Source organism: Phreatobacter sp. GW821-FHT04C01 (assembly GCF_059420385.1).
Map to the genome: position 1 here is coordinate 363,376 of NZ_JBWKTP010000004.1, position 111,969 is coordinate 475,344.

Genomic DNA, 111,969 nt, shown 5'->3' on the forward strand with positions numbered 1-111,969 from the left:
CCCCCCCCCCCCCCCCCCCCCCCCCCCACGGCAATGGGTGTTACTGGCTCGAAGCGGCCCAGACCGGCTGGCCCTGGGCGTTCAGCACGTTGGCCCAGGCGGCCTTGACGCGGGTGACGACGGCGGCCGGCAGCGGGATGTAGTGCAGGCGCTCGGCGATCTGGCCGCCATCGGCTGCGAACGACCAGGAGAAGAAGTCGAGCGCGGCCTTGGCGCGGGCGGCGTCACGCGGGTCGCGCGGGAACAGGATGTAGGTCGGGCTGACGATCGGCCAGCTGAGCGCACCCGGCTTGTTGATCATCGAGGCGGCGAGGTCGCGGGCGTTTTCCCAGTCGGCGGCAGCGGCCGCGGCCTGGAAGTTCGGGGTGGTCGGCTCGACGAACTGGCCGGCGGCGTTCTGCAGCTGGGTGGTGGTCAGGCTGTTTTCGGCGGCGAAGGCATATTCGACATAGCCGATCGCACCCTTGGTGTTGCGCACGGCGCCGGCGACGCCGTCATTGCCGCGCGCGCCGGCACCGGTGCGCCACTGCACCGAGGTGGCGGCGCTGACTTCCGCCTTCCACTTGGCGCTGGCTTCCGACAGGTAGCTGGTGGTGACGAAGGTGGTGCCCGAAGCGTCCGAGCGATAGATCGGCTGGATCGCCAGGTTCGGCAGGGAGACGCCGGGATTGGCCGCCACGATGCGCGGATCGTTCCAGGTCTTGATGGTGCCGAGATAGATGTCGGCGACGATCTCGCCGGTCAGCTTGAGCTGGTTCTTGTTGATGCCGTCGAGATTGACGATGAACACCACCGCGCCGATCACGGCCGGGAACTGCACCAGCTTCTGCTGGGTCAGGCGGTCGCTGGGCACCGGCGCGTCGGAGGCGCCGAAATCGACCGTGCGGTTCTGAATCTGGTTGATGCCGCCGCCGGAGCCGATGGCCTGGTAGTTGAGGGTGTTGTTGGTCGCCTGCTTGTAGGCGGCGGCCCAGGCGGCATAGACCGGGGCCGGGAAGGTGGCGCCAGCGCCGGTGAATTCGACGCCCTGAGCGGCTGCCGGCTGGGCGAGGAGTGTGGCCGCGACCAAAGCCGCCGCCGCTGAAATCCGCTTGAACATGGTGAATACCTCAAGTGTCGAAAGATTGAGCGATCTGCTCGCACACGTCTGGCGACACTCGATGACAGGTGTGTGACGATCGTGACAAAACCCGCAAATGGCTGACGGCGAGCGACGAATGGGGAGTGGGGAATAGCGAAGAGGGCAAGCACGGCCCGATGAAGAGGGCGGCGAGGTCCGGGTGGTTGCGTCAATGGGTCACGTGTCTCGCCGGCGCAAATGAAGGGCCGGCCCTTGTCAGACCCTCACCCAGCGGCGGCCGCCGCATGAGGGGCGCGTCGACGCTGTGGGCGCATTCCGGGTCGATGCAGATCGTCGTGGCCGGGCTTGGCACTTCGTCTTGCCCGGGCTTGTCCCGGGCATCCACGTCTTGCTCCCGACCAGGGCAATTCGTCGAAGGCCGGGACAAGCCCGGCCAAGACGACCATGGTCCTTTGGAGATGTGTACTGGGTCGACCGGCCTATGGCGCGCCGTCGTTCAGCACGCCCTGGACCGAGCTCGCTCCATCGCCTGCGACAGAGCAAGGTGTTGACACCTTGACCATGGCCTGACGTCCAAAAGCCTGTTTGAAATGACATGGCCGGAGCCTGGTGGGCTCCGGCCGGTTGCCTGTCGGTGCCTGGAGAGCAGTTGATCACACCCGCGGAATCAGCCGGCCGACCTCGCGCGCCATGTCGCGCAGCACCTCTTCGGGGCTCGCCTTCTGCTCGGCGATGCGGGCGAGATTGTCGACCATGATCTGGGTGACGCGCACCGAGTTCTGGCCGGGAAAGGCGTACCACGGGATCATCAGGTGAACCTGCCGGGTGGCGGCCTGGAACAGCGGATTGGCGCGGTAGAACTCGCCGAGATAGCCGGGATCGTCGATCGCCAGCTGGTTGCACGGCACATAGCCGGTGTTGCGGGCCATGATCGCGGTGCCCTCGGCGGAGGAGGCGAATTTCATGAATTCCCAGGCCGCCGCCTGGCGCGCCGGATCCTTGGCGGTCATCATCATGCCGGCGCCGCCGGTCGGCAGGCGGCCTTTGACCGGGTCGATCACCGGCAAGGTCGTGGTCCTGAGCTCGAAATTCCTGCCGACCATGCCGGAAACCTGGCGAACCTGGGCGGTGGTGCGGAACATGGTGCCCAGCTTGCCGGCGCCGAAGGCCTGGAGATCGGCGGTCGCGGTGGCGGAGGCGCCGAAATTCGGCATCTTGCCGTCCTTCACCATGCGGTCGAGCAGCTTGAGCGCGGCGAGGCCCTCCGGCCCGTCGAAGGCGACCTTGGTCTCGTCCGCCGTCAGCATGCGGCCGCCATGGCCGTAGAGCAGGGCGGAGAACATCCAGTCGTCGCCCGGCCAGCGGAAGAACATGCCCTCGTTGCCGTCGCCGAGCGCGTGGATCCTGGCCGACAGCGCGATCACCTCGTCCCAGTTGGTCGGGAACGCGGCGGCATCGGCGCCGACCCGCTTCAACAGATCGGCATTGAGATAGCTGATCGGGTTGGAGGTGGCGAAGGCGAGCCCGCATTGCACGCCGCCATGGAAACCGAGGCCGAGCAGCGGCGCGGAATAGCCGAGCTTGCCGGCATCGCCTTCGCGTTCGAGGAAGGGTTTCAGATTGGCGGCTATGCCGCGCTCGGAGAACAGGCGAAGCCGGTTGAGGCCCTGGAAGGAGACGTCGGGCAGGCCGCCGGTGGTGGCCTGGCGCAGGATCAGCTGGGCGCCGTCCTCATAGGTCGGGGTCGGGTTGACATAGGTGACCTTCACCTTGTCGCTCTTCTTGTTGAAGGCCTCGGCAATGGTCTCCTGGGCCTCCTTGAAGATCGGCGGCATGGAATAATGCGCGACGATTTCGAGGGTCTGGGCGCGTACCACATGGGGCATGGCGATGCTGGCGGCGCCGGCGATCAGGCCGAGCGTCGAGCGGCGGGTGAGGGTCTCGGACATGTCCTGGAAGCTCCTGATGGGGACGGTGGCAGGCCGGTCATCCGGCTCTTGTCGGTGTGGGCGGCAGGGCCTCAGCCCTTGAGGCCGGTCATGGTGATGCCCTCGACGAAGCGTCGCTGGGCGACAAGGAAGGCCGCGACCAGCGGGATGGTGGTCAGGGTTGCCGCCGCCATCAGCGCGCCGAAATCGTCGCCGGCCTCCTCGGTGCGGAAATAGATGACACCGAGCGCAGGCGTCGCGAGCTCGCCCTTGCCGGAGACAGCGATCAGCGGCCAGAACAGGTCGTTCCAATGGGCGACCACCGAGAAGATCGCGAAGGCGGTGGCGGCCGGCCAGGCATTGGGCAGCACGATGCGCCAGACGATCGACCATTCGCCGAGGCCGTCCATGCGGGCGGCCTGGATCAGTTCGTCCGGCATGGCGCGGAAGAACTGGCGGAACATGAAGATGGCGAAGACCGAGATGGTCGAGGGCGCGATCAGCGCGGCATAGCTGTTGAGCAGGCCGGCCTGGGCAAAGCCGATATAGAGCGGGATCGCCGGCACATGGGCCGGGATCAAGAGGCCGAGCATGACGAAGGCGAACAGCGTGTCGCGGCCGCGGAAGCGCAGCTTGGCGAGCGCGTAGCCGGCGGGAATGGCGAAGGCGAGCTGGAACACCAGGATGCCGAAGCAGACGATGACGCCGTTGAGGAGATAGCGGCCGATCGGCACCTCGCGAAACACCCGGCCATAGTTCTTGGCGATGGCGAAATTCTCGGGGATCAGCGACATCGAGGCGCGCCAGACCTCGTCCATCGGTTTCAGCGAAACCGAGATCATCCAGAGATAGGGCATCAGGAAAAGAAGGCCGAGGATGCTCAGGAGGGCGAGCCTCGGCAGGTCGGCGATCAGGCTCCTGTCATGGACCGTGCGGGGTTTCATGGCCGGATCACCCGTAATGGACGCGGCGGTCGATGAGGCGGGTCTGCAGCAGCATCAGCACCATCACGGCGGCCAGGAAGACCACGGTGATCGCCGACGAATAGCCCATGCGGAAGAAGGTGAAGCCCTCGCTGTACATGGTGTAGAGCAGCACTTCGGAGGCCTTGTTCGGTCCGCCCTGGGTCAGCGTCGCGACAATGTCGAAGACGCGCAGCGAGCGGATCATGGTGATGGTCAGCACGAACAGGGTGGTCGGGCCGAGCAGGGGCCAGGTCACGGTGACGAAACGCGACCAGGCGGAGCGGACGCCGTCGATCTCGGCCGCCGCATAGAGGTCGCGCGGGATGGCGGTGAGGCCGGCCAGGAACAGCACCATGTTGAAGCCGACCTGTTCCCAGACGCCGATGATGGACAGCGTCCACATCACGCTGTCGGAGGAGCCGAGCCAGTTGGGACCGGCGACGCCGATCAGGCGCAGGACCGCATTCACCGGGCCGATGGTCGGGTGGAACATGTATTGAAAGGCGGTCGCCATGGCGACCATCAGCGAAACGACCGGCAGGAAGAACACCGCCCGGAACAAGGCCCGACCGCGCGTGCCGCCCTCGATCAGCATGGCGAGGCCGAGGCCGCCGAACAGTGAGACCGGCGTGGTGACGGCAACGAAGAAGGCGGTGTTGCGGAACGAGGTGACGAAACCGCGGTCGTCGAGCAGTTCGGCGAAATTGGCCAGCCCGACGAAGCGAAGCGTGCGGGCGCCGAGTTCGTAATCGGTGAAGGCGATGGCGACGACCGCGCCGGTCGGGATCAGCAGCATCAGCACGAAGGCAACGATGGCCGGCAGCGACAGGAGCCAGGCGGCGAGGCTTTCGCCGGCGCCGGCACGTTCGGCGCGCGGCGCGGGCAGGGCGGAGGCCTGGGGCAAAGCGAGATCAGACAAGGGCCTGCACCGCCTGATGTTCCGCGCCGAGCGACAGCCGGCGGCCGTCATCGCCGAAGGCGAGCAGCCGGGCGGCGGGCAGGGCGAGGCCGGCCGTCCGGCCACGATCCTGCGCGGCCCAGGTTTCCGGCGACAGCCGGGCGATCAGCTCGGTGCCGGTCTGCGGTTCGCGGAGATAGACCAGCACCTCGGCGCCGAGGAATTCGACATGGCGGATGTCGCAGGCGATGCCGTCGGCCTGCAGCGCGACGTGCTCGGGGCGGATGCCGATGCTGACTTTGCCCTTGCCACTGGCGACCACCACGCCGGCGCGCCGGCCGGCGAAACTCAGCGCGCCGCGGCCGTCGGCCTCGGCGGGTAGCACGTTGATGCGCGGCGAGCCGATGAAGCTCGCGACCTCGATGGTTGCCGGCTGCTCATAGACCTCGCGCGGCGTGCCGAATTGCAGCACCGTGCCGCCGAGCATGACCGCGACCCGGTCGGACATGGTCATGGCCTCGGCCTGGTCGTGGGTGACATAGACGGTGGTGACGCCGACGCGGCGGTGCAGATCGACCAGTTCCTTGCGCATGTCGTGGCGCAGTGCCGCGTCGAGGTTCGACAGGGGCTCGTCCATCAGGAAGGCCTTGGGATGGCGCACGATGGCCCGGCCGAGCGCGACGCGCTGGCGCTGGCCGCCGGACAATTGGCCGGGGCGGCGCTGCATCAGGTGGCCGATCGACAGGAGCCGCGCCGCCTCGCGCACCTCGGCCAGGATCGCTTGGCGGCGCCGATCGGTGCCGGGCACCAGGCGGCCGACGAGCGGCGCCCGCTCGAACGGGCCGAGCCGGCGCATGACCAGCGGCAGCGCGATGTTCTGCTCCACCGTCATATGCGGATAGAGCGCGTAGTTCTGGAACACCATGGCGACGTCGCGGTCGGCGGCGCGCCGTCCGCTGACATCGGCTCCGCCGATCGAGACCTGGCCCCGATCGGCGGTCTCGAGCCCGGCAATGATGCGCAGAAGCGTGGTCTTGCCGCAGCCGGAGGGGCCGACCAGCGAGACGAACTCGCCCGATGCGAAGGACAGACTGACCCCGCCGAGCACGCGGGTCGCGCCGAACGACTTCTCGATCCGGTCGAGAATGATACCGGCCATGGCTGTGGAACTCCGAGGATCGGGTTCCGGTTACGCGGCACGGGCGACAGTTGGATGACGGGGGGAGGGGCGAATGGCGAATAGCGATTGGGGCGGCGAGGGCGGCGCCCCCTGTCCCGCAGGCGGGCGAGGGTTGACGCGCACCAAGCGTGTCGTTTCCTCGCTACTCGCTACTCGCTACTCGCCCCTGACGTTCAGAGCGTCGCCTGCGCCGCTGCCACCCGCGTCCGGAAGGCGCCGTCGGCCAGCATGTCGATCGCGGTCATGGCGAGCGCCTTGGCGCCGTCGATGACGGCCTGGTCGCCCCGTTCGGAGCCGGCCCAGCGGGTGAACTCGGGCGTATGGATGATCACCTCGGCCGGCGCCGCCGCGATCAGCGCATGAAGCACCGGCACGCGCTGGCTGACATTGCCCATGTCGGCGCCGCCGACCGGCAGCTGGAGATAGTCGGTGAAGTCCCGCCCGAGCCGGCCGGCATTGGTTTCGAAGGCATCGGCGAGCGGCAGGTTGACCTTCATCGGCTGATAGTCGGCGTCCGACCAGGCGATCCGTGCTTCGCAGCCGGTCGCCGTGGCGCCGGCCTGCAGGCAGGCCTCGACGCGCCGCTTGAGCGCAGCCAGATCCTCGATCGTCGCGGCGCGGGCAAAGTAATGCGCCTTTGTCGACACGGTGAAGACATTGGGCACGTCGCCGCCATCGGTGATCACGCCGTGAACATGCTCGCCACGCTTCAGATGCTGACGCAGGTTGGCGATCGCCTGATAGGACATGACCACCGCGTCGAGGGCGTTGCGGGCCTGTTCGGGCGCCAGAGCGGCGTGGCCGGACTGGCCGACATATTCGACATGGACCTCGCCGAGGCACAGGGTGCGGAACGCCTTGGCGTTGACCCAGGCCGGATGCACCATCATGGCGGCGTCCAGGCCGTCAAAGGCGCCGTTGCGCGCCATGATCTCCTTGCCGCAGCCGCGTTCCTCGGCCGGGGTGCCGATATAGCGCACACGACCGGGCAGGGCGGCCGGCATGGCCTTCAAGGCCAGCGCCGCGCCCAGGCCGATGGCCGCGATGATGTTGTGGCCGCAGCCATGGCCGATCCCCGGCAAGGCGTCATATTCGGAGAGAACGGCGATCGCCGGCCCGCCGGCATTGCCGAACTCGGCGGCAAAAGCGGTGTCGAGGCCATAGGCCCGGCGCTCCACCGCCATGCCGGCCTCTTCGGCGATGCCGGCGAGCATGGCGCAGGCCCTGTGTTCCTGGAAAGCCAGTTCAGGCTGGGCGTGAATCGCGCGGCTCACGGCGATCAGGCGGTCGGCGACGGCATCGACCTGGTCACAGGCCTGCTGCTTCAGCATTTCGAGATCCGACATGGACAGTCCTCCCGGAAGGTTCTGTTGGGGTTGGCGATGGGCAAGAGCGTGCGGCGGGACTTCAGGTCGCCGGCCGCTTCATCCTCGACCGGCACTATTAATGAGTGACCGTCAGTCAGTCAATTGATGAATTGCGGGCGGAAGCGGTTGCCTCAAGGTGTCGGCGTGGACGTGAGCCTTCGCCGGGCGGCTGCGGAACCGGTCGGTGGACTGCGCCGGGCAAGGCAGCGGGGCGCCAAGCGATCTGGTCAGCTGCTCCGCCTGGCCTTCCCGGCCGTCGCCGCGGTCGTGCTCTTCGGCGCGGTCGCGGTGGCGGGGAGCGATGGCGCGCGCGAGAATGTCAGGCGCGCCAGTTCGCCGGCGGCGCGCGTGCGCGCCTCGGCGCGCAAAGGCTTGCCGCTGGCGATGGCATCGTGCAGCGAGGTGCCGATGCCGTGGTAGAGAATCTCGACCATCAACTCGGGTTCGTCGGCGTGAAGCTCGCCGGCGGCGATGCCCCGCCGAACCGCGGCCGCGATGGCGGAGATGAACTTCTGCGTCATCGCCCGGCGCTCGTCGCTGTGCGTGGCGTAGAACACGGTGCGGTGCAGGCCGGCATTGGCCAGGACATATTCGGTCAGCGCTTCGAAGACCGCGACCAGCCGGTCCAGATGCGAGCCGTGGTCGCGCGCCAGGATGTCCTCGCCGATCCTCAGGTAGCGGTCGATATAGCGTTGCCAGAGCATGTCGGCGGCATGCTCCTTGGAGGTGAAATAGAGGTAGAAGGTTCCCTTGGAAACGCCGGCCTTTTCCGTGATGTCCTCGACCTTGGCGCCGCTGACGCCCTGTTCGCCGAAGATCGCGGCGGCGGCGGCGAGCAGGTCGTCGAGCCGCTCCTCCTGCGGTTTCGCCACGCGCTTGCGCTTCAGGGCCATCTGCTTGTCGACCACCGGCCTTCTCCGATCCCGCACCGCCGCGGACAGGTCGCCGCGAGGACATTCGACTGACTAACCGAAAGTCGGCGGCTTGTCGCATATTCGTTCGGCGGTGCCGGGCCGGTGGCCGGATCTTTCCGGGCGCGACGCCCCGAGCCGGCCGGGAGACCGTCCCGGCCGGCAGGGCGTCGCGACCGATCGCGTCGCCTATTTCGGCTGGGGCCGGCCAGCCGGCCATTCCCGACGAATGCCGCGCATCATCGCGCCGGCGAGCGCATCGAGATGCAGCTTGCCGCGCTCGGCATCGGCCCGGCGCGGATCGCCGAGAATGCCGGTGCCATGGGTCACGACATCGATGCCCTGGCGGTCCTGCAGCAAGCGCTTCACGGCATCCGACATATTGCCGACGAAGCCCTCTACCGTCCGGTCCATGTGGACGAGCTCCGGCGTGAGCACCAGCATGATGGAGGTCTCCCATTCGCCGGCATGGCCGCCGCTTTCTCCCTTGCCGATGCCGAATTTGGCCGAAACGGCGTGACAGGGATCCAGGACGTCGAGGTCGAAATCCTTCATGGGCGCAATGACGGTGGCGCCTTCGATATCGGCGCAGTCCCTGGCGGCATCGTCGAGCGGCTTGAAGTTGCCGCCATGGGTGCCGAGCAGGATGATCTGCTTGAAGCCGTGGCGCGCCAGGCATCGGGCATATTCGCCGGCCATGCGCTGGATGGTTTCGTGGCTCACCGTCATGGTGCCGGCGAAAGGCATGTGATGCTCGGCGCAGCCGACGCTGACGGTCGGCACGAGAAAGGCGTCGAGCTGATCGGCCAAGCGCCGGCCGAAGGCGTCGCCCAGCATGGCGTCGGTGCCGATGGGCAGGTGGGCGGAATGCTGTTCGAGCGAGCCGAACGGACAGACGACGGTGTCATGGCCTTCGTCGATTGCCTTGCGCACCTCCGGTGCGGTCATTTTCGCCAGTTCAAAGACAGACATGGGTCGGTTTCCTCGGGGTTGGTCCGTCGCGTGGACATCGCGACGGGATGGGATGGCCGCGCGGCCGACCGCGCGGAATGGATGCCTCGATATGACTAGTGGACAGTCAATGACGCGACGTGGGGCGTGGCAGGCGTGGTGCGAGAGCCTGGAAGCCGGCGGCGATGTCGAGCAGGTCACCGTCGCTGCCGGCGAGACCATCGAACATCAGGCCGACCGGCAGGCCGGAGGCGGTCAGTCCGGCCGGCACGGAAATGCTGGGCATGCCGGCGACCGATGTCGGATCGGTGTTGCGCATGTAGGTGGCAAGCGTCGGCACGTCCTGGCCGTTGAGCTTCACGGTCTCGTCCTGGCCGGCCGGCCGGGCGGGGATGGCGGTGGTCGGCAGGACCAGCGCGTCGAGATCGTCCCTGGCGAAGCAGTCGCGATAGGCCTGCTGGACCGCCGGGCGGCCGCGCGCGAGAATGTCGTTATAGGCACTTGTCGGCAGGCTCTCGCCCCAGATCTCGGCCTCGAGCCAGCCGCGCTCGACCGTGCTCGCCATCTGGTCGACGATCTCCCAGGCCTGCACCGGACAGCGGCCGCGGGCGAGATAGACCGAGATATCGCGCAGGGTCTCGTAGAAGATCAGCCCGAGCGTGATCGGGCCGACCAGCGCGCCGATATCCCTGACTTCGGTTTCCACCAGGATCGCGCCGGCGTCGCCGAGCCGTCCGAGCGCGGCCTCGATGACGGCCTGTGTCTCCCGGTCCAGCGCCTCGTAGAAGTAAGGGCGCGGCACGCCGAGCCGGCGGCCCTTCAGGCCGGACTTTTTCGCCACCGCCGGACGGCCGGCGACGATGCCGTCGATGCGCTGGGTGTCGGCGACCGTGTGGGCGAATATCCCGATCGTGTCGCGGGTCAGCGACAGCGGGATCACGCCATCGGTCGGATAGCGCCCGACGGTGGGACGAAACCCGACGCAGCCGCAGAGCGAGGCGGGCACACGGTTCGAGCCCGCGGTATCCGAACCGAGGCTCGCCGGCACGATGCCGGCGGCGACCGCCGCGGCGCTGCCGCCGCTGCTGCCGCCGGCGATCAGGCTGATGTCATAGGGGTTGAGCACGGGGCCGAAGGTCGGGTTGTTGGAGGTCATGCCGGCGGCGAGTTCATGCAGGTTGGCCTTGCCGATGACGATGGCGCCCGCCGCCTTCAGGCGCGCCACGGCGGTTGCGTCGGTCGCCGGCCGCCAGTCGCGCAGCGCCGGGGTTCCGCCGGTGCAGGGAAAGCCGACGGCGTCGGTATTGTCCTTCACCGCGATCGGAAGGCCGGCGAGCGGTCCGTCCGCGGCCGCCGCGATCTCCGCGTCGGGGATCGCATCGGCGATCGAGATGAAGGCATTGAGCGAGCGCGCCGCGCGGGCCCGCCGAATGGCGGCGTCGACGACGTCACGCGCCGACGTCCGGCCTGCCCGGATCGCCGCGATGATATCGGCGACGCTGTCGAAGGCGCCTGATGACGATGGGGTCATGGGTGATTTCCTCTTTCGTTTATTGGTCTGTGGTCCGGAGGGTCAGCTCGGCTCGGGCTGAAGCGCCTGATGCCCGGCAAACCGCTCGCGCAGCCTGGTCTTCTGGATCTTGCCGGTGGCGGTGTGGGGAATGTCGTCGACGAAGACGACGTCGTCGGGCATCCACCACTTGGCGATATGTGGTGCCATGTGGGCCAGGATGTCGTCCGCCGACGCGGATCGCCCCTCGTGCAGACGGGCGATCAGCAAGGGCCGCTCCTGCCATTTCGGATGGGGCATGGCGATGACGGCGGCCTCCGCGACCGCCGGATGGCTCGACGCCACGCCTTCGAGCTCGATCGAGGAAATCCATTCGCCGCCGGACTTGATGACGTCCTTCATGCGGTCGGTGATTTCGAGATCACCGGCGGGATCGATCGTCGCGATGTCGCCGGTCTCGAAGAAGCCGTCGGCATCGAGCAGCGGCGCGTCGTGGCGGAAATAGCCCGAGGTGACCCAGGGGCCGCGGACCAGCAGCCGGCCGGCGGCACGGCCGTCGCGGGGGAGCGCCTGCCCATCGGCGTCGACGATCTTCATGGTGACGCCGAACACGGCTCGCCCTTGCTTGGCGAGACGCCGGCGCCGTTCGTTTTCGTCGGCCAGCTCGCCCTTGCGCGGCACGCGGCCGATGCTGCCGAGCGGACTGAGCTCGGTCATGCCCCAGGCGAGAATGACGTCGCAGCCGAGGAGGTCCTGAAGGCCGTCGATGAGCGCGGCGGGAGCCGCGGCGCCGCCGATGATGACACGCCGCAGCTTGAGCTCGTCGCGCGGCCGGAGCTGCGGATTGTTTTTGACATGGTCGATGAGACCCATCCAAACCGTCGGCACGCCGAAGGCCATGGTGCAGGACTGGCTGCGCATCAGGTCGTAGATGCTGGCGCCATCGAGCCTGGGGCCCGGGAGCACGAGCGTCGCCCCGTTCAGGGCACAGACATAAGGCAGGCCCCAGGCGTTGACGTGGAACAGCGGGACCACCGCGAGCACGACGTCGTCCCGGCCGACGTCGAAGCCGCCGGGTCCGCCGGCGCTCAGCGCATGCAGTACCGTCGAGCGATGCGCATAGAGGACGCCCTTGGGGGCGCCCGTCGTCCCGGAGGTGTAGCAGAGCCCGGACGCGGTGCGGTCGTCGAGGAGCGGCCAGGCAAAGTCTCCGGTTCGGCCCGCCAGCAAATGCTCATAGGTCTGCCGGACGAAGGCGTCGCCGGCCGTCGGTTCGGCGGCATCGTCCGCCATCTCGACGAAATGGCGGATGCCCGGCAGGCCGGGGGCGAGTTCGGCGACCAAGGCCGCGAAACCCGGATCGAAGAACAGGCAGACGCTCTCCGCATGGTTCAGAATGAAGCCGATCTGCTGCGGGAACAGGCGCGGGTTGACGGTATGGATCACCGCGCCGATGCCGGAGACCGCGTAATAGAGCTCCATGTGGCGGTGGTCGTTCCAGGCGAGCGTCGCGACCCGGTCGCCAGGCCTGACGCCGAGCGCGATCAGGGCCTCGGCCAGCGCCCGTGCGCGCGTCGCCAGCGCGCCGTAGCCGAAGGACCGGATACGGCCCTCGGCGTCGCGCGACACGACCTGTCGATCGGCATGCGTCTCGGCTGCATGTTCGATCAGTGATGAGATGAGGAGCGGCTGCTCCTGCATGAGTCCAAGCATGGTGTCCTCGGGAAGGCTGTTCTGGAATGTCGGGTGACGAGGCGGGGGGCGGTGCCCTCAGCCGGCAGCCGACCGCAGAAACGGCAGCAGGGTGCCGAGGAAGAGGTCCGGATCCTCGTAGGGCGGCAGGTGGGCGGCCTCGAGCACGCGGTATTCGGCATGGGGCATCACCGGCCTGATGCGGTCCATGATGGCGACCGGCGTGGTGCCGTCGCGACGTCCCCACAGGACGAGGGTCCTGGTCCGGTTCGCGGCGACGGCCCGGTAGGAGGCCTCGGCCGTGTGGATCGGCATCTCGCGGATCGAGGAGAGCACCGAACGCTTGTAACCCTTGACCGCGAAGGACTCGCCGATGCGCCGGGTGAGATCGGCGACCACGGCCGGGTCGTCGGAATAGGTCGGCATGCGCTGCAGCAGCAGGTCGTTGCCGACGAGGTCGAACAGATAGTCGCCGAGCCCGGGCGTGAGCGTCAGGCCGAGGCCCGGCGAGACATTGGTGCCCATGCCGTCAGGGCAAAGGAGCGTGAGGGAGGCGACCTTGGCGGGGGCCTGTTCGGCGTAGAGCAGGCCGACGAGAGCGCCGAATGCGATCGAGACGACGTGGAAGGGCGCCCGGATCGCCAGCGCCTCGGTGAGCTCGGTGATCTGGGCGTTGAAAAAGGCGGGGTCCTGCGGATCGAACGGACAATCGGAACAGCCCCGGCCGTAATAGTTGAAGCGCAGAACCCGGAACCCCGCGGCCGCGAGCGGCGCCATGACGGGATCCCAGACCCACATGGGCAATGTCGCGCCCGACAGCAGGACGACGACCGGTCCATCGTCCGGGCCGATCAGTTCGTAGTGAATGGCGCCGCGCGACAGGCTGACCGTGCTTGCCTTCGCGTTCCGGCGAATCTCGTCGGTCATCGCGACCGTCTCGGAATTCCGTATCGCGCGGATCTCGGCGAAGGCTGCGGCGAACAGGTCGAGAATGTTGCGCGATGCGGCCGCGGTTTCGATGGTCATGGCGGGTTGTCCTTGTTGCGTCCCACCGCGGCGGCCTCGCCGGCCGCCGGGGTATTCATCTCATGACTGATCGTCAGTCAAATCCGGAGCGTGAGCTGCTTGTCATTGTGGCCCGCGGTGGGGAGGTCAGGTCATGTCGTCGAAGGCCGTCTCGCGCATCCTGAACACGACCACGGCGGTGATCGCGGCCGCCGCCATGGCATAGAAGGCTGGCGCGAGCGGCGTGTTGAACGTTGCGATCAGATAGGTGCCCAGGAACGGCGCGAAGCCGCCGAAAATGGTGATCGAAAAGGCCACGCCGATCGCCACCACGGTCGAGCGGACCTTGGCCGGGGCAGCCTCGGCGCAGGCGGCCGAGATCGGCCCGCCGGCGAAGCCGAGCAGGGCGGCCATGACGATTTCGGCCAGCAGGGCCAGGGCGAACTGGCCCGAGCCGACCATCAGGAACAGCGGGTAGGTGAGAAGCACATAGCCGATGCTCGAGATCAGCAGCAGCGGCCGCCGGCCCCAGCGATCGGACAAAGCGCCGGCGAGGAAGCAGAAGACCATGTAGGACACCAGGCCCGCGCTGGTGATGAGCAGGGCATCGGCGCGGCTCAGCCGGCTGACCAGGCCGAGATAGGTCGGCATGAAGGTCAGCACGATGTAGAAGCCGACAGCGAGCTGCAGGACCATGGCGAAGACCAGAAGCGTGTTGCGGCGATAGGTGGTGGCGACCGCCCGCAGCGGGGTCACCGCCTTGGCCGCATGCAATTCGAGCTTCTCGAAGACCGGCGTGTCGGGCAGGCGCAGGCGCAGGTAGATGCCGACGACCGCGGGCAGGGCGCCGAGAATGAAGGGAATGCGCCATCCCCAGTCCTTCAAGGCCTCGGCGGACATGCTGGCGGTGAGCGCATAAGCGAAGAGCGCACCGAGCAGCAGGCCAAGGCCATTGCCGATCTGCTGCCAGCTGCCGATGACGCCGCGTTTTCCCTTCGAGGCGAACTCGACCAGGAAGGGAATGGCGCCGCCATATTCGCCGCCGGCGGAAAGGCCTTGCAGCAGCCGGGCGCAGACCAGGCCGACGGTCGCCCACACGCCGAGCGTCTCGTAGGTTGGCAGCAGCCCGATCGCCAGGGTCGACAGACCCATGAGGATGGAGATCGCGGCGAGGCTCGCCCGGCGTCCCGCGCGATCGCCATAGATGCCGAACAGGACAGCGCCGAGCGGGCGCGTGACGAAGCCGGCGCCGAAGGCGGCAAAGGCGAACAGGATCGAGAGAACCTCGGTCTTGGCCGGAAAGAACAGGGAGGAAATGACCGGGACCAGGAAGGCATAGACCGCGAAGTCATACCATTCCAGGACATTGCCGACCGATCCGGCGACGATCGCGCGGGTTCGTGACGGCTGCTCGACGACACCTGTCGAATGGATTGCGACGCTCATTCCCCTCTCCTCATTGTTGGTCCGCCGATGCAGGCTGGTTTCCGTTCACGATAATGACTGGTGGTCAGTCAATGTCAATGCGTGCCGCGGGTCCGATGCGTCCGAGGTTGCCCGGACCCGCCGAAGCGCGTCAGGCCGCGCGGCTCGCCCAGGCGCCGTCGACCCTCGCCGCCAGGGTGCGGAAGATCGGATGGTCGGAATAGATCCGGTTCTCGACGACCCGGCCTTCCGAGACCAGGATCCGATCGACGCCGGTGCAATGGAAAGGGCCCTCGGCGCCGGTTCCCGTGCCGCTCCAGCGAATGAAGGTGCTGTCGCCGGCAGTGGCGTGCTCCTCCATGGTCAGCCGGAGATCCGGCACCAGCGCCAATAGGTGCAGGATATAGTCGCGATAGTCGTTGACGCCGCGCACCGGCGCGCTGCGGTGCGGCCAATGGGCCGTCACATCGGGCCGGACGACGGTCGGGACGCGGCGGCGCGCCACCTCGGGGTCCGGATTGGCCCAGAACGCCGCCCAGCTTGCGGCCGACCAGGCCGGTTTGGCGGCGTCGGGCGTGTGCGGCAGGATGTCGAAGAAGCTGACGGCGGCCTCCAGCCTGCCGTCCGGCGACAGTGTGCCGATATCGGTTCCTCGCGCCACCACCGTGCCGTCGGCCTGCGTCAGGGCCCAGGGCAGGCGAAGATAGGCGCCGACGAGATCGGCCGGGCCGGTCGACCGCAAGACATGGCCGGCAAAGCGCTGCTGGACCGCGGCGAGCGCCGCATCGATCCGATCATGTCCACGGCCTTCGGCGACCGGGCCGATGAAATGGGCATCCGGCAGCCAGATCTCGGCGACCAGCCGTCGCCGCGCGACGGCATCGGCCTCGTTCCACATGGCGATATAGCGATCGGCGAATTCGGCGGTGGTTGTCATGCGCGTGTCCTCGAGGCTGAAGGCACGAACTATGAGGCGGCGGCGCGCGGTCTCCCATTACCAGGGAGGTCAAGTGCGTATTGGCGAGGAGCGAATGGCGAATGGGGCGGCGCCGGCGGCGCACCGACCCTCGCCCACGTCTCCGTGCGAAAGGGGGGGCCGGAGGACCCGCGCGGGGTGGTTACGTCGGTGCTATCGGCGCGTTTCCCCTGGAAATGATGGGTCGGCCCTCTTCAGGCCCTCATCCGGCGCCTGCATGGCGCCGAGCGAACGCGAGACGCGTTCGCGTCTCGTGATGCGGCGCCACCCTCTCCCGCAAGCGGGCGAGGGTTTACGCGCGACGTGGTTGCGGCACACTCGCCACTCGCCACTCGCCACTCGCCACTCGCCACTCGCCACTCGCCACTCGCCACTCGCCACTCGCCACTCGCCGTTCACCCCCGTCGTCGTTCTGTCACGACCTGGGACTAGGCCGGCGGCATCATTTGCGAGAGCCGATCATGCTGATTGCCCATCTGACCGATCTCCACGTTCGCCCCGTCGGCCTGCCGGCCTATCGCACGGCCGAGACCAACATGCTCACCGAGAGGGCGATCGAGGCCGTGCTGGCGCTCGATCCGCGTCCCGACGTGGTGGTGATCTCCGGCGACCTGACCGATAACGGGCTGGTCGCCGAATATGAAAACCTCCGGCACCTGCTGTCCCGACTGCCCATGCCGGTCTGGTTGATCCCGGGCAATCACGACCGGCGCGAGAACCTGAAGACCGTGCTGGCCGATTTTCCAGGTCTCGCGCAGCACGACAAATACGCCCAGTGGAGCACCGATCTCGGTCCGCTCCGCGTTATCGGCCTGGATACGGTCATCCCGGGGTCGGGGGCCGGGCGGCTCTGTCCGCGGCGGCTGGAATGGCTCGCCGCGCGGCTGGCCGAGGACCAGGCGAAACCGACCATCGTGGTCATGCACCACCCGCCGTTTGCCTGCGGGCTGCAGCTCATGGACAATATCATGCTGGTCGAGGGTGCCGAGGAATTCGGTGCGATCATCCGGGCCAACAGCCAGGTCATCCGCATTCTCTGCGGCCATCATCACCGGCCGATCCAGGCCCTGTTCGCCGGCACTCTGGCGATGATCGCGCCGAGCGTCGCCCATCAGGTCGTGCTCGACATGCGCGAGGGCGCCCGGCCGGCCTTCAATTTCGAACCGGCCGCCTTCCACCTGCATTACTGGAGCGAGGCTGCCGGGCTGGTGAGCCATACCGCCTATGTCGAGAAGGCCGCCGGGCCCTATCCGTTCCTGCCGGACGCCGATTATCCCGGGCGCGACCGCGCGCATTGAGGCGGCGCGGCCACGGCCCGGCGCAGCTCAGGCGGCGGCGGGCGTGGTGTCCGGCCCGGCCGTCGTCCCGGCGCCGGCGACACTGGCCATCAACCGGCGTGCATAGGCGCCTTGCGGGTGGTCGACGACACGGGCCGCCGGCCCATGATCGACGACCTGGCCACGATGCATCACCGCGATGTCGTCGGAGATCCACCGGACGACCTCGATATCGTGGCCGATGAACAGCATGGCGAAGCCGAGCTGCCGCTGCAGGCGCTTCAGGGTGGCCAGCACCTGGGCCTGAATGGTCGCATCGAGGGCCGAGACGATCTCGTCGCAGATCAGCAGGTCGGGTTTGCTCAGCAGCGCCCGGGCGATGCAGACGCGTTGCCGCTGGCCGCCCGAGAGCTGATGCGGATAGCATGCGAGGTGTTCGGCGCCGAGCCCGACGGCCTCGAGCATCCCGGCAATGCTGCCGGCGTGCGCGGCGGGCGAACCGATGTTCAGAAGCTGGAGCGGTTCGCGCATGGCCGCCGCGACGGTGCGGCGTGGGTTGAGCGCGCCAAAGGGGTTCTGGAAAACGATCTGGCAGCGCGGCCGGAGCTGCGGGGGCATGTGGAACCGGTGGGCGGCGAGCGAGGTGCCGAACAGCGTGACGTCGCCGGAGGCGCCCTGGATCAGCCCTGCGACGATGCCGGCAAGGGTGCTCTTGCCCGAACCGGATTCGCCCAGGATGCCCAGCGTTTTCCCGGCGGCGAGCGCCAGCGATACGCCCTCGATCGCCCGAAAGCGGCTGCCGAACAGCCGGCGGGCCGGATAGTCGTAGCCGAGATCGGCGATCGCCATGACGATCGAGCCCTCAGCGGTATCGGGGGCCGGCGGGCGCGAAAGCATCTGGCGGACCGAGACCAGGCTCTGCGTATAGGGATGCTCGGGACAGGCGAGCACCCGGCTGGCCGGTCCCTGTTCGACGGCGCGGCCGGCCTGCAGCACGACGACGCCGTGGGCGAGCCGGGCGGCGGCGGCGAGATCATGGGTGATGAACAGCATGGCCATGCCGAATTTCGCCTGGAGCCGCTGCAGCAGCGCCAGGATCTCGGCCTGGACGCTGGCGTCGAGCGCGCTGGTCGGCTCGTCGGCGATCAGCAGCTTCGGTTCGGCCGCCAGCGCCATGGCCAGCATGACGCGCTGCTGCTGGCCGCCGGAGAGCTCGTGTGGGTAGCGCCGCAGGATCCTGGCCGGGTCGGCGAGCTCGACGGCGTCGAGCAGGGCCGTGGCGCGGGCCCGGCGCGCGGCGGTGCCGGCCGGTTCGGTGCGGCGCACGGCTTCATCGATCTGGCCGCCGACGGTCATGGTTGGATTGAGGCAGCTCATCGGGTCCTGGAAGACCATGGCCATGGCGCGGCCGCGCAGCGGCCGCATGGCCTTTTCGTCGCCGAACGGCAGCACCACCCCGTCGAGCACGATACGGCTCGTCGGCGCGACCGTGAGGCCCTCCGGCAAAAGGCCCATGACCGCGGCGGCGGTGGAGGATTTGCCCGACCCGGACTCGCCGATCAGCGCCAGCGTCTGGCCGGCCTGGACCACGAAGCTCAGCCGGTCGACGATGACCCGCTCGGCGGAGCGGATGACGAGGTCGTGGACGGCGAGGACCTCGGTGCTCATTGGACCCTCGGATCGATCAGGCGGTGCATCACGTCGACCACGGTGTTGATGGCGACCAGGGCGACGGCGACGGTCGTCACCGCCGCGAGGATGACCGGATAGTCGCGGCCATAGACGGCGTTGAGCATCAGGCTGCCGACGCCGGGCAGGCCGAACAGCACTTCCATGGTGAGGGTGCCGGAGACGAGGCCGGCCAGCACCAGTCCGGTCAGGGCGAGCAGGACGGGAGCGGCGGCCGGCAGCACATGGGCCGTGGCGATGCGCCAGGGCGAGAGCCCCTTGGCGCGGGCGGTGCGGACATGGGGCAGCGCCACCGCCTCCTTCAGCTCCTCGCGCAGCGGCTTGACGATCTGCCCGGCATTGTCGAGGCCGATGATGATGACCGGCAGGACCAGGCTGCCGATCACCGGCAGCCAGCCGAGCCAGAGCGAGAACAGCATGATGCCGGCGACGCCGGCGCAGAAGGTGGGCACCGCGATCGACCAGAGATTGAGTGCGTCGACGGCAGCCTCGGCGAGGCGGGAGCGAACCGCGGTGGCGAAGACGGCAATGGCGAGCGCCAGCCCGATGCCGATGAGGAAACTGCCGGAGGCCAGCCGGAAGGTGACCGGCAGCGCATGGGCGAGCATGTCGGCCACCGGCCGTCCGAAGCGGAGCGACTCGCCGAAATCGCCCGACAGCGCCTTGGCCGACCAGTCGACGAACTGGCGCGGCAGCGACCGGTCGAGGCCGAGCGCCTGACGCATCTCGATCTGCTGGGCTTCGGTCAGGCCGCCCTCGAGGCCAAGCACGTCGACGACATCGCCGGGCATCACACGGCACAGGAAAAAGGTCAGGGCGACGATGGCGCAGGCTTGCGCCAGTCCGCGCAGGACGGCGAGGCCGACGGGCAGGAGGCGGTTCATGACGGTCTTGCTCCGGCGCCGAGCGCCAGGCCGTCGGCCGGCACGGGTTCGGCGGGCGCGACCCGGCCGGTCTCGGCGCGAGTCGGATCGAGCCGGCGGCGCACGGCATCGCCCGCCACCGACAGGCTGAGGGTGATGAGCAGCAGGGCCGCCATGGGCGCCAGGATCGCGTGCGGCGCCTGTTCGATGAAGCGGCTGGCATCGGCGATCATGCGGCCCCAGGTCGGCGCATCCGGCGACGAGCCGAGGCCGAGGAAGCTGAGCACCGATTCCGTGACGATCGAGCGCGGCAGGATGATCGCGACCTGGGTGACCAGCGTGCCGGCGAGATTGGGCAGGATGTGGTGGCTCAGGAGATGCAGCCGGCCGCCGCCGAAGCTGCGGGCCGCCCTGACATAGTCGCGGGCCGCCTCGCGGCGATAGGCGGCGCGCGCGACATAGGCGACCAGCGGCGCAAAGGACAAACCGAGCGCCACGATCACCGGCAGCGGCCCGCTGCCGAGCGCCACCACCAGGAGCAATGCCAGGAGCGTGCCGGGCAGGGCCCGAATGAGATCGATGAACGAGAACAGCAAGGTTTCCGTGACGCGGCCGAAGGCCATGGACAGCAGGCCGAGGCCGGCGCCGAGCGCGAAGGCGAACAGCGTGCCGAGGGCGCCGATGACCAGGGTGGTGCGGGCACCGAAAAGCAGGCGCGCATAGACGTCGCGGCCGAGATTGTCGGTGCCGAGCAGATGCTCGGCGTCCGGTCCGCGGTTGATCGCAAGCAGGTCCTGGTCGAGCGGCGACTGGATCGCCAGCAGCGGCGCAGCCAGCGCCGCCGCCACGACGACGGCTATGACCAGGCAAGCGAGGACCAGCGCCGTTCCGGGCCGTCGCCTTGCCTGCCGCTTCGGTGTGGTCGCCGTCGCCATCGCCGCGTCCATTCGTCCCTGATCAACCGGCGAGGGTCGCCTGGGCGACCCCGCCGCTGGCCCAATGGCAGGCCCAGGTGAAGCCGGGTTCGTAATGGCCGACCTCCTTGCGCACGGCGATCAGGTCCGGCGCATGGCCGAGAACGACGAAATAGGACTTGTCGGCGATCCGCTTGGTCGCCTCCAGATAGGCGGCCTTGCGCTTGGCCGTATCCGGCTGCTTGACGGCGGCGGTGATCAACTGGTCGAGGGCCGGATCCTGGATGCCGCCCCACAGCACCGGGTTCGGACCGTCGCTCATCAGCCGTACGTAACGCAGGAAGATATCGGCGCGCGGGCCTGATGACATGACGTTCATGTCCCAGTCCCATTGCCCCAGCCGCTTCTGCGCGCCGATGTCGTCGAGCGCCTGGTGGTTCACCTTGAAGCCGAGCTTGCGCACCATCTGCACGACGATCTGGGTATAGGTCGCCTGCCAGGAGACGAATTCGATGGTGTGGTCCTCGGGCTTCACGCCGGCTTCGGCCAGCAGGGCCTTGGCCTTGGCGAGGTCGGGCCGGCGGAACGGATCGGCCTCGTGCAGGGCCTGGTCGAAATAGAGATTGCCGGGCGCCACCAGCTGGTTGGTGACCACGCCTTCGGCGCCGCCGATGAAGTTCATCAGCGCGGCCTTGTCGACGACATGGGCGAGCGCCCGGCGCACGCGCGGGTCGTCGAAGGGCGCGCGCGGCCGGCGATTGTTGAAGCCGAGGAAGAACCAGGCGGTGTCCTTCAGCGTGCGGATCTCGGCGACCCCCGACTTCTTCAGGACCTCGGCGGCGTCACGCTCGACGGAGGCGATGTGCAGGTCGCCGGCGCGCAGCGCCAGGCTCTTGTCGGCGCTGTCGCGCAGATCGAATTCGACCGCTTTGACGACCGGCTGGCCGGCGCGCCAATAGCCGGGAAAGGCGGGAGCGGTGAACTTCACCTTGGGTTGCCAGCTGCCGAAGGTGAAAGGGCCCGTGCCGACCGGCGTCTTGATGGTCTCGTCCCAGCCATCCGATTTCGGCGACAGGATCCAGAGTTCCGACAGGAGATTGAGCAGAGGCGCATAAGGCTCGGTCAAACGCAGGGTGACGCTGTCCGGGCCGTCCGCCTCGACCTTGTCGACCAGCTTCATGGCCGAGACCAGCCAGCCGCCGCGCACCTTGGTCTTGACCCGTTCGATATTGGCGACGACATCGGCCGCCGTGAGCGGGTCGCCATTGTGGAATTTGACGCCGGAGCGGAGCTTGAAACGATAGGTGAGCCCGTCGGGCGAGACCTCGAAGCTCTCGGCCAGGAACGGCTCGACCCCGCCATTGGCGGCGATCGAGGTCAGGGCTTCGACATAACATTGCTGCACGGCGATGCTGCCGGTGTGGCGATGCGGATCGGAGGTGTCGAGGCCGAGCGTGGCATATTTCAGCACGCCGGCCTGGCCGCCGCCTTGGGCGAAGAGGGCGCCGGGCGCAACCGCGAGGCCGAAGCCGAGGCTGGCGGAGCCGGCCAGCAGCCGGCGGCGGGTGAGGGACGAGGAGGCGGACATCTGAAAATCCTTGTCGGGTCAGAGCTCTTGCAGCGGGCGCCCATCGACGCCGCCGGCGGGCAGTCCGAGAAATCGGAGAAAGGTCGGGGCTATATCGACGACCGAGGTGCCGGCCGAGACCACCCGGCCGGCGGCGAAACCGCCTCCGTCGAGCATCAATGTCGGCAATTGCTCGAAGGTGCCGAGCCCGCCATGCTGGCCGCAGCCGAGCCGGTCGGCCTTGCCATCAGCGGGTTTCGCCGCATAGCTCAGGCCCGGAACGCCCTCGTCATTGAGCTCGTCGCTGGCGGCCAGTGCGATGGCGAAGGCAAGTCCGCCGCCGGCGGGCAGCCCGGCTTCGGCCAGCGTCGCGCGGGTGAACAGGCGGCCGACCCAAGGCTGGCCGGCCAGGAAGGTTTCGATGGCCGGGCGCCGGTTTTCGGCCGCCGCGTCGACATAGACGAGGGCGGCGGTGCCATTGGGCGCGACCACCACATCGGTCGAACCGGGCGCCGCCTTGAGGCCGGCGGCGATCAGTTCGGCGTCGATGTCGATCACCGCGCGAACCGTCTGGTGGCCGTGGTCCGAACCGACCGACAAGAGAATGTCCTCGCCTTCGGCGCGGGCGGCGTCGACCGCCGCGATGACCATGGCGGCATGGCTGTCGGCGGCCGCCAATGCCGCGCGATGGGCGGCCGAGCCGAGCGGCACGGCGTGCTGCGAGGTATCGGGTTCGCACAGCCAGAGCAGGCCGAAGGCGGGGCGGCGGCCATGCACCACCTCGGCGATGAAGCGCTCGGTGGCGATGCGATCACCGGCAGCATCGGGCGTCGCGCGCAGGGCCGCGTCGCCCTGGATCGGGCGGCGCCCCGGGCCGAAGGAGCCGGCCCGATGGAAGACATGGCCATGGCCGTCGGGGTCATGCATATAGGCCGCCCCCGGCGAGACATTGTTGAAGATGACGCCGCCGCCGTGCTCGGCGAGCCGCTCGGCCAAGGTCGGCCGCGCCAGGACCGTCCCGGTCAGCCGGCGCTTGGTCTCGACGAATTCCGGCTTGCCGACGTCGTGCAGGCCCAGCTGGCCATCCTCGATCAGGGCGACGGTATTGCCGGCAAGGCCATGTTGCGCCGGCAGGCAGCCGGTGGCGAAGGACGAGGATACGACCCGGGTGACGCTCGGAAACACCGTGCGATGCGCGTCGAACCAGGTGGCGCGGGCGCGCAGCGTCGCAAGCGCCGGCGTTGCGTCCGGCGAGATGAAGTCGCGCCTCAGGCCGTCGAGCATGACGGCGATGACCCGGCGGTGCGGTCGCGTGGAAGGATCGCTGGATTGCGGGCTCATGAGGGCTCCGTTCCGTTCAGGGCGAAGTCGAAAATGTCGTAATTGTAGAGCGGGCTGGTCCGCGCCCGGGCGCGGTAGTCCGGGTCGAGCGGTTGCGACAGCACGAAGGGAACCGGGCGTTCGGCGAGGCTGCCATGGGAGCGCAAGCGGGCGCCGGCGAGCTCGTCGAGGCGGTGTTCGCCCCGGCGCGTGCCGAGCGCCACGCCCTTTTCGGCGACGACCGTGACATCGCCTTCGCGCTCGGGCGGCAGGTCGAAGCGGGCGCAGGCTTCGTCGCGGGTCAGCGCCAGGTGAATGCCGGGTAGGCCGGCGATGAAATCGCGCAAGGGCAGGGGATCGCTGTCGTCGAGCACATGGACGCGGACGAAGCCGCCGAGCGCGCCGTGATGGCGCACGAAGGGATCGGTGATCGGGCAGATCACCTTGAAACGCCCGGCGCCGAAACGCCGGTCGAGGAGGTCGCCGAGATAGACGATGTTCGGACTGCCGTCGGCGAGCGACAGGTCGGTCATGCCATGATCGGCGACGATGCCGACGACGGCGCCCGCCGCGATGAACCGGGCGACGCGCGCATCGACGGCCTGGATGAAGTCGTCCGAAGCCGGCGCGCCGGGCGCGTGGGCGTGCTGGACGAAATCCGACAGCGAGAGATAGAGGAGCTCGGTGCCGCGCTGCGCGAGCAGGCGCAGGCCGGCATCGAGCACGAACAGCGACAGCTCGGGCGAATACTGGTCGGGTACCGGGGAGGAGCCGAGCGCTTCGGCCGCGGTCAGGCCATGGTCTTCGACGGTGCAGGTATCGGCCTTCTCGGCCGAGAAGGCGATACCCGGCAGGCCCGGGCCGGCAAGTCCCGCCGCCAGGACCTTGCGCAGCTTGTCCTTGGCGGTGACCGCGGCGACCTTGACGCCGGCGCCGGCGAGACGCGCCAGGATGGTCTCGGCCCTGAGCGGTCCGGCATCGGTCATCATGACCTCCAGTCCGGTGTCGCGGTCGAACCAGTAATTGCCGGAGACGCCATGGACGCGCGGCGGCGCGCCGCAGACGATCGAGACATTGTTCGGGTTGGTGAAGCTCGGCATGGCCGACAGCGCGCTGGCATAAAAGCCATCGGCCAGCATGCCCGACAAAGCCGGCGTCAGGCCGCGGATCGCGGCATCGGCGAGATAGGCGGGATCGCAGCCGTCATAACAGATCACCACGACCGGGCGGCGCGGCGCCCGGTAGGAGCGACCATTGACCTCGACTCTCGCCTCGCCTTGGGCCACGCTCATGGGGTCCATGCTCCTTCGCCGGCTGCCGATGTCATATGGATGACATGTGCGGCAACTATCATCTTTGGTTTTGTTTGAGTATTGACGCTCAAATACTATGATATTCGATCTTGTTATTGACGAAAAGCGACATTAAATCTGTCGTATGTGAGCTTTTGGCAAGATGAGCGATGCAACATCTTCCGTCGTTCCGGGCGCTGCGGGCGCTCGAGGCCGTGGTGCGCAACGGCAATGTGATGCGGGCGGCCGAGGAGATCGGCGTCACGCCGGGCGCGATCAGCAAACATCTGGGCCAATTGGCGGATGAGCTGGGCGTCGCGCTGTTCGAGCCGGGGCACCGGCTGCGGCCGACCGCCGGCGCCCAGGACCTGGCCCGCGCCGTCGGCCTGGCCATCAGCCATTTGCGGCGGGCCTGCGACGAGGCGTCGGATCCGAAGTCGACGGGCATCCTGACGGTGGTCGCCCATGCGACCTTGTCGATGCACTGGCTGGTGCCGCGGCTGGTGGCGGCCCAGGAGGCGGTCGGCGGACGGCCGATCCGGGTCCATCCCGTGCACAGCACGGATGACTGGCGGCAGGCCCCCTTCGATATCGCCATTCTTCGCCACGACCGCATTCCGCAGGGCTGGCAAAGGCGCGCGCTCGGGCGTGAGCGGCTGACGCTGTTGGCCGCGCCCGAACGGGCCGCAAGGCTCGCGGCCGGCGGGCTGGAGGCGCTGGCCGGCGAGACCTTCCTGGTCTCAGATACGCGGCATGGCGAGCTGCAGGCCTGGCTTGCCGCGGCGGGCCTCGGCCTCGCCGGCGAGCCCCGGGTCTTCGCCCATTTCTATCTGGCGCTGGAAGCGGCGGTTGCGGGCCAGGGCGTGATCGTCGGCCCGACTTGGCTCGACGATGCCGGCTTTCGCCAGGGCCGGCTGGCGCGGCCGTTTCCTTCGGTTGCCGCCGACGGGACCGACCTGGTCGGCGTCTATGATCCCGAGGTCTGCGCCGGTGACATCGCCGATCGCCTGCTTGGCTGGCTCGGCGGGGAACTGACCAAAGCTGCGTGACGGCGCGATCGTCCGGACGCTCCGAAGGATGGCTCGCCAGGCCGGATGAGGGGGCTTCGAAGGCTCCGCCGAAAGGGCTTGCGCGTTCCGCCGACTGGGGCGCGCGACCTGCTTCGCTCGTTCGGGTGGGGGGATCGGCCAGACAAAGCGAAGCGCCATTGCGATCTCGTGCATTGCCGCTAGCGCGGCCGCGATCCTAACCTGCTCCGATCCGGCGCCGTCTCCAGACCCGGTCATTCCCTTCGAACGGAAACATCATGGCCGACATCATCGTCATCGGCGCCGGCGTTCTCGGCACCTCGGTCGCCTATCGTCTCGCCCTGGCGGGAGCCAAGGTCACGGTGGTGGAGGCCACACGGGTCGGCGGCGGAACCTCCGGCATCAGTTTCGCCTGGACCAATTCCTCCAACAAGGCGCCGCGCGCCTATCACGATCTCAACGTGTCAGGCATGAAGGCCCATGCGGCCTTGAAGGACGAGTTCGGGGCGACGCCCTGGTGGCACGGCGGCGGCCGCGTCGAATGGCGGGCGGCGGCCGGCCAGGACGACCAGCGCGCCAAGCTGCGCCGTCTCAGGGAATGGGGCTATGCGGCGGAATGGATCGACGCCAGGCAATTGCTCGAACTCGAACCCGATATCGATCCGGCGGCGGTGGGCGATGCGCCGATCGCCTGGTACCCGGACGATGGCTGGCTCGATCCGGTGGTCTATGCCCATGCGATGATGAGCGCCGCCCGCCGCCTGGGCGCGCGGCTGAGGACGCAGACGAAGGTGGCAGGCCTCATCGTGGAAGGCGGCAAGGTCCGGGGCCTGCGCACCGAGGCGGGCGAGACGCTCGGGGCGGATGTCGTGGTCAATTGCACCGGGCGCTGGTCGAACGACACGATCGGCGGGACCGCGCCCAACCTGCCGCTGGCGCCGACCGTCGGCTTCCTGGTGTTCACGCCGCCGGTCCCGGCTGCGATCCAGCGTGTGGTGGCGACACCGCTCTGCGATTTCCGCCCCGACGGCGCCGGCCGGCTGATGGTGCATTGGGGCCCGGCCGACGCGATGGTGACGCCCGGGATCACCGAGCAGCCGGGAATGGCGCAGGCCGCCGAGATCGTCGAGCGCCTGACCCGGATCCTGCCCGGCATCGCGCCGCTGAAGCCGGAGGTGACCCGCGTCACTCAGCGGCCGATTCCGAAGGACGGCCTGTCCGCCATCGGTCCGGTGCCGTATCTCACCGGCTATTACGTCATGGTCACCCATAGCGGCGCGACGCTCGCGCCGGCCCTTGCGGCGATGGCCGCGGACGAGATCGTCAAGGGCAGGGAACGTCCCGAGCTCGAGAGCTTCCGTCCCGCGCGCTTCTTCGCCTGAGCGGCCGAGGCGCCGGCAATGGCGGGCGGTGGGCGCCAATATTTGTATAAAATCCGGATCTTTTCGCGTCGGCGATTACTTCTGGGTTGCCCGGATAGTGCTTGTCATTCCCACGGTTTGCTCATCTAATTCGTCGTCTTCGTGACCTGCGGCGAGGATGGATGATATGCCTTTGTCCCATTCCCTTTGCGACATCTGCGGCGAGCGGCCGGCAACCGTGCGCATTACCGTCGTCCAGGACGGCGAGAGACGGGCCTTGGATGTCTGCGATTATCACTACGCCCAGCTGACCCGGCACCAGCGCTATGTCTCGCCGCTCGAGGCGCTGTTCGGTGACGGCGTGTTCGGCTTGTCGTCGCAGCCGCAGGAGGAGCCGCAACCGCCCGCGCCGACGCCGCGGCGCGGGTTCGGCGGCGCCGAGCGGGATGCGCGCAACCTGGAGCGCCGGTTCAGCGACAAGGCCAAGGAGCTGCTGCAGCGCGCCGCCGAGAACGCGGTGCAGTCGGGCCGGGGCGAGGTCGATACCGAACATCTGCTCCTGGCCCTGCTCGACAGCAATGTGGTGCTGGCCATTCTCAAGCAGTTCAAGATTTCACCGGCCGAGATCGGCCAGCAGATCGAGCGGCATGCGGCCGCGACGGCGGCGAGACCGCCGCTGAAGCAGAAGGAGGTCGGCGTGTCGCCGCGGGTCAAGCGGGTGCTGGAGCGCGCCTTCATCGCCTCACGCGCCTTCGGCCATTCCTATATCGGCCCGGAGCACCTGCTGCTCGGCCTGGCCGAGGTTCCCGACAGCTTCGCCGGCGATCTCCTGGAAAAATACGGGCTGACCGCCCAGGCGCTCCGTCAGATGACCGACCGGGTGGTGGGCAAGGGCGCTGAGGAAGGCCGGGTCGAAATCCCCACCAATACGCCGCAGCTCGACAAGGTCAGCCGCGACCTGACCATGCTGGCCCAGGAAGGCCGCCTCGATCCGGTGATCGGGCGCTCCAAGGAGGTCGAGACCACCATCGAGGTGCTGGCGCGGCGCAAGAAGAACAATCCGGTGCTGATCGGCGAGCCGGGCGTCGGCAAGACGGCCATTGTCGAGGGGCTGGCGCAGCGCATCGTCCATGGCGACGTGCCGGAGGTGCTGCGCGACAAGCGCCTGGTCGAGCTCAACGTCAATTCGCTGGTCGCCGGCGCGAAATATCGCGGCGAGTTCGAGGAACGCGTCAAGCAGGTGATGGAGGAGGTCGCGGCGCACCAGGACGAGCTCGTCCTGTTCATCGACGAGGTCCATATGATCGTCGGCGCCGGCCAGGGCGGCGGCGAGGGCGGCCTCGACATCGCCAATGTGTTCAAGCCGGCCATGGCGCGCGGCGAGATGAACCTGATCGGCGCCACCACGCTCAGCGAATATCAGAAGCATATCGAGAAGGACGCGGCGCTGGAGCGGCGCTTCCAGCCGGTGCTGGTGTCGGAACCCACCGTCGAGCAGACCGTCAACATCCTGCGCGGGCTGAGGGACAAGCTGGAAGTCCACCACAAGGTGACCATTCAGGATGCGGCGATCCTGGCAGCGGCCGAGCTGTCGCACCGTTATATTTCCGGACGTTTCCTGCCCGACAAGGCGATCGACCTGATCGATCAGGCGGCAGCGCGCGTGCACCTGTCGACGACGTCCAGGCCGGTGGAGATCCAGGAGCTGGAGGCCGAGATCGCCCAGATCCGGCGCGAGCAGGATTATGCCACGACGCGCAAGCGGTTCGACCGGGCCAAGGACCTGGAGCAGGAGGCGGCCGCCAAGACCAAGCTGCTGGCCGAGGCGAACGGCGCCTGGAAGAAGAAGCTCGGCTCGAGCACGGCCGAGGTGACGGTCGACGACGTCGCCGAGATCGTGTCGAAACTCTCGGGCATTCCGGTCACCGAACTGACGGCGCAGGAAAAGGACAAGCTGCTTCGGCTGGAGGAGCGCCTGCATGAGCGCGTCATCGGCCAGAATGTCGCGATCGGCGCGGTCAGCGACGCGATCCGGCTGGCGCGTGCGGGTCTCACCCGCGGCGGCCGGCCGATCGCCACCTTCCTGTTCCTCGGTCCGACCGGGGTGGGCAAGACCGAGCTCGCCAAGGCCCTGGCCCAGGTGGTGTTCGGCGACGAGAACGCCATCGCCCGCATCGACATGAGCGAATATATGGAGCGCCACGCGGTCGCCCGCCTGATCGGCGCGCCTCCGGGCTATGTCGGTTATGACGAGGGCGGTCAATTGACCGAACGGATCCGGCGCAGGCCCTACAGCGTCATCCTGCTCGACGAGATCGAGAAGGCGCATCCGGAGGTCTATAACGTGCTGCTGCAGGTGTTCGATGACGGCCGCCTGACCGATGGCAAGGGCCGGGTCGTCGACTTCACCAATACGCTGATCATCGCGACCAGCAATCTCGGCTCCGAGATCATCACCGGCGGCACCCGCTCGACCATCGGCTTCACCCAGAACAACACCGTGCGCGAAGACATCATGCAGGTGCTGCGCCGGCATTTCCGGCCCGAATTCATCAATCGCATCGACGAGATCATCATTTTCGACGCGCTGAACAAGGAGCAGATCAAGACCATCGTCCGCCTGCAGCTCGACCAGGTCCATCAGGCCGCCCGCGGCCAGGATGTCGAGCTGGTCTTCGCGGAAAGCCTGGTCGATCACCTCGCCGAGGTCGGCTACCAGCCGGAATTCGGCGCCCGCGAGCTGAAGCGGCAGATCCGCCAGCTGATCGAGACCAAGCTCGCCAAGGCGATGCTGAAGGGCGAGATCAAGGAGGGCGACCGGGTCAGCTGCGCCTACCAGGACCGGCAGGTGCAGCTCGCGGTGCTGCCGCCGGCCAAGGCGGCACCGGCCAGGAAGGCCGCGGTGAAACGAGCCGCCGCCAAGGCCGATGGCGCCGGGCAGAAGAAGGCGGCCAAGCCGAAGCCGCCGGCGCGCAAGGCGAAGGCGGGTGGCGGCCGGGCGGCCAAGCCGGTGCGCTGAGCGGGCGATGCAAAGCAGGACGGCTGCCGGAATCTCTCTACGTCACCCCCGGCGAGCGAAGCGAGGGAAGGGGGTCCAGGGGTCGCTAGGCCGCGCTTAAAACGCATGCAACCCGCTATCCGGGTAGCTGCTTCGTAGCGCCCAGGTTGTTGCCCTGCAACCCCTGGATTCCCTTCCCCTCGCTTCGCTCGGCCGGGGATGACGTAGAGCTTCTTTCGGCAGTTGTCCTGCCTGGTGTCACCTGCATGCTCGCTTCGAACTCGCCTCATCCGGGAGCACAGCGCTCATCGAACGAGGGCTTGCCCCAGCGCAAACCTCTCACCCATCCGCCCGGGCCAGCGCCTGGGCAACATCCGCGACGAGGTCGTCGGGGTGCTCGACGCCGATCGACAGGCGGATGGTGGTGTCGAGGATGCCGATGCGCTGGCGCACCGCGAGGGGCACGCCCGAATGGGTCATGGCGGCCGGATGGCTCGCCAGCGACTCGGTGCCGCCGAGGCTCACCGCCAGCTTGAAGATCTCGAGCGCGTTGAGGAAAGCGAAGGCCGCCCGTTCGCCGCCCTTGATGTCGAAGGAGAAGGTCGAGCCGGCGCCCAGGCTCTGGGCGTCGAACACCCGCCGCTCCGGCGTGTCGGGACCGAGGAAGGGCAGGTAGAGCACCTTGTCGACCTTGGGGTGGTCGCGCAGGAATTCCGCGACCACGCGGGCATTGGCATTGGCCCGCTCCATGCGCAGGCTGAGGGTTTCCAGCGAGCGGCCGAGCATCCAGCAGGAATGAGCGTCGAGCTGCGTGCCGATGGCGCCGCGCAGCGCCTTGATCGGCTTGGTCATCGCGTGGCTGCCGAGCGCGGCTCCGGCGATCAGGTCGGAATGGCCGCCGACATATTTGGTCAGCGAATAGAGCGACACGTCGGCGCCGTGGTCGAGCGGACGCTGGAACACCGGGCCGAGCAAAGTGTTGTCGCAGGCGATCACCGGCCTGTGGCCCTGGCGCGCAGCGATCTCGTCGGCAATGCGGCCCATCAGCGCGATGTCGATGACGCTGTTGATCGGGTTGGACGGCGTCTCGATCAGGATGACCGAGACGCGGCCCTTGGCGAGCGCCTCATCCGCCGCCGCGCGCACCAGCGCCTCGTCGACGCCGTCGGAGAAACCGACCGAGGCAATGCCGAGATTGGCGAAGGTGCGCGACAGCAGGGTCTCGGTGCCGCCATAGAGCGGCTGGGAATGCAGGATCACGTCGCCGGGCTTGGCGAAGGCGAGCAGCGTCGTGGCGATGGCCGACATGCCCGAGGAGAACAGGATGCAGGCCTCGGCGCCCTCATAGACCGCCAGGCGGTCCTCGACGATCTCGCTGTTGGGATGGTTGAAGCGGGAATAGACGAGGCCGGCGCCGGTGCCCTTGGGCGGCTCGCGGCGGCCCGAGACGAAATCGAAGAAGTCGCGGCCCTCCTCGGCGGATTTGAACACGAAGGTCGAGGTCAGGAAGACCGGCGGCTTGACCGCGCCTTCCGACAGCTGCGGATCGAAACCGTAGCTGAGCATGAGGGTTTCGGGATGGAGGCGATGATTGCCGACATGGGTCTTGGACGGTCTCGGTGCGGTCACGGCGATCCTCGCGGTTGATTGGTCCGGCGCAATCCTATCAAATCATGGCGACCGATCCTTGCGACTTTCAAGCCTGCGGAGCTCCCCGGGCGCAACTCATTGCCAAAGACAAAGGATTATGCAGCAGAAAATTGCCGACGAGATCGACCGCCGCATCCTGCGCGAATTGCAGGCCAATGCCCGCATCACCAATAACGAACTGGCCGAGCGCGTCGGCCTGTCGCCGTCGCCCTGCCCCAGGCGCCTGCGCCGGCTCGAAGAGACGGGCGTGATCCGTGGTTATACCGCGCGGGTCGATCCGGCCGCCCATGGCTGGTCCATGGCGGCGATCGCCACGATCCGGCTCAGCCGCCAGAACGAGGACGAGATCGTGATGTTCGAGGCGGCGGTGCGCGGCTGGGACGAGGTGCTGGAATGCCACCTCGTCACCGGCTCGCGCGACTATGTGCTGAAGGTGATGACCGGTGGCCTCGACCAGTATGAGCGCTTCATCAAGGAGAAGATCGCCCGGCTGAAATGCGTCGCTTCGATCGAGACGAGCTTCGTGATGAACACGATCAAGGAGCGCAGGGTTTAGGGAGCGAGCTGTGCCCCCGAAGCTGATCGATCAGCCCCAGCGGATCGCTCGGCAAGCCATATCCGCGCCAGGCGACATGCTGGTCCGGGCGCGACAGGATGAGCTTTCGCCCGTCGGCCTCGGGCATGCCCCGCGGATCGAGATCGATCAGCCGCAAGGGCAGGGCGCGGGCGGCTGCGGCGCGCATCAGTCCGTCCACCTCGAGCGCCGGATTGAGGCGGAGCAAGGTGTAGTCCGGTCCCATCGCGTCATAGAGCGAGCGGCCGTCGCCGAGCCAGAGATGCGGTGTGCGGCAGCCGGGCACGGTGGAGGGCGTGAAGCTGCCCATGGCATAGCCGGGCTGGGGCGTGCCGTCATAGGCGATGATCGGCGACTGGTCGTAATAGGAGCCGAAATTCAGGCCGGCGCAGCAATATTGCTGGACGTTGAGGTCATAGGTCGCCTGGCCGAGCGTCGCGCGGGCGGCGGCGCCCGCCGCGTCGTCCATCTCGATATTGTCGGGCACGCCGCTGCGGTTGCGGATTTCCTTCTGGGCATGGTCCATGGCGAAACGCGACACCTGGGTGGTGATCGGCAGCCGCTCGCGTTCATAGGCGCCGAGGATATCGGCCGGCGCCCAGCCGGCCAGATGCGCCGCCAGGAGCCAGGCGAGGCTCGCGGCGTCGGCGATGCCGGCATTCATGCCATAGCCGGCATAGGGCACCCAGATATGGGCGGCATCGCCGGCGATGAACAGGCGCCGGTCGCGGAACCGGTCGGCGACCAGCCGGCGGCCGATCCAGTCTTCCCGCGAGATGATCTCGTAGCCGAAATCGGCACCGACGCCGAGAATGGTGCGGATCGCCCAGTCGCGATCGACCGCCTCGAAATCGGTCTCGTCGGGTTTCAGGTAGTTGTGCACGAGCCAGGTCTCGCGCCCGTCAATGGCGTAGACATTGCCCGTTCGGCGCGGGTTGAGCGCAAACGTCGCCCAGGCGCTGTCATGTTGTTGCAGACGGATCAGATCGGGCGCGCGGATGAAGGTCGATTGCACGCGCTGGATCACGGCATCGCCGGCAAAGGATGCGCCGATCGCCTTGCGCACCAGCGACCGGCCGCCGTCGCAGCCGGCAAGATAGGCAGCGGTGATCCGGATGGTCCCGCCGGTGTCGAGATCCTCGGCGGTGGCGGTGACACCCTCGTCGTCCTGGCCGACGCCCCAGACGGCGGCCCGGTTGATGATCGTGATGCGTGGCATGGCCGCGGCATGGGCGAACAGGATCGGCTCCAGGAAGATCTGGTTGATCCGGTGCGGCGGCTCCGGTGTCGGCCACCAGCCGTCGGGCCCGTCCTTGCTGACATAGCGGTCGCGGCGGCAGGGAATGGGGATGCGGGTGATTTCCTTCCCGGTAAAGGCGGTGCGGTAGCTCACGTCGTTGGCATAGTCGGCGGGCAGGCCGGCCTCGCGCAGCGCCGCGGCGACGCCGAGCCGCCGGAAGATCTCCATCGAGCGGGCCGAGACGTGGTTGCATTTCGGTTCGGGGCGGGCGCCGCGCGGCCGCTGCTCGACAACCGTCACGTCGACGCCGCGGCTGGCGAGATCGATCGCCAAGGTCAGGCCGACCGGGCCGGCACCGACCACCAGCACACCCGTCTCGATGGTCTCGGTCATTGCTGATCTTCCCTGCAGTGTGCGGCCATCATCGATGCCCGGTGCCTCATTCGACCTTGGCGCCGGAACTGCGGACCACCACGCCCCAGCGGGCGATCTCCGACTTGATATAGGCGACCAGTTGCTCGGACGAGCCGCCGAGCGGTTCCAGGCCGATCTGGATCAGCTTGTCGCGATTGGCCGGCGTCGCCAGGAAACTTGCGATTTCGGCATGCAGCCGCGCGACGACGTCGCTCGGGGTCCTGGCCGGCACCACCACCGCCTGCCAGGCGACGGCCTCGTAGCCGGGATAGCCGGCTTCCGCGACGGTCGGAATGTCGGGGGCCGCAGCCACACGCCGGGGCGCCGAGACGGCCAGCGCCTGCAGCTTGCCGGCGGCGATCAGCGGCAAGGCCGGGGCCATGTCCATGAACATGAAGGGAATATGGCCGCCGATCACGTCGTTCATGGCGACCACGCTGCCGCGATAGGCGACATGGCGCACCTCGATGCCGGCCGCGGTCTTCAAGAGTTCGGCGGCGAGGTGGTGCGGCGTGCCGTTGCCGGCCGAGCCATAGACCAGTTCGCCGGGCTTCGCCTTGGCCAATGCGACGAGATCGGCCAGGGTCTTGATGCCGAGCGCCGGGTTGACGATCAGGATCAGCGGCACGCCGGCGACCAGCGATACCGGCGCGAAATCGCCGACGGGATCGTAGGGCAGGCGCTGGAACAGGCTGGCATTGATGGCGAGCGTCGTGCTGGTCGCCATCAGCAAGGTATGGCCGTCGGGTTCGGCGCGCGCCGCGAGGCCGGCGCCAATGGTCGAGCCGGCCCCTGGCCGGTTGTCGATGACCACGGGCTGCCCGAGCCGGTCTTTCAGGTGCTCGGCCAGGAAGCGCGCGAGAATGTCGGTGGTGCCGCCGGCGGGGTAGGGCACGATGAAGCTGATCGGCCGCTGCGGATAGGCGGTCTGGGCCGCTGCGGCGATCGAAAACGAGGCCCAAGCCAGCAGGACGAGGGCGAAGCGGGCGGCGCTGGCGGCAAGAGGGGTCATCGGGCATTCCTCCCTGGATGCGCCTCGGCCTCCTGGCTGGGCCTTGGCGCGGCCGGTCTGCGCCGGCTCTTGAAACGTCGTGAAACCTGTGTCCGTGGGGGCGATCGGGGGAGTGTGTTCAGGCGAGGCCCCTGATCCTGGGCATGTCGAGAAAGCGCCACGGGCTGGGCATTTCGCCGACCGGCACTTCGATCAAGGCCGGCTTGCGCCGCTCGGCCGCGGCGGCGACCGCCATGCGCAAGGCGTCCGGTGTGTGAACCCGTATCGCCTCGACGCCGAAGCTGCGGGCCATGGCGACGAAATCGGGATTGGTCAGATCAGTGGCGATGACCCGGTTGCCATGCAGCTCCTTCTGCATGCGCCGGACATTGCCGAAGGCGCCGTCGTTGAAGACCACCGCGACGAGCGGGATGTCGTGGTGCATCGCGGTCGCCAGTTCCTGGACGTTGAACATGAAGCCACCATCGCCGCTGATCGAGACCACGGCGACGTCGCGCCTGACGTCCTGGACGCCGAGCGCGGTGGCATAACCCCAACCGAGCGTGCCCTGATAACCCGAGGAGATGAAGGTTCGTGGCTTGTGAACCGGATAGGCGACGCGCGCGACATAACCGCACTGGGTCAGCTCATCGACCAGGATGCCGTCGTCGCCGATCGCCTGGCGGATCGCGCGCAGAAACGGCACCTGCGGATCGAGGCTCTCCATCTCGTGCGCCAGCGCGGCCTTCAGCGCGGCGACCTCGTCGGTGCGCGCGGCGCGCTTCGGGGCCTTTCGGTCGAAAGCCTCGACCAGTCTCGGCAAGATGGCCTCGACCCGGCCGAGCAGCGCCACGTCGGGCCTGGCGATGGTGTCGAGCGCCGTCGGATCGACCTCGATCCGGACGATCTTCATCGTGGCGTCGGTGCCCCAGTTGCCGAGTTGCATCTGCGCCCGCGAACCGATGACGAGCACGGCGTCGCAGCTCTGCCAGAGCCGGTGACCGGCCGGCAGCGTGACGCTGAGCGGATGCCGGTCGTCCAGCACGCCGCGTCCCATGCGATAGGCGAGAACCGGTGCCTGCAGGCGCTCGGCCATCAGCCGGACCCATTCGCTCGATCCTTGCGCGCCGCCGCCGACCACGATCAGCGGCCGTTCGGCGGCCGAGAGCAGGGCGACGGCCGCATCCACCAGCCCGTCGTCGATGTCAGCCGGCGCATTGCGCGGCGCCGGCGGGACTGGCGCGAAAGCGCCTTGCGCCGCCAGCACGTCGGGCGGGATTTCCAGGGCGACGGGGCGAGGGCGGTCTTGCGTCAGGGCGGCGATGGCATCCGCCACGTCGCCTGCCGCGCGCGCCGGATCCATCGTGCGGGTCGCCTGTTTGGTCAGGCGCTCGAGGATGCCGAGCTGGTCGGGAATTTCGTGCAGCAGGCCAATGCCGCGGCCGATCGCCCGGCTGGCGATCTGGCCGGTCAGGCACAGCACCGGCGCATTGGTCGAATAGGCGGTGGCCAGCGCCGCGGCGGTGTTCAGGACGCCCGGACCGGGCACCACCGAAAAGACCTGGGGCTTGCCGGTCGCAAGCGCCGCGCCGAGCGCCATATAGGCCGCGCCCTGTTCGTGGCGCGTATGCACGGCGCTGACCGCGCCGCCGGTGTCGTGGACGGCGTTGAAGAACCAGTCGTTCTGGATGCCGGGCACGCAATAGACGCGATCGAGGCCGTGGGCCTGCAGCGTTGCGACGACGGCGCCGGCGCAGGTGGTCGGGGAGGCGGCCATGGCCTTCTCTTTCTGGCGCCGGCAGGGTTCGGCGGTCCCGGCGTATCTTGACTCGCTGGTTCTTGTGTCCGAATACCGGATACGTGAATCGCAGGGCATGCTAAATCTTGACGTTCGTCTGTCAATTAAATCCACTTTCCGGTCTTGATTGCTATGATCGGACATGTCGCCGCAGGAGCTCGGCGGGTGATGGCTGGAATTGGCGATATCCAATTATCGGACATTCAGGATGGCGCCGGACCCGCCGGCGGCCCGGTGGCGCACATGGCTGAAGCCTCGGGCAGCCTGCACCGCTCGGTCATCCTGGTCCGGGCCATCGCACGGGGCGGGGAGGCCGGCGCGGCCCTTGCGGATCTCGTCACCTGGACCGGATTGCCGCGGCCGACGGTTCATCGCGTTCTCGACATGCTGATCGAGACCGGCTGGGTCGAGCGCGACCTGCCGACGCGGCGGTTCTTCCTGGGCCAGGAAATGGTCGCGCTCGGCCTGGTCGCGGCGGCCCGCCACCCGATCGAACGGCTCGCCGCGACCGAGCTGGCGCTGCTTGCCCAGGATATCGGGCAGACCGTCTATCTCAGCGTCCGTGCCGGGCTGGATATCGTCTGCGCGGCGCGCCAGGAGAGCACGGCGCGGATCCAGACGCTGGTGCTGAAGGTCGGCAGCCAGGTTCCGCTCGGCCGCGGGGCCGGCAGCATGGCGATTCTGGCGGCCCTGCCCGAAGCGGAGGCCGAGGTGGTGATCGCGGCCAATCGCGCGCGCTATGCGCTGGAAACCGAGGGCTTCGACGAAGCGGCGTTTCGCCGTGCCCTCGACGAAGCGCGGGTCGCGGGCTTCGCCAGCCACGACAGCCTGTTCAGCCGCGGCATCGGCGGCATCGGCGTCGCGGTGCGCGATGCCACGGCCTATCCCGTGGCCGCGATCAGCACGGCTTTCGTGGCCAACTGGCTCGACGAGGCGCAACGCCGGCGCTGCGTCGCGGAACTCAACGGCGCCGCGCGGCGGATCGGCTCGCGCCTGCTCGAATTGCGCCGTCGGGCGTAAGCCGGGCGCGACCTGGTCTCGCCGTCATGGACCGCCATAGGCGCACCAGCCGCCGTCGACCGGCAAGGTCACGCCGGTGACGAAGGAGGCCGCGGCCGACGCGAGGAAAGCCACGGCCTGGGCGATCTCGTCGGGCTGGCCGAGCCGCCGCATCGGGGTCCGGGTCTCGATGGCGCGCCGATCGATCCGGCTGTCGGCGAACATCTCGAAAGCCATCGGTGCTTCGATATAGCCGGGCGCCACGCAATTCACGCGGATGCCGCGGCCGGCCCATTCACAGGCCAGCGTTCGGGTCAGATGGACGATCGCCGCCTTCGACACGCCATAGGCGTTGGAGCCGGGCAGGCCGACGAGGCCGGCAATGGAGGCGATGCTGACGATGGCGCCTTCGGCCCTGCGCGACAGGATATGCCGGCCGACCGCGCGGCTGACCAGGAAGGTCCCGCGCAGATTGACGTCGATGACGTCCTGCCAGGCGTCGATGTCTTGATCGGTCGTCCTGACCAGCGGCTGGGCGATGCCGGCATTGTTGATCAGCACGTCGATCCGGCCGGCCGCCGCGACGGCGCGGACAACGAGGTCTTCCACCGCCTGCTCCGATCCGATATCGCCGGCAAGCGCCACGGCGCCGCCCGGAACGTCGTGCGCTGCAGCTTCCAGGCGCGCCTCGTCGCGATCACACAGGACAACCCTGGCGCCGCCCGCCGCCAGACGCTGCGCGATCGCCAGGCCGATGCCGCCGGCAGCCCCGGTCACCAGCGCCGTCCGTCCCTCGAAGTCACGCGGCGTCGCGCTCATGAGGCCACCTTGCGGGTGGTGGCGCGTTCCGAACGCTCGCGAAACGCCCGGACGCGCTCGCGGTGGTCGGCACTCGCATTGGTCAGGGCCTCATAGGCGAGCCCGGTGTCCATCATGCTGTGGGCGAGCTGCTTCAGGGCGATATTGACCGTCACCTTGGTCCAGCGGATCGCCTTGACCGAGCCATTGACCAGCCGCTCGGCGAAGGCGTCGACCGTGGCGTCGAGGTCGGCCGCGGCGACCGCGTGGTTGATCAGGCCGATCTCGGCGGCGCGCGGCGCGGCGACCCGGTCGCCGGTGAACAGGAACTCCTTGGCGCGGGCGAAGCCGACGAGCTGCGGCCAGATCACGGCGCCGCCGTCGCCGGCGACCATGCCGACCGAGACATGGGGGTCGGCGAGATAGGCGGTCTCGGCGGCGAAACCGATGTCGCAGAACAGCGCCAGCGTGGCGCCAAGGCCAACGGCCGGACCGTTGATCTTGGCAATGGTCGGCTTCTCGCAATCGAGCAGGGAGAAGACGATGCGTTTCGCCTCGGCGACCGTCGTCTCGAAGTTTTCGGGGTGGTCGATGGCATCCTGCATCCAGTCGATGTCGCCGCCGGCGCAAAAGGCCCGGCCGGCGCCGGTCAGCACCACCACGTCCGATGCCGGGTCATTGCCGGCATCGGCGAAGACCCGCGCCAGCTCCTCGTGCATCACCGCGTCGACGGCATTCAGCGCGGCGGCGCGATCGAGCGTCAGGTGGAGGACACGGCCACGGCGCTCGATCCTGATGGTGCGGTAGTCGGCCTGCTTCATTGGTCGGTTCTCCCAGGGGTCTGTCCCGCCGCGAGCCGGCGCAAGTCCGATTTCAGGACCTTGCCCATCGGGCCGCGCGGCAATGTCTCGGTGAAGGTGATGCGGCGGGGAATCTTGTAGTCGGCCAGCTTGTCGCGGCAGAACGCCTGCAACGCCGCGCCGTCGACGGCCTGGCCCGGCCGGGCGACGACGAAAGCGTGGATGTCCTCGCCGAGCTTTGGGTGGGGAACCGCGATGACCGCGGCTTCCTGGACGGCGGGATGGCGGAACAGCGCCTCTTCGACTTCGAGCGAGCCGATATTGTGGCCGCCGCGGATGATCATGTCCTTCTTGCGGTCGACATGAAAAAGAAAGCCGTCGGTATCGAGATAGCCGATATCGCCGGTCATCAGCCAGCCATCGCGCAGCGCTTTTTCGGTTAGCACCGGCTCGTCGTAATATTCGCGCATGACGCTCGGGCTGCGGATGGCGATTTCGCCGGTCGCGCCGACGGCCATGGCGACACCGTCGTCGTCGACGATACGAACCTCGGTCAGCGGCCAGGGGCGGCCGACGGAAGCGCGCCTGGCCTCGCCATGGTCGCCCTGCATCACCGTGCCGGCCGGCCCGCTCTCGGTCATGCCATAGGTCTGGCGCAGCTCGACATGCGGGAAGGTTTCGGCCAGGCGCCGGATCACCTCGACGGCCATGGATGCGCCGCCATAGTCGAACAGGGTCAGGTGCGACAGGTCGTGGCGGGCGCGGTCATAGCTGTCGAGCAGGAAGATGTAGAAGGCCGGCGCGCCGATATATTTGGTCGTCCGTTCGCGCTCCATCCGGGCGATGATGTCGGTGAGGTCGAAATGCGGGTCGAGCACCGCCTGGGCGCCGGCCCACCAGGCCGGCAGCAGCAGGCAATGCAGGCTGGCGGTGGTGAAGAACGGGAAGAAGCTCTGATAGACGTCGTTTTCGCCGAGGCTCATGGCCTCGGCGAAACCATAAGCCGAGGCGACGCTGCGCGCATGGGTCATCACCGCGCCCTTCGGATGGGCGGTGGTGCCCGACGTGAACAGGATTTCCGAGACGGCGTCGGGCGATACCGGCGGCCAAGGCCCATGTGGGGCAGGGGCCGTAGCCAGGATTCGATGCCAGTCGGCCGGCGCCGATTCCGGCTCGCCGCCGACCGTGACGGACAGCCTGATGCCCGCGAGGCGCGGTGCGAGGCCTTGCAGCAGCGGCCAGAAGTCGCGCATGGCGATCAGGCCAACGCAGCGGGCCTTGTTGACGACATAGACGATTTCGTCTGCGGCGAAGCGGGTGTTGACCGGCACCACGACGGCACCGAGGCGATGCAGGGCGAGCATGGTGACGGCGGCTTCGACGCCAGCCTCGTTGTTCATCATCAGGCCGACATGATCGCCGGCCGCGACGCCGGCATGCCGCAGTCCCGCGGCGAGCCGGTGTGCCCTTGCGACCAGTTGCCCATAGCTCAGGCGCTGCTCGGAACCGTCGATCGAGCGGGCCGTCAGGGCGAGGGCATCCGGGCGTCGCGACGCCTGAGCCTCGACCAGATCGATGATCGACCGACCGACCAGCGCGTCGGGCAGGGCGAAGGCTCCCATGGCCTGTTTCCTCCGTTCGGCGGTCGTTTTCCGCCACCCCGAGGGGGGCGCCGGCCGTTATGGCCGGCGACGGTACGACGCTTCCGATATCAATTTCGATTTTCGATTCGATAGTCAGTTTTGTTGACGTGTCCAGCGGAAAATTCTATGCCGGGGTCAAGCGATCGCACTGACCGATTGCGTGAAGGGGAGGACAGGCCATGCGCTTCTGGAAATTCGCGGCCATTCTGGCTGCCGGGCTTTTCGTGACGGCGAGCCATGCTCAGACGCCGCAGCGGCCGCTGAAGATCGGCGTTCTCACCGATATGACCGGCATTCTGTCGTCGGCGCTGGGGCCGGGCTCGGTCGATGGCGCCCGCATGGCGATCGAGGATTTCGGCGGCCAGATGTTCGGCCGGCCGATCGAGCTGGTGGTCGGCGATCACCAGAACAAGCCCGATATCGGCTCCGGCATCACGCGGCGCTGGTTCGACGAGGACGGCGTCGACGTCATCGTCGATATCGGCAATTCGGCGGTGGCGCTGGCCGTGCGCGAGCTGGTGCAGAGCAAGAACCGCATCGCGCTCTATGTCGGTGCGTCGAGCGCCGACCTGACCGGCAAGGCCTGCTCGCCCAATACCGCGCAATGGAGCCACGACACCTATCTGTTCGCCAATGCCTTGCCGGCCGAGCTGATGCGCCAGGGCAAGAAGAAATGGTTCCTGATCGTCCAGGACTGGGCCTTCGGCCACGCGCTGCAACGCGACGTCACCAAGGTGGTGACCGATGGCGGCGGGCAGGTGCTCGACAGCGTCCGTCATCCGCCTGGCACGCTCGATTATTCGTCGATGCTGCTGCGGGCGCAGGCGTCGGGGGCCGATGTCGTGGCCTTCCTGAGCGCCGGCCAGGATCTCTCCAACATGATCAAGCAGGCGAGCGAATTCGGCCTGGCCGGATCCTCGCAGCAATTGGTGGCGCCGGCTTTCCTGCTGTCGGATGCCCATGGCCTCGGGCCGCAGATGGCGCAGGGCATCGTGTTCTCGACGGTCTGGTACTGGAACCTGAACCCGGAAGCACGGGCCTGGTCGCAGCGCTTCTTCGCGCGCAACAGGTTCATGCCGGCGGAGGCCCATGCCGGCACCTATAGCGCGGTCAGCCATTACCTGAAGGCGGTCAGCGCCGCGGGCACCAACCGGCATGACCTGGTCATGGCGCGGATGCACGAGATGCCGGTGAACGACTTCTACACGCGCGACGCGCGGCTGCGTGCCGATGGCCGCCTGATGCGGCCCGCCTATCTCGCCCAGATGAAGACGCCGGCCCAGTCGCGCGAGCCCTGGGACTACTACACGATCCTGTCGGAAGTGCCGCCCGAGCGGGCGTTCCGGCCGGAGAGCGAGCAGGCCTGCGCTCTGCCGGCCCGGTAAAATCGGCGCATGCCGGTCGGGTCAAAAAGCCGGCCGGCATGCTAGAACGCCTCGGCCGGGCCGGCGAGGGCGCGGCCTCGGGGCAGGGAATGCAAGCCTATGGCGACGAAGGACGATCCGCAGCGCGACAACGGCGAAACGGCGACGGCCATGCCGGCCATACGGGCGCCGAAGCGCAAGCTGACGCGGGTCGAAAAGTCGCAACGCACGCGCCAGGCGATCTGTGACGCGGCCGCGGAAATCATTGGCGAATTCGGCTATGCCGAGGCCTCGATCGCCCGGATCATGGAGCGGGCGGGCCTCGGCCACGGCACGTTTTATGCCTATTTCGACAGCCGGGCCGAGCTGTTCGACCAGCTGCTGCCGATGAAGGGCACCGAGGTGCTCGATTTCCTGCATGACCGGGTCAAGGGCGCGGCGAATTTCGTCGAGATGGAAACCAAGGGCTTTCTCGGCTTCCTGGAATTCGCCCAGACCCATCCGTGGTTCTTCCGGCTCTTGCACGAGGCGGAAGTGGCGGCGCCGGCCGGTTACCGTCAGCATATCGACAATATCATGGTGCGGTTCCGGCGCTCGCTGAAGCGAAGCTGGGACCTCGGCGAGCTGCCCGGTTATGGCGAGCAGGAGCTGGACACGCTGGCCTATTTGCTGATTTCGGCGCGCGACTACGTCTATTCGCAACATGTCGCGCGCAGCCCCGACAGGGCCTCGGCGCTGCAGGACGCGGTGGAGACCTATCGAAAGTTCATCTCTTACGGCCTGCGCGGCGCGGCGAGCGATGCCATGGCCGACGCGGCGGGCCGCCCGGCGGCGAAGACGCCCGGCTGAAGGCGGCGCGCTTACGCATCGGGCGCGACCAATCGCGCTCATGGTCGACAATGGCAGCGCCGGGATCGGGTAGGGTGCTGCGACACGGTTGGGGAGGATGGGCCGTGACGCTGATCGATGCCGCGACGCGGAAAAAGCTCGTCGGCCGCTACAGTGCGCCCGACCGGTTCTATCACGGCATGGCCCATGTGGAGGCGCTGCTCGGCCTTGCCGCCGCGCACGTGGCGGCGCTCGCCGACCGCGAGGCGGTGGACGCCGCAATCTGGTTCCATGACGCGATCTATGACAGCCGCCGTTCGGACAATGAATTGCTGAGCGCGGCGCTGGCGCGCGAGCACCTCCATAGCCTTTGCGAACCCGTCCGCCTCGAACGCATCACCGGGATGATCGAGGCGACGGCGACCCATGTTCCGCCCGATCTCGACACTTCCGGTGCGCGCAGCGACGCCGTGCTGTTCCTGGACATGGACCTGGCGATCCTCGGCGCGCCGCCCGCGGCGTTCGACGCCTATGAACGGGCGACCCGCATGGAATATGGCTGGGTGGACGAAGCCGCCTGGGCGCGCGGCCGGTCGCGCGTGCTGCGCGGCTTTCTGGACCGCGACCGGATTTTCCGCAGCGCCATCTTTCACGACGGCTACGAGCGGCAGGCGCGCGCCAATATCGCGGCGTCACTGGCGCGGCTCGCTGGCGACGACCAGGGCGAGCCATCGTGATCATGCCGGCCTTGGGGACGGTTGGCCTGGCGATGGGACAGGGGCCGAGACGCGATGCCCGTTCCGCTATCCGTGATTCGCATAAGACATATTATGGAACCAAAACATGTCCTCGAAAATGGCTGCCCTGGGCCGCTACTGGGCTCCCGGCGCTGTCTCCGGCTTGCCGCCCGGTCTTGGCGCGCAGCTGAGCGGCTGCTTCTAAGCCGCTCGGATCATTGATCATTGTTCGTCGTCAGAGCTTCTCGACACGCAGCCTGAGCGCATTGCCGATAACGCTGACCGAGGACAGCGCCATGGCCGCCGCCGCGATGATCGGCGACAGCAGGATGCCGAAGACCGGATAAAGCACGCCGGCGGCGACCGGCACGCCGGCGGCGTTGTAGATGAAGGCGAAGACCAGGTTCTGGCGGATATTGGCCATGGTGGCGCGCGACAGCTGGCGCGCCTTGACGATGCCGTTGAGGTCGCCCTTGAGCAGCGTCACGCCGGCGCTCTCGATGGCGACATCGGTGCCGTGGCCCATGGCGATGCCGACATCGGCGGCGGCCAGCGCCGGCGCGTCGTTGACGCCGTCGCCGGCCATGGCGACCACGCGGCCTTCGCGCTTCAGCCGCTCGACCACGGCGCTCTTCTGGTCCGGCAGGACATCGGCTTCGACCTCGGCAATGCCGAGCCGGCGCGCCACGGCCTCGGCCGTGACCCGGTTGTCGCCGGTCAGCATGACGATGCGCAGGCCGGCATCCCCTAGGCCTTTCAAGGCCTCCGGCGTCGTCGGCTTGACCGGATCGGCAATGGCGATGGTGCCGGCGATCCGGCCGCCGACGCCGATGAAGATGGCGGTGGCGCCATCGCCGCGCAGGCTGTCGGCGGCGGCCGAAGCCGGCCCGAGATCGACGCCTTCGGCGGCCAGGAAGGCGGCATTGCCGATCACAACGGCGCGTCCCTCGACGATGCCCTTGGCGCCTTTGCCGGTCGGGGAATCGAAGTCGCTAACCGGGGGCAGGGCAAGGCCCCTGCCCTCGGCCGCCTTGACGATGGCGAGCGCCAGCGGGTGTTCGGAGGCGCGTTCGACGGCCGCCGCGAAGCGTAGGACATCGGCCTCGCTGAAGCCCTCGGCCGGCACGATGGCGGTCACCGCCGGCTTGCCCTCGGTGAGCGTGCCGGTCTTGTCGACGACCAGGGTGTCGACCTTCTCGAGCCGCTCCAGCGCCTCGGCGTTCTTGATCAGGATGCCGAGGCCTGCGCCGCGGCCGACGCCGACCATGATCGACATGGGCGTGGCGAGGCCGAGCGCACAGGGACAGGCGATGATCAGCACGGCAACGGCTGCCACCAGGCCATAAGCCAGGCGCGGTTCCGGACCGACCAGGGCCCAGGCGGCGAAGGCCATGACGGCGATCGCGATCACCAGCGGCACGAACCAGCCGGCGACGGTGTCGGCGAGCCGCTGGATCGGCGCGCGCGAGCGCTGGGCCTCGGCCACCATCTGGACGATGCGCGCCAGCATGGTGTCGCGGCCGATCTTTTCGGCCGTGATGACGAGGCCACCGGACTGGTTGAGCGTGCCGCCGATGACGGTCGCGCCTTCGCCCTTGGTGACCGGCATGGATTCGCCCGTCACCATGGATTCGTCGATGGCCGAACGGCCTTCGGTGACCCGGCCGTCGACCGGCACCTTCTCGCCCGGACGGACACGCAAGCGGTCGCCGACGGCCACCAGGTCGAGCGAGATTTCCTCCTCGCCACCGTCGGCGCCAATGCGGCGCGCGGTCCTGGGGGCGAGATTGAGCAGCGCCTTGATCGCCCCCGATGTCTGGTCGCGGGCCCGCAGCTCCAGCACCTGGCCGAGCAGGACCAGGACCGTGATCACCGCCGCGGCCTCGAAATAGACCGCCACGGTGCCGTCGGCGGCGCGGAAGGCCGCCGGAAACAGGCCGGGCGCCAGCGCCGCGACCATGCTGTAGAGCCAGGCGACGCCGGTGCCCATGGCGATCAGCGTGAACATGTTGAGATTGCGGGTGACCAGCGACTGCCAGCCACGCACGAAGAACGGCCAGCCGGCCCAGAGCACGACCGGCGTCGCCAGCACGAGCTGGATCCAGACCGAGGTGGTCGGCGGCACGAGGTGGTGCAGCGCCGGCACCAGATGACTGCCCATTTCCAGGACGAAGACCGGCAAGGCCAGCGCCAGGCCGATCCAGAAGCGCCTGGTCATGTCGGCGAGTTCGGGATTGGGGCCGCTATCGGCGGTGACGACGGCGGGCTCCAGGGCCATGCCGCAGATCGGGCAGGATCCCGGGCCGATCTGGCGGATCTCCGGATGCATCGGGCAGGTAAAGACGGTGCCTTCCGGCACCGGTTCCGCCGCGACGGCCTTGCCGGCGGCGAGATAGCGCTGGGGATCGGCCACGAATTTGGTGCGGCAGCCGGCCGAACAGAAGTGATGGGTCGCGCCGGCATGGTCGGCGCGGTGCTTGGAGGTCGCGGGATCGACATCCATGCCGCAAACCGGGTCCTTCACCAGATGGGCGGTGTTCGGAGCGGCCTTCTGGCCGTGGTGTGCATGGTCATGATGCGCATGGTCTTGATGTGCATCGTCTTGGGCGGCGTGGTCGTTATGCGCGTGACCATGGGCTGCATGAGCCTGGTCATCCGGCTTGCCGCCGCAGCAGCTGCCTTTGTCCTGATGGCCGTGATGGTCATGCGCCGCCATGCCGCCGCCCTTTCCATATGCTACCCTTGGGGGGTATATGTCGACTTGTCCTATATACCCGTATGGGGTATATGGCAACCATGCAGAGCGACACCAAGACTTCCTGCCAGCAGCGGCTCAACCGGATCGAAGGCCAGGTGCGCGGCATTGCCCGCATGGTCGACGAGGACCGCTACTGCATCGATATCATCACCCAGATCTCGGCGGTGCGCGCCGCGCTGAAGCGGGTCGAGGAAGAGGTGCTGAAGGATCATGTCGGCCATTGCGTCGAGCATGCCATCGCGTCCGGCGACAAGGACGAGCAGCGGCGCAAGGTGGCCGAGCTGATCGACGTGTTCCGGCGGCTGCAGGCTTAGGACTGAGATGGCGAGCCGGGGGCTTCCGGGTCTCGCGGCGGCGTAGGGCGTGCTTCCGGCCTGACAAGGCAGCCGCTATCCCGACCTGTCCCCGGCGGAGAGCGAAGGGACGCATCTCTGCAATGGGCCTGGGCTGGTCGCGCTTGGAGAGCTCGCACCGGAACCACTACTCCTCACCTCTCTCCGGCGGGGAGAGCTCGGTGCGCAGCGCCGGGAGAGGGGGGGGTGTAGCTTCAGAACAACGCTTTGGGCGCTTCGCATGGAGCTTCGTCGGCGAGCGCCTCGCCCCCTCTCCCGACCACTCGCTACGCTCGCGGTCGACCTCTCCCCGCCGGGGAGAGGTGTGGGCCATGGTTCTGGAGTAAGACGCCGAACGACGGGCAGACGTCGCGCAAGCAACTGCCCCCGGCCCTATTCCACCGTGACGATCATGCCGTCATAGGCCGGAACCACTCCCTCAGGCAGGCGGGCGGCGAGTGCCTGGTAGTCGAGATCCGAATGAAGATTGGTCAGGATCGTGCGGGCGGGCTTGAACCGCGCGACCAGTCCGAGCGCCTCGTCGACGGTCAGATGGGTCGGGTGGCGGGTGAACCGAAGTGCGTCAAGGATGAGCAGATCGCAATCCTCGAAATAACTTGAAGATTCATCCAATAATATATTGATATCAGGACAGTACACGGTCTTGTTTAAGCGAAAGCCGAGAGCTTTGTAGGGCGCGCCGTGCATGACCGGGAAAGGCCGGGCCGTGATGGCGCCGCCCGGCCCCTCGATCGTCAGAGGCTGATGTTCGGCCAGCGGATTGAGGTTGATGATCGGCGGATAGTCGCTGCCGGCGGGGGACGCGAAGCAATAGCCGAACCGGGCCTCCAGCGTCGTCCGTGTCGCCGCGTCGGCATAGGCCTCGACGCGGCGGCGCATGGCGAGCGCGAGCGGCCGAAGGTCGTCGATGCCGTGGGTGTGGTCGGCATGGTCGTGGGTGTAGATGACGCCGTCGAGCCGGGTCACCCCGGCCGCGAGCAATTGTTCGCGGATGTCGGGGCCGGTATCGATCAGCACCGTGGTGACACCGCCGGGGCCGGCCGTCTCGACCAGCAGGGCGCAGCGGCGGCGGCGATTGCGCGGATCGGCCGGATCGCAGGCGCCCCACCCCTGCCCGACGCGCGGCACGCCACCCGAGGAGCCGCAGCCGAGAATGGTCAGGGTCAGCGTCATGAAACGTTCCTAGCCGGCCTTGAGGCGCTGACCGCGGTCGGCCTTGGCGAACAGCCGGTAGAAATTGTCGGTCGTCTGGCGCGCCCAGTCGTCCGGCGCGACGCCGCGGGCTTCGGCGACGACCTTGCCGGTCTCGACGACGAAGGACGGCTCATTGGTCTTGCCGCGGTATTTGCCGGGGGCGAGATAGGGCGCGTCGGTCTCGACCAGGATGCGGTCGGCCGGCAACAGCGCCGCGATCCGGCGCAGCTCCGGCGCGCTCTTATAGGTGACGATGCCGGAAAACGAGACGTAGAGGCCGAGCGCGACACCGGTCAGCGCCAGCTGTTCCGAGCCGGTGAAGCAGTGCAGGACGGCCTTGAAGGCTCCCTTCCCCATTTCCTCGGTCAGGATTGCGGCGACCCGGTCGTCGGCCTCGCGGGCATGGATGACCAGCGGCAGGCCGGTCTCGCGCGCCGCGGCGATATGGGTCAGGAAACCCTGTTCCTGGGCCGCGCGCGGCGACATGTCGTAGTGATAGTCGAGGCCGGCCTCGCCGATGGCGACGACCTTGGGATGGGCCGCCAGCGCCACCAGTTCGGCGGCGGTGACATCGAGCTCCTCGTGGGCATTGTGCGGATGGGTGCCGACCGAGCACCAGACGCCGTCATGGGCCTCGGCGATGGCGCGGATCGCCTCGAAACGGCGCACCCGGGTGTTGATGGTCACGACCGCGCCGACGCCGGCCGCCACGGCGCGCTGCAACAGCGCGCCGTGATCGACGGCAAGTTCGGGAAAGTCGAGATGGCAGTGGCTGTCGACCCACATCAGGCCGTCGCCTCGGGCTTTTCGACGTAACGCGGGAACACGCCCTCCGGCGCCGGCAGGCTGGTGCCGGGCACGAGCGCCCGGCCGAGATCGGCGAAGTCGCGCGCATCGGCCGGCACCGCCAGCAGGTCGAGCAGCTTCGGCGCCGCCAGCGGCACCGCCGGCTGGGCCAGGATCGCCACCTTGCGAATGATCTCGGCGGTGACGTAGAGCACCGTCTCCATGCGCGCGAAATCGGTCTTGCGCAGCGCCCAGGGAGCCTGCGCCGCGAAATAGCGGTTGGCCTCGGAGACGACCGCCCAGACGGTTTCGAGATAGCGGTGGATCTGCTGGCTCGCCATGGCCTCGCGCGATGGCGCGAGCATGCCGTCGGCGAGCGCCAGGATCGCCTTGTCCTCGTCGCTCAGGGCGCCGGGCTTCGGCAGCACGCCGTCGCAGTTCTTGGCGATCATCGACAGCGAGCGCTGCGCCAGGTTGCCGAGATCATTGGCGAGATCGGCATTGGTGCGCGCGACGATGGCCTCGTGCGAATAGGAGCCGTCATTGCCGAAGGCGACTTCACGCAGCAGGAAATAGCGCATGGCGTCGACGCCATAGGCTTCCGCCATGGCGAAGGGATCGACGACATTGCCCAGGGATTTCGACATCTTCTCGCCGCGGTTGAACAGGAAGCCGTGGCCATAGACGCGTTTCGGCAGGGCAATGCCCGCCGACATCAGGAAAGCCGGCCAATAGACCGCGTGGAAGCGCACGATGTCCTTGCCGATGACATGCAGGTCGGCGGGCCAGCGCGCCCATTCCGGACTGGCCGTGTCGGGATAGCCGACTGCGGTGATGTAATTGGTCAGGGCGTCGACCCAGACATACATCACATGGCCGTCGGAGCCGGGCACGGGCACGCCCCAGTCGAAGGTGGTGCGCGAGACCGAGAGGTCGCTCAGGCCGCCTTTGACGAAGCTGATCACCTCGTTGAAGCGGGTGTCCGGGCCGACGAAATCGGGATGGGCCTGGTAATGCTCCAGGAGCTTGTCCTGGTATTTGGACAGGCGGAAGAAATAGGTCTCTTCCTTGGTCCATTCCACGGGGGTGCCCTGCCCCCCGACGCGCACGCCGTCAGGCCCGACCGAGGTTTCGTCCTCGCCGTAATAGGCCTCGTCTCGAACCGAGTACCAGCCCTCGTAGCCGCCGAGATAGATGTCGCCCGAGGCGACCATGGCCTCCCAGATCGCCTGGCTGGCGCGGTAGTGGCGCGGCTCGGTGGTGCGGATGAAATCGTCGTTGGAGATCGCCAGCGCCTTGGCCATGGCGCGGAACGCCTCGGCGTTGCGGTCGGCGAGGTCGCGCACCGCCATGCCCTCGCGCGCCGCGGTCTGCACCATCTTCAGGCCGTGCTCGTCGGTGCCGGTCAGGAAGAACACGTCATGGCCGTCATGGCGCATGAAGCGGGCGATCGCGTCCGTCGCAATGACCTCGTAGGCATGGCCGATATGGGGCACGCCGTTGGGATAGGAGATAGCTGTCGTGACGTAGAAGCGCGGCTTCGCCATGATGATCGATCGATGCTTTGGGGTCAGGTCCGGCGCCGGCCAGCCTCGGCGAGCCAGCCGAAAACCTGGAAAACGAAGGGCTTACGTTCGAGATTGAACGTACGCACCTGCGCCGCGGCAATGTCGATCTTCTCCCATACCTCGGAAAGCGGTGCAAGGCGGCGGGCCCCCCCGCCGGCCTCGGCCTTGACGGTCGCGTGGATATGATCCGTCACCGCGCGCAGGAAGAGGTCGAACATGGCGTCGTCGCGTCGCGCCAGCTTGTCGCCGAGGCCGTGCAGGGCCTGCGGATCGGTCGCCGGCAGCCGCAGCAGTTCGGCGTCGACGGCGGCGGCGAACGAGGCCTGGCCGCCCTCCGCGATCTCGAGCGCGCGCCGGAGGCTGCCCTCGGCGCGGCGGGCGACCTCGCGGGTCTCGTCGGCCGGGATCTTGACCTCGTCGAAGCTGCCGAGCCCCTGGACGATCTCGTCCTCGCTGAGCGGCGCCAGCGTCAAGGTGCGGCAGCGCGAGCGGATGGTCGGCAGGAGGCGCCCGGGCATATGGGCGAGAATCAGGAACAGCGACCGGGCCGGCGGCTCCTCCAGCAGCTTCAGCAGGGCGTTGGCGCTCGACCGGTTCAATTCGTCGGCGGCGTCGACCAGGCAGATGCGCCAGCCGCCCTCGCCCGCCGTCGAGCCGAAGAAGCGGATGATGTCGCGCATGGCATTGATCGAGATGTCCTGCGGGATCTTGTCCTTGCCGGCCTCGGCGATGCGGCGGAGCGCCAGCAGATCCGGATGGGCGCCGGAAACGATCCGGCGCGCCACGGGATGGTCGGGCGAGACCGCGAGATCGTCGACCGCCGGCCCCAGCATGCGCGGGTCCGGATTGGCCAGGATGAAGCGGGCGAAACGATAGGCGAGCGTCGCCTTGCCGATGCCCTGCGGCCCGCCGATCAGCCAGGCGTGGTGCATGCGCTTGCCGCGATAGGCATCCAGCAGGCCGAGCTCGGCCTGACGGTGACCGATCAGCAGGCTGCGTTCGCGCGGATGCGGCGCGCCATCCAGGCGATCGGCGGCATTTTCCTCGATCATGACGCCACCAGCCGGGCCGGCAGGTCGAAGCGGGCCAGGACCAGGTCGCGGATCTCGGCGGCGACCGTGTCGGGATCCCGGGTCGCGTCGACCAGGCGGCAGCGCTCGGGTTCGGCCTGAACCAGCGCCTTGAAGCCCTGACGCAATTTGGTGTGGAAGGCGACGCCCTCGCGCTCGAAGCGGTCGAGCGCGCCTTGCTGGCGGCTGGCGACCCGGGCGAGCCCGACCTTGGGGGGCAGATCGAGCACCAGGGTCAGGTCCGGCCGGTCGGTGCCGACGGTCAGGTGCTCGAGCGCCAGAATGAAGGCCGGATCGACCTTGCCGGCCAGGCCCTGATAGACCCGGGTCGAATCGGCGAAACGGTCGCAGATCACCCAGTCGCCCCGCGTCAGCGCCGGCAGGATGGTCGAGGTCAGGTGGTCGCGCCGTGCCGCGCCGAACAGGATCGTCTCGGCTTCGGGCCCGAAGGGTTCGGCCGCGCCGCTCAGCAGGACGTGGCGGATGATCTCGGCGCCCGGCGAGCCGCCGGGCTCGCGCGTCAGCACGGAATGGATGCCGCGGCTCTCCAGGAATTCGGCCAGCCGGCGCGCCTGGGTCGACTTGCCGGCGCCCTCGCCGCCTTCGAACGTGATGAAACGGCCGCGGCGCGCCGGCTCCTTGGTCGGGTGCTTGTCGGTCACGGCCGGGCGATCCCCGAGCGCAGCCAGCCGGACGCCGCTTCCCAGGCGCCTTGCATGGCGCGCTGGGTCAGTGATCCCGTCCCGACGTCGGCGGCGGCATAGACCGGCACTTCGAGCGCCAGCTGGCTGCCGCGCAGGACCCTGAGCTTGCCGATTTCCGTGCCCTGGCGGACCGGCGCCTTGACCGGCCCCTGATAGACGATCTGTGCCGTCACGCGGTCGGACTGGCCGCGCGGCAGCAGCAGCCGCACCAGCTTGCCCGCGGTGACCGGGACGGTAGCGGCGGCTCCGCCGAAGACGCTGACCTCGCCAATGGTCTCGCTCTCGGCGAACAGGTCGCGCAGTTCGAACGAGCGAAAGCCCCAGTCGAGCAGTTTGCGGGCCTCGTTGGTGCGCTCCTGGAGCGAGCGGGCGCCCATCACGACGACGATCAGACGCTGGTTGTTCTGCACCGCCGAGCCGGCCAGGTTGAACCCGGCCTCCTCGATGTAGCCGGTCTTCAGGCCGTCGGCGCCGGAATAGGTGCCGAGCAGCGGGTTGCGATTCTGCTGGCGAATGTTGTTCCAGGTGAATTCGCGCTCGGAATAGATGGCATATTGCTCGGGGTAGGTCTTGATGATGTGCTCGGCGAGCCTGGCGATCTCGCGCGCGGTCATGCGCTGCTCGGCGTCAGGCAAGCCGGTGGCATTGCGGAACACCGAGCGGGGGAGGCCGAGATCGCGGGCGCGCTTGTTCATCAGTGTGACGAAATTGGCCTCGGTGCCGGAGATCGCCTCGGCCAGCGCGATCGAGGCGTCGTTGCCGGACTGAATAATCGCGCCGCGGATCAGGTCCTGGACCTTCACCCGTGAATTGACCGCGACATACATCGACGAGGTGCGCGACGGCGCGCCGCCACGCCGCCACGCATCGGTGCTGATGACCACCTCCTGGTCGAGCGGCAGGCGCCCCTGACGCATCTCCTCGAAGACGATCGCCATGGTCATCAGCTTGGCGAGGCTGGCCGGGGCCTGCAACTCGTCGGCCGCCTTCTCGAACAGCACCGACTCGGTGCCGACATCGACGAGAATCGCGTTGCGAACGGTGGTCTGGAAGGCATCCTGGGCGCGTGCCGCGGCCATGCCCAGGGCCAGGACGGCCAGCGCCACGGCCATTCGGCGCCATACCGGCCGCCGTTTCAGTCCGCCCTGCTCTGCCCGCGCCGTCCCTTGCATTCCCCATGCATGGGACGGGCGACGCGCGAAATCAAGCTGGCCGGTGGATGATCTCAGTAAAGTCCGCCAATGCCGAACGAGGCGCGCGCCGGGGTCCCCGGCATGGCCGCGATGGCGGGAGCCGGCGGCGGCGGCGGAGCGGCGAAGGCGGTGGTCGACGCGGTCGGGCCGGTCGACAGGCTGGCCGGCCGGCTAGCGGCCGCGGCAAGCGCCGGCGGCTGGGGATTGGCCATGGGCACGGGGGCGGCGACCGGAGCCGCGGAAACGGCCGGGGCAGCCGAAGCGGCCGAAATCGCGACCGGAGCGGCCTGCTGGGGCGCGGCGGAGGCAACCAGGGTGGTATTTCCGCCGGCCGACATTCCGAGATCGAACGGCCGTTCCGGCGGCAAGGGCATGCCTTCCGAAAGGGCGCTGGAGATGCCGCGGTTTTCCAGGACGGCCGGCTGGGCCGCTGGCTGCGGCACGAAGACCGGCGCGGCGGAGGCGACCATCACGCCGGCGCCGAGGCTGGCCGGCGCGGGCGCTGCCGTACCATCGGTGCGCAGGGTTGCCAGCAGCATGCGGTCGTCGGAACCTTCGAGCGGCGCGCGGCCGACATATTCGACCTTGACGCGGGCGACGCCGTGGCCGCGGAAGTCGAGCAGATGCGAGGCCCGGCTCGACAGGTCGACGACCCGGTTGGCGTGGAACGGGCCGCGGTCGTTGACGCGCACGATGATCGAATTGCCGTTGCGCAGATTGGTGACGCGGGCATAGCTCGGCATCGGCATGGTGCGATGCGCGGCCGACAGGCTGGTCATGTCATAGACTTCGCCATTGGCGGTCAGGCGGCCATGGAACTGGCGGCCGTACCAGGAGGCCATGCCGACTTCCGAATGGCCTTCGCGCTTTTCGTAAGGAGTATAGCGCCGGCCACCGACCATATAGGGCCGGCCGACGCGATAGACGCCGCCGCCACGCGGGACGGGCTGGCCCTCCTGGACGACGCGCGGGCTGGAACTGACGCCGTAGCGGGAATCGAAGGTATTGCCGCGGCCCTGCTGCTGGGCGAGCCGGTCCTGGGATGCACAGCCCGCGATGAACAGGCTGAAACCCGCGAGGGTTGCGTAACGAAGCGCCATCTTGCGATCGCAAGGGATGGCGCGCGACACGCCGGTCGTGGACATGAAAATCAAGCCGATAGCTCCGCGCCCGCATCCGGGCACTGACGGCCCGTTTCGCCGGATGTCATAGCCGACGTTAATAGACCTTACCATCTTCGGGTGAATTGCGACCAAAGCGTGGCGTCGCCGCGAATGCGGGGCCCTGATGGTTGATGAAAAGTTAATCGCCGGCCGCCGGTTTCGTGGCGTGCCGCAAGGGAATATTCAGCCTGTTGGCCAGGCCCTTTCCCAGGGGATCGGCGATCGCGTGGGGCGGCGCGGCGGTAAACAGGCCGGTCTTCAGGCCGGCCAGCGTGCGGACCATTTCGCGCCGCAGATAAGGCAAATATTTCATACGGTTGAAGGTCATGTCGCGGGTCCAGGCGAAGACCCTGGAATCGGACTGGAAGAACGGTGTCATCAAGGCGCTCGCCGCCTGATAGAAGCGGATCTGGCGGCGCCTGGTCCGCTCGTAAAGGGCGAGCGCGGCCGTCACATCGCGGGTCTCGGCGAGCGAGTCGGCGAGCGCCACAGCGTCCAGGAGGCCGTGGTTGGCGCCCTGCCCCAATTGTGGCGAAGTCGAATGCGCGGCATCGCCGATCAGCACCAGCCGGCCGTGATGGAATCGCCTGGCGGTGAAGTGCAGGTAACTTGCCAGCGTGAACTGATCCGGGCCGGACAGTGCCTCCATGACCGGGGCGAGTTCTGGCCAGAGCCGCGTCGCCTGTTGCCGCCATGCGGCGAAGCCGGCATGCCAGCTGGCATGTTCCGCCGGCTTCAGGCTCCAGAACAGCGCGGTGAGCGGCGGGCCTTCGCCGTCCAGCGTGCCGATCGGCAGGTAGCCGAGCATGATTCGGGCCGCGACGTAGCGCTGCGCCAGCCGGGCCGGCGCGATGCCGACATCCGGCACGGTCGCCCATACCGCGCCGTAGGGATAAGGCTTCGGCCGCGCGTCGCCGAGCCGGCCGCGCAGCCGCGACTGCGCGCCGGAGGCATCGATCACCAGGTCGAAGGGCCCGGCCTTTCGCCCCGCTGCATCGGCAAGCGACATCCGCCCCGCCGCGTGGTCGTCGACGCTCGTGACCGCGAAGCCGGTTTCGAGGCCGGCGCCGGAAGCGGCGAAGGCGTCCCAAAGCACCGCATGGAGCGCGCCGCGGTGAACCGCGACGGCATGCAGCGCAGGATCGAGATCGGCATAGGCCAGGTCGAAGATGATCGCGCCCCGGTCGGTCAGGCCGTGCAGCCGCTCGATTCGGGCGCCGCGCCGCTCGATTTCGGTCCGAAGACCGAGCCGTTCGAGGGCGGCCAGACCGGTCGGCTGCAGCATCAGGCCGGAGCCGACCGGTCGCGAGGCGTCGAAGCGCTCGAACACGGTCACGCGATGGCCGGCGCGGTCGAGCAGGGTCGCCGCCGCGAGGCCGGCGACGCCGGCGCCGACAATGGCGATCGTCATGGGGGTGGCATTCATGCGCGGGCGTTCCGGGAGGCCATGGTTCCGGGATTGGGGGGAAGGATGGTCGCCGGTCCGGCTATCCGGCCCGGCTCCTGCGCAGCAGATACAGGTCCATGATCCAGCCCCGCTCGCGGCGCGCCGCCTGGCGTTTTTCGGCAATGTCGCCGGCGACGTCGGCCAGGCGGCCGGAGACCAGGATCTCCTCGGGGGTGCCGAGATAGGCGCCCCAATAGACCTCCAGGTCCTGGTCGGCGATCGCCTTCAGCGCCGAGCCGTCGTCGAGGAAGACCACCGAACTGCCCGACGCCTCGGGCAATTCGCCCGATATGCGCCGTCCGGTGGTGAAATGGATCGGCTCGCCGATGCGGTTGAGCGGCATCTTGTGGGCGGCGGCCAGCGCCTGCGGGCTGCTGATGCCCGGGATCACCTCGCAGTCGAATTCGACCACGCCATTGGCCAGCACCTGGGCGAGGATCCGGAGCGTGCTGTCATAAAGCGAGGGGTCGCCCCAGACCAGGAAGGCACCACATTCGCCGTCCTGCAATTCGTCGCCGATCAGCTTTTCGTAGAGCCCGGCGCGGTCGTGATGCCAGCGGTCGACCGCCGAGAGATAATCCCGGTCGGCGCGGTCGCGCGGCGGATTGACCGCCTTGACCACCCGGTAATCGCTGTTGGTGATATAGCGCGCGCAGATCTCCTCGCGCAGCCGGACCAGGTCGTCGGCCGCCTCGCCCTTGTCGAGCACGAAGAACACCTTGGCCTGGTTGAGCGCCTTGATCGCCTGAACGGTGACATGTTCGGGATTGCCGGCGCCGATGCCGATGACCAGGATCTTCTTTTTCATTCGATCAATCTCTTGAGGCCGCCCGCGGGATCTCGCATTGGCCACACCTGTCACCATAGTCAAACCGCGCGCGGCGCACGAGCCGTGCTACGGGCATAGCGCTTCTGGATGGGCTGATCGGCAGCGGAAGGAAGCTATGCGTCATCCCCGGCCGAGCCAGAGCAGAAGCCCTTGCTCCCGCGGCGGCGAGGGGAACGGGATCCAGAGGCCGACAGGCCGGGGCTTTCCGTAGCATATTCAAAGCACTACGAAGCGTCGACGGCGGCGTCCTGCAACTCCTGGACCCCCTTCCCCTCGCTTCGCCCGGCCGGGGCGACGTCAGAGTTTCCGGCCCAAGCCCACACAGGCATTCGCCGGATGGATCCTGTCGCGTGGGGCCGTTCGAGAGACGAGATATCCTGGCTTGCGCGCATGGTCTCGGCCGTTCCGGGGAGTCGGATGCTCCAGACATCGTGCTATGGGATGCACCTTCATTGCCCGCGACCGACAGGACAGGAATGCGCATTGATCTGGCAGGCTGGACCCGCGAGGCGACGCTCGGCGATCACAGGGCCTTCCTGTCGCTGTTCGAGCGCGCCGACCGGCTCGGTTTCGACGGCGTCTGGTTCGCCGAGTTCCATTTCCGCGCCGGCCTGCCCTATCCGTCGACCCTGCTGCTGGCCGCGGCGATCTTCGCCCGGACCGAACGGCTGCGCGTCGGTTCGTCGATCCTGGTCCTGCCGCTACACCACCCGCTGATGCTGGCCGAACAGATCGCCCAGCTCGATTTCCAGAGCGGCGGCCGGCTCGATGTCGGCATCGGCCGGGGCACCGATCCCGAGACCTTCACGGCGCTTGGCATTGATCGCGACAGCGCGCGCGAGCGTTTCGAGCAAGGCTTCGCCATTCTGCGCCGGGCACTGGCCGATCGGAGCACGAGTGCCGCCGCCGGGCCCTGGCGTTTCACCGATGTGGCGGTCGGTCCCGATACGGTGCAGCGGCCGCACCCGCCCTTTTACGTCGCGGGGTCGACCCCCGAGACGCTGGCCTTCGCGGCCGAGCAGACCCTGCCGCTCTTGCTCAGCCTGGAGCCGCCGGAGGCGCGCCAGCTCGGCATCTACCGGGACATCCTGGCCCGCACCGGCCGGCCCAGCGCCCTGGCCGGCTCGTCGCTGTCCCGCTACGTCTGTATCGGTGCGACAGAGGCCGCCGCCATGGCCCGGGTCGACGAACTGCTGCCGCGGCTTTATCGGCGCCGGCTGGGTTTTGCCGCCGCGCGCGGCGTGCCGCCCGACCAGGTGCCGCCGCTCGATCGCGATCAGGTGCTGCGCGACCAGGTCATCTACGGCGACCCGGAAACCTGCCATGCCGCGATCGTCAGGCTCGGCGCGACGACCGGGATCGGTCAATTGCGCTGCGTCTTCAACGGCAATGGCGTGCTGGACAACGACACTGCATTGGCCGGCATGGAATTGTTCGCGGCCGAGGTGCTGCCGGCTTTGCGGCGCGACACGGCCGCACATAAGGCCCAGCAGGGTCTCACCGAGGCTAGTCTCGCCGATTAGTCCCGAGGCACAGCGATTGTGACTGAGCGATTTCAGCGAAATTCGTGGATGGCCGGGACAAGCCCGGCCAGGACGAGAATTGTCTTTGGAGCGATGGGCGCTGGATCGACCGGGCGCAGAATTCGCATCGTGGCCCAGCGCACCACAAGATCAACACGTGGCCCAGCGCACCACAAGATCAACACATCGTCTTGCCCGGGCTTGTCCCGGGCATCCACGACTTCAGCCCAGGTGTGGCAGAAGCTTTGCTGGCCTTATGCGGTCGAAAGGCCATAGTCACCGAGCAACGGTACTAGCCGACAGCGCGGCTTCGAGCCGGGACCACCCGGCCTCGTCCGCCGGCAGGCCGAAACGCAGCCGGTTCGGTTGGTCCTGGAAGCGCCTGGCATAGATGCCGTTGCGGCCGAGCCGATCGAACAGGGCGGCGGCCTCGCCGGTTTCGACGAGGCGAAACAGGCTGGTGCCGCCGACGACCGTGCCGACCCGCGCCAGCAGCCGGTCGAGCCTGATGGTATCGGCAGCCCTGTCCCGGCCGGCCGCCTCCAGCCAGCCGCGATCGCCCAGCGCCCGGGCGCCGACATGCAGCGCCGGTCCCGGCACCGCCCAGGGACCGAGCCGTTCCGCCAGTCGGGCCGTGAGATCGCCTCGGCCCACCGCGAAGCCTAGCCTCAGCCCGGCCAGGCCATAGGTCTTGCCGAAGGAGCGCAGCACCAGCGTCGATGGCGGCAGGGCCGGAATGAGGCTTGTGCCGGCCTCGAAATCGGCGAAGGCCTCGTCGACGACAAGCAGGCCGCCGCGCGCCGCCAGCCGACCGGCGAAATCCCGCAGGCGCGCCGGCTCGACGATTCGCCCGTCGGGATTGTTCGGATTGACCAGCACGACCACCCGGGCGTCGCCGGTCTCGGCCAGGCCCGCAGCTTCCGCGACCGGGTGCCCGGCCTTCCGCCAGGTGCGGGCGTGCTCGCCATAGGTCGGGCCGACCACCGCCACGCGATCGTCCATGCCGGCGAGCGCAGGCAACAATTCGATCAGGATCTGTGTTCCCGGCGCCGCGACGATGCCGGCCTCGTCCGGTACGCCATAGGCCGTACGCGCGGCGGCCAGCAGCGCCGCCTCGTTCCCCCGGTCAGGCAGCCGTTGCCAGGCGCTGGCGGGAAGAACGGGCAATGGGTATGGGATGGGATTGATCCCGGTCGAGAGATCGATCCAGGGCTCCGGAGCATCGGGGAAAAGCCGCCTCGCCGCGTCCAGGTCGCCGCCGTGCCAGATCGCCGAAACCGCAGTCATGCTCGCCTTCTCGCCCTTGATCCTGCTGTGCCTCGCCCTCGTGATCGAGGCCGCGCTCGGCTATCCCGCCCCGGTCTATACGGCGATCGGCCATCCCGTCACCTGGATCGGTCGTCTGATCGGCGCGCTCGATCAGCGGCTGAACAGGGACGGTGAGACCTTCGAACAGCGCCGCCGCGCCGGCGTCCTGGCGCTGCTCCTGTTGCTCGCCGCGACGCTTGCGGCCGCCGCGGCCATCACCTTCGCCTGCCGCCTGCTTGGCCTCTGGGGCGTGATTCCCCTGGCGCTTTGCGCCTCCAGCCTGATCGCCCAGCGCAGTCTTTTCGAGCATGTCGAGCGCGTGGCGGCGGCGCTGGAGAAAGGCGGGCTCGGCGCCGGGCGGACCGCCGTCTCGATGATCGTCGGGCGCAATCCCGAAAGTCTCGATGAAGCGGGGGTGTCGCGCGCCGCGATCGAGAGCCTGGCCGAGAATTTTTCCGACGGCGTCACCGCGCCGGCCTTCTGGCTGGGGCTCGCCGGCCTGCCGGGAGCCGTCCTCTACAAGGCGATCAACACCGCCGATTCGATGATCGGCCATCGCACGCCGCGCCATGAGGCCTTCGGCTGGGCCGCGGCGCGGCTCGACGACCTGGTCAATCTCCCCGCCTCCCGGCTGACCGCGCTGCTCATCATCGTCGCGGCGGCCCTCGACGATCGCGCCGCCGCCGCCAGGGCTTTCGCCGCGGTCCGGCGCGACGCCGGCCACCATCGCTCGCCCAATGCCGGCTGGCCGGAGGCGGCCATGGCCGGAGCCCTCGGCCTGAGGCTCGCGGGGCCACGCATCTATGGAACGGTCAAGGTCGAGGACCGCTGGATGGGCAATGGCCGGGCGGAGGCAACGGCGGCCGATATCCGCGCCGCGCTGCGGCTGTACAGGCGGGCTTGCGGCTTGCTGTGGGGACTGGCCGTGATGGGCGGGCTGATCGTCGTCAGCCTGTGAGAGTTAGGCCGACAGGCTCGCACTACGCATTCCGCCTGCACTGTACGTCACCCCCGGCCGAGGCGAAGCCCAGGGGAAGGGGGTGACGTAGAGAATGACGATGCCGGATGGCCCGCTTCGGCTCTCGGCGATCACGTCGTGCGACTTGTAGGAACCCCCTTCATCACCACCCACCAGTCTCACCTCCCCGCCTCCCCCGCGATCGCCCAGAGCCGCTCGATGTCGAGATGGGCTTCCAGATGGGCGGCGAAGCGGTCGAGGATGTCGTCGACCAGGGCTTCATAGGCGAGATTGCTGGTGGGGGCGCCGAGCTGGTTGAGCCAGGCGCGACGCTGGGCGTCGTCGGCGAAAAGTCCGTGGATATAGGTGCCGACCACCCTGCCGTCGGCCGACACCGCGCCGTCCAGGCGGCCATCGGTGAGACGGGCGAAGGCGCGCTGCCTGTCGGGGCCCTCGGTCACCCCGAGGTGCATTTCGTAGCCGCTCAGTGGCGCCTCGGGCGTCAGGCTGGTGCCGGTCACCGGGCTCAGGTTCTTGTCCGGGGTCAGCACGGTCTCGACGTCGAGCAGGCCGAGACCGGCGACCTGGCGCGCCGGACCCTCGATGCCGTCGGGGTCGGCGATGGCGCGGCCGAGCATCTGATAGCCGCCGCAAATGCCGAGCACGCGACCGCCACGCCGGACGTGGGCGGCGAGGTCGATGTCCCAGCCCTGCGCGCGCAGGAACAGCAGGTCGTCAATGGTGGTCTTGGAGCCAGGCAAGAGCACCAGCGCGGCCTCGGCCGGGATCGGCATGCCCGGTTCGACCAGGTGAACCTCGACGCCCGGCTCTGTGCGCAGGGGATCGAGATCGTCGAAATTGGCAATGCGTGGCATGACCGGCACGGCGATCATCGTCCGGCCTCTCCCCGCGTCGTCGGCCTGACGCCGCAGCCCCAGGATGTCCTCGGCCGGAAGCAGCCCGGCTTCGGCGAAATGCGGCACGAGGCCGAGCGCCGGCCAGCCGGTGCGCTCGGCAATGATGGCCATGCCGTCGGCGAACAGGCTCGGGTCACCACGAAAGCGGTTGACCACGAAGCCGCGGATCATCGCGGCATCCTCGGGCGCGATCACGACCCGCGTGCCAACAAGGCTCGCGATCACGCCGCCCCGGTCGATATCGCCGACCAGCACGACCGGCGTGTTGGTGGCGCGGGCAAAGCCCATATTGGCGATGTCGCCCGGGCGCAGATTGACCTCGGAAGCCGAGCCGGCACCCTCGACCAGCACCAGGTCCGCTTCGTCGGAGAGATGCTTGAAGGAGCCGAGCACCGCCTCCATCAGGCGCGGTTTCCAGGTCTGGAACGCGCGCGCCTTGGCGGTGCCGACCCGCCTGCCCTGAACGATGATCTGCGAGCCGACCTCGCTTTGCGGCTTCAGCAGGACCGGGTTCATGTGAACGCTCGGCGCAACGAGGGCGGCGCGCGCCTGCAGAGCCTGGGCGCGACCGATCTCGCCGCCATCGGAGGTGACCGCCGCATTGTTCGACATGTTCTGCGGCTTGAACGGGCGCACCTTCAGGCCGCGCCGGGCGAACAGCCGCGCCAGCCCGGCGACGACGAGCGATTTGCCGACATTCGAGCCGGTGCCCTGGATCATCAAGGCGCGGGTCATGGCAGGCCTGCCGGATCTTGCGTGCGGGCTGTCATCGGACCTTCAGTCCCATTTCGGCCAGGAGATCGCCGGCCTGGCCGCGCGAGATGGTCGCGCCCTTGAACTTGCGCGCGTCGTCGAGGCGCAGGCCGCCGAGGTCGGCGCCGCGCAGGTCCGCGCCCTCGAACCGGGCATCGGCGAGATTGGCCTCGCGCAGGCTGGATTCGGCGAAGACGGCGTCGCGGAAATCGCATTTGGTGAGGTCGGCAAGGCTGAGATCGACCTTGGAAAGCCAGGCCTTGCGGAACGAAAAACCCGACAGCCGTGCCGCCGACAGGGTTGTTTCACCGATGCTGGTTCCCGTCGATTTCACATGGCTGAAATCGGCGCCGGTCAGCTTGCAGCCGGTGAAGGCCGCCTGCGAGAGCGATGCGCCGGCGAAGATCGCATTGTTGAAATCGCTCGACTGGAACACCGCCTCGGTGAGTCTGGCGCCGGTGAAATTGGCGAAGGCCCCCTTGCACCCGACGAAGGCCGCGGTTTCGAGCGTCGCGCCGGTCAGGTTGGTCCGCTTGAGAACGCTCGCCTCGAAGCGCCACTCCGTCATGTCGAGATCGGACAGGTCGACGCCTTCGAGATCGCAATGGGCCAGGATCACCGGCCGGCCGGCCGAAACAAATGCCGCCAATTCCGCGCGTGACGGCGAGCTGCCTTCGATGCGGGTGGGTGCGGGGCTCTCAGGGGAAGCACGGGCCATGGGGGCGGCCAACCTCATTCAGTTGAAGCGCGACGACAGGGGGCGTTCGATGTCATGGCGGCTAATGTTTCGTCGCAGCGATCATGACTCTTTGACCGGATGGATCAGGCGACATTTTTCTCAGGATTTGCGATCGTGAAGGGCCGAATTCGTGGATGGCCGGGACAAGCCCGGCCAAGACGGAGAGAGCGCGACGATGACGACTTGGCATCGCTTTCCTATGTTCGCACCGCTTCGTCTGGCCCGGGCGTGACCCGGGCATCCACCCATTCATCTGCTTGCGGCAATCAAGCCATCATAATCACCGCCACGGAACGCTAGAACTCGATTCCCGCCTGGGCCTTCACGCCTTGGGCGAAATGATGCTTCACCAGGGTCATTTCGGTGACCAGGTCGGCGGCTTCGATCAGCTCCGGCTTGGCGTTGCGGCCGGTGACCACGACATGCAGGCCGGGCCGACGGCCGGTCAGCGTCTCGACCACGTCGGCGAGCGGCAGATAGTTGTAGCGCAAGGCGATATTGAGCTCGTCCAGCACCACCAGCCCAATGGTCTCGTCGGCCATCAACTCGCGGGCCTTGGCGAAGGCGCGTTCGGCGGCGGCGATGTCGCGGGCCTTGTCCTGGGTTTCCCAGGTGAAGCCTTCGCCCATGCTGTGCCAGGCGATCCGGTCGCCGAACACGGAAAGCGCTTCCCGTTCGCCGGTCGACCAGGCACCCTTGATGAACTGCACGACGCCGACCCGCCAGCCATGGCCGAGCGCGCGCAGGATCAGCCCGAAGGCGGCCGTCGACTTGCCCTTGCCGGGGCCAGTATTGACGATCAGCAGGCCCTTTTCGAGGGTCTTGGAGGCAACCTCGGCATCCTGCACCGCCTTGCGCTTGGCCATTTTGGCGCGATGGCGCTCGGCCTCCGCGGTTTCATCAGACATGCTCGGCCTCATTTCACGATCATCGGCAATCCCGCCACCATGAAGACCACATGGCTCGCGTCATCGGCAAGTTCCTGGTGCAGCCGCCCGGCCTCGTCGCGAAACCGGCGGGCCAGCGTATTGTCGGGCACGATGCCGAGCCCGACCTCGTTGGACACCAGCACCAGCGGGCCCTTTGCCTGCCGGCAGGCTTCGGCGAGGGCGGCACGCGCGGCGGCGATATCGGCTTCGGCCAGCATGAGATTGGTCAGCCAGAGCGTCAGGCAATCGACCAGGATGGGCATGCCGGCGGGCGCCCCGGCGATGGCGCCGACGAGATCGAGGGGCGCGTCGACGGTCTGCCAGCCGTCGCCGCGGCGGGCGCGATGCTCGGCGATGCGCGCGCGCATCTCGTCGTCATAGGCTTGCGCCGTCGCGACATAGCGCCAGGGCGCCGGCTGCGCCTCGATCAGGCCTTCGGCGTAGCGGCTCTTGCCGGAACGCGCGCCGCCCAGCACCAGGGTCACGGATCGGGTCGGGCTCGGCATAAGGACCTATGGGCTCGCCTGGGGAGTCGGGGGCCGCATCCATTGCAAATCGGCGGGCGCGCCGGTAGTGCTAAATCCCGACGGTGCCTCTCAGACGAGGTGAAAAGGGAACGTGGTGCGACGCCACGGCTGCCCCCGCAACTGTAAACGGCGAACCGAAGCCACAAGCCACTGGGCGCAAGATCCCGGGAAGGCGGCCGAAAGTTTGGACCCGTGAGCCAGGAGACCTGCCGTCACCAGTGCTTCTCATGGGCCCATCGAGCGGGGTGTTTCGATGGCAACCGGTCCGGGCGTTCCGCGCCCGGCTTCGTCCTTGGGAGCGTTTCCGGCGTGAGCCGGCTGCCAGACGGAGTATGCCGTGACCAGATCCCGAAAACCCCTTGCCGCTCGTCCCCCGTTGCCGCTCCGGCCACCGGGCGCCTGAACCGCGCGACCGCCGGATGCCGAACCGCGGGATCGTTTGCGCGCCCGCTTATTCCTTAAAGCCTGCCTGATCACGGACCCATCATGACCCAGCCGAACCCGACCTCCCTGGCCAAAATCCCCTGCACCATCGTCACCGGCTTTCTCGGCGCCGGAAAGACCACGCTGGTGCGCCATCTCCTGGAAAACAATGGCGGCCGCCGGCTCGCCGTCCTGGTCAACGAATTCGGCGATATCGGCTTCGACGGCTCGTTCATCGAGGGCTGCGGCATCAGCGGCTGCACGGCGGAAGACATTGTCGAGCTGCCGAACGGCTGCATCTGCTGCACGGTCGCCGACGATTTCATTCCGGCGCTGGAAAAACTGCTGAACCGGGCCTCGCCGCCCGACCATATCCTGATCGAGACCTCCGGCCTCGCTTTGCCGAAGCCGCTGGTCAATGCCTTCAATTGGCCGGCGATCCGCAACCGCGTCACGGTCGACGGCGTGATCGCCGTGGTCGATGGTCCAGCCGTTGCCGACGGCACCTTTGCCGACGACTCGGAGGCGCTGGCCGCCCAGCGCACGCAAGATGGCGCGGTCGATCACGACAATCCGCTGGAAGAGGTGTTCGAGGACCAGATCCTCTGCGCCGACCTGATCCTGCTCAACAAGAGCGACGCCATCGACCAGGCGACCCGCGACCGGGTCAAGGCCGAGATCCAGGCGCATCTGCCGAAGGCGATCAAGATCGTCGAGACCGCCCATGGCAAGGTCGAGCCGGCCCTGGTGGTCGGGCTCGGCGCCGCCGCCGAAACCGACCTTGCCGGCCGGCCCTCGCATCACGAGACCGAGGAGGACCACGACCACGACGATTTCGAGAGCCATTCCTTCGCGATCGAAGCCGTCGGGGCGCCCGAGATCCTCGCCGCCCGGGTCACCAAGGCGGCGGAAGCCGCCGGCGTCCTGCGCCTGAAGGGCTTCGCCTCGGTCGGTGACAAGCCGATGCGGCTGGTTGTCCAGGGTGTCGGCCGCCGCATCGCCCATCACTACGACCGGGCCTGGACGGCGGGCGAAAGCCGCCAGGGCCGGATCGTGGCGATCGGGCTGAAGGGCTTCGACCGCGCCGCGGTCGAAGCCGCGCTCAACGGCTGAACCCGTACGCGGACCGGCCATGCACATCCTGCCCGCCACCACCGTGACGCTTGACGAGGCCGACCGCGCTGTCGACCTCGGCCAGCCGCCCGGTGACCTGGTGGTGCTCAGCTTCGCCGACAGCGACCTGACGGCGCTGTCGGCGGCGGCAGGCGCGATGCCCGATCTGGCCGTCAGGCTCGCGAGCCTGCGCCAGCTGAGGCATCCGCTGTCGGTCGATCTCTATGTCGAGAAGACCGTCATCGGCTCGCGCTTCGTCCTGGTGCGCCTGCTCGGCGGGCTCGACTACTGGCGATACGGGCTCGACCAGTTGCATGCCGCCTGCCGGGCGGCGGGCATTCCGCTGGCGGTGCTGCCGGGCGACGATCGCGGCGACGAACGCCTGGCCGCCTACAACACCGTCGATGCCACGGCCGCCGGCGACCTCATCCGTTATTTCCAGGCTGGCGGCGGCGCCGACAACATGCGCCGGCTGCTCGGCCGGATCGCCTCCTGTCTCGATCCGCGGGTCGCCGCCGAACCGGCCGTGCCCCTGCCCGCCTTGTTCGCCTGGTCGGCCGCCAAGGGGCCGGAGGCCTGGTCCGCGGCGCTTGCCGCCTGCCCGGCTGACCGGCCTTTCGCCCTGGTGCTGGTCTATCGCTCCAGCGTGACGTCGGGTGATACCGACATCGCGGCGGCGCTCCGCGACGCCTTGAACGCGCGTGGCCTGGCGGCCCTGGTGATCGCGCTGACCAGCCTGAAGGATGCTCCGGCGACCGCCGCGCTCGAAATGCTGATCGCGGCCCGCAAGCCGGCGGTCATCGTCGCCACGACCGCCTTTTCCGCCCGTGACGGCGACGGTTTCGTGCTCGACGGCGCGGATTGCCCGGTCTTGCAAGCCATGCCGGTCGGCAATCCGCGCGAGGCCTGGCTTGCCTCGCCGCGCGGGCTTTCGGCCGTTGACCTCGCCATGCAGGTCGCCTTGCCGGAATTCGACGGCCGGCTCGCCGGTGCCGCGGTCGGCTTCAAGCAGGAGTTCACGGATGCCGCCACCGGCCTCGTCAGCCGCCGGCTGGTTCCGGACGAGGACGGCGTCGCGGCGCTGGCCGATCTGGCGCGGGCCTGGGTGACGCTCGGCCAGAAGCCGGCCGCCGAGCGGCGGCTCGCCCTGGTGCTCTCCGACTATCCGGCGCGCGGCGGCCGGGCGGGCTTCGCCGTCGGCCTCGATACGCCTGAGAGTGTCGCGGTCATTCACGGCCTGCTGGCGGATGCCGGCTACACCGTCGGCGATTGTCCGGCGCCAGCGGCCTTGATGCCTTTGCTGGTCGATGGCGAGGCCGGGTTCGGCGTGCCGCTCGACACCTACGAGGCTTTCGTCGCAGCCCTGCCCGAGGTGGCCCGCGAGGCGCTGTTCGCGGCGCATGGCGCACCGCAGGACGATCCGAGCTTCCAGGATGGCGCTTTTCGGTTCCGGGCCCGCGTGCTGGGCCATTTGCATCTTGCCCTGCAGCCGGCGCGCGACGCCGGACCCGACCGCAAGCTTGCCTATCACGACCCCGACCGGCCTCCCGGCCACGGTTATCTCGCCTTCTATTGTGGCTTGCGGCTTGGTGAGCGCATCGACGCGCTGATCCATCTCGGCACGCACGGCACCACCGAATGGCTGCCGGGCAAGGCGGTGGCGCTGTCGGGCGCCTGCTGGCCGAAGATCGCCATGGGCGCCCTGCCGGTCATCTATCCCTATGTGGTCGATGATCCCGGCGAGGCCGCGCCGGCCAAGCGCCGGCTCGGGGCCGTCACGCTCGGCCATCTGCCGCCCGAGCTCGCGGCGAGCGACCTGCATGGCGAGACCGCGCTGCTGCGCGATCTCGTCGAGGAATATAGCGCGGCCCAGGTGATGGACCCGCGCCGCGCCGATCTGGTCGCCACCGAAATCCGCCAGCGCGCCGAAAGCTCGGGCCTCGCCAGCGCCTGCGGCGTCACGTCGGAGCAGGACATGAGCACGGCTCTGACCGCGCTCGATGCCCATCTCTGCGATCTCGCCGAGACCAGTTTCCGCGACGGCCTGCATGTCTTCGGGCAAGCGGCGCATGACCCGGCTTCGTCGGCGAATGAGCGGCGAAACCTGATCCGGGCGCTCGACGGCCGTTTCGTGACGCCGGGGCCGGCCGGCTCGCCGCATCGCGGCCGGCCGGATGTCCTGCCGACCGGCCGCAATCTCGCCACCCTTGATCCCCGCTCCATTCCGACCCGCGCGGCGACCCAGCTCGGCGCCCGCGCGGCGCGCGCCGTGCTCGACCGGCACCTGCAGGACGAAGGCGACTGGCCGCGGCGGGTGGTGATGGATCTCTGGGCCTCGCCGACCTTGCGCTCGGGCGGCGAGGATATTGCCCATGCCCTGGCATTGATGGGGGTCGAGCCGGTCTGGCATCCCACCTCCACCCGCGTCACCGGCTTCTCGATCCTGCCGCTCGCCCGGCTCGACCATGTCAGGGTCGACGTCACCTTGCGCATATCCGGGGCGTTTCGCGACACATTTCCCGAACAGATCACGCTGCTGGATGCCGCCGCGCGCGCCGTCGCCGAGCTCGACGAGGACGACGCCTGGAACGAGCCGGCGGCGGCAAGGCGGCGCGGCGAAAGCCGGGCGCGGGTGTTCGGCGCGCCGCCCGGCCGCTTCGGCGCCGGCGCCGGCGCCCTGGCGCTCGACGGCGACTGGAAGGATCTGGCTGAACTCGGCCGGGCCTATCTTGCCGCGACCAGCCATGCCTTTGGCGGTCCCGAGGCCGAGGGCGTCGCGGACGCAAGTTTCGCCGGCCGGGTGGCCGGTGCGGAAGCCTTCATTCATGTCAGCGATGTCGCCGGCCGCGATATCCTGGAGGCGTCCAGTGCCGCCGACGGCATTGGCGGCTTTGCCGCCGCGGCCGAGAGCCTCGGCGGCAAGGCCCGCGCCTATAGTCTCGACACCTCGATATCAGACAATCCCAGGGTTCGGACGCTCGCCGAAGACCTGTCGCGCATCGTCCATGGCCGGCTCATCCATCCGCGCTGGATCGACGGGCAGCTCGCCCATGGCTGGCGGGGCGCGGCCGAACTGGCCGAGGCCGTCGACAGCCTGTTCGTTTATGCCGCGACCACCCGGGCCGTGCCGGACGCCATGTTCGACGCGGTGTTCCAGGCCTATCTCGGCGACGAGGCGGTGGCGGCGCGGTTGAAACAGGCCAATGCCGGCGCTCACCAGGCGATCGCCGAGCGCTTCGCCGATGCGCGGCGGCGCGGGCTCTGGACGACCCGGCTGAACTCGGCCGCGGCCCTGCTCGATCTCGCCACCCGCGAGGCCGTGCGATGAGCGAGGCCGTGCGCTCCGCGCTGCGCCGCGGCTGGTGCCCGGGCGCGCTCCGCCCCATGGCGACCGGCGACGGCCTGCTGGTCAGGGTGCATCCATCAGGCGGCCGGCTGAGCGCCAGGGACTTGCGGCTGCTCGCGCGGCTTGGCCGCGACACCGGCAACGGCCTCGTCGACCTGACCGGCCGGGGCAATCTGCAGATCCGCGGTGTCAACGCGACAAGCCATTCCGACCTGGTGGCGGGCCTGATCGATGGCGGCCTGGTCGATCCCGACGAAGATGTCGGGCCCTATCGCCTGACCGTCGTTTCGCCTCTGGCCGGCCGCGACCCGACCGATTTCATCGACGCCGCCGCGTTCGCGGCGACGATCGAAGCGCTCAGGCGGTCCATCCAGGGTTTGCCGGCCAAGACCGGCATCGTCGTCGATGGTGGCGGCGCCTTGCCACTCGACGCACAGGCGGCCGACCTGTGCCTTCGGGCGGTGTCGCCGGACACGGCCCTGGTCGGTCTGCCGGATGGCAGCTGGCTCGGTCCGGCACGCCTCGGCATCGTGCATGGCCTGGTGGCTGCCTTGCTGCGCCGGCTGGCCGAACGCCACCAAGGGCAGCCGACGCTGGTCCGGCGCCTGCGGGATCTGCCCCGGACCGAACTTCTGGCGCTCGCCGCCACTGCCGGTCTCGACGAAACAGCGGCGCCGCCCCGGCGCGCTCCGCCGCCGCTGGCGGGCCTGTTTCAGGAGCGGAACGGCACCCATGCGATTCTGCTCGGCGCACCCTTCGGCCGGTGCACGGCAGCGCAACTCGACCGGCTCGCCGATATCGCCGAAGCGGCTGGCGCCGCCGATATCACGCTTTCGCCCTGGCGCGGGCTCGCCCTGACCGGACTCACCACGCCGGAGCCGGTGCTGTCAGGCATTGCCGGGCTTGGGCTGATCATCGAGCCCGAGGATCCGCGCCTGGCGGTTCGCGCCTGCCCGGGAGCGCCGGCCTGCAGCCGTGGCGAGGTGCCCGCGCAAGACGATGCCGCTATATTCGCCGTTGCCGCGGCGCGCCGGCTCGCCGGCGGCATGACGCTGCATGTCTCGGGCTGCGCCAAGGGCTGTGCCCAGCCGGGGATTGCCGACGTGACGCTGGTCGGGCATGACGGCGCCTATCACATCGTCCTCGACGGGACCGCCGCCGGTTCATCCCGCGCCCGGCGCAGCGCCGTCGACCTCGCCGCCGATCTCGCCTCAGACGGCGACATCAGGCGTCATTTTCAGGGAGTTTCGTCATCGTGACGACCGCCGAGGCGGCAAGCCGCCAGTCCTATATTCGCGACGGCGCCGAGATCTATGCGCGCTCCTTCGCGATGATCCGCGCCGAGGCGAACCTTGCGGGCCTCGCGCCGGTGGCCGAGCGCGTGGTGGTGCGCATGATCCATGCCTGCGGCATGACCGATCTGCCGCGCGACGTCGAAATGTCCGCCGATTTCGCCGAAAAGGCCGAAGCCGCGCTGCGCGCCGGCGCGCCGATCCTGTGCGACGCCAAGATGGTCGCTTTCGGCGTCACCCGCAGCCGCCTGCCGGCGCATAACGCGGTCATCTGCACGCTCGACGACCCCCGTGTCGTCGACATGGCGCGCGAGGCCGGCACGACCCGTTCCGCCGCGGCCATGGAGCTCTGGCGCGAGCAGCTCGCCGGCAGCGTCGTGGTCATCGGCAATGCCCCGACCTCGCTGTTCCGGCTGCTCGAAATGTTCGACGCCGGTGCGCCCTTGCCGGCGGCGGTGATCGGCATTCCCGTCGGTTTCGTCGGCGCTGCCGAATCCAAGGCCGCGCTGGCCGCCGATGGCCGTGTGCCCTTCGTGGTGGTGCATGGCCGGCGCGGCGGCTCGGCCATGGCGGCGGCCGCCGTCAACGCGCTGGCGAGCGAACGGGAGTGACGGCATGATGGTCGCCAACCAGATCGGGGACGGCAGGATCGCGCTCTATGGCGTCGGGCTCGGGCCCGGCGACCCCTCCTATGTCACGGTAAAGGCCCGCGAAATCCTCGATCGGGCCGACCGGCTCGTCCATTTCTGCAAGAAGGGCCAGCGCGGCAATGCCCGCACCATTGCCGACCGGCTGATCGGCGCCGATCCGGCCCGCGAGATCGCCCTGGTCTATCCGGTCACCACCGAAGCGCCGGTCGACGACGCGGCCTATGCCAATCCGATGGCGGAATTCTACGCCGCCTCCGCCGCAAGGCTGGCGGCCGAGGTCGATGACGGCCGTCTGGTCGCCATTCTCTGCGAAGGCGACCCGTTCTTCTACGGCTCGCTGATGCATCTGTGGCGCCGGCTGGCGCCGCTTTATCCCTTCGAGGTCATTCCCGGCATTACCGGCATGTCCGGAGCCTGGACGCTGGCCGCCGCGCCGATCACCTGGGGCGACGACATCCTGACCGTGCTGCCGGGCACCTTGCCGGAGGCGGAGCTCGCCCGCCGGCTCGGCGACACCGACGCCGCCGTGGTGATGAAGATCGGCCGCAACTTCCCCAAGGTGCGGCGGGCGCTGGAGGCCGCGGGTCTCGTCGAGCGCGCCATCTATGTCGAGCGCGCCAGCATGGCCGAGCAGCTCATCCTGCGGCTCGCCGACAAGACCGATGACGAGGCGCCCTATTTCTCCATGATCCTGGTGCCGGGCGAAGGACGCCGGCTGTGACGGCGGGATCGGTCACCGTCATCGGGCTCGGGCCCGGCGATCCGCGCTATCTGACGCCCGCCGCCGCGGCGGCGCTGGCGGCGGCGACCGACATTGTCGGCTATGGCGCCTATGTCGACCGGGTGCCCCCGCGTGCGGGCCAGACGCGCCACGCTTCGGACAATCGCGTCGAGGTCGAGCGTGCCCGTTTCGCCCTGGATCTGGCGGCCGATGGCCGCCAGGTCGCCGTCGTCTCGGGTGGTGATCCCGGCGTCTTCGCCATGGCCGCCGCGCTATTCGAGGCCTATGAGGCCGACGCCGCCCGCTGGTCCGCCGTGGCGATCAAGGTCGAGCCGGGGATCACCGCCATGCTGGCGGTGGCGGCCCGGGTCGGCGCGCCGCTCGGCGGCGATTTCTGCGCGATTTCGCTATCGGACAATCTCAAGCCCTGGGATGTCATCGTGGCGAGGCTGAAGGCGGTGCTCGCGGCCGATCTGGTCATCGCGCTCTACAATCCCATCTCCAAGGCCCGGCCCTGGCAACTCGGCGAAGCGCTGAAGCTCGCGACCGCCGAACGGCCCGCCGGCACCCCGGTGATTTTCGCGCGCGCCGTCGGCCGACGCGACGAAACGGTTCGTATCGTTCCGATTGACCGGGCAATCCAGGCGGCTGAAACCGCCGACATGTCGACCTTGGTGATGATCGGCGCCTCGGCGACGCGGCTGATCGCGCGCGGCGGTGAGCTGCCTTTCGTCTACACGCCGCGCTCGGTCGGGGTGAGGCCATGAGCGGCCAGCCAGGCGAGCGCCTGATCGACGGTTTCGACGGTGGCCACACCAGGCTTTGGCGGCCGGGCGACCATCACGACGGCAAGGCCGAGCGTCCGCGCGGCGGTGAGCTTGGCTTCGGTCTGTCCACCCCCGGAATTCTTGCTGACGACCAGATCGATCCTGTGTTGCCGCATCAAGGCGATTTCATCGTCGACCAGGAACGGCCCGCGCGCTTCGATCCGCGTGACATGGGGCACCGGCAGCGCCTCGCCGATCGGTTCGATGCTGCGCACGACATAGTGGTGCTGCGGCGCCCCGGCGAAGGCGCCGAGTTCCTGCCGGCCAATGGTCAGGAAGACCCGGCGCGGCGCGGCGCCGAGCGCGGTCGCGGCGGCAGCCATATCCCGGGTCTCGATCCAGGTATCGCCCGCGACCGGCTTCCAGGGCGGACGGCGCAGCGCGAGCAGCGGCACCTGGGCCATCCGGCAGGCGGCCTCGGCGTTGAACGGCATGATGGCCGCGAAGGGGTGGGTCGCGTCGATCACCGCCGCGATGCGGTTTTCAACCAGGAAGGTGGCCAGCCCGGCGATGCCGCCGAAACCGCCGGCGCGGACCGGCAGCGCCAGCGGCTTCGGCGTGCGGGTGCGCCCGGCAAGCGACACCAGGGCGGTCAGGTCCGGAAAGGATTGGGCCAGGCGGCGGGCGAGCGCGGCTGCTTCCGTGGTGCCGCCGAGGATCAGGATGGTCATGGCTGACTTGTCGCGGAATGAAACCGCCCTGTCGAGCGGCGAGACGCCCCCCTGGCTGACGATCATCGGTCTGGGCGAGGACGGCCGCGCTGGCCTGTCGGCTGCGGCGCTCGCGGCCCTCGACCAGGCCGATCTGGTGGTCGGCGGCATCAGGCACCTGGCTTTGGTCGCGCCGCTCGCCGCGGAGACCCTGGCCTGGCCGAGCCCGATCCAGCAGGCCTTCCCGGCCATCCTGGCGCGGCGCGGCGGCCGGGTTTGCGTACTCGCCTCCGGTGACCCCTTTCACTACGGCGTCGGCGTGCAATTAAGCGCACTCGTGCGGCCTGAGGAGATGCGGGTTCTGCCGCAACCCTCGGCTTTCAGTCTCGCCGCTGCCCGGCTCGGCTGGGCGCTGCAGGATTGCGCGCTGGTCTCGCTGCATGGTCGCCCATTGGAGCGGATCGTTCCGTATCTGCAGCCGGGCGCGCGTATCCTGGCGCTGTCCTGGGATGGCGCGACGCCCGCGAAGGTCGCGGCGTTGCTGACCGAACGCGGCCTCGAGGCTTCCGAGATCGTGGTCCTCGAAACGCTCGGCGGCCCCCGCGAGCGCATCCGGCGCGGCATCGCCGGGGATTTCGCGCTCGATGGCGTCGACCCGCTCAACACCATCGGCGTCGTGGTGGCGGCTGGTTCCGCTGCCCGCACCTTGCCGCTGACGCCTGGCCTCGACGATGACTGGTTTGCCAGCGACGGCCAATTGACCAAGGCCGAGATCCGGGCTGTCACACTCTCGGCGCTGAGCCCGCGCCGCGGCCAGGTCCTTTGGGATATCGGCGCCGGTTCCGGCTCGATCGCCATCGAATGGTGCCTCAGCCATCATGCCAACCGGGCCTATGCGGTGGAGGCGCGGCCGGATCGGGCCGAGCGCATCCAGGCCAATGCGCTTGCGCTTGGCGCGCCCGATATCGCGCTGGTCCGCGGCGAGGCGCCGGCCGCCCTTGCGGGCCTGCCGGTGCCGGATGCGGTTTTCATCGGCGGCGGCATCAGTGATGGCGGGGTGTTCGAGGCCGGCTGGGCCGGGCTGCGATCCGGCGGCGTGCTGGTCGCCAATGTCGTGACCCTCGAAGGCGAGGCGCGGCTGGCCGCGCTGTTTGCGGCCCATGGCGGCACCATGCGGCGCATCGCGGTGGCCCGGCTCGATGCGATCGGCGGAATGCACGGCTGGCGGCCGGCCATGCCGGTCACCCAATGGCGGGTGCGCAAGCCATGATCGCCGTCGGATTGGGCCTGCGCCCCGGAACCGAACTGACCGACATCAGGACCTGCGTCGAAGCCGCGCTCGGCCGCCTCGATCTCGATATCTCCGCTGTCGGCTGTCTCGCGACGGTCGCCGCGCGCGCCGCCGAGCCGGGCCTGATCGCGCTCGCCGCCGCGATCGGCGCGCCGGTGATCGGCATTCCCGACGGGGCGCTGCGCGGCCAGGATGCCGGCTGCGCAACCCGCTCGACCCGCATCGTTTCGCTGTTCGGCGTCGGTTCGGTCGCCGAGGCCGCGGCGCTCGCCGCCGCCGGCGCCTCGGCCAGCCTCATCCTGCCTCGCATCGTCATGGGCCGGGTCACCTGCGCCCTCGCCCAGGGAAACAGACCATGACCGTCCACTTCATTGGCGCCGGCCCAGGTGCGGCCGATCTCATCACGGTGCGCGGCCGCGCCCTGATCGAGCAATGCCCGGTCTGCCTCTATGCCGGCTCGCTGATCCCGCAGGCCTTGCTCGGCTGGTGTCCCCCTGGCGCCCGCGTCGTCGATACCGCGCCGCTCGACCTCGACGCGATCATCGCCGAAATCGCCAGGGCCCATGAGGCCGGCCATGACGTCGCCAGGCTGCATTCCGGCGACCTGTCGATCTGGAGCGCGGTCGGCGAGCAGATGCGCCGGCTCGATGCGCTGGATATCCCCTATTCGGTGACGCCGGGCGTGCCGGCCTTTTCGGCCGCCGCGGCGCTGCTCCGCCGCGAGCTGACCTTGCCGGAAGTGGCGCAGTCGGTGGTGCTGACCCGCACCAGCGGCCGCGCCTCGTCCATGCCGCCAACCGAAAATCTGGCGGCCTTCGCCGCGACCGGCGCGACTTTGGCGATCCATCTGTCGATCCACGTGATCGACAAGGTGGTGGCCGAACTGACGCCGTTCTACGGGCCCGATTGCCCGGTTGCCGTGGTGTTCCGGGCGTCCTGGCCGGACGAGCGCCTGCTGCGGGGGACGCTCGCCACCATAACCGAGGCGGTCGCCGCCGCCGGGCTGGAGCGCACAGCGCTGATCCTGGTCGGGCCGGCGCTCGGCGCCCGAGATTTTCGCGAAAGCGCGCTTTATTCCCGCGACTATGACCGGCGGTTTCGGCCGCGTGGTGATTCATGAGACGGGTGCCTTGCATTGAGGACGGCCGTCCTTCGAAAGTCGCTTCGCTCCCATCTCAGGATGAGGTGAGAGTGGCGCATGGCATCGATGTTGTTCATGAGGCGCGGTGGTCAGTCCACATTTTGCACCGCCACCGATGCCATCCTCAACACCCCTCATCCTGAGGTGCTCGCGCTCTTGCGCGAGCCTCGAAGGACGACCGACCTTGATGCAATATATTGATTGCATGGACATTTTCGAAATGAATCGATCCCCAGCCCCGAAGCTTCGAGCCTTCTGCCCATGACGCCTTCTTCATTCCTGCCGGAATTCGAGCCCGGCACCGTCTGGCTGGTCGGCGCCGGCCCCGGCGACCCCGGTCTCTTGACGCTGACGGCGGTGCATGCGCTCGGTCAGGCGGACGTGATCCTGCACGACGCGCTGATCGATCCGCGCATCCTCACCTATGCCCGACCCGAAGCGATCCTGGACAATGCCGGCAAGCGCGGCCACCGGCCCTCGCCGAAACAGTCGGAGATCAGCGACATGCTGGTCGCCCACGCCCGGGCGGGCCGGCGGGTGCTGCGCCTGAAGGGCGGCGACCCCTTCATCTTCGGCCGCGGTTACGAAGAGGCGCTGGCCCTGTCGCAGGCCGGCATCCGTTTCCGTGTCGTGCCGGGCGTGTCGAGCGGCCTTGCGACCCTGGCGCTGCACGGCATTCCCGCCACCTCGCGCGATTCCAACCATGCGGTGATCCTGGCGACCGGCCACCTCGCCGAGGACAAGAGCCTGGACTGGGCGGCGCTCGCCAAAACCGGCCAGCCGATCGTGCTCTATATGGCGGTGGCCAATATCGAGCCGATCAGCGCGGCGCTTGTGGCCGGCGGGCTTGCCGCCGAGACGCCCGTGATCGCGGTTCATGCCGCAACGACAGGTGCGGAAGAGGCGGTGACGACGACGCTCGCCGAACTGCCGGACCTGGCCGCGGCCGGCCGGATCCGCTCGCCGGCGGTGATCGCCATCGGCACCATCGCGCCGCTGCGCGCGGCCATCGCGCCGCATCTGGCCGCGCCGGCCCTGGATGTCGCGTCATGAACGGGCTGTTGATCGCCGCGCCGCGTTCGGGATCGGGCAAGACCACCATCACGCTCGGCCTCCAGCGCGCCTTCGCCAGGCGCGGCCTGACGGTGCGCGGCATCAAATGCGGGCCGGACTATATCGACCCGGCCTTTCACGCGGCGGCGACCGGCGCGCCGAGCTGCAATCTCGACAGCTTCGCCATGTCCGACGACCTGGTCGCGGGCCTGGCATGCGAGGCCGCAGGCCAGAGCGACATCATTCTGGCCGAGGGTTCGATGGGCCTGTTCGACGGGGTCCGCGCCGCCCATGGCCATACCGGCGCCAGCGCCGACATCGCGGCGCGCTGCGGCTGGCCGGTGATCCTGGTCATCGACGTTTCCGGCCAGGCGCAGTCGGCGGCGGCGATCGCCCTCGGCTGCATGACCTATGATCCGCGCATCACCATCGCCGGCGTCATCCTCAACAAGGTGGCGAGCCCGCGCCATCGCCGCCTGGTCGAGGACGGCATGAAGCGGATCGGCCTGACGGTTTTCGGCGCCCTGCCCCGCGAAGCCAGCCTGATCCTGCCCGAACGCCATCTCGGCCTGGTTCAGGCCGGTGAAACCGACGACCTGATGGCACGGCTCGATGCGCTCGCCGCCGCGGTTTCGGACGCGGTCGACCTCGATGCGGTGCTGGCCGCGGCCGGTGCTACCACTATCTCCGGCGCCGGCCTCGCCGGCGCGCCGGTGCCCGCCCCCGGCCGGCGCATCGCGGTCGCGCGCGACGCCGCCTTTTCCTTCATCTATCCGCATGTCGAGGCCGGCTGGCGTGGTGAAGGCGCCGCGATCGTCGCGTTCTCGCCGCTGGCCGACGAGGCGCCGCCGGACGATTGCGATGCCTGCTGGCTGCCGGGCGGTTATCCGGAGCTGCACGCCGCCCGCCTTGCCGAGGCCAAGGGGTTCAAGGCCGGGCTGGCGCGCTTTGCCGAGACGCGCCCCGTTCATGGCGAGTGCGGCGGCTATATGGTGCTGGGAGAGGCGATCGAGGCGGCCGACGGGATCCGCTACCCCATGGTCGGGCTGTTGCCGGTGGTGACGAGCTTCGCCAAGCGGCGCATGTCGCTCGGTTATCGCGTGGTGACGACCAGCGGTGAAAGCGCGCTCGGCCCGGCCGGCAGCCGTCTCACCGGCCACGAGTTTCATTATGCGACGATCCTGGCCTCGAGCCCGGATGGTGTGTTGGGCGAGGCGGTCGATGCCGAGGGCACGGCGCTCGGCCCGGTCGGCCATGTCAGGGGCCATGTCTCGGGTTCGTTCTTTCACGCGATTCAGCGTGGGCAGGGTGTGATCGTCGCCGATTAAACTGTCGCGCCGTGCACAACGCTTCGGCGTGAGGCCGTCCGCCCGCCAACGCGGTTTGTCACACCCGCCGCCCCGAGGCCGGCCGCGCCACCTTGATGCCGTCGACATCGACCGTCTCGAAGGCGACCTGGAACACCCGCGCCAGAACGTCGGTCTCGACGAGGTCGGCGGCCGTCATGTCGGCGGCGATGCGCCCCTTGTCGATCACCACCACCCGGTCGAACCAGGTGGTGGCGAGATCGATCTCATGCAGGGCGACGATGACCAGCCGGGTGCGGCCGCGCTCGGCGAAACCGCGCACGAGATCGATGCGGTGCCGAATGTCGAGGCTGGCGCCCGGCTCGTCGGCGATCAGGATCGGCGGGTCGGTGACCTCGACCGCCGCCATCAGGCCACGCGCCCTCTCGCCACCCGAGAGGCCCGACCAGCGGCGGTCGGCGAGATCGGTCAATTCGCCCGTGGCCAGCGCGCGTTCGACGGCTTCGGAACCAAAACCCGGCAGTCGCTCGGCGCCCATCTCGACCAGCATGCGCGGGGTGACGTCCCAATGCGGCATGAAGTTCTGCGGGACAAAGCCGAGTGCCGCGGCGCGCTCGCGGCCGGTGAGCGAGGCGAGATCCCGCCCGCCGACCATCACCGTGCCGGCATGGTCCGGCTCGAGGCCGGCCAGGATCTTCAGGAAGGTCGATTTTCCCGCGCCGTTCGGGCCGATGACCGCGATCGTGCCGGTGGCGCCGGCGGCGAAATCGATACCGTCGACGATCGACCGGCCGCCGCGGATCAGGCGGATCCCCTGCGCGCTCAGACTGGTCATGACTTCAGCCGTCGGGCCAGGAGGAACAGGAAGAACGGGCCGCCGGCAATGGCCGTGACCAGGCCGAGCGGGATTTCGGCCGGCGGCAGGGCCGAGCGGGCAATGGCGTCGGCGACGACGACCACGATGGCGCCGGTCAGGCACGAGGCGAGGATGAGCGCCCGGTGGCGCGGCCCGACCAGCCAGCGCGCGATATGCGGTGCCGCGAGCCCGACAAAGGCGACGAGACCGCCATAGGCGACCGCGATGGCCACGATGATCGCGCCGACCAGCACGCAGAGCGCGACGAAGCGCCGGACATCGAGGCCGAAGCCATGGGCCATGGCTTCGCCGAGGCCGAGCAGGTCGAGCCCCTGGGCCGTCCTGAGCGCCAGCAGGATGGCGGCGGCGAGCAGGATGGCGAGCAGCGCGAGGCCCGGCCAGGATGGCGTCTGGATGCCACCGAGCACCCAGCTCAACACCACCTGCAGATTGACCGTCTCGTCCGACAAGGCGAGCATCATGAACGATCTGACGGCGCCGAGCACGGCGGCGATGGCGACGCCGGCGAGCAGCAGGCCTGCGGCGTCGACAACGCCTGCGACCCGCGAGACCGCCAGGACCAGAACGGTGGCGCCCCAGGCCCCGGCAAAGGCCAGCAGCGGCAAGGACAGCGCCTGGGGCACGCCGAGCGGCACCAGCAGCGCGACGGTCGCGCCGACCGCGGCGCCACCGGCCGAGCCGAGCAGATAGGGTTCGGCCAGCGGGTTGCGGAACAGGCCCTGGAACAGGCAGCCGCCGAGGCCGAGCAACGCGCCGACGGCGGCGGCCGCCAGCACGCGCGGCAGCCGCCAGTCGATGATGAGCCGGCTATCCAGCGACTGGTCGCCAGCGAGCGCCGTCCAGAGCATGGCCGGCGAGGCCCAGTCGTGGCCGGCCGCGAGGCCGAGCGCCATGACCGCCAGCAGGAGCGCCGTGAGCGACAGCCAGATCCGGGTCATGGCCTTTGCTCCGGGTGCAGGACCAGCGCCAGCTTCTCGATGCCGGCGACCACGCGCGGCCCGGGAATCAGGAATTCGGCGCGCGATACCGCGAAGATGCGCTTCTCCTTGAGCGCCCTGAGGCTCGACCAGCCGGAGCGGCCGAACAGGTCCTGCATGTCGGCGGCCGAACCGGCGAACAGCACGACGTCGGGATCGGCGCGCAGGATCGCTTCGGGTGACACCTGCGACAGCATCTGGGCCCGGTCGAAGGCGAGATCGCCGCCCGCCGCGACCATCGCATCGGCGGTGTAGCTGCCGGGGCGGGCGATCAGCAGCATGCCGGTGGCAACCCGTCCGGTGATCATGACGATGCGCGGCCGGCGCTTGCCGGCGATGCGGGCGGCCACCGCGTCGAGGCGTGCCTGCAAGGCGCCGGTCACCGCCGCGCCCCTGTCGGGCACGCCGGTGACATCGGCAACCAGCCGGATATTGGCCATGACCTCGGGAATGGAGCGGTGGGTCAGCACGATGATGGGAATGCCGAGCCGTTCCATGGGATCGACCAATTGGTTCACCGCCTGGCGCGCCGGCGTGACGACCACGAGGTCGGGGCGCTGGCGCACCACCCGGTCGACCGAAAAGCCGAGCCGGCCGCCAACGGTGGGGCGGCCGACCACCTCAGGCGGAAAACGGGTGTAGGTCTCGATGCCGACGATCCGTTCGGTCAGCCCAAGCGAGGCGACCAGCTCGGTGTTCGAGGCGAAGATGGTGACGAGGCGCGTCGGCGGCCGCGCGAACATGACCCGCCGCCCCAGCGCATCGACGATGGGGGCCTGCTCCGCCGCCAAAGCCGGGGGGACGGCCGGCGCGACCACGAGCGCCAGTCCAAGACATGCCGCCGGGACCGCCCTTCCCGTCACGATCAGAACCTCGCTTGCATGCCGACGATGAATTCCCGGCCCGGCATGGAATTGCCCATATTGCCGATGCCATTGGTATTGGCATTGGTCGGATTGCCGATGAAGGGCTGCTGGTCGAGCGCGATGAAAAGGGCGTGCTGGTTGATGTTGAAGATATTGTTGACCGCGGCATAGGCGGTCAGGCCCTTGCGCAATTCGCCCTCGAGCCGGGCATTCCACACCCAGAAGGCCGGCTTCCGGTGAATATAGCTGGAATTCGGTTCGCCGGCCGGGATCAGCAAGGGCTCCTCGGTATTGTACCAGAGCGGTCCGCGCAGGATACCGGTGACGGAAAACGTCCAGGGGATCGCCACGCCGGTGCGCTGGCCGAAACGCGTGCCGATCGCAGCCTGGTACTGATACATGCGCTCGACCTGGTTGCTGTTGGCGGTGGCCGCCGCGCCGCCGTCGCGCATGAAGAAATTGTAGCCGCCATTCGCCGTCATCGACCAGTGCCAGCCATTGGCCTGGGCGGAGAAGGCGCGCAGCACGTCGAGGCCGAATTGCAGCTCGATGCCGCGCACGGTCACGTCGCCGGGATTGTTGACATAGTCCGAGGTGGTGCTCGAACCCGGTCGGAGCTTGGTGACGATCCGGTTCGAGATGACGTTCTGGAACAGCGCGGCGTCGAGGCTCCAGCCGTTCAGTGCGAAGGTGGCGCCGACCTCGTACTGGCGGCTGGTCTCCGGCTTCAGGTTCGGATTGCCGAAGATCTGGGTGCCGACCAGGACGGTGTAATTGCCGGCGAGTTCGGTCGCCGTCGGCGAACGGAAGCCGGTGGACACGCCGGTGCGGAAGCTCAGGTAGTCGGTCGCCCGGTAGGTGCCGCCGACCGTATAGGTGGTGGCGTCATAAGGGCGGCTTCCGGTCGCCTGGTTGGCGAGGTTCGGCGTCGTATCGAAACTGGTCGAGCCGCGGGTGTGGCGGACACCGGCACGCAGGATCAGCCGGTCGTCGAACAGGCGCTGGCTGTTCTCGGCATAGAAGGCCATGACCGAGTCGGTCTGGTTGTTGTCCTGGGGCGACACCTGCGCCAGGTTGATCGCGGGATTGACGCTTTCGCGGTAGCGCTGCGAGCGGAGCCAGCTGCGCTCGGCGTCGAACCCGAGAAGCAGTTCGTTGCCGGCCCAGAGGTTGAAGATCGGCTGGAACCGGAGCCCCATGATGTCGAGGTGGCGGCGGTTGAGATCGAGCCGGGTGCGTTGCGCGACGGTCGCCGAATTGGGCGCCGCCCAGCGGAACACGTCGCGGTCCGACACCAGGTAGGTATGCGCGGTCCAGCGGGCGAAATCGGTGTCGGTCTTGCCGGAATAGACGAAATCGAACGAGGCATTGGTGCGTTCGTCGCGGTTGAACGTGCTCCAGGACGAGCCGCGGAAACCGGCATCGTAGATGCCGTCCGACCGCACGGTGACGTCGACGCGGTGGTTGTCGTTGATCTGGCGGCCGAAGGCGCCGGTGATTCCGAGCCGCTGGTACTGGGTATTGGCCATCAGGCCGCCGCCGGCTCCCGAATGGTAGCTGTCGCGCCGGCCGCCGGAAATGCCGACATAATAATCGTTGCCGTTGCTCTGGCCGGCAACATGGCCGCGGCCCTGCAGGAGGCCCCAGGAGCCGCCCTGGATATCGGCGAAATTGCCGGTGGTGTTGCGGCCGTTCTTCAGGATGATGTTGATGACGCCGCCAATCGCCTGGCTGCCATAGATCACCGAGGCCGGGCCGCGGATGACCTCGATGCGGTCGACGTCGGCCGGCGACAGTTTCGAGATATTGGCGGTGCCGGCGCGGCGGCCGTTGATCAGCACCAGGACCTGGCTGCGGAAATCCTTGCCCTGGCCGTCAGTGGCGCCGCCGCGGATGTTGATCGAGGTCTGGCCGGGCGTCCACTCGGAGAAAAAGCCGACGGCGTTCTCGGCGAGCAGTTCGGTGACCGAGCGGGCCGTCGACTGGGTGATGCGCTCGCCTTCGATGACCTGAACGGTACCGGTGATGCGGCTGCGCGGTTCCGGGCGCCCGGTCGAGGTCACCACGATCTCGTCGAGAATGGTCGGCGTATTCTGGGTCTGCTGGGCAAAAGCCGGGGCCGCGGCACCGGCGAGCAACAGGACAGCAATAGCCGGCGCGGCCGCGCGCGGCGAAGACATGGACATGGATCGGCTCCTCCGGCCCTCCGCCGGCATGGGTTACAGTCGATCCTCGGCCGGTCTCCTGGCTCGCGGGTCAGGCGCCGCTTCCCCTTCCCGGCCCGAAGGCCAGTGGTTTGTCGAAGAGCGCTATCCGCTTACAGTTGCGGGGGCAGCCGCGGCCTTGTGCTTGAACCAGCACGCACCGCATTCCCGTTTCACTCCCTGCGAAGGGAGCACCGAAGATTCGCTTAACGAAACACAAATAGGCGTTTGCCGCAATGCGGCCTCATTCCGTTTCGCACAGGCAGATGCGGGATGAGTGTGGGGGATGATCTGGCCCGGCGCCTGGGTCGATCCCCTGCGCTTCCCTCACCGGCCATTCTCGTCCCGGCCAGGCTGGTCCCGGCCATCCACCAATTCGGCACGGTCGATCGTGGAGATCGGATCCCATCGGAGCTGCGACCCGGTCGCGGCAAGATGCCCGCAGCGGCACGGGGCGAAACATCCCGCCGCAAGAGAAGTCGTGGATGCCCGGGACAGGCCCGGGCAAGACGATGCGTGGAGGTAGCGCCGTCGAGACCCGGGCGGCCCAGCCAGGAGGCGGCGCGATCGACGCCCCGGCGATCATCGGCGGCCGCTTCGGCCGTGCCGTCAGGCCGCCGGCCCGGCGTCCGGCGCCTGCCACCAGGTGGTGATCGTGGCAAGGTCCGGGCGCTTGCGTTCGGCGGGCGCCTCCCTGGCGGTGCCGATATGGACGACGCCGGCGATCCTTTCGCCCGGCACCAATCCCAGAAGCGCATGGGCGCCGGGGCTATAGGCGGCCCAGCCGGTCAGCCAGGTCGCGCCGAAGCCGAGCGCATGGGCGGCGGTGAGCAGGTTCATGCAGGCGGCGCCGGCCGACAGGTCCTGTTCCCAGGAGGGAATGCGTGCGGCTGCGTCGCTGCGGCTGACGACGATGACGATGACCGGCGCATAGGTGAAGACGCGCGACATGATGCCGGCGAATTTGGCGCGCTTTTCGGCGTCCATCGCCTCGTTCTCGGCGGCATAGAGTTCGGCGAAGCGGGCGCCGGCGTCGGAACGGGCCTGGCCCTCGACCACGATGAAACGCCAGGGTTCGAGGACACCGTGATCGGGCACGCGGGCGGCAATGGTCAGGAGCCGCTGCAGTTCGGCGGCACTGGGCCCCGGTTCGCTCAGCATGGTCATGCCGACCGACCGGCGCGTCTCGAGCAAGGCGAGAAGCGCCTCGCCTGCCCCGCCTTGGGGGCCGTCGGGCGTCATGACGGCGTTGGTCGCCTGGTTGTCCATGCTGTCTGCCTTTGCTGGCCGCCGGTCGCCGCGTCGGGCGTCCGGACGGCGATGGGGTATGGCGGCCGAGGCCGCCGAAATCCTGCGAGACTCAGGCCCGCCCGAGCGCCTGCATGAGCCGGAGATCGGTGACCTGTGGCAAGGGGATCATCGCCGCCAACGCCGCCTGCAGGGCTTCGACATCCGCGCTCGCGTCGGGCTGCCAGCCGCAGGGACAGGGATTGTCGCCGCGATGGGCCTCCGCGACCTCCTGATAGACCGAACCGAGCGCCATGGCGACCAGGCCGAGCACGGTGATCGGCGGCAATTGGGTGGTGCGAAGCGCATTGCAGAAGGCCACCATGATGGTCTGGTGGAATTCGGCGCGGGCAGCGTCGGTCGGGTCCTTGAGGCCTGGTTCAGCTTGCATGATCGGCATCTCCTGCGGCCGGCAGCGCGTTCGCCAGCCCGATGGGCAGTCTGGCGAGCCATTCGCGGCGGGGCACGAGCCAGAGCCATAGGCGCGAATGTCGAGATGTGCAAGCTATTGGATTTACAAGAGAAATAGAACAATTCGAAACTGGCGCGGCCAGTGTCCGCAACCAGCCGGGCCCGTTCCGGCCGCCTCAGGCCCGTCCGGACCGGGCGAGCGCCGCGACAAGGTCATCGAGGCTCGGCGCGAACCAGAGGTCGTTGCGCCGCTCCGCCTCGCGCACCCAGTCGCGCAAGGCGCTGCTCGCGGCGAGGTGCTCCGAGATGTCGCCGATGACGGCGAGCTTCAGCCGATAATTGACCGCCTTCTGGGCGATCGCACCGGCGAGGCCCGAGCGGAGCTGAAAGAAATGGGCGCCGAGGCGCGCGGCAGGGATCGCGAGCATGGACGCGCCTTGCCAGGCGGCCTCGCCGATCAGGTCGGTCGCCTGCCGCTCATCGTCTATGGCTGGTCCGTCGGTGTCGACCAGCAGGATGTGCTCGCCGCCGCGCTCGAGAATTTGGGTCATGCTGCCTGCTGGCCTGTCGCGTCGCCGCCGTCAACTGGCAAGGCAGCATTTCTTGGCCTTCTTGCCACTGCCGCAGGGACAGGGGTCATTGCGCCCGACATGGCGCATCGGATTGGTGACGGGCTCCGCGCGAAACAGATCCGAACTGAACGGGTCGTATCGTTCCTGAAGGCCGGGATGGAGCGGGTCCGTGTCGGCGAGGTCGAACGGGTCCTGAAAATCCGGATCGGACGGCTCGTCGAAAAGCGAGGGATCGCAAGGTTACGAGGATATCGGCGATATAGCCGAGATTGGCGCGGTGAAATCGCTCGATATCGGCGGGGGCACGCTCAGCCTCGGCCAGATCCGCGTCGAAATGACCGCGGGCGATGACATATTTGGGAATGCGGCCATCACGCCAGGCGCTGTCGACGCGCGGGATCATGGGGCGCAGGCCGAGCATGGCTATCGCCTCAAGCCAGCCGACCCAGGCCTGATCATGGTCCGGCGCCAGGCGCTCGTCGTGAAAGCGTTCAAGAAAGGCCACCATCCGGTCGTGCTCGATCCGCCCTTCCCAGATCAGAAAGGTGGCCGCGCCGAACAGCGCTTCGCGCAGGAATTCATCCATATCGCGATCGGCGATCGCCTGGAACAGGCCGTCGGTATCGCCGTCGAAAACCCCGGCGACGATCTGCGACAGGGTTTCGGTGATGGCGTCGCCGAGCAGGTCTTCGACGTCCATGGCCGGGAGGCGCAGCAGGCGCATGACGACCTGCCAAGCCTGGCGGTCCCGCGCTCCGCCGACCAGATGGAGGCCGCGAAAGACGAGCCTCGCCTCCGCGTCGGACAGGATCTCGCCGTCGGCCGCCTTTGCCAGCACGGCGCACAAGGCCGGCCCCGCTTCTTCCACCCTGGCCGTGCACATGGCGACCGCCAGGGCCGGCAATTGCCGCTCTTCGGCCAAGGCGGTCAGATATCGTTCGATCGGGCCGATATCGGGAGCCGCGCCCCTGGCGCGAGCGAAAATCGCCTCCAGCTCATGCTTTTTCATGGCATGTCCTCGCGGACGACCTGGGCAGGCGAACCAGTATCGCATTGGCCCGGCGGTGTTCGCCAGCGGGTGCGGCGCTTTCCACCGAATTGTCAGGCCTGCAGCAATCTCGCCTTGAGCCGACGCCTTTCCTCCGCCGTCAGTTCGCGCTCGACCTCGGGAAGATAGACCCGGCCAATTTCATTGCCCTGTGCCTTGCTCCGCGTGAGCCAAAAAGCCGATTCAACCCGGTCCGCCGCGATGCCGATGCCGAGGTGAAGAGCCACGCCGGTCATCGCCTGGGCTCCCGCATGTCCTTGCCGGGCGGCGCTCAGAAACCAGAAGACGGACCGCTCCGGGTCCCGGTCCACTCCTAGCCCCTCATGGTAGATGGTGCCGAGACGGGCCTGCGCCGCCGCGAGACCCTGGTCGGCCGCCTTCTGCGACCAGGAGCGGGCCGCCTCGTAGAGTTCCGGGTCGTCGTCCGCGAGCAGCAGCCGGCCGAGCGCATCCTGCGCGTCGGCATTCCCGTCTTCGGCCGCCAATTCATAGAATTTGACGGCGCCGGCAAGATTGCCCTCGCCTTCGAACACCGCGCCAATGGCGGCGAGCGATGGCGTCCACCCCTCCTCGGCCGCGGCGAGGAACCATTCCGCCGCCTCGTCCCTCTGCCCGGCCTGAAGCGCCAGGACGCCCAGATTGTGCTTGGCGCGCAGGAACCCCTGTTCCGCCGCACGCGTGAACCAAGCCCGGGCAACCGTCCGGTCCGCCATATTGTCGCAATACCATCGGCCGAGCGTGTTCTGCGCCTCCGCATCGCCGGCCTCGGCCCGCAGCCGAACATCGTCCGGCGGCGCGCCGGCGGCGGCTGGCTTGCCCGAAGAGAACAGCGCTTTGATGCGGCTTCCAATGGAGTTTGACATGGCTCATCCACTGCCGTGCGAAAGTGCGACATGCAACTTAAGGTGGGACCTCGTCTTCGTAAATAGGAATATTTCCATATTCCACCCGGGCAATATAGATGCGTTCCGGGGGGCACCTGAAGGCAATGACTTGGTGCTGATATTATGACGTAATATCAATTCGATAAATGACGTTCTCTGCGACTTCCAGATGCGAAATTTTATTGAGTTTCCGGTCGATCGCGGCTAGATTGAGAGGATAAAAGTCAGGAGGGTACATGACGGCACAATGTCCCGACGTCCTCACGTTGCGTGGTCGCGATCACGACGTCTGCGTCTTGCCGCTGGGAGCCTATCTCGGGCGGATCAGAAAGGCCCGGCGGCCGGTCTTCCTGGCCGAGTCGAGTGCCTGCTGGCGCGGCTATGTGGCCCGTTGGGAGGTCGTGGACGATGTGCTGTACCTTGTCGATCTCGACGGCCTGATCGAACGGAACGGAGCACCGATCCGGGCGAACCTCGCGATGGCCCTGCCCTGGTTGAAGCCGCCGGTGCCGGCGACCTGGGTGAGCGGTTGCTTGCGCTGCCCGGAGGGACGCTTGATCTCGTACCGGCACTTCGGCTTCGAAAGTTGGTATGAGCGTGACCGACTGCTGCATGTCGACAAGGGGCGCGTGCGGGAAGAGTGGCTGCGCCTCAATCCGCCCGAACCGATCTGGTACAAGATCATGGCCAATGGCGGACGAGCCCGCTTCGAATGGCCGAATTCCGGAGAACCCGAACTCGACGATCCCTTCCCGCCGGAAGCAATGCCGCAAGGCCATTATTTCTGGGGGCAGCCGCCAGCGGAGGAGGAAGACGAGGGGTACCTGCTCGGCGGAGAATATGTGATGCCGTCGCCGCGTCGGCTCTCGAACCCTGGAGCATGATGCGGCGAGCCGCTCCGGCCGTTCACCTCACCGCTTGCGCGCGACAATGTAAGGACGGTTGTCGTTGCCCTTGGTCGCGTGGTTTTCAGTGGCGAGAATGTCGAAGCCCGCGGCCGCTATATGCCGGCTCAGCTCCGCCGCCCGAAAGACGCCGGCATAGGGTGCCATGCGGATCGCGCGCATCGCGGGCAAGGCAAGGCGGATGAGCGGGTTCATCTCCCCGACGCAGGGTGTCTTGGAAATGAACAAGCCGTCGGCCGCGAGCAGGGCGTGGACGCGGTTGAGCGTGCCCGGGAGGTCTCGGACCAGATGGAGATAGTTGAACCCCAGAACCGCGTTGAAGGGCGCCGTGTCGGCGCCGAGCGCTTCCGCGGTCGCGGTGCGGAAGACAAGCGCCGGGATGGGGCCGGCGGCCAGCTTCTCGTTGGCGATGGCGATCATTTCAGCGGAGATATCGGTCGCCAGGTAGTCCTGGACATGGCCGGCGAGCAGCAGCGCCGTCGTGCCCGTTCCGCAGCCGAGTTCCAGCACTCTGTGGCCTGCACCCAACAGCGCGCGGGTCCGGTCCAGCGTGCGCTGATATCCGGCCGGATCGGCAATCGGACCCCTGGCGTATTTCCGTGACGCCCGGTCCCAGAAACGAGCGTCGCTCGCGATCGTCATGATGATTGCTCCGGGGTCGTGACCTTGCCCTGCCGGGCATCAAGGTGGGTCTAAGGCGAAACCGTCTCCGCTCGCCTGGACCGTGTGAAAGCTCCTGCGGCAATTGGCGAGGGTGGCGGACCGCGAACGATGATGACGGGCAGCATGTTTTCGCAATAGCCCTCCAAAATCATTGATGGAGCGGAACCGGCGCAGGAGCGCCGGGACGTCTCGAACGGTTGACAGGAGACTCCGCAAGATTTGTCGGTTCGACCCGTGCCAATGTTCTCATGCATCGGAGTTGGACGGCCATGAACACATCGAAGGCGCTCGCTGTATATGAGACCCGACTGAACCGGGTTATCGATCACATCTACGAAAATCTGGAAGGCGACATCCGCTTCGATGATCTCGCGGAAGTGGCCTGCCTTTCCCCTTGGCACTGGCATAGGGTCTATACCGCCATGCGCGGTGAAACCATCACCGCGACGATCCGGCGGCTTCGGCTGTCGCGCGCGGCCGAGCGGTTGGCGAACTCGGACCTGGCCCTTGACGTGATCGCCGGACGCGCCGGCTACAGTTCGGCCGATGCCTTCGGACGGGCCTTCAAGGAAGCCTATGGCAAGAGCCCGGGCAACTATCGCGAGACCGGCAGCCATGCGGCGTTCAAGGCTGCCCTGTCGGCGGCGGACGGAGCGGGTTTTCCAATCGCCGTGGAAACACTCACTTCGATCCGATGTGCCAGCATCGCGCATGGCGGCAGCTATATGCAAATCGACCATGCCATGGGGCGGCTGTTCACCGCGCTTGCAGCGCAGAACGCTATGGCGCGGGATCAGCGGATGCTGGCGATCTTCTATGACGATCCCGACCTCGGGCCGGTCGAGAACCTGCGCTCGCGCGCTTGTTCGCCGGTTGCCGATGGTGTCGCGCTGGCGCCGCCCATCGAGGAGGCGATTCTACGCGGCGGGCTCTATGCGCGGCTGCGCTACCAAGGCCCCTATGCCGATATGAAAGGTGCCTATCGCTGGCTGCTCGGCGTGTGGCTTCCGCAATCCGGCCACGAGCCGGACGATGCCCCGGTGTTCGAAGCCTATCTCAACAGCCCGCAACAGGTCTCACCGAACGAACTCATCACCGACATCCACCTGCCACTACGGGCATCATGATGCGCAATGCTCCGGCATTGCCGGTCATCTCGACGGAGGTGGCGGCGGCCTTCGCGGCGTTCCCGGCGCCTGTCTGCGCGCAACTCCTGGAAGTACGGCGGTTGATCTTCGCGACGGCCGCTGGAATCGGCGGTGTCGACCCGCTGACTGAGACGCTGAAGTGGGGTGAGCCTGCTTATCTTACCGAAACGACCGGCAGCGGCAGCACGATCCGGCTCGGTCTTTCAAATTCGCCGGAGGGCCAGGGCGCGGTTCTGTTCAACTGCCGTACAACTCTGGTCGAGACGTTTCGCATGCAATTCCCTGAGGTATTCGTCTTTCAGGGCAACAGGGCGATTCTGCTCGATCCATCCGTTCCGCTAGCGACCGAGCAGCTTTCGATGTGCCTGGCCATGGCGCTGACCTATCATCGCCAACGTATGACATTCCCGCGATGATCGGCCAGATATATCGGTCGGTAGCTTAGAGCCGGCGGTTTTCGATGCCGGTGGCGCAGATGCCGTGATCGGCGGCGATGGCGGAGAGAGTGAGATTCGAACTCACGGTGGGCTTGCACCCACGGCGGTTTTCAAGACCGCTGCCTTAAACCACTCGGCCATCTCTCCGTGGCGCCTTCCTGCCTCAGGTTGCGTGAGATGACAAGGCGGCCGGCAGCCGGCTGCACGGAAACTTGCCGCAGGCACGGGCCGTTTTCCGCCGCCAAGACATTGGGGGACAAGCCTTCGGATCGCCAAATCCACTCGTCGCCCCCTGCCCTTGTCCGGACCTTACCCCGATCGCCGGGTCGATCTCGAGGCCGCATGGCGGGACGAACCGCAAACGCGGTCCGAAAGCCTAGGCCGCCGCCATCTCCGCCTGTTTCGCGGGGAACGGCCGGAACGTCATCAGGATCATCATGGCCGCCAGCCCCATGCCCCAGGAGCCGACATACATCAGCGCGTAGCTGTCGAAATGGTCATAGATCAGGCCGCCGAGCAAAGGCCCGGTGGACATGCCGAGACTGCCGGCCATGGCCGTCCCGCCAATGATCGTGCCCATCATCCGGAGCGGAAAATTCTCGCGGATGATCACGGCATAAAGCGGCATGGTGCCGGCATAGAGGAAGCCGACCACCACCGCCACGGCATAGAAGCCGCCGAGCTGGCCGACGAACACATAGGCGAGCACGCCGAAGGCCTGAGCCATGAGCCCGAGGACGAGCACGCGCTGCGCCCCGAACCGGTCGCCCATGAGGCCGAACCCGATACGGCCGAACATGCCCGCCAGGCCCTCGACGCTGTAGATCGAGACGGCCGCGATCATCGGAATGCCGCAGGTCACTGCGTAGCTCACCGTGTGGAAGATCGGGCCGGAATGGGTCGCGCAGCAGAAGAAGTTCGCCAGCATCAAGGTGATGAACTGCGGCGAGCGCACGGCCTGCCCGACCGTCATCGCGGCCGACGGCGCGTCGGCCGTCATTTCGGCCTGGCCGCCGTCGAGCGCCGGCGGGCGGCGCACGAGCAGCGCGGCGGGGATCATCAGGACGGCCGCGACGCCGGCTATGACCAGCATCGCGCCGCGCCAGTCATAACGCGTCACCAGCCAGGCCGCGAGCGGCGCCATGGTCAGCGGCGCCATGCCCATGCCGGCGGAGACGAGCGAGACGGCGAGGCCGCGCTGCGTGTCGAACCAGCCGGTCACGCAAGCCATCATCGGCGCGAAGACGGCGGCGGTCGCTGCGCCGACCAGAAGGCCGAACACCAGTTGGAATTCGGTGAGCGAGCCCGCCCGGCTGGCGAGCGCCAGGCTCGCGGCCAGCACCACCGATCCGGTGAGCACGATCGGGCGCGGTCCGAAACGGTCGGAGAGGCCACCCCACGCCATGCTGGCGGCGGCCATGGCCAGGAAGCCGATGGTCATCGCCGCGGATATGCCGGTGACCGACCAGCCGGTGTCCAGCGACATCGGCCGCAGGAAGACCGGCAGCGAGAACATGGCGCCCATCGCGACACAGCCCAACAGGCCACCTGCCGCGACGATCACCCAGCGATAGGAATGGTTCATGGTGTTCTCCGAGCGTCCGGTGCGCCGCCCCTGCCGCCGTTCGGGCGTCGGATCGCGGTCGACGTCCCAAGGACGTATCAACTCCGCCGATACCGACACCCGATTGCGGTCTTCGGTCCTTTTTTTCGTGGGCCGAGGGGATGGGCCCGCGGCGGCGGCCGTCAACCGGCGGAGGGAATGGTGTTGACCATCCAGGGCACGCCGAACTTGTCGATCAGGGAGCCGAAGCCCGGCGACCAGAAGGTGCCGGCGAAGGGCATGACCTGCGTGCCGCTCTCGGACAGTGCGGCGTACCAACGCTCGGCCTGGGCTTTGTCCTGGGTGTGCAAGGTGACGTCGAAGCCGTTCTTGGGCTTGTCGATGTTACGGGCCCACGCGACGTCCATGTCGGCGCCCATCAGGGCCTGGTCGCCGACCTCGAGCCAGCAGTGCATCAGCCAGGTCTTATACTTCTCGTCGGTGATCGGCATGTCCGGAGGCGCATCGGCATAGGGCATGGCGGCGGTGATCTTTCCGCCCAGGACCTTGGCGTAGAATTCGAACGCCTCGCGGCACTGGCCCTGAAAGCTGAGGCTGGTCACGATCTTCATGGTCGTCTCCTGTCTGATCGGGATCTCGCGGCGTGGCCGGCGAGGAAGCACCGGGATGGCGCGGCGCCGGACCCGTGCGTCATGGACACGGTCGCCTTTTTCCTTGGGGTCGGATCTTGGGTCGGATCATTGAAAGGCAGCCGTCGAAGCCGGTTGACGCGCGAGCGGCTACGTTGATATCAACGTAATGAGATCACGGATGTCAACCCTCGCAATGCGCGCTTCTGCCGACCTCCCCTTCGAAACCACGCTTCTGGTGCGCGACGCCTGCCTGTGCCTGCACGCGCAAAGGGCGGCCCGCGCCCTCGCCCGTCGCTTCGACATCGCCCTGAAGCCCGTGGGCCTGACCAGCGGACAGTTCTCGCTGCTCATGTCGCTCAACCGCCCACAGCCGGCGAAACTCAGCGCGGTGGCCGCGCTGCTGGCAATGGACAGGACGACTTTGACGGCGAACCTCAAGCCGTTGGAGCGCCGCGGCCTCCTCGAAACGGCTATCGACCAGGCCGACAAGCGCGCCCGGCTGCTGCTGTTGACGCCCGCTGGCCGGAGCGTCCTGGCCGAGGCGGTGCCGATCTGGCGGCATCTCCATGCCGCGATCGAAACGACGCTCTCGGACCCCGATCACCTGCGTGCCGAACTGAACGCCCTTTCGAGATCCGACCATCAGGACGGAGCCGCCGGATAAGGGGCCGCGAGCTTCGCTCCGCCGGCCTCGTTCTGGTTGGAGGCGTCCGCCGATCTCAGGCTGGCTCGGCCTCGCGCCGGGCCATCATGGCGGCGAAGGCCGGCCGGGCTTGGCAGGCGCTGAGCCAGGTTCTGACATGCGGCGCGGCGTCGAACAGTTCCGGCGCGGGCATGGCGTAGCGCACCACTTCCGCGACATTGAGATCGGCGACGGTGAAGCGGTCGGCGACAATGAAACCGCGCTTGCCGAGTTCCGTGTTCAGGGCGGCGAACGGCGTGCGCAAGGCCTCGATGGCCGCTTGGGCGATCGCCGGGTCGCGCTCGGCCGGCGGTTTGCCGACGCGGTGATAGAGTACCTGGATGGCGTGCGGCTCGACATCGGTGGCGGCCCACAGCGTCCACATGGTCATCAGGCTTTCCTCGGCGAGATCCGCGGGCGCCAGGGGGCCGCCATGCTTCCTGGCGAGATGCAGATTGATCGCCAGGGACTGGTGCAGATGCTGCCCGTCGTCGTCGACCACGGGAATCTGGCCGTTCGGGTTGACCGCCCGGAACGCGGCGGATTGCGTGTTCAACGGCGCGTCGGGGCTGTCGGGCGCGGCGAGCCTATAGGCCTGGATGACCGGCACGTGCCGATAGGCGATGCCGAGTTCGTCGGCGAGCCAGAAGTTGCGGGAGGCGCGCGAGCGGTAGACGCCGTAGATCGTCAGCATGGAAGGCAATTCCTCGTAACCGATGCATCGGGGAAGAGATGCACCGTCCGGACGGCCTCTACCAGCGGGCATTCGCGGCGATGATGCTGGCCAGGGTTGCGAAAACCGAAGCCGCGGAAAGAACTCCGCGCGGCGCGCCGGGCGACGATTCGGCTTCTTTCTCTTGTCCGGGCCCGCGCTTTGGCCTATTGGCGCGCTTTGCTGGTGCCGAAAAGATCCATGAACGCTGCTCCCAAAATCTCCTTCGTCTCGCTCGGCTGTCCCAAGGCGCTCGTCGATTCCGAGCGCATCATCACGCGCCTGCGCGCCGAGGGCTACGAGCTGTCGCGGACCCACCAGGGCGCCGACCTGGTCCTGGTCAACACCTGCGGCTTCCTCGATTCGGCCAAGGCGGAGAGCCTGGCGGCGATCGGCGACGCGCTGAAGGACAATGGCCGGGTCATCGTCACCGGCTGCATGGGCGCCGAGCCCGAGCAGATCCGCGCGGCCCACCCGTCAGTGCTGGCGATCACCGGTCCGCAGCAATATGAGAGCGTGCTGGCCGCGGTCCACGAGGCGGTGCCGCCGAGCCACGACCCGTTCCTCGACCTGGTGCCGCCCCAGGGCATCAAGCTGACGCCCCGGCACTATGCCTATCTGAAGATTTCCGAGGGCTGCAACAACCGCTGCACCTTCTGCATCATCCCCAAGCTGCGCGGCGACCTCGTGTCGCGGCCGCTCGGCGAGGTCATGCGCGAAGCCGAGAAGCTGGTCGCGGCCGGGGTCAAGGAACTGCTGGTCATCTCGCAGGACACCTCGGCCTATGGCGTCGACGTCAAATATGCTGAGAGCCAGTGGCGCGATCGCACCTGGCGGACCAAGTTCCTCGACCTGTCGCAGGCGCTCGGCGAACTCGGCGTCTGGGTGCGCATGCAGTATGTCTACCCCTACCCCCATGTCGACGAGGTCATCCCGCTGATGGCCGAAGGCAAGATCCTGCCCTATATCGACATCCCCTTCCAGCACGCCCACCCGGACGTGCTGCGCCGCATGAAGCGCCCGGCGCACCAGGAAAAGACCGCCGAGCGGATCCGCCGCTGGCGCGAGATCTGTCCGGACCTGACCATCCGCTCGACCTTCATCACCGGCTTCCCGGGCGAGACCGAGGAGGAGTTCCAGTTCCTGCTCGACTGGCTCGACGAGGTCCAGCTCGACCGCGTCGGCTGCTTCAAATACGAGCCGGTGGCGGGCGCCACCTCGAACGCCCTCGCCGACCATGTACCGCCGGAAGTGATGGACAAGCGCTGGCACCGCTTCATGAAGAAGCAGGCCGAGATCTCGGCCAGGCGTCTGAAGAAGAAGGTCGGCACGCGCCAGCAGGTGATCGTCGACGAGGCCGGCCCGACCGTGGTCAAGGCGCGGTCGAAGGGCGATGCGCCGGAGATCGACGGCGCCGTCTATATTCACACCAAGCGCAAGATGGCGGTGGGTGAACTGGTCACGGTCAAGATCGACCGCGCGACCGAATATGACCTGCACGCCAGCCTCTGACTGCTGCTCTGCCGGGCCGGCTGCTTCCCTTGGGACAGCCGTCATTTCGCCGTCACAGCGTGCGATGCACAAAAGTCACACTGACCCGGAACTCCAGGAAAAGTAACGAGAACGTCATACCCGGCGGCCAGGATGTTTGTTATCGACCCGACACTTCCGCATGACAGGAACATTTCGCAGGTGTTCGGAGTTCTAGAGGCCGATGATGATCGATAGACGCTTTTTCGTGGCCACCGCGCCATTTGTCCTCGCAGGCTGCGTGACGCAGCGCCAGGAGCTGGCGGACCCCGGTCCACGGATCGATCCGAGCTACCTGCAGATGTACGCCGCGATCGACACCGAGCCTTATCCGATCCCGGCTGTCGATCTGAGCGAAGTCGACCCGCGCTTCCTGCGCCAGGAAGTCAGCTATCGCACCCGCGAGCAGCCGGGCACGATCGTCGTCGACCCGACCGAGCGCCATGCCTATCTGGTGATGGAAGGCGGCCGGGCCCTGCGTTACGGCGTCGGCGTCGGCAAGGAAGAGGGCTTCAACCTGACGGGTGTCGCCACCATCGGCCGCAAGGCCGAATGGCCGCGCTGGACCCCGACCCAGGACATGATCCGCCGCGAGCCCGACCGCTACGGCCCGGTCGCCGCCGGCCTGCCGGGCGGCCCGTCCAACCCGCTCGGCCCCCGTGCGCTCTATCTCTATCGCGGCAACCGGGACACCTTCTACCGGCTGCACGGCACAACCGAGCCCTGGACCATCGGCACCCAGGTTTCGTCCGGCTGCATCCGCTTCATGAACCAGGACATCATCGACCTCTACAGCCGCGTGCCGAGCGGCACCAAGGCCGTCGTCCTGCCCTCGCGCGGCGGCGCCGCGGCGGCCTGATCCAAGCGTTACGCCTGAACCCTCTCCCACGAAGACGTGGGCGAGGGTTGGTGCGGTGCCTTGCGCCGGACAGCCCTGCATCCGGGCCGGTTCCGCCCGACGCGTTCCATCAGCATGCTGACGGAACGAGGTGCGGCATGGCTTCTGATCTTTGCTCCCTATCCGCTGTCGATCTGGTGCGCGCCTATCGCGCTCGCAGCCTATCGCCGGTCGAGGTGATCGAAGCCTCGCTGACCCGCCTCGACGCGGTCGACAAGAGCCTCAACGCCTTCTGCCTCGTGGATGACGCAACCGGCCGCCGCATGGCCCGGGCCTCCGAGGCGCGCTGGCTGCGCGGCGAGCCGCTGGGCCCGCTCGACGGCGTTCCGGTCGCGGTCAAGGACACCAATCACGTCACCGGCTGGCCGATGCGTTTCGGCTCGCGCACCATGGCGGACACGCCGAGCGGCTTCGACACGCCGGGCGTCGCCCGCCTGCGCGAGGCCGGCGCGGTCTTCTTTGGCAAGACCACCACGCCCGAATATGGCTGGAAGGGCATCACCCATGGCCCGCTGACCGGCATCACCCGCAATCCCTGGAACCCGGCCAAGACGCCGGGCGGTTCGAGCGGCGGCGCGGCGGTGGCGGTCGCGACCGGCGTCTGTCCGCTCGCCACCGGCGGCGACGGCGGCGGCTCGATCCGCATCCCCGCGTCCTTCACCGGCCTGTTCGGGCTGAAGACGACCTTCGGCCTGGTGCCCAATTTCGCCCATTCGCTCGGTACGCTCGGCGTCTTCGGCGGGCTGAGCCGCACGGTCGCCGACAGCGCGCTGATGCTGGAAGTGATCAGCCGGCCCGATGCCCGCGACGCCTTCGCCGTGCCGTATCGGGCGATCGACCACCGCGAATCACTCGATCACGGCGTCGCGGGCCTGCGCATCGCCTATGCCCACGATCTTGGCTTTCCCATCGTCGACAGCGAAGTCGCCGCGGCGGTGGCATCCGGTGTCGCGGGTTTGGCGAAGGCCGGCGCCACGGTCAGCGCGGTGACGCTCGACCTTTCCGGCCTGCGCCGGGTGATGGGTGTGATCTGGCGCAGCGGTTATGCCGGCGCGCTCCGCCACCTGACCGGGCGGCAATTGCAGATGCTGGAACCCGAACTGCTCGAACTCGTCGTCTCGGCGCGCCAGTTCTCGGCCGCCGAACTGCAGGCGGCGCAGGACGAATGCCGGGCGCTCAGTGCCCGCATGCAGGCCTTCCACGGCGACTACGACCTGCTGGTCACCCCGACCATGCCGATCCCGGCCTTCGACGCCGGCGAGGACACGCCCGACCGGTCGCTGTTTCCGGAATGGTTCGACTGGACGCCCTTCACCTGGCCGTTCAACCTGAGCCGCCAGCCGGCGGCCTCCGTGCCCTGCGGCTTCACGGCGGATGGACTGCCGATCGGGTTGCAGGTGGTCGGTGGGGCGTTCCGCGAGGATCTGGTGCTGAGGGCCAGCCGTGTCGTCGAGCGCGACCTGCCGCAAAAGACGCTGGCCTGGGGGTAGACGGGCCTCATGTCAGCAGATCGTCTTGTCCGGGACAAGCCCGGGCAAGATGACGAGTTGACGTCACACGCTCCTGGGTAACGGAGCGCCAGTCACCCTCCCCCGACTCCGCTCGGGGAATAGCTTGCTTTTGCCGGGGCACCCTCTCCCTCGAAGGCCCGCGAGAGGGATGATGCGCCGCCGGCGCCGCATCATCCCCATTCGCCACTCCCCACTCGCTCCGTCACATGTGGATCACGCGGCCATAGGCGTCGAGCACGCTCTCATGCATCATTTCCGACAGGGTCGGATGCGGGAAGACCGTGTGCATCAGCTCTTCTTCCGTCGTTTCCAGGTTCATCGCCACGACATAGCCCTGGATCAGTTCGGTGACCTCGGCGCCGACCATATGGGCGCCCAGGAGCTTGCCGGTCTTGGCGTCGAAGATGGTCTTGACCATGCCGTCCGGTTCGCCGAGCGCGATGGCCTTGCCATTGCCGACAAAGGGGAAACGGCCGACCTTGAGGGTGTAGCCGGCCTCCTTGGCCTTGGCCTCGGTCAGGCCGACGGAGGCGACCTGCGGGTGGCAATAGGTGCAGCCCGGGATCTTGGCCTTGTCCATGGCGTGGGTCGGCAGGCCCTTGATGGTCTCGACGCAGATCACGCCCTCATGCTCGGCCTTGTGGGCGAGCATGGGCGGGCCGGCGACATCGCCAATGGCGAAGATGCCGGGCACATTGGTCCGGCCGTAGCCGTCGGTGGCGACGGTGCCGCGGTCGATCTTCACGCCGAGCGCCTCGAGCCCGAGGTTTTCGATATTGCCGACCACGCCGACGGCCGAGATCAGCCGCTCGGCGGCGAGCGTCTGCTTGTTGCCTTTGTCGTCCTCGACGGTCGCGGTGATGCCGTTGGCCGATTTGTCGACCTTGGTCACCTTGGTCGAGGTCAGGATCTTGATGCCCTGCTTCTCGAAGCGCTTGCGGGCCAGGGCCGCGATCTCGGCATCCTCGACCGGCAGGAGCTGGGGCAGCACCTCGACCACCGTCACCTCGGCGCCCATGGTGCGGTAGAACGAGGCGAACTCGATGCCGATGGCGCCGGAGCCCATGACGACCAGGCTCTTGGGGAAGGTCGCCGGCACCATGGCGTCGAAATAGGTCCAGATCAGCTTGCCGTCGGGCTCGATGCCGGGCAGCACGCGCGGCCGGGCGCCGGTGGCGACGATGATGTTCTTGGCGGTGTAGGTGCCGGCCGGCAGCACGCCCTTGGGCGGCGGCGTCTGCGGCTGGACGGCGGGCTTGGCCGGGGCCGACACCGTGACCTCGCCGACCTTGGTGATCCTGGCCTCGCCCCAGATGACGTCGACCTTGTTCTTTTTCAGGAGAAAGCCGACGCCGGTATTGAGCTGGGTCGAGACGCCGCGCGAGCGCTTCACCACGGCGGCCGGGTCGAAGGTCATGGTGCCGTTCAGCGTCAGGCCATAATCCCCGGCGTGATTGGCATAGTGGAAGATCTCGGCCGAGCGCAGCAGCGCCTTGGTGGGAATGCAGCCCCAGTTGAGGCAGATGCCGCCGAGATGCTCGCGCTCGACCACGGCCGTCTTGAAGCCGAGCTGCGCCGCGCGGATGGCGGCGACATAGCCGCCCGGGCCGCCGCCGATGACGATGATGTCGTAAGTGGACATGGGATGCCTTTCCGTGTCGGCCTCAAAGGAAGGACAGGCGCGCGGTGCGCGCGCAATCCTGGTTCATGTCGTCGAACAGGCCGTCGGCTTCGCCATAGGCCTTGTCGAAATCGGTTCGCGGCAATTTGTAGGTCTCGCGTACGAGGGCGAGCAGTTTCCACGACAGCTGGGTGTAGCGCTCGCGCACCGCGTCATCGCGGAAATTGGCCAGGAAGGTGCCGAGCGCGCCGAACCTGAACACGACGGCCTCGGCCTCGCGCTGGCCCATGGCGTCGACCGGCCGGGCCCCGGTGGCCGCCGCCTCGTTCATCGCGTAGGCGCGCATCTTGATCTGGAAATAGGCGTCGATGATCTCGCGGCAGGTGCGCAGATATTCCGCGCGGATGACGTTGCGCTGGACGATTTCGAGGCTGCGGCCGTGGGAATAGCTCTGATAGGCGGCCACACCCAGCGACAGGCCGGCGAGGCAGAGCGAGACGACGGGCAAGGTGGCGTTGGACGAGGCCATCAGCCGGTGGCCTCCCGGACGATCGGCGGGCCGCCGGCGACGCGGATCGCGCGGCGGCGGATCAGCCACCACTGGACGGCGATGACGATCAGGCCGGAGAGGCAGGCCGAGCCGAACAGGGGCAAGTCCGACCAGGCCAGTTGCAGGCCGCCGAACCAGATGTCGAGCGCAACGACCACGACCATCAGCACCAGGAACAAGGCGACGAGGCCGAGCGCCGCGGCCGAGACGCTGTGCGGACCGGGCGCGGCGATATAGGCAATCGCGAGAACCACCGTGACCACCGAGGTCACCAGCGCTTCCGCCATGAAGGCCAAGATGAAGGTCTCGTCGCCGCCGGTCCGCTCGGCGATCAGGGTGATGATCGCCGCGCCGGCGATCAGCGAGCTGACATAGGCCAGGAGGAAGGTCATGAAGGTTTTCATGCTGCCTGCCTCCGCTTCGGTGCGTCAGTGACAACGCGGCGCGACCGCGATGGGCCGAACAGATCGCGGGCCTGCCCGCCGATATGCGGCGGGCAAGCCCTCATGCCTCACACCAGCATCCCCATCGGGCTCTCGATATAACCCTTGAACGCCTGCAGGAGCTGGGCGCCGAGCGCGCCGTCGACGGCGCGGTGGTCGGTCGACAGCGTCACGCTCATGACGGTCGCCACAGCCGGGGCGCCGTTCTTGACGATGACGCGCTGTTCGCCGGCGCCGACCGCCAGGATGGTGGCGTGCGGCGGATTGATCACGGCGGCGAAGTCCTTGATGCCGAACATGCCGAGATTGGACACCGCCGAGGTGCCGCCCTGATATTCCTCGGGCTTCAGCTTGCGCACCTTGGCGCGCGCGGCGAGGTCCTTCATCTCGTTGGAAATGGTCGACAGCGTCTTGTGGCAGGCGTCGCGGATCACCGGGGTGATCAGGCCGCCGGGGATCGACACGGCGACGCCGACATCGGCATGTTTGTGCTTCAGCATGGAGCCGTCGGTCCACGTGACATTGGCGTCCGGCACGGCGCGCAGCGCCATGGCGAGCGCCTTGATCACCATGTCGTTGACCGACAGCTTGTAGGCCGGCTTGCCGTCATGGAGCGGAGCGGCCTTGTTGAGCTGCTCGCGCAGCGCCAGCAGCGCGTCGAGCTCGGTGTCGAGCGTCAGGTAGAAATGCGGAATGGTGGACTTTGCTTCCGTCAGGCGGCGGGCGATGACCTTGCGCATGTTGTCATGCGGGATCTCTTCATAGCTGCCGGGTTCGAACAGCTTCTTCACCGTCTCGTCCGACATGGCCGAGACCGGGGCGGCCTTCGGCGCGGTGGCCGGAGCGGGCGCGGGAGCCGCGGCCGGGGCGGCCTTGACGGTGCCGCCGGCGGCCGCCGCCTTGACGTCGCGCTCGATGATCCGGCCATGCGGCCCGGAGCCGATCACCTGGGAGAGATCGATGCCCTCGAGCTTGGCGACGCGCTTGGCGAGCGGCGAGGCGAACAGCCGGATGCCGGAAGCGGCAGCGGCCAGGCTGGCGGGGGCCGGCGGCAGCTTTTCGGCCGCGGGCGCCGGCGCGGCCGGAGCCGCCGGGGCTGGGGTTGCCGGGGCCGGAGCTGCCGCGGCGGGCGCAGGGGCCGGCGCGGCGGCGGGCTTGGGAGCGGACGCCCCTGCCCCACCACCGACGGCCTTCGGATCTTCGCCCTCGCCGGCAATGACCGCGATCAACTGATTGACCGGCACGTCCTGGGTGCCTTCGGCGACGACGATCTTGGCCAGGATGCCCTCGTCGACGGCCTCGACCTCCATGGTCGCCTTGTCGGTTTCGATCTCGGCGATCACGTCGCCGGCCTTGATCTTGTCGCCTTCCTTCTTCAACCACTTGGCAAGGTTGCCCTTTTCCATGGTCGGCGAAAGTGCGGGCATCAGGATGTCGATGGGCATCAGCCCCTCCCGTAAAGCGACTCAAGCGTGGACAAGCTCGACGAGGCGACCATCGGGGTCGCGCGCGAAGAGCGCGTAATGGGTCGGTCCGAACTGCGGCAGTTCGCGCGGCGGCCCGAAGATCTCGGCGCCAATGGCGCTGAGCTCGGCATGGATGCGGTCGATGACCGCGCGGCTCGCCGCCCGGAAGGCGGTGTGGTCGACCGCGGCGCGCGGATCGGCCGGCTTGTGGACATGGACCTCGGCGGCCGCGAGCATATGCACCGCGACGTCACTGGCCGGATCGCGCCAGATGGTCACCGCGCCGGTTCGGCCTTGCCTGACGAAGCCGAGCGCCGCCAGTACGCAGCGATAGAACGCGGCTTCGGCGCGCTCTGGATCGCTGACGGTGATGGCGACGTGGTGAATGCTCATCGGTCGCCTTCACGTCAGGGCCTGGGTCGTGCCGGCACTCGACGGCGCGTCGAACTCGGCATCGAGCATGTTGCGGATGCGCTCCAGCGTCACGGCCTCGGCCGCGCCGGTCTCCATGGCGTAGATGCGGGCGACGTGGCGCGCGATTTCGGCCAGGGCCATGCCCCAGGCCTGAGGCTCGTCGAAGGTACGGCGCAGAGCGACATGCAGGCTGCCGTCGATGATGCCGGCGCGCAGGATCTCCACGCCGCCTCGTTCGAGCGCGGCCGGGGGAAGCTGCAGGACGTCGAAGGGCACGGTCATGCCCGTCTCCCGATCAGCGGTAAGTGATCGCCTTGACCGCCTCGATCACGTCGGCGACCGTTGGCAGCGCGAGCTTCTCGAGATTGGCGGCATAGGGCATCGGCACGTCCTTGCCCGAGACGCGGGCGGGCGGCGCATCGAGATAGTCGAAGGCGCGTTCGACCACGCGGGCGGTGATTTCGGCGCCGACGCCGTTCTGCTGCCAGCCCTCCTCCACCGTGACGATGCGGCCGGTCTTCATCACCGAGGCGATGATGGTCTCAGTGTCGAGCGGGCGCAGCGTGCGCAGGTCGATCACCTCGGCGTCGATGCCGAGCTTTTCGAGCTCTGCGGCGGCCTTCTGCGCATAGGTCATGCCGTTCGACCAGGAGACGATCGTGACGTCCTTGCCGGCCCGGGCGATCCGCGCCTTGCCGATCGGCAGCACGAAATTATCGAGCTTGGGCACCTCGAAGGACTGGCCGTAGAGGATTTCGTTTTCCAGGAAGATGACCGGATTGGGATCACGGATCGCCGCCTTCAACAGGCCCTTGGCGTCGGAGGCGGTATAGGGCGCGACGACCTTCAGGCCCGGCAGGTGCGAGTACCAGGACGAATAGTCCTGGCTGTGCTGGGCGCCGACGCGGGCGGCGGCGCCGTTCGGCCCGCGGAACACGATGGCGCAGCCCATCTGGCCGCCCGACATGTAGAGCGTCTTGGCGGCGGAGTTGACGATGTGGTCGATCGCCTGCATGGCGAAATTGAAGGTCATGAACTCGACCACCGGCTTCAGCCCGGTGAAGGCGGCGCCGACGCCGACGCCGGCAAAGCCGTGCTCGGTGATCGGCGTATCGATGACGCGGCGGGCGCCGAATTCCTGCAGCAGCCCTTGGGTCACCTTGTAGGCGCCCTGATATTCGGCGACTTCCTCGCCCATCACGAAGACCGCGTCGTCGGCCCGCATTTCCTCGGCCATGGCGTCGCGCAGGGCTTCGCGCACGGTCATGGTGACCATTTCGGTGCCGGCGGGGATCTCGTCCGATACCGGTGCTGCCGCGGCCGGTACGGGCGCGGGTGCCGCGGCCGGGCTGGTGACCACGGCGGGGGCCGCGACCGGTGCCGCTTCGGCGACCGGCGCCGCGGCCGGTTTCGGCGCGGGCGCGGCGGAAGCGGCGGAGGCGTCCTCGCCATCGGCGAGCAGCACCGCGATCAATTCGTTGACCGGCACGTCCTGGGTGCCTTCGGGCACGACGATCTTGGCGAGGATGCCCTCGTCGACCGCCTCGACCTCCATGGTCGCCTTGTCGGTCTCGATCTCGGCGATCACGTCGCCCGGCTTGACCTTGTCGCCTTCATTCTTCGTCCACTTGGCGAGATTGCCCTTTTCCATCGTGGGCGAGAGCGCCGGCATGAGGATGTTGATGGGCATGGCAGGCTTCCGATCGGGGGTGAAAAGGGGTCAGGACCGCGCCGTGGCGACACCGACTGCGAGGGCGGCGACAATGGCGGCGAAGACGATGGCGAAGGCTTCGGAGCACACGGCCAGATGAGCTTTCGCCCGCTCCGGCAGTTGTTTCGGCGCCTCCAGCCCGGTGACGTGGCGGCTGAGGCCGAGGGCGTGGACGCTCTCGGCCCGGTTGGCGGCGCGCCAGGCGCGGACGAACGGGCCGGCGGCGGCGATCCAGGCGGCCAAGGCCACCGTCGCGACAACAACCGTCAGGGTCCCGGCCGGCGTCACCTGGGCCACTTTCACTTCAGGATGTCGGTCCAAAGCTCGGACGGATCCGGCTCGGGGTCGTTGGTGGCGAATTCGGCGCTTTCGGCGACGATGTCGCGGACCGCGGCGTCGAGCTTCTTCAACTCGTCCTCGGAGACCTTCCAGGTCTTCAGCAGCCGTTCGCGCACCTGCTCGATCGGATCATGCTCGGTGCGCATCTTCTGCACCTCGTCCTTGGTCCGGTATTTGGCCGGGTCCGACATCGAATGGCCGCGATAGCGGTAGGTCTGCATTTCCAGGATATAGGGGCCCTTGCCGGCACGGCACCATTCCATGGCGCGCAGGCCCGCGGCGTGGACCGCACGGATATCCATGCCGTCGACCTGTTCGCCGGGGATCGAGAAGGACAGGCCGCGCTTGGAGAAATCGGTCTGCGCCGAGGCCCGGTTCACCGCCGTGCCCATGGCGTAGCGGTTGTTCTCGATGACGTAGATGACCGGCAGCTTCCACAGCGCGGCCATGTTGAAGCTTTCATAGACCTGGCCCTGGTTGGCCGCGCCGTCGCCGAAATAGGTCAGCGAGACATTGTCGTTGCCGCGATAGCGGTTGGCGAAGGCGAGCCCGGTGCCGAGCGACACCTGGGCGCCGACGATGCCGTGGCCGCCGTAGAAATGCTTCTCGGCGGAGAACATGTGCATCGAACCGCCCTTGCCGCGCGAATAGCCGCCGCGCCGGCCGGTCAGCTCGGCCATCACGCCGTTGGCGTTCATGCCGGTGGCCAGCATGTGGCCGTGGTCGCGATAGCCGGTGATCACCTGGTCGCCCGGCTTGGAGGCCATCTGCATGCCGACGACCACCGCCTCCTGGCCGATATAGAGATGGCAGAAGCCGCCGATCAGGCCCATGCCATACATCTGGCCGGCCTTTTCCTCGAAGCGGCGGATCAGCAGCATCTCGCGATAGGCGTCGAGCTCCTGATCGCGTGTCCATGCCGGCTGCTGGGATTGTTTCCTGGCCGCGGAAGCCTTAGCCGCGGAATTCTTGGCCGCGGAATTCTTGGCCGCGGCCGAAGTCTTGGCGCCGGCTTTTACGCTCGTCGTCGCGGTAGCGGCCATTGGGTTCCCCTGCGCATCAACTCGTCACACGACAGATAGCGCGACGGAAGGCTGGAGGGAAGCCGGGTCGTCTGGTCGTTGTGCGCTGCACAAACCATTGGCGCCGCAAGGCAATCAAGGGGTTAACTGGATTTCGGTTCACGGGCGGGCGTTAACCGATTTTCGGTTGATGCGACACGTGCGTGACCGGTTGGCTCAACGCCGCCGCTCGATCAGGATCAATTCGCGCGGGTCGGCGAAATTGAGGATCTCGCGGGCGCGCTGGTCGAGCATGTCGGGGTCGAGTGCTTCGGTGCGCATCAGGACGACCCGGCGGTCGACCTCGGCCTTCTCCCGGCGCAGCGCCTGCAGCTCGGCATTCAGGTCGGCGATCTCGACCAGGAATTGCTGCTTGGCGCGAATGCCGTGGTCGCCGTGATAGGCGTGAAAGCCGAAATAGGCGATCATGACGGCGGCCAACGCATAGAGCGTCGCGGCTTGCAGAATGCGATGAAGTCTCGTGCGAATGACCATGGCCGGATCTTGCCCGAATCCGGTTTCAGGAGCGTTAATCGTTCCTGAATTTGGCCAGCCGGCGCTGCATCGACGGCCAGGTCGCGGCGATCAGCAGGCCGGCGACAATGGCGACGACGCCGGCCGCGGCGAGCGGGCTCGGGATCTCGCCGAGCACGGGAATGCCGATCAGGGTGCCGAGCACCGGGATCATCGGGGGAAAGCGCGCGGCGGTGGCGACCCCGAGTGTGCGGGTGCCGTAAGTCCAGAGCAGCAGGCCGATGACGATGTTCATGATGCCCTGGTTGATGCCGTGAAAGGCGATCACGCCCCAGGGCGCCGTCGACAGCCCCGGGTTCAACCACAGGACATAGGCCGGCAAATAGAGGGTCGACAGGACGGAAACGACGGCGGCGCCCGTTATCGAGGGCACCTGCCAGCGGCCGCAGAGCCAGGTGAATATGCCCCAGCCGAAGCCGGCGACCATGAAGATCAGGTCGCCGGCGAGCGTGCTCGCGCCCTCGGCGCCGGTGGAGCCGGCAACGGCGATGGCGACGAGGCCGGACAGCACCACGGCGAAACCCAGCAGAACGCCGCCCGGCACCCGCGCGCGAAGGCCGATATAGGCGAGCGTCGTGGCGGTGACCGCCACCATGCCGGGCTGAATGGCCGAGGCATGCGCCGCCGGCGAATAGATCAGGCCGATATTGGACAGGACGGTGAGCGGAACTCCGCCGGTCAGGGCGAGCGCGATGCCCCTGCCCCAGCCGAGACCCGCGCAATCGGCGACGCCGGCGCGAATGAAGAACGGCAGCATCACCGCGCCGGCGAAGATGAAGCGCAGGGCCGCGATGTCATAGGCCGACAGATGGCTCGCCAGGCCGAAGCGCACCGAGACGAACTGGCCGCCATAGATGGAGACCGCGGCGGCCATGGCGATCATCGCGAGCGTGCGGGGGGACAGGCGTGACATTGCGGTGCAGCATTCCCCGATCGGCGTCGCGCCGACAAGGAGACATGGAGCAGGTCGGCCATGCCGGGCGGTTCCCGGGGGCGTGCAGGCCCTGGTTCGCCCGACCGGGTCCGAGGGGGCCTGCCTTCGGGACTTGGCTCCCGCGACGATCCAGAGCAACATGGCGCCGATCGCCACGACATGTGGCGGAAATCAGCCTGGACTAGACTCGCTTGGGAACGGCCGGCACGGCTGACCGGCGAAATGATCTCCCTGGAGCCCGATGATGATGAAACGTCCTCCGATCTTGGCAACGCTTACGGCGCTCGCCGCGCTGACCGCCTTCGCCCCGACAGCCGATGCCCAGAAGCGTTCGAACCCGGAGCGGGGCCAGGACAGCCAGTCGGCGCCGAGCGGCACGGTCGGGCGGATCATGCCGCAGCAGATGGCGGCCGTGCTGCGCAATCGCGGCATGCAGGCCGAGGTGATCAACGAGAACAATCGCTCGCGCATCCGCACCATGATCGGCGGCCGGCGCGTCACGGTGTTCTTCTATGCCTGCAATGACGGCGGCTGCCAGTCGATCCAGTACCGCGCGCTCTATGAGAAGAACGATCGTTTCACGCTCGCCTTCGTCAATGCCTGGAACTACGAGAAGCGCTTCGCCAAGACCTATCTCGACAGCGACAACGACCTGGTCCTCGAGTGGGACGTCGATTTCGACGGTGGCGTCAATGTCGGCTTCATCTCGGAATCGGTCGCCACCTTCCAGACCATGATCAATGCCTTCGACCGCTTCACGCCGCGCGCCAGCGGCTCAGCCGGTCGTTCGACGAGCCCGGCTCCGGCCCCGGCAACCCCGCCGGCCGATCCGACCACGCCGCCGGCCACCGGCGGCAAGGGCGGCGGCAACCCGACCGAACGGCGGACTTGAGCGTCCTGGCGCGGCGCTTCACCCGAACCGCCGCGCGATACGCGCACGATAGTCTCGAACCGAACCGGAATGTCTTGCACAAAGCGCGGCCGTCCTTCGCGGACGGCATCGCGCGATGCAATGCTTCGGTTGAAGATGATTGGACTTGAAGGAAAAACGGCGGGCCCTGGCCCGCCGTTTTGTATTCCGGAGCCGATCGTTCGGCCGATTTCTCAGCCCTTGGCCTTGATCGCGCCGCGGCCGGCGTAGCGGGCCTGCGGGCCGAGCTCTTCCTCGATGCGGATCAGCTGGTTGTATTTGGCGGTGCGGTCCGAGCGGGCGAGCGAACCGGTCTTGATCTGTCCGCAATTGGTGGCGACCGCGAGATCGGCAATGGTGGAGTCCTCGGTCTCGCCGGAGCGATGCGACATGACCGCGGTGTAGCTGTTGGAATGGGCCATGGCGACGGCGGCCAGGGTCTCGGTGAGCGTGCCGATCTGGTTGACCTTGACCAGGATGGAATTGCCCAGGCCCTGCTCGATGCCCATGGCGAGGCGCTTGGTATTGGTGACGAACAGGTCGTCGCCGACCAGCTGGCACTTGGAGCCGACGAGGTCGGTCAGGATCTTCCAGCCCTCGAAATCGTCCTCGGCCATGCCGTCCTCGATCGTCCGGATCGGATAGTCGGCGACGAGCTTGGCGAGATATTTGGCCTGGGCCTTGGGATCGCGCACCTTGCGCTCGCCCTCGTAGTGATAGGCGCCGTCCTTGAAGAACTCGGTCGCCGCGCAGTCGAGACCGATCACCACGTCGTCGCCGGCCTTGTAGCCGGCCTTGTCGATGGCGGTCATGATGAAGTCGAGCGCCGCCTGGGCCGACTTCAGGTTCGGCGCGAAACCGCCCTCGTCGCCGACATTGGTGTTGTGGCCGTCCTTCTTCAGCGCCGCCTTCAGCGTGTGGAAGATCTCCGAGCCGGTGCGGATCGCCTCGGCGACGGTGGGCGCGCCGACCGGCAGCACCATGAATTCCTGGAAGTCGATGGGATTGTCGGCATGGGCACCGCCATTGACGATGTTCATCATCGGCACCGGCAGGACATGGGCGAAGGAGCCGCCGACATATTTATAGAGCGGCAGGTCGCGCGAGAGCGCGGCGGCCTTGGCGGTGGCGAGCGAAACGCCGAGAATGGCGTTGGCGCCGAGCCGGGCCTTGTTGGCCGTGCCGTCGAGCGCGATCATGACATTGTCGATCTGCACCTGGTTGGTGGCATCCATGCCGCCGAGCGCGTCGAAGATTTCGCCGTTGACCGCGTCGAGCGCCTTGCGCACGCCCTTGCCGAGGTAACGCGCCTTGTCGCCGTCGCGCAGCTCGACCGCCTCGTGGGCGCCGGTGGAGGCCCCCGACGGCACCGCGGCGCGGCCCTTCGAGCCATCTTCCAGCACCACGTCGACCTCGACGGTCGGATTGCCGCGGCTGTCGAGGATTTCACGGGCGATGATGTCGATGATGGCTGTCATTGCGGCCTCTCAGGTGGCGGTTGACGGGGCGTCGGCGCGTTCTACAGCAATGCCCGCCCCTTTCAAGACTTGGCACGGACGTGTAGGACCCCGGCAAACGCATAGTCAGACCCAAAGGAGGTCTCGATGACCGATCTCATGCTCGGCAAGGCCGTCGCCATGCCCGCCTCCCCGGAGGAAGCGGTGCTCGACCGGGTGCCCAACCCGCACCAGGACACCAATTACGTCACGCGCTTCACCGCGCCGGAATTCACCTCGCTCTGCCCGGTGACCGGCCAGCCGGATTTCGCCCATCTGGTCATCGACTTCGTCGCCGATGCCTGGCTCGTCGAGTCGAAGTCGCTGAAGCTCTACCTCGCCTCGTTCCGCAATCACGGCGCCTTCCACGAGGATTGCACCGTGGCGATCGGCAAGCGCCTGGTGGCGCTGCTCGATCCGCGCTGGCTGCGCATCGGCGGTTACTGGTATCCGCGCGGCGGCATTCCGATCGACGTGTTCTGGCAGACCGGCGACGTGCCCAAGGGCGTCTGGATTCCCGATCAGGGCGTGGCGCCCTATCGCGGCCGCGGCTGACGCGCGGTCTGCTACACTGGCGCCTGCGAATCGGGAAAGCCCGTGGGCCATGCTGCTAAGAGCAAAGACCGCCAAAGCCGACGACCAGGATGAGGTGAAGGCCGACGGCCTGACCGACGAGCCGCCGCAGCGCCTGCTGTCGCGGCTTGCCACCTGGGCCGGCGTCGCCCTCCTCTGCTCGGGCGCGGCCATCATGGCGGCGCGCACCGATGCCGGCAGCCAGCGCCTGGCCCGCCTGCTGGAGCCGGCGCCGCCGCCGGTGGTTCAGCGGGTGGAAGCGCCGCGGCCGGCCGCCGCCGATCCCATGATGCTCTACGAGACGCGGCGGCTCGCCGACGCCGTGCGCTCGCTGTCCGCCGAACGCGAGGCCCTGGCCGAGCGGGTGGCGGCCATGGAGCGCATGGCCGGCCAGGGTGGCGGTGACGTCACCGCCTCGATCGCGCCGCGCGAAGCCCCCGTCGCGACCACGCAACACCGCGAGCCGGCCGCCGCCGTGCCGTCGCGCGAGCCGGTGATCGCCGCGCCGACCCCGGTGCCGCGGCCGGGGGTGCGCCAGGTCGGCCCGCAAGCCGGCTCGCAGGCTGGCCCGACCGTCGAGGCGACCGCTTCGGTGCCGGCTCCCGCTGCGACCGCGCAGGACTCGACCGCGATCCGCACCGAATTCGGCGTCGATCTCGCCGGCGAGCTGTCGATGGACGCGCTCCGGTCGCGCTGGCAGCAGCTGCGCGCCCAGCACGGGCCCCTGCTCGAAGGCTTGCGTCCGCTGGTCGCGGTCCAGGACGGGGCCCGGGCGGGAACGGTCGATCTCAGGCTGGTCGCCGGTCCGCTGGCCAATGCCAATGCGGCCACCCGGCTATGCGCATCGCTCGCCACCGCAGGAGTGAATTGCAAACCGGCCGTTTTCGACGGACAAAGGTTGGCACTCAGATAGAGCGGGTCCCGGTCGGCCGGAGAAAACCCGCCGGCGAGGGAGGAAGCGCGCATGGCATCCAGGCCGTTTGCTTGGGAGAAGTCATACCCGGAAGGCGTGGCGTGGGACACGCCGATCAATATCACCTCGCTGGGTGACCTGATCGACGGCGCGGTGAAGGCCCATGGCGACCGGACAGCGTTCGAATTCCGCGACATGGCGATCAGCTATGCCGATCTCGGGCGCCGGGCCGACCAGTTCGGGGCGGCGCTGAAACGGGCCGGCATCGGTGCCGGCACCACGGTCGCGCTCTACCTGCCGAACACGCCGCATCACCCCATCAGCTTTTTCGGCGCGGCCAAGGCGGGCGTGCGCCTGGCGCATCTGAGCCCGCTCGATGCCGAACGGGTGCTGGCCTACAAGCTGAAGGACGCCGGCGCCCGGGTCCTCGTCACCACCGACATCGCGCCGCTGTTCGGCATGGCGCTGAAATTGTTCGATGCCGGCCTGCTCGATCGCCTGATCGTCGCCGAGGATGCGAGCTGGGGGCCTTCGGGCGTGCCGGTGCTGCCGATTCCGCTGAAGCCCGGCATTACCACATTCGCTCATTTCGTCGAGGGTGCGGTGGCGCCGGCCGCCTGGCCGATCGT

General features: G+C 68.2%; 102 protein-coding genes, 1 tRNA gene and 2 riboswitches (1 of these 105 only partly in view). Of the genes, 34 read left to right on the forward strand and 69 right to left on the reverse strand.

What is annotated here, in order from left to right; all coding sequences use genetic code 11:
* Nucleotides 1-40 precede the first annotated feature (40 nt).
* The 13 genes from pstS to AC07WJ_RS17670 all read right to left on the reverse strand — a co-directional run bounded on the left by pstS (nt 41) and on the right by AC07WJ_RS17670 (nt 15,850).
* Complete coding sequence (gene pstS, locus AC07WJ_RS17610; RefSeq protein WP_494935918.1) at nt 41-1,099, reverse strand: phosphate ABC transporter substrate-binding protein PstS; 1,059 nt, start codon at nt 1,097-1,099, stop codon at nt 41-43.
* Between the two features lie 635 nt (nt 1,100-1,734).
* Nucleotides 1,735-3,030, reverse strand: a complete 1,296-nt coding sequence (locus AC07WJ_RS17615; RefSeq protein WP_494935919.1) for an ABC transporter substrate-binding protein — start codon at nt 3,028-3,030, stop codon at nt 1,735-1,737.
* Nucleotides 3,031-3,101: 71 nt separating this feature from the next.
* Nucleotides 3,102-3,953 carry a carbohydrate ABC transporter permease gene (locus AC07WJ_RS17620; protein WP_494935920.1) on the reverse strand — a complete coding sequence of 284 codons (852 nt, stop codon included), beginning with the start codon at nt 3,951-3,953 and terminating at the stop codon, nt 3,102-3,104.
* Nucleotides 3,954-3,960: 7 nt separating this feature from the next.
* A complete protein-coding gene (locus AC07WJ_RS17625; protein ID WP_494935921.1) occupies nt 3,961-4,893 on the reverse strand; it encodes a carbohydrate ABC transporter permease in 933 nt (310 codons plus the stop codon).
* Nucleotides 4,886-6,031, reverse strand: coding sequence for an ABC transporter ATP-binding protein (locus tag AC07WJ_RS17630; RefSeq protein WP_494935922.1), 1,146 nt, complete (start codon nt 6,029-6,031; stop codon nt 4,886-4,888). The genes AC07WJ_RS17625 and AC07WJ_RS17630 overlap by 8 nt, the downstream gene beginning before the upstream one ends.
* Nucleotides 6,032-6,225: 194 nt before the next feature.
* On the reverse strand, nt 6,226-7,398 hold the full coding sequence (locus AC07WJ_RS17635) for a M20 family metallopeptidase (protein WP_494935923.1): 1,173 nt from the start codon (nt 7,396-7,398) through the stop codon (nt 6,226-6,228).
* 248 nt (nt 7,399-7,646) lie between these two features.
* On the reverse strand, nt 7,647-8,327 hold the full coding sequence (locus AC07WJ_RS17640) for a TetR/AcrR family transcriptional regulator (RefSeq protein WP_494935924.1): 681 nt from the start codon (nt 8,325-8,327) through the stop codon (nt 7,647-7,649).
* Between the two features lie 192 nt (nt 8,328-8,519).
* Nucleotides 8,520-9,302 carry a creatininase family protein gene (locus tag AC07WJ_RS17645; RefSeq protein WP_494935925.1) on the reverse strand — a complete coding sequence of 261 codons (783 nt, stop codon included), beginning with the start codon at nt 9,300-9,302 and terminating at the stop codon, nt 8,520-8,522.
* A 106-nt stretch (nt 9,303-9,408) separates the two neighbouring features.
* Nucleotides 9,409-10,812 (reverse strand): amidase family protein, encoded by a 1,404-nt coding sequence (locus AC07WJ_RS17650; protein ID WP_494935926.1) that lies wholly within the window; start codon nt 10,810-10,812, stop codon nt 9,409-9,411.
* A gap of 42 nt (nt 10,813-10,854) precedes the next feature.
* Nucleotides 10,855-12,504 (reverse strand): long-chain-fatty-acid--CoA ligase, encoded by a 1,650-nt coding sequence (locus tag AC07WJ_RS17655; RefSeq protein ID WP_494935927.1) that lies wholly within the window; start codon nt 12,502-12,504, stop codon nt 10,855-10,857.
* A 57-nt stretch (nt 12,505-12,561) separates the two neighbouring features.
* On the reverse strand, nt 12,562-13,509 hold the full coding sequence (locus tag AC07WJ_RS17660) for an alpha/beta fold hydrolase (RefSeq protein ID WP_494935928.1): 948 nt from the start codon (nt 13,507-13,509) through the stop codon (nt 12,562-12,564).
* A 126-nt stretch (nt 13,510-13,635) separates the two neighbouring features.
* Nucleotides 13,636-14,934, reverse strand: coding sequence for an MFS transporter (locus AC07WJ_RS17665; protein WP_494935929.1), 1,299 nt, complete (start codon nt 14,932-14,934; stop codon nt 13,636-13,638).
* A 130-nt stretch (nt 14,935-15,064) separates the two neighbouring features.
* The gene (locus AC07WJ_RS17670) at nt 15,065-15,850 is read right to left on the reverse strand and encodes a nuclear transport factor 2 family protein (RefSeq protein WP_494935930.1); all 786 of its coding nucleotides are present in this window, start codon (nt 15,848-15,850) and stop codon (nt 15,065-15,067) included.
* 500 nt (nt 15,851-16,350) lie between these two features.
* Here AC07WJ_RS17670 and AC07WJ_RS17675 point away from each other — a divergent pair, with 500 nt between their 5' ends.
* On the forward strand, nt 16,351-17,187 hold the full coding sequence (locus AC07WJ_RS17675) for a phosphodiesterase (protein ID WP_494935931.1): 837 nt from the start codon (nt 16,351-16,353) through the stop codon (nt 17,185-17,187).
* A gap of 27 nt (nt 17,188-17,214) precedes the next feature.
* Here the strand turns inward: AC07WJ_RS17675 and AC07WJ_RS17680 are convergent, their stop codons facing one another.
* The 6 genes from AC07WJ_RS17680 to phnA are packed head-to-tail and all read right to left on the reverse strand — an operon-like array spanning nt 17,215 to nt 24,811.
* On the reverse strand, nt 17,215-18,834 hold the full coding sequence (locus tag AC07WJ_RS17680) for a dipeptide ABC transporter ATP-binding protein (RefSeq protein WP_494935932.1): 1,620 nt from the start codon (nt 18,832-18,834) through the stop codon (nt 17,215-17,217).
* Complete coding sequence (locus tag AC07WJ_RS17685) at nt 18,831-19,739, reverse strand: ABC transporter permease (protein ID WP_494935933.1); 909 nt, start codon at nt 19,737-19,739, stop codon at nt 18,831-18,833. The genes AC07WJ_RS17680 and AC07WJ_RS17685 overlap by 4 nt, the downstream gene beginning before the upstream one ends.
* Entirely contained in the window at nt 19,736-20,653 is a 918-nt protein-coding gene (locus AC07WJ_RS17690; protein ID WP_494935934.1) for an ABC transporter permease, read from the reverse strand. The genes AC07WJ_RS17685 and AC07WJ_RS17690 overlap by 4 nt, the downstream gene beginning before the upstream one ends.
* Nucleotides 20,654-20,675: 22 nt before the next feature.
* Nucleotides 20,676-22,220 carry an ABC transporter substrate-binding protein gene (locus tag AC07WJ_RS17695; protein WP_494935935.1) on the reverse strand — a complete coding sequence of 515 codons (1,545 nt, stop codon included), beginning with the start codon at nt 22,218-22,220 and terminating at the stop codon, nt 20,676-20,678.
* Between the two features lie 18 nt (nt 22,221-22,238).
* Complete coding sequence (locus tag AC07WJ_RS17700) at nt 22,239-23,540, reverse strand: alkaline phosphatase family protein (RefSeq protein WP_494935936.1); 1,302 nt, start codon at nt 23,538-23,540, stop codon at nt 22,239-22,241.
* Nucleotides 23,537-24,811 (reverse strand): phosphonoacetate hydrolase, encoded by a 1,275-nt coding sequence (gene phnA, locus AC07WJ_RS17705; RefSeq protein ID WP_494935937.1) that lies wholly within the window; start codon nt 24,809-24,811, stop codon nt 23,537-23,539. Before phnA ends, AC07WJ_RS17700 begins: the two co-directional genes overlap by 4 nt.
* A gap of 170 nt (nt 24,812-24,981) precedes the next feature.
* Between phnA and AC07WJ_RS17710 the strand changes: the two genes are divergently transcribed.
* The 3 genes from AC07WJ_RS17710 to AC07WJ_RS17720 all read left to right on the forward strand — a co-directional run bounded on the left by AC07WJ_RS17710 (nt 24,982) and on the right by AC07WJ_RS17720 (nt 30,219).
* Nucleotides 24,982-25,860 (forward strand): LysR substrate-binding domain-containing protein, encoded by an 879-nt coding sequence (locus AC07WJ_RS17710; RefSeq protein ID WP_494935938.1) that lies wholly within the window; start codon nt 24,982-24,984, stop codon nt 25,858-25,860.
* Between the two features lie 257 nt (nt 25,861-26,117).
* On the forward strand, nt 26,118-27,221 hold the full coding sequence (locus AC07WJ_RS17715) for an NAD(P)/FAD-dependent oxidoreductase (RefSeq protein WP_494935939.1): 1,104 nt from the start codon (nt 26,118-26,120) through the stop codon (nt 27,219-27,221).
* Nucleotides 27,222-27,393: 172 nt separating this feature from the next.
* The gene (locus AC07WJ_RS17720) at nt 27,394-30,219 is read left to right on the forward strand and encodes an ATP-dependent Clp protease ATP-binding subunit (protein ID WP_494935940.1); all 2,826 of its coding nucleotides are present in this window, start codon (nt 27,394-27,396) and stop codon (nt 30,217-30,219) included.
* 318 nt (nt 30,220-30,537) lie between these two features.
* Here AC07WJ_RS17720 and AC07WJ_RS17725 read toward each other — a convergent pair whose 3' ends face one another.
* The gene (locus AC07WJ_RS17725) at nt 30,538-31,827 is read right to left on the reverse strand and encodes a cystathionine gamma-synthase family protein (protein WP_494935941.1); all 1,290 of its coding nucleotides are present in this window, start codon (nt 31,825-31,827) and stop codon (nt 30,538-30,540) included.
* Nucleotides 31,828-31,945: 118 nt separating this feature from the next.
* Here AC07WJ_RS17725 and AC07WJ_RS17730 point away from each other — a divergent pair, with 118 nt between their 5' ends.
* Nucleotides 31,946-32,404 (forward strand): Lrp/AsnC family transcriptional regulator, encoded by a 459-nt coding sequence (locus AC07WJ_RS17730; protein WP_494935942.1) that lies wholly within the window; start codon nt 31,946-31,948, stop codon nt 32,402-32,404.
* Here the strand turns inward: AC07WJ_RS17730 and AC07WJ_RS17735 are convergent.
* From AC07WJ_RS17735 to AC07WJ_RS17745, 3 genes are all read right to left on the reverse strand, one after another.
* A complete protein-coding gene (locus tag AC07WJ_RS17735; protein WP_494936247.1) occupies nt 32,385-34,091 on the reverse strand; it encodes an FAD-dependent oxidoreductase in 1,707 nt (568 codons plus the stop codon). The genes AC07WJ_RS17730 and AC07WJ_RS17735 overlap by 20 nt on opposite strands.
* 10 nt (nt 34,092-34,101) lie before the next feature.
* The gene (locus AC07WJ_RS17740) at nt 34,102-35,088 is read right to left on the reverse strand and encodes a Bug family tripartite tricarboxylate transporter substrate binding protein (protein ID WP_494935943.1); all 987 of its coding nucleotides are present in this window, start codon (nt 35,086-35,088) and stop codon (nt 34,102-34,104) included.
* A gap of 118 nt (nt 35,089-35,206) precedes the next feature.
* A complete protein-coding gene (locus AC07WJ_RS17745; RefSeq protein WP_494935944.1) occupies nt 35,207-36,844 on the reverse strand; it encodes a thiamine pyrophosphate-dependent enzyme in 1,638 nt (545 codons plus the stop codon).
* 264 nt (nt 36,845-37,108) lie between these two features.
* Here AC07WJ_RS17745 and AC07WJ_RS17750 point away from each other — a divergent pair, with 264 nt between their 5' ends.
* The gene (locus AC07WJ_RS17750) at nt 37,109-37,885 is read left to right on the forward strand and encodes an IclR family transcriptional regulator (RefSeq protein WP_494935945.1); all 777 of its coding nucleotides are present in this window, start codon (nt 37,109-37,111) and stop codon (nt 37,883-37,885) included.
* A gap of 24 nt (nt 37,886-37,909) precedes the next feature.
* Here the strand turns inward: AC07WJ_RS17750 and AC07WJ_RS17755 are convergent, their stop codons facing one another.
* The 3 genes from AC07WJ_RS17755 to AC07WJ_RS17765 are packed head-to-tail and all read right to left on the reverse strand — an operon-like array spanning nt 37,910 to nt 41,084.
* Nucleotides 37,910-38,683, reverse strand: a complete 774-nt coding sequence (locus AC07WJ_RS17755; protein ID WP_494935946.1) for an SDR family NAD(P)-dependent oxidoreductase — start codon at nt 38,681-38,683, stop codon at nt 37,910-37,912.
* Nucleotides 38,680-39,483, reverse strand: coding sequence for an enoyl-CoA hydratase/isomerase family protein (locus AC07WJ_RS17760; RefSeq protein ID WP_494935947.1), 804 nt, complete (start codon nt 39,481-39,483; stop codon nt 38,680-38,682). The genes AC07WJ_RS17755 and AC07WJ_RS17760 overlap by 4 nt, the downstream gene beginning before the upstream one ends.
* Entirely contained in the window at nt 39,480-41,084 is a 1,605-nt protein-coding gene (locus tag AC07WJ_RS17765; RefSeq protein ID WP_494935948.1) for a class I adenylate-forming enzyme family protein, read from the reverse strand. Before AC07WJ_RS17765 ends, AC07WJ_RS17760 begins: the two co-directional genes overlap by 4 nt.
* A 200-nt stretch (nt 41,085-41,284) precedes the next feature.
* On the opposite strand from AC07WJ_RS17765, the gene AC07WJ_RS17770 reads away from it, so the two are divergent.
* The 3 genes from AC07WJ_RS17770 to AC07WJ_RS17780 all read left to right on the forward strand — a co-directional run bounded on the left by AC07WJ_RS17770 (nt 41,285) and on the right by AC07WJ_RS17780 (nt 44,034).
* On the forward strand, nt 41,285-42,490 hold the full coding sequence (locus tag AC07WJ_RS17770) for an ABC transporter substrate-binding protein (RefSeq protein WP_494935949.1): 1,206 nt from the start codon (nt 41,285-41,287) through the stop codon (nt 42,488-42,490).
* A gap of 99 nt (nt 42,491-42,589) precedes the next feature.
* On the forward strand, nt 42,590-43,318 hold the full coding sequence (locus AC07WJ_RS17775) for a TetR/AcrR family transcriptional regulator (protein ID WP_494935950.1): 729 nt from the start codon (nt 42,590-42,592) through the stop codon (nt 43,316-43,318).
* Nucleotides 43,319-43,422: 104 nt separating this feature from the next.
* Entirely contained in the window at nt 43,423-44,034 is a 612-nt protein-coding gene (locus AC07WJ_RS17780) for an HD domain-containing protein (protein WP_494935951.1), read from the forward strand.
* A gap of 235 nt (nt 44,035-44,269) precedes the next feature.
* On the opposite strand, the gene AC07WJ_RS17785 is transcribed toward AC07WJ_RS17780, so the two are convergent.
* Nucleotides 44,270-46,750 carry a heavy metal translocating P-type ATPase gene (locus tag AC07WJ_RS17785; RefSeq protein WP_494935952.1) on the reverse strand — a complete coding sequence of 827 codons (2,481 nt, stop codon included), beginning with the start codon at nt 46,748-46,750 and terminating at the stop codon, nt 44,270-44,272.
* A gap of 80 nt (nt 46,751-46,830) precedes the next feature.
* On the opposite strand from AC07WJ_RS17785, the gene AC07WJ_RS17790 reads away from it, so the two are divergent.
* Entirely contained in the window at nt 46,831-47,106 is a 276-nt protein-coding gene (locus AC07WJ_RS17790; RefSeq protein ID WP_494935953.1) for a metal-sensitive transcriptional regulator, read from the forward strand.
* Between the two features lie 411 nt (nt 47,107-47,517).
* Here AC07WJ_RS17790 and AC07WJ_RS17795 read toward each other — a convergent pair whose 3' ends face one another.
* The 9 genes from AC07WJ_RS17795 to cobF all read right to left on the reverse strand — a co-directional run bounded on the left by AC07WJ_RS17795 (nt 47,518) and on the right by cobF (nt 57,078).
* Nucleotides 47,518-48,318: an MBL fold metallo-hydrolase gene (locus AC07WJ_RS17795; RefSeq protein WP_494935954.1), complete on the reverse strand. Its 801-nt coding sequence runs from the start codon at nt 48,316-48,318 to the stop codon at nt 47,518-47,520.
* 9 nt (nt 48,319-48,327) lie between these two features.
* A complete protein-coding gene (locus AC07WJ_RS17800) occupies nt 48,328-49,125 on the reverse strand; it encodes a TatD family hydrolase (RefSeq protein ID WP_494935955.1) in 798 nt (265 codons plus the stop codon).
* Complete coding sequence (metG, locus tag AC07WJ_RS17805) at nt 49,125-50,672, reverse strand: methionine--tRNA ligase (RefSeq protein WP_494935956.1); 1,548 nt, start codon at nt 50,670-50,672, stop codon at nt 49,125-49,127. Before metG ends, AC07WJ_RS17800 begins: the two co-directional genes overlap by 1 nt.
* Before the next feature lie 23 nt (nt 50,673-50,695).
* Nucleotides 50,696-51,745 (reverse strand): DNA polymerase III subunit delta', encoded by a 1,050-nt coding sequence (locus tag AC07WJ_RS17810; RefSeq protein ID WP_494935957.1) that lies wholly within the window; start codon nt 51,743-51,745, stop codon nt 50,696-50,698.
* Nucleotides 51,742-52,425, reverse strand: a complete 684-nt coding sequence (gene tmk, locus AC07WJ_RS17815; RefSeq protein WP_494935958.1) for a dTMP kinase — start codon at nt 52,423-52,425, stop codon at nt 51,742-51,744. Before tmk ends, AC07WJ_RS17810 begins: the two co-directional genes overlap by 4 nt.
* Entirely contained in the window at nt 52,422-53,579 is a 1,158-nt protein-coding gene (locus AC07WJ_RS17820) for a D-alanyl-D-alanine carboxypeptidase family protein (RefSeq protein WP_494935959.1), read from the reverse strand. The genes tmk and AC07WJ_RS17820 overlap by 4 nt, the downstream gene beginning before the upstream one ends.
* 113 nt (nt 53,580-53,692) lie before the next feature.
* The gene (locus tag AC07WJ_RS17825) at nt 53,693-54,805 is read right to left on the reverse strand and encodes a septal ring lytic transglycosylase RlpA family protein (RefSeq protein ID WP_494936248.1); all 1,113 of its coding nucleotides are present in this window, start codon (nt 54,803-54,805) and stop codon (nt 53,693-53,695) included.
* 157 nt (nt 54,806-54,962) lie between these two features.
* Nucleotides 54,963-56,249: an FAD-dependent oxidoreductase gene (locus AC07WJ_RS17830; RefSeq protein WP_494935960.1), complete on the reverse strand. Its 1,287-nt coding sequence runs from the start codon at nt 56,247-56,249 to the stop codon at nt 54,963-54,965.
* A 61-nt stretch (nt 56,250-56,310) separates the two neighbouring features.
* Nucleotides 56,311-57,078, reverse strand: a complete 768-nt coding sequence (cobF, locus tag AC07WJ_RS17835) for a precorrin-6A synthase (deacetylating) (protein ID WP_494935961.1) — start codon at nt 57,076-57,078, stop codon at nt 56,311-56,313.
* Between the two features lie 497 nt (nt 57,079-57,575).
* On the opposite strand from cobF, the gene AC07WJ_RS17840 reads away from it, so the two are divergent.
* A complete protein-coding gene (locus AC07WJ_RS17840) occupies nt 57,576-58,622 on the forward strand; it encodes an LLM class flavin-dependent oxidoreductase (protein WP_494935962.1) in 1,047 nt (348 codons plus the stop codon).
* Between the two features lie 276 nt (nt 58,623-58,898).
* Here the strand turns inward: AC07WJ_RS17840 and cobD are convergent, their stop codons facing one another.
* A complete protein-coding gene (cobD, locus tag AC07WJ_RS17845) occupies nt 58,899-59,909 on the reverse strand; it encodes a threonine-phosphate decarboxylase CobD (protein ID WP_494935963.1) in 1,011 nt (336 codons plus the stop codon).
* Between cobD and cbiB the strand changes: the two genes are divergently transcribed.
* A complete protein-coding gene (gene cbiB, locus AC07WJ_RS17850) occupies nt 59,908-60,888 on the forward strand; it encodes an adenosylcobinamide-phosphate synthase CbiB (protein ID WP_494935964.1) in 981 nt (326 codons plus the stop codon). The two genes, cobD and cbiB, sit on opposite strands and share 2 nt — an antisense overlap.
* A 179-nt stretch (nt 60,889-61,067) precedes the next feature.
* On the opposite strand, the gene AC07WJ_RS17855 is transcribed toward cbiB, so the two are convergent.
* The 4 genes from AC07WJ_RS17855 to cobU all read right to left on the reverse strand — a co-directional run bounded on the left by AC07WJ_RS17855 (nt 61,068) and on the right by cobU (nt 64,732).
* Entirely contained in the window at nt 61,068-62,540 is a 1,473-nt protein-coding gene (locus AC07WJ_RS17855) for a cobyric acid synthase (RefSeq protein ID WP_494935965.1), read from the reverse strand.
* Nucleotides 62,541-62,571: 31 nt separating this feature from the next.
* Nucleotides 62,572-63,276, reverse strand: coding sequence for a pentapeptide repeat-containing protein (locus AC07WJ_RS17860; protein WP_494935966.1), 705 nt, complete (start codon nt 63,274-63,276; stop codon nt 62,572-62,574).
* A gap of 317 nt (nt 63,277-63,593) precedes the next feature.
* The gene (cobO, locus tag AC07WJ_RS17865) at nt 63,594-64,205 is read right to left on the reverse strand and encodes a cob(I)yrinic acid a,c-diamide adenosyltransferase (RefSeq protein WP_494935967.1); all 612 of its coding nucleotides are present in this window, start codon (nt 64,203-64,205) and stop codon (nt 63,594-63,596) included.
* Between the two features lie 8 nt (nt 64,206-64,213).
* Nucleotides 64,214-64,732 carry a bifunctional adenosylcobinamide kinase/adenosylcobinamide-phosphate guanylyltransferase gene (gene cobU, locus AC07WJ_RS17870; protein ID WP_494935968.1) on the reverse strand — a complete coding sequence of 173 codons (519 nt, stop codon included), beginning with the start codon at nt 64,730-64,732 and terminating at the stop codon, nt 64,214-64,216.
* A 64-nt stretch (nt 64,733-64,796) separates the two neighbouring features.
* Nucleotides 64,797-64,981: riboswitch (cobalamin riboswitch) on the forward strand.
* A 258-nt stretch (nt 64,982-65,239) separates the two neighbouring features.
* Between cobU and cobW the strand changes: the two genes are divergently transcribed.
* The 6 genes from cobW to cobJ are packed head-to-tail and all read left to right on the forward strand — an operon-like array spanning nt 65,240 to nt 73,065.
* The gene (gene cobW, locus AC07WJ_RS17875; RefSeq protein WP_494935969.1) at nt 65,240-66,289 is read left to right on the forward strand and encodes a cobalamin biosynthesis protein CobW; all 1,050 of its coding nucleotides are present in this window, start codon (nt 65,240-65,242) and stop codon (nt 66,287-66,289) included.
* A gap of 19 nt (nt 66,290-66,308) precedes the next feature.
* Nucleotides 66,309-69,617: a cobaltochelatase subunit CobN gene (cobN, locus tag AC07WJ_RS17880; protein WP_494935970.1), complete on the forward strand. Its 3,309-nt coding sequence runs from the start codon at nt 66,309-66,311 to the stop codon at nt 69,615-69,617.
* Nucleotides 69,614-70,894, forward strand: coding sequence for a precorrin-3B synthase (gene cobG, locus AC07WJ_RS17885; protein ID WP_494935971.1), 1,281 nt, complete (start codon nt 69,614-69,616; stop codon nt 70,892-70,894). The genes cobN and cobG overlap by 4 nt, the downstream gene beginning before the upstream one ends.
* On the forward strand, nt 70,891-71,538 hold the full coding sequence (locus tag AC07WJ_RS17890; protein ID WP_494935972.1) for a precorrin-8X methylmutase: 648 nt from the start codon (nt 70,891-70,893) through the stop codon (nt 71,536-71,538). The genes cobG and AC07WJ_RS17890 overlap by 4 nt, the downstream gene beginning before the upstream one ends.
* A gap of 4 nt (nt 71,539-71,542) precedes the next feature.
* Nucleotides 71,543-72,298 carry a precorrin-2 C(20)-methyltransferase gene (locus AC07WJ_RS17895; RefSeq protein ID WP_494935973.1) on the forward strand — a complete coding sequence of 252 codons (756 nt, stop codon included), beginning with the start codon at nt 71,543-71,545 and terminating at the stop codon, nt 72,296-72,298.
* Entirely contained in the window at nt 72,295-73,065 is a 771-nt protein-coding gene (gene cobJ / locus AC07WJ_RS17900) for a precorrin-3B C(17)-methyltransferase (protein ID WP_494935974.1), read from the forward strand. Before AC07WJ_RS17895 ends, cobJ begins: the two co-directional genes overlap by 4 nt.
* Here the strand turns inward: cobJ and AC07WJ_RS17905 are convergent.
* Complete coding sequence (locus AC07WJ_RS17905; RefSeq protein WP_494935975.1) at nt 73,032-73,796, reverse strand: cobalt-precorrin-6A reductase; 765 nt, start codon at nt 73,794-73,796, stop codon at nt 73,032-73,034. The genes cobJ and AC07WJ_RS17905 overlap by 34 nt on opposite strands.
* Here AC07WJ_RS17905 and cbiE point away from each other — a divergent pair.
* The 5 genes from cbiE (at nt 73,795) to AC07WJ_RS17930 (ending at nt 78,588) form a co-directional block, all read left to right on the forward strand.
* On the forward strand, nt 73,795-75,045 hold the full coding sequence (cbiE, locus tag AC07WJ_RS17910) for a precorrin-6y C5,15-methyltransferase (decarboxylating) subunit CbiE (protein ID WP_494935976.1): 1,251 nt from the start codon (nt 73,795-73,797) through the stop codon (nt 75,043-75,045). The genes AC07WJ_RS17905 and cbiE overlap by 2 nt on opposite strands.
* Nucleotides 75,042-75,425 (forward strand): cobalamin biosynthesis protein, encoded by a 384-nt coding sequence (locus AC07WJ_RS17915; protein WP_494935977.1) that lies wholly within the window; start codon nt 75,042-75,044, stop codon nt 75,423-75,425. Before cbiE ends, AC07WJ_RS17915 begins: the two co-directional genes overlap by 4 nt.
* Entirely contained in the window at nt 75,422-76,186 is a 765-nt protein-coding gene (gene cobM / locus AC07WJ_RS17920) for a precorrin-4 C(11)-methyltransferase (RefSeq protein ID WP_494935978.1), read from the forward strand. Before AC07WJ_RS17915 ends, cobM begins: the two co-directional genes overlap by 4 nt.
* Before the next feature lie 282 nt (nt 76,187-76,468).
* Nucleotides 76,469-77,260: a uroporphyrinogen-III C-methyltransferase gene (gene cobA / locus AC07WJ_RS17925; RefSeq protein ID WP_494935979.1), complete on the forward strand. Its 792-nt coding sequence runs from the start codon at nt 76,469-76,471 to the stop codon at nt 77,258-77,260.
* On the forward strand, nt 77,257-78,588 hold the full coding sequence (locus AC07WJ_RS17930) for a cobyrinic acid a,c-diamide synthase CobB (RefSeq protein ID WP_494935980.1): 1,332 nt from the start codon (nt 77,257-77,259) through the stop codon (nt 78,586-78,588). Before cobA ends, AC07WJ_RS17930 begins: the two co-directional genes overlap by 4 nt.
* A gap of 58 nt (nt 78,589-78,646) precedes the next feature.
* On the opposite strand, the gene AC07WJ_RS17935 is transcribed toward AC07WJ_RS17930, so the two are convergent.
* The 10 genes from AC07WJ_RS17935 to AC07WJ_RS17980 all read right to left on the reverse strand — a co-directional run bounded on the left by AC07WJ_RS17935 (nt 78,647) and on the right by AC07WJ_RS17980 (nt 87,672).
* A complete protein-coding gene (locus AC07WJ_RS17935; protein ID WP_494935981.1) occupies nt 78,647-79,402 on the reverse strand; it encodes an ABC transporter ATP-binding protein in 756 nt (251 codons plus the stop codon).
* Entirely contained in the window at nt 79,399-80,382 is a 984-nt protein-coding gene (locus AC07WJ_RS17940; protein WP_494935982.1) for a FecCD family ABC transporter permease, read from the reverse strand. Before AC07WJ_RS17940 ends, AC07WJ_RS17935 begins: the two co-directional genes overlap by 4 nt.
* Complete coding sequence (locus tag AC07WJ_RS17945; protein WP_494935983.1) at nt 80,379-81,284, reverse strand: ABC transporter substrate-binding protein; 906 nt, start codon at nt 81,282-81,284, stop codon at nt 80,379-80,381. The genes AC07WJ_RS17940 and AC07WJ_RS17945 overlap by 4 nt, the downstream gene beginning before the upstream one ends.
* 2 nt (nt 81,285-81,286) lie before the next feature.
* The gene (locus AC07WJ_RS17950) at nt 81,287-83,473 is read right to left on the reverse strand and encodes a TonB-dependent receptor (RefSeq protein ID WP_494935984.1); all 2,187 of its coding nucleotides are present in this window, start codon (nt 83,471-83,473) and stop codon (nt 81,287-81,289) included.
* A 31-nt stretch (nt 83,474-83,504) separates the two neighbouring features.
* Nucleotides 83,505-83,705: riboswitch (cobalamin riboswitch) on the reverse strand.
* 395 nt (nt 83,706-84,100) lie between these two features.
* Nucleotides 84,101-84,760 (reverse strand): nitroreductase family protein, encoded by a 660-nt coding sequence (locus AC07WJ_RS17955; RefSeq protein WP_494935985.1) that lies wholly within the window; start codon nt 84,758-84,760, stop codon nt 84,101-84,103.
* Between the two features lie 91 nt (nt 84,761-84,851).
* Nucleotides 84,852-85,169 carry a hypothetical protein gene (locus AC07WJ_RS17960; protein WP_494935986.1) on the reverse strand — a complete coding sequence of 106 codons (318 nt, stop codon included), beginning with the start codon at nt 85,167-85,169 and terminating at the stop codon, nt 84,852-84,854.
* Nucleotides 85,170-85,365: 196 nt separating this feature from the next.
* Nucleotides 85,366-85,740, reverse strand: a complete 375-nt coding sequence (locus tag AC07WJ_RS17965; RefSeq protein WP_494935987.1) for a DUF4180 domain-containing protein — start codon at nt 85,738-85,740, stop codon at nt 85,366-85,368.
* 30 nt (nt 85,741-85,770) lie between these two features.
* Nucleotides 85,771-85,848: an SEC-C metal-binding domain-containing protein gene (locus tag AC07WJ_RS17970; RefSeq protein ID WP_494936249.1), complete on the reverse strand. Its 78-nt coding sequence runs from the start codon at nt 85,846-85,848 to the stop codon at nt 85,771-85,773.
* Nucleotides 85,826-86,815, reverse strand: a complete 990-nt coding sequence (locus AC07WJ_RS17975) for a DUF1186 domain-containing protein (protein WP_494935988.1) — start codon at nt 86,813-86,815, stop codon at nt 85,826-85,828. The genes AC07WJ_RS17970 and AC07WJ_RS17975 overlap by 23 nt, the downstream gene beginning before the upstream one ends.
* A gap of 47 nt (nt 86,816-86,862) precedes the next feature.
* Nucleotides 86,863-87,672 carry a tetratricopeptide repeat protein gene (locus tag AC07WJ_RS17980; RefSeq protein ID WP_494935989.1) on the reverse strand — a complete coding sequence of 270 codons (810 nt, stop codon included), beginning with the start codon at nt 87,670-87,672 and terminating at the stop codon, nt 86,863-86,865.
* A 257-nt stretch (nt 87,673-87,929) separates the two neighbouring features.
* Here AC07WJ_RS17980 and AC07WJ_RS17985 point away from each other — a divergent pair, with 257 nt between their 5' ends.
* Nucleotides 87,930-88,577 (forward strand): hypothetical protein, encoded by a 648-nt coding sequence (locus AC07WJ_RS17985; RefSeq protein ID WP_494935990.1) that lies wholly within the window; start codon nt 87,930-87,932, stop codon nt 88,575-88,577.
* A gap of 27 nt (nt 88,578-88,604) precedes the next feature.
* On the opposite strand, the gene AC07WJ_RS17990 is transcribed toward AC07WJ_RS17985, so the two are convergent.
* Nucleotides 88,605-89,240 (reverse strand): class I SAM-dependent methyltransferase, encoded by a 636-nt coding sequence (locus tag AC07WJ_RS17990; RefSeq protein ID WP_494935991.1) that lies wholly within the window; start codon nt 89,238-89,240, stop codon nt 88,605-88,607.
* Nucleotides 89,241-89,530: 290 nt separating this feature from the next.
* Between AC07WJ_RS17990 and AC07WJ_RS17995 the strand changes: the two genes are divergently transcribed.
* Together AC07WJ_RS17995 and AC07WJ_RS18000 are read left to right on the forward strand one after the other, a co-directional pair.
* Nucleotides 89,531-90,388: an AraC family transcriptional regulator gene (locus AC07WJ_RS17995; protein ID WP_494935992.1), complete on the forward strand. Its 858-nt coding sequence runs from the start codon at nt 89,531-89,533 to the stop codon at nt 90,386-90,388.
* Nucleotides 90,385-90,825 carry a DUF1801 domain-containing protein gene (locus AC07WJ_RS18000; protein WP_494935993.1) on the forward strand — a complete coding sequence of 147 codons (441 nt, stop codon included), beginning with the start codon at nt 90,385-90,387 and terminating at the stop codon, nt 90,823-90,825. The genes AC07WJ_RS17995 and AC07WJ_RS18000 overlap by 4 nt, the downstream gene beginning before the upstream one ends.
* 78 nt (nt 90,826-90,903) lie before the next feature.
* Here the strand turns inward: AC07WJ_RS18000 and AC07WJ_RS18005 are convergent.
* The 3 genes from AC07WJ_RS18005 to AC07WJ_RS18015 form a co-directional block, all read right to left on the reverse strand.
* Nucleotides 90,904-90,993: transfer RNA gene (locus AC07WJ_RS18005), tRNA-Ser, on the reverse strand.
* A gap of 229 nt (nt 90,994-91,222) precedes the next feature.
* Nucleotides 91,223-92,431 (reverse strand): MFS transporter, encoded by a 1,209-nt coding sequence (locus tag AC07WJ_RS18010; RefSeq protein ID WP_494935994.1) that lies wholly within the window; start codon nt 92,429-92,431, stop codon nt 91,223-91,225.
* A gap of 161 nt (nt 92,432-92,592) precedes the next feature.
* On the reverse strand, nt 92,593-93,021 hold the full coding sequence (locus tag AC07WJ_RS18015; protein WP_494935995.1) for a VOC family protein: 429 nt from the start codon (nt 93,019-93,021) through the stop codon (nt 92,593-92,595).
* A 214-nt stretch (nt 93,022-93,235) separates the two neighbouring features.
* Here AC07WJ_RS18015 and AC07WJ_RS18020 point away from each other — a divergent pair, with 214 nt between their 5' ends.
* Entirely contained in the window at nt 93,236-93,706 is a 471-nt protein-coding gene (locus tag AC07WJ_RS18020; RefSeq protein ID WP_494936250.1) for a MarR family winged helix-turn-helix transcriptional regulator, read from the forward strand.
* Nucleotides 93,707-93,761: 55 nt separating this feature from the next.
* Here AC07WJ_RS18020 and AC07WJ_RS18025 read toward each other — a convergent pair whose 3' ends face one another.
* The gene (locus tag AC07WJ_RS18025) at nt 93,762-94,418 is read right to left on the reverse strand and encodes a glutathione S-transferase family protein (RefSeq protein ID WP_494935996.1); all 657 of its coding nucleotides are present in this window, start codon (nt 94,416-94,418) and stop codon (nt 93,762-93,764) included.
* A gap of 219 nt (nt 94,419-94,637) precedes the next feature.
* On the opposite strand from AC07WJ_RS18025, the gene rimO reads away from it, so the two are divergent.
* The 3 genes from rimO to AC07WJ_RS18040 all read left to right on the forward strand — a co-directional run bounded on the left by rimO (nt 94,638) and on the right by AC07WJ_RS18040 (nt 98,354).
* Entirely contained in the window at nt 94,638-95,948 is a 1,311-nt protein-coding gene (gene rimO, locus AC07WJ_RS18030) for a 30S ribosomal protein S12 methylthiotransferase RimO (RefSeq protein WP_494935997.1), read from the forward strand.
* A 202-nt stretch (nt 95,949-96,150) separates the two neighbouring features.
* On the forward strand, nt 96,151-96,825 hold the full coding sequence (locus AC07WJ_RS18035; protein ID WP_494935998.1) for a L,D-transpeptidase: 675 nt from the start codon (nt 96,151-96,153) through the stop codon (nt 96,823-96,825).
* A gap of 137 nt (nt 96,826-96,962) precedes the next feature.
* The gene (locus AC07WJ_RS18040; protein ID WP_494935999.1) at nt 96,963-98,354 is read left to right on the forward strand and encodes an amidase; all 1,392 of its coding nucleotides are present in this window, start codon (nt 96,963-96,965) and stop codon (nt 98,352-98,354) included.
* Nucleotides 98,355-98,577: 223 nt separating this feature from the next.
* Here AC07WJ_RS18040 and lpdA read toward each other — a convergent pair whose 3' ends face one another.
* The 11 genes from lpdA to AC07WJ_RS18095 form a co-directional block, all read right to left on the reverse strand.
* The gene (lpdA, locus tag AC07WJ_RS18045) at nt 98,578-100,017 is read right to left on the reverse strand and encodes a dihydrolipoyl dehydrogenase (RefSeq protein WP_494936000.1); all 1,440 of its coding nucleotides are present in this window, start codon (nt 100,015-100,017) and stop codon (nt 98,578-98,580) included.
* 22 nt (nt 100,018-100,039) lie between these two features.
* Nucleotides 100,040-100,525 (reverse strand): hypothetical protein, encoded by a 486-nt coding sequence (locus tag AC07WJ_RS18050; protein ID WP_494936001.1) that lies wholly within the window; start codon nt 100,523-100,525, stop codon nt 100,040-100,042.
* Entirely contained in the window at nt 100,525-100,950 is a 426-nt protein-coding gene (locus AC07WJ_RS18055) for a hypothetical protein (protein WP_494936002.1), read from the reverse strand. Before AC07WJ_RS18055 ends, AC07WJ_RS18050 begins: the two co-directional genes overlap by 1 nt.
* 107 nt (nt 100,951-101,057) lie before the next feature.
* Entirely contained in the window at nt 101,058-102,434 is a 1,377-nt protein-coding gene (locus AC07WJ_RS18060; RefSeq protein WP_494936003.1) for a pyruvate dehydrogenase complex dihydrolipoamide acetyltransferase, read from the reverse strand.
* A 21-nt stretch (nt 102,435-102,455) separates the two neighbouring features.
* Complete coding sequence (locus AC07WJ_RS18065; protein WP_494936004.1) at nt 102,456-102,848, reverse strand: VOC family protein; 393 nt, start codon at nt 102,846-102,848, stop codon at nt 102,456-102,458.
* 9 nt (nt 102,849-102,857) lie between these two features.
* On the reverse strand, nt 102,858-103,151 hold the full coding sequence (locus AC07WJ_RS18070; RefSeq protein ID WP_494936005.1) for a DUF5076 domain-containing protein: 294 nt from the start codon (nt 103,149-103,151) through the stop codon (nt 102,858-102,860).
* Between the two features lie 13 nt (nt 103,152-103,164).
* The gene (locus tag AC07WJ_RS18075) at nt 103,165-104,559 is read right to left on the reverse strand and encodes a pyruvate dehydrogenase complex E1 component subunit beta (protein WP_494936006.1); all 1,395 of its coding nucleotides are present in this window, start codon (nt 104,557-104,559) and stop codon (nt 103,165-103,167) included.
* Between the two features lie 30 nt (nt 104,560-104,589).
* A complete protein-coding gene (locus tag AC07WJ_RS18080; protein ID WP_494936007.1) occupies nt 104,590-104,883 on the reverse strand; it encodes a hypothetical protein in 294 nt (97 codons plus the stop codon).
* Nucleotides 104,880-105,962, reverse strand: a complete 1,083-nt coding sequence (pdhA, locus tag AC07WJ_RS18085; RefSeq protein ID WP_494936008.1) for a pyruvate dehydrogenase (acetyl-transferring) E1 component subunit alpha — start codon at nt 105,960-105,962, stop codon at nt 104,880-104,882. The genes AC07WJ_RS18080 and pdhA overlap by 4 nt, the downstream gene beginning before the upstream one ends.
* Nucleotides 105,963-106,157: 195 nt before the next feature.
* Nucleotides 106,158-106,475, reverse strand: coding sequence for an FtsB family cell division protein (locus AC07WJ_RS18090; RefSeq protein ID WP_494936009.1), 318 nt, complete (start codon nt 106,473-106,475; stop codon nt 106,158-106,160).
* Between the two features lie 34 nt (nt 106,476-106,509).
* On the reverse strand, nt 106,510-107,427 hold the full coding sequence (locus AC07WJ_RS18095; protein WP_494936010.1) for a DMT family transporter: 918 nt from the start codon (nt 107,425-107,427) through the stop codon (nt 106,510-106,512).
* A 265-nt stretch (nt 107,428-107,692) separates the two neighbouring features.
* Here AC07WJ_RS18095 and AC07WJ_RS18100 point away from each other — a divergent pair, with 265 nt between their 5' ends.
* The gene (locus AC07WJ_RS18100; protein ID WP_494936011.1) at nt 107,693-108,340 is read left to right on the forward strand and encodes a YbjN domain-containing protein; all 648 of its coding nucleotides are present in this window, start codon (nt 107,693-107,695) and stop codon (nt 108,338-108,340) included.
* Between the two features lie 212 nt (nt 108,341-108,552).
* Here the strand turns inward: AC07WJ_RS18100 and eno are convergent, their stop codons facing one another.
* A complete protein-coding gene (eno, locus tag AC07WJ_RS18105; protein ID WP_494936012.1) occupies nt 108,553-109,836 on the reverse strand; it encodes a phosphopyruvate hydratase in 1,284 nt (427 codons plus the stop codon).
* Between the two features lie 126 nt (nt 109,837-109,962).
* Between eno and queF the strand changes: the two genes are divergently transcribed.
* The 3 genes in view from queF to pimA are tightly spaced (at most 51 nt apart) and all read left to right on the forward strand, a layout consistent with a single transcriptional unit that may run on beyond the window.
* Nucleotides 109,963-110,409 (forward strand): preQ(1) synthase, encoded by a 447-nt coding sequence (gene queF / locus AC07WJ_RS18110; protein ID WP_494936013.1) that lies wholly within the window; start codon nt 109,963-109,965, stop codon nt 110,407-110,409.
* A gap of 49 nt (nt 110,410-110,458) precedes the next feature.
* On the forward strand, nt 110,459-111,340 hold the full coding sequence (locus AC07WJ_RS18115; RefSeq protein ID WP_494936014.1) for a hypothetical protein: 882 nt from the start codon (nt 110,459-110,461) through the stop codon (nt 111,338-111,340).
* A 51-nt stretch (nt 111,341-111,391) separates the two neighbouring features.
* Nucleotides 111,392-111,969: the 5' end (the start) of a dicarboxylate--CoA ligase PimA gene (pimA, locus tag AC07WJ_RS18120; RefSeq protein ID WP_494936015.1), read on the forward strand. It continues 1,087 nt past the right edge of the window; only the first 578 of its 1,665 coding nucleotides appear in the window; it begins with the start codon at nt 111,392-111,394; its stop codon lies beyond the right edge, outside the window.

What these genes read in the sequence shown, in the direction of transcription:
- AC07WJ_RS17955 (WP_494935985.1), bottom strand. Translation starts at nt 84,760, where the DNA reads ATGGACAACCAGGCGACCAACGCCGTCATGACGCCCGACGGCCCCCAA.
- AC07WJ_RS17810 (WP_494935957.1), bottom strand. Translation starts at nt 51,745, where the DNA reads ATGATCGAGGAAAATGCCGCCGATCGCCTGGATGGCGCGCCGCATCCG.
- AC07WJ_RS18060 (WP_494936003.1), bottom strand. Translation starts at nt 102,434, where the DNA reads ATGCCCATCGACATCCTGATGCCCGCACTTTCGCCGACCATGGAAAAG.
- AC07WJ_RS17965 (WP_494935987.1), bottom strand. Translation starts at nt 85,740, where the DNA reads ATGACCCAAATTCTCGAGCGCGGCGGCGAGCACATCCTGCTGGTCGAC.
- AC07WJ_RS17935 (WP_494935981.1), bottom strand. Translation starts at nt 79,402, where the DNA reads ATGACCAGTCTGAGCGCGCAGGGGATCCGCCTGATCCGCGGCGGCCGG.
- queF (WP_494936013.1), top strand. Translation starts at nt 109,963, where the DNA reads ATGACCGATCTCATGCTCGGCAAGGCCGTCGCCATGCCCGCCTCCCCG.
- AC07WJ_RS17985 (WP_494935990.1), top strand. Translation starts at nt 87,930, where the DNA reads ATGACGGCACAATGTCCCGACGTCCTCACGTTGCGTGGTCGCGATCAC.
- AC07WJ_RS17855 (WP_494935965.1), bottom strand. Translation starts at nt 62,540, where the DNA reads ATGACCCGCGCCTTGATGATCCAGGGCACCGGCTCGAATGTCGGCAAA.
- AC07WJ_RS17830 (WP_494935960.1), bottom strand. Translation starts at nt 56,249, where the DNA reads ATGAATGCCACCCCCATGACGATCGCCATTGTCGGCGCCGGCGTCGCC.
- cobA (WP_494935979.1), top strand. Translation starts at nt 76,469, where the DNA reads ATGACGCCTTCTTCATTCCTGCCGGAATTCGAGCCCGGCACCGTCTGG.
- AC07WJ_RS17670 (WP_494935930.1), bottom strand. Translation starts at nt 15,850, where the DNA reads ATGACAACCACCGCCGAATTCGCCGATCGCTATATCGCCATGTGGAAC.
- AC07WJ_RS18055 (WP_494936002.1), bottom strand. Translation starts at nt 100,950, where the DNA reads ATGAAAACCTTCATGACCTTCCTCCTGGCCTATGTCAGCTCGCTGATC.
- AC07WJ_RS17800 (WP_494935955.1), bottom strand. Translation starts at nt 49,125, where the DNA reads ATGTGGGTCGACAGCCACTGCCATCTCGACTTTCCCGAACTTGCCGTC.
- AC07WJ_RS18095 (WP_494936010.1), bottom strand. Translation starts at nt 107,427, where the DNA reads ATGTCACGCCTGTCCCCCCGCACGCTCGCGATGATCGCCATGGCCGCC.
- pdhA (WP_494936008.1), bottom strand. Translation starts at nt 105,962, where the DNA reads ATGGCCGCTACCGCGACGACGAGCGTAAAAGCCGGCGCCAAGACTTCG.
- lpdA (WP_494936000.1), bottom strand. Translation starts at nt 100,017, where the DNA reads ATGTCCACTTACGACATCATCGTCATCGGCGGCGGCCCGGGCGGCTAT.
- AC07WJ_RS17730 (WP_494935942.1), top strand. Translation starts at nt 31,946, where the DNA reads ATGCAGCAGAAAATTGCCGACGAGATCGACCGCCGCATCCTGCGCGAA.
- AC07WJ_RS18100 (WP_494936011.1), top strand. Translation starts at nt 107,693, where the DNA reads ATGATGAAACGTCCTCCGATCTTGGCAACGCTTACGGCGCTCGCCGCG.
- AC07WJ_RS17950 (WP_494935984.1), bottom strand. Translation starts at nt 83,473, where the DNA reads ATGTCCATGTCTTCGCCGCGCGCGGCCGCGCCGGCTATTGCTGTCCTG.
- AC07WJ_RS17905 (WP_494935975.1), bottom strand. Translation starts at nt 73,796, where the DNA reads ATGACCATCCTGATCCTCGGCGGCACCACGGAAGCAGCCGCGCTCGCC.
- AC07WJ_RS17760 (WP_494935947.1), bottom strand. Translation starts at nt 39,483, where the DNA reads ATGAAGCAGGCCGACTACCGCACCATCAGGATCGAGCGCCGTGGCCGT.
- AC07WJ_RS17630 (WP_494935922.1), bottom strand. Translation starts at nt 6,031, where the DNA reads ATGGCCGGTATCATTCTCGACCGGATCGAGAAGTCGTTCGGCGCGACC.
- AC07WJ_RS17700 (WP_494935936.1), bottom strand. Translation starts at nt 23,540, where the DNA reads ATGAGCCCGCAATCCAGCGATCCTTCCACGCGACCGCACCGCCGGGTC.
- AC07WJ_RS18010 (WP_494935994.1), bottom strand. Translation starts at nt 92,431, where the DNA reads ATGAACCATTCCTATCGCTGGGTGATCGTCGCGGCAGGTGGCCTGTTG.
- AC07WJ_RS17960 (WP_494935986.1), bottom strand. Translation starts at nt 85,169, where the DNA reads ATGCAAGCTGAACCAGGCCTCAAGGACCCGACCGACGCTGCCCGCGCC.
- AC07WJ_RS17785 (WP_494935952.1), bottom strand. Translation starts at nt 46,750, where the DNA reads ATGGCGGCGCATGACCATCACGGCCATCAGGACAAAGGCAGCTGCTGC.
- AC07WJ_RS17690 (WP_494935934.1), bottom strand. Translation starts at nt 20,653, where the DNA reads ATGGCGACGGCGACCACACCGAAGCGGCAGGCAAGGCGACGGCCCGGA.
- AC07WJ_RS17825 (WP_494936248.1), bottom strand. Translation starts at nt 54,805, where the DNA reads ATGTCCACGACCGGCGTGTCGCGCGCCATCCCTTGCGATCGCAAGATG.
- cobO (WP_494935967.1), bottom strand. Translation starts at nt 64,205, where the DNA reads ATGTCTGATGAAACCGCGGAGGCCGAGCGCCATCGCGCCAAAATGGCC.
- cobN (WP_494935970.1), top strand. Translation starts at nt 66,309, where the DNA reads ATGCACATCCTGCCCGCCACCACCGTGACGCTTGACGAGGCCGACCGC.
- AC07WJ_RS18075 (WP_494936006.1), bottom strand. Translation starts at nt 104,559, where the DNA reads ATGCCCATCAACATCCTCATGCCGGCGCTCTCGCCCACGATGGAAAAG.
- AC07WJ_RS17710 (WP_494935938.1), top strand. Translation starts at nt 24,982, where the DNA reads ATGCAACATCTTCCGTCGTTCCGGGCGCTGCGGGCGCTCGAGGCCGTG.
- AC07WJ_RS17740 (WP_494935943.1), bottom strand. Translation starts at nt 35,088, where the DNA reads ATGACCCCTCTTGCCGCCAGCGCCGCCCGCTTCGCCCTCGTCCTGCTG.
- AC07WJ_RS17755 (WP_494935946.1), bottom strand. Translation starts at nt 38,683, where the DNA reads ATGAGCGCGACGCCGCGTGACTTCGAGGGACGGACGGCGCTGGTGACC.
- AC07WJ_RS17975 (WP_494935988.1), bottom strand. Translation starts at nt 86,815, where the DNA reads ATGCGATACTGGTTCGCCTGCCCAGGTCGTCCGCGAGGACATGCCATG.
- AC07WJ_RS17715 (WP_494935939.1), top strand. Translation starts at nt 26,118, where the DNA reads ATGGCCGACATCATCGTCATCGGCGCCGGCGTTCTCGGCACCTCGGTC.
- AC07WJ_RS17635 (WP_494935923.1), bottom strand. Translation starts at nt 7,398, where the DNA reads ATGTCGGATCTCGAAATGCTGAAGCAGCAGGCCTGTGACCAGGTCGAT.
- AC07WJ_RS17970 (WP_494936249.1), bottom strand. Translation starts at nt 85,848, where the DNA reads ATGCGCCATGTCGGGCGCAATGACCCCTGTCCCTGCGGCAGTGGCAAG.
- AC07WJ_RS17915 (WP_494935977.1), top strand. Translation starts at nt 75,042, where the DNA reads ATGATCGCCGTCGGATTGGGCCTGCGCCCCGGAACCGAACTGACCGAC.
- AC07WJ_RS17750 (WP_494935945.1), top strand. Translation starts at nt 37,109, where the DNA reads ATGGCTGAAGCCTCGGGCAGCCTGCACCGCTCGGTCATCCTGGTCCGG.
- AC07WJ_RS17660 (WP_494935928.1), bottom strand. Translation starts at nt 13,509, where the DNA reads ATGACCATCGAAACCGCGGCCGCATCGCGCAACATTCTCGACCTGTTC.
- AC07WJ_RS17940 (WP_494935982.1), bottom strand. Translation starts at nt 80,382, where the DNA reads ATGACCCGGATCTGGCTGTCGCTCACGGCGCTCCTGCTGGCGGTCATG.
- AC07WJ_RS17990 (WP_494935991.1), bottom strand. Translation starts at nt 89,240, where the DNA reads ATGACGATCGCGAGCGACGCTCGTTTCTGGGACCGGGCGTCACGGAAA.
- cobU (WP_494935968.1), bottom strand. Translation starts at nt 64,732, where the DNA reads ATGCCGAGCCCGACCCGATCCGTGACCCTGGTGCTGGGCGGCGCGCGT.
- AC07WJ_RS17980 (WP_494935989.1), bottom strand. Translation starts at nt 87,672, where the DNA reads ATGTCAAACTCCATTGGAAGCCGCATCAAAGCGCTGTTCTCTTCGGGC.
- AC07WJ_RS18020 (WP_494936250.1), top strand. Translation starts at nt 93,236, where the DNA reads ATGCGCGCTTCTGCCGACCTCCCCTTCGAAACCACGCTTCTGGTGCGC.
- AC07WJ_RS17820 (WP_494935959.1), bottom strand. Translation starts at nt 53,579, where the DNA reads ATGGCCGTGGCGCTGGCCGTCCTGGCCCTGGGCATGGCCGCGGCACGC.
- AC07WJ_RS17765 (WP_494935948.1), bottom strand. Translation starts at nt 41,084, where the DNA reads ATGGGAGCCTTCGCCCTGCCCGACGCGCTGGTCGGTCGGTCGATCATC.
- AC07WJ_RS17930 (WP_494935980.1), top strand. Translation starts at nt 77,257, where the DNA reads ATGAACGGGCTGTTGATCGCCGCGCCGCGTTCGGGATCGGGCAAGACC.
- AC07WJ_RS18025 (WP_494935996.1), bottom strand. Translation starts at nt 94,418, where the DNA reads ATGCTGACGATCTACGGCGTCTACCGCTCGCGCGCCTCCCGCAACTTC.
- phnA (WP_494935937.1), bottom strand. Translation starts at nt 24,811, where the DNA reads ATGAGCGTGGCCCAAGGCGAGGCGAGAGTCGAGGTCAATGGTCGCTCC.
- AC07WJ_RS18065 (WP_494936004.1), bottom strand. Translation starts at nt 102,848, where the DNA reads ATGAGCATTCACCACGTCGCCATCACCGTCAGCGATCCAGAGCGCGCC.
- cbiB (WP_494935964.1), top strand. Translation starts at nt 59,908, where the DNA reads ATGCTCGCCTTCTCGCCCTTGATCCTGCTGTGCCTCGCCCTCGTGATC.
- AC07WJ_RS18035 (WP_494935998.1), top strand. Translation starts at nt 96,151, where the DNA reads ATGATGATCGATAGACGCTTTTTCGTGGCCACCGCGCCATTTGTCCTC.
- AC07WJ_RS17650 (WP_494935926.1), bottom strand. Translation starts at nt 10,812, where the DNA reads ATGACCCCATCGTCATCAGGCGCCTTCGACAGCGTCGCCGATATCATC.
- AC07WJ_RS17615 (WP_494935919.1), bottom strand. Translation starts at nt 3,030, where the DNA reads ATGTCCGAGACCCTCACCCGCCGCTCGACGCTCGGCCTGATCGCCGGC.
- cbiE (WP_494935976.1), top strand. Translation starts at nt 73,795, where the DNA reads ATGGCTGACTTGTCGCGGAATGAAACCGCCCTGTCGAGCGGCGAGACG.
- AC07WJ_RS17790 (WP_494935953.1), top strand. Translation starts at nt 46,831, where the DNA reads ATGCAGAGCGACACCAAGACTTCCTGCCAGCAGCGGCTCAACCGGATC.
- AC07WJ_RS17685 (WP_494935933.1), bottom strand. Translation starts at nt 19,739, where the DNA reads ATGAACCGCCTCCTGCCCGTCGGCCTCGCCGTCCTGCGCGGACTGGCG.
- AC07WJ_RS18090 (WP_494936009.1), bottom strand. Translation starts at nt 106,475, where the DNA reads ATGGTCATTCGCACGAGACTTCATCGCATTCTGCAAGCCGCGACGCTC.
- AC07WJ_RS17770 (WP_494935949.1), top strand. Translation starts at nt 41,285, where the DNA reads ATGCGCTTCTGGAAATTCGCGGCCATTCTGGCTGCCGGGCTTTTCGTG.
- cobG (WP_494935971.1), top strand. Translation starts at nt 69,614, where the DNA reads ATGAGCGAGGCCGTGCGCTCCGCGCTGCGCCGCGGCTGGTGCCCGGGC.
- AC07WJ_RS17840 (WP_494935962.1), top strand. Translation starts at nt 57,576, where the DNA reads ATGCGCATTGATCTGGCAGGCTGGACCCGCGAGGCGACGCTCGGCGAT.
- AC07WJ_RS17665 (WP_494935929.1), bottom strand. Translation starts at nt 14,934, where the DNA reads ATGAGCGTCGCAATCCATTCGACAGGTGTCGTCGAGCAGCCGTCACGA.
- AC07WJ_RS17695 (WP_494935935.1), bottom strand. Translation starts at nt 22,220, where the DNA reads ATGTCCGCCTCCTCGTCCCTCACCCGCCGCCGGCTGCTGGCCGGCTCC.
- AC07WJ_RS18050 (WP_494936001.1), bottom strand. Translation starts at nt 100,525, where the DNA reads ATGGCCTCGTCCAACGCCACCTTGCCCGTCGTCTCGCTCTGCCTCGCC.
- rimO (WP_494935997.1), top strand. Translation starts at nt 94,638, where the DNA reads ATGAACGCTGCTCCCAAAATCTCCTTCGTCTCGCTCGGCTGTCCCAAG.
- AC07WJ_RS17680 (WP_494935932.1), bottom strand. Translation starts at nt 18,834, where the DNA reads ATGAGCACCGAGGTCCTCGCCGTCCACGACCTCGTCATCCGCTCCGCC.
- cobM (WP_494935978.1), top strand. Translation starts at nt 75,422, where the DNA reads ATGACCGTCCACTTCATTGGCGCCGGCCCAGGTGCGGCCGATCTCATC.
- cobD (WP_494935963.1), bottom strand. Translation starts at nt 59,909, where the DNA reads ATGACTGCGGTTTCGGCGATCTGGCACGGCGGCGACCTGGACGCGGCG.
- cobW (WP_494935969.1), top strand. Translation starts at nt 65,240, where the DNA reads ATGACCCAGCCGAACCCGACCTCCCTGGCCAAAATCCCCTGCACCATC.
- cobF (WP_494935961.1), bottom strand. Translation starts at nt 57,078, where the DNA reads ATGAAAAAGAAGATCCTGGTCATCGGCATCGGCGCCGGCAATCCCGAA.
- AC07WJ_RS18070 (WP_494936005.1), bottom strand. Translation starts at nt 103,151, where the DNA reads ATGACCGTGCCCTTCGACGTCCTGCAGCTTCCCCCGGCCGCGCTCGAA.
- eno (WP_494936012.1), bottom strand. Translation starts at nt 109,836, where the DNA reads ATGACAGCCATCATCGACATCATCGCCCGTGAAATCCTCGACAGCCGC.
- AC07WJ_RS17860 (WP_494935966.1), bottom strand. Translation starts at nt 63,276, where the DNA reads ATGGCCCGTGCTTCCCCTGAGAGCCCCGCACCCACCCGCATCGAAGGC.
- AC07WJ_RS17620 (WP_494935920.1), bottom strand. Translation starts at nt 3,953, where the DNA reads ATGAAACCCCGCACGGTCCATGACAGGAGCCTGATCGCCGACCTGCCG.
- metG (WP_494935956.1), bottom strand. Translation starts at nt 50,672, where the DNA reads ATGGCGAAGCCGCGCTTCTACGTCACGACAGCTATCTCCTATCCCAAC.
- pstS (WP_494935918.1), bottom strand. Translation starts at nt 1,099, where the DNA reads ATGTTCAAGCGGATTTCAGCGGCGGCGGCTTTGGTCGCGGCCACACTC.
- AC07WJ_RS17995 (WP_494935992.1), top strand. Translation starts at nt 89,531, where the DNA reads ATGAACACATCGAAGGCGCTCGCTGTATATGAGACCCGACTGAACCGG.
- AC07WJ_RS18040 (WP_494935999.1), top strand. Translation starts at nt 96,963, where the DNA reads ATGGCTTCTGATCTTTGCTCCCTATCCGCTGTCGATCTGGTGCGCGCC.
- AC07WJ_RS17645 (WP_494935925.1), bottom strand. Translation starts at nt 9,302, where the DNA reads ATGTCTGTCTTTGAACTGGCGAAAATGACCGCACCGGAGGTGCGCAAG.
- AC07WJ_RS17675 (WP_494935931.1), top strand. Translation starts at nt 16,351, where the DNA reads ATGCTGATTGCCCATCTGACCGATCTCCACGTTCGCCCCGTCGGCCTG.
- AC07WJ_RS17745 (WP_494935944.1), bottom strand. Translation starts at nt 36,844, where the DNA reads ATGGCCGCCTCCCCGACCACCTGCGCCGGCGCCGTCGTCGCAACGCTG.
- AC07WJ_RS18000 (WP_494935993.1), top strand. Translation starts at nt 90,385, where the DNA reads ATGATGCGCAATGCTCCGGCATTGCCGGTCATCTCGACGGAGGTGGCG.
- AC07WJ_RS17655 (WP_494935927.1), bottom strand. Translation starts at nt 12,504, where the DNA reads ATGCTTGGACTCATGCAGGAGCAGCCGCTCCTCATCTCATCACTGATC.
- AC07WJ_RS17895 (WP_494935973.1), top strand. Translation starts at nt 71,543, where the DNA reads ATGATGGTCGCCAACCAGATCGGGGACGGCAGGATCGCGCTCTATGGC.
- AC07WJ_RS18115 (WP_494936014.1), top strand. Translation starts at nt 110,459, where the DNA reads ATGCTGCTAAGAGCAAAGACCGCCAAAGCCGACGACCAGGATGAGGTG.
- AC07WJ_RS18015 (WP_494935995.1), bottom strand. Translation starts at nt 93,021, where the DNA reads ATGAAGATCGTGACCAGCCTCAGCTTTCAGGGCCAGTGCCGCGAGGCG.
- AC07WJ_RS17795 (WP_494935954.1), bottom strand. Translation starts at nt 48,318, where the DNA reads ATGACGCTGACCCTGACCATTCTCGGCTGCGGCTCCTCGGGTGGCGTG.
- AC07WJ_RS17775 (WP_494935950.1), top strand. Translation starts at nt 42,590, where the DNA reads ATGGCGACGAAGGACGATCCGCAGCGCGACAACGGCGAAACGGCGACG.